The following is a 110,138-nucleotide window of genomic DNA, read 5'->3' on the forward strand; positions in this document are numbered from 1 at the left end:
GACTTCTCCAACAGGTGGGCGATCGGGTCGAACGGGACGTCGAAGAGGTCATGCAGCACGAAGCTGACCCGTTCGTCCGGGTTCAGCCGGCCCATCACCACCAGCATCGCCACACTGACCGACTCCCGCCACGCCACACGATCGGCGGGGTCATCGATCGGCGAGACCACCGGGTCGGGCACGCTGGTCTCCAGGGAGACCTCGGGGCGGCTGCGCTGCCCGCGCAGCATGTTCAGGCAGACCCGCCCGACGGCGGTGGTCAGCCAGGCGGGCAGGCTGCGGATGTCCTCGTCGCCGGTGCGCGCCAGGTGCAGCCACGTGTCCTGCACGGCGTCCTCGGCGCCCTGGTGGGAACCCAGCATCCGATAGGCGATGGCGTGCAGGCGTGGCCGCTCCTCCTCGAAGGACTGAGCCAAGGTGTCGGTCGGTGTCACATTCTTCGGTTCTGTCGGTTCAGGTCAGTGAAACACACACAGAAGCCGCGGCACAGACCCGGCTCGACCTGAGGAGAACACTTGATGGGCATGAACATCCTGGTCACCGGTGGCACCGGACTGCTGGGGCGGCAGGTCCTGCCGTTGCTGCAGCAGGAGGACCACACGGTGCGGGTACTGAGCCGCACGGCGGCATCGCTACCTGACGGCGTGCAGCATGTGGCGCAGGACCTGCGCTCGAGCGAGGGTCTGGACGAGACGCTGGCCGGTATCGACGTGGTGCTGCACCTGGCTGGCGGCGCCTCGGGTGATGACCAGACGACGCAGAATCTGGTCACCGCGGCGGAGCGGCAGGGGGCCTGGCATCTGGTGCTGATCTCGGTGACCGGTGCCGATGCGATGCCGATCGGCTACTTCGGGATGAAGGCTCGCGCTGAGCAGATCGTGACCGACTCGCAGGTACCGCACACGATCGTGCGGGTGGCTCAGGTGAACAACCTGTTGCTGCGGGCGGTGCGAGCGATGGTCAAGCTGCCGGTGGTGCCGACACCGGGCGGGCTGCGGGCGCAGCCGGTGGACGCTCGGGACGTGGCCGCCCACCTGGCTGCTCTCACTCTGGCGGCGCCGGCCGGCCGGGTCCCGGACCTGGTGGGCCCGGACGTCTTCGAGATGGGCGACCTGCTCCGGTCCTACGCCGAGGCCGCCGGTAAGCGCCGCCTCTTCATGCCGATGCGCCTGCCTGGGAAGGTGGGCGTGGCCTACCGGGAGGGGCGCAACCTCACTCCTGGCGTCGATGCCACCGTCGCTCCGCGTACCTGGGCCGACTTCCTCGCCGAGCAGGACGTGGCCGGACGACGAAAGCAACCGCAGCGGTGATACCCAGAGGTTGACCCCAGGGACGGTAAGCAGTACCTTACGTAAGTGGCAACTTACGGAGAGGCGTTGACGGCGCTGGCCGACCCCACGCGTCGGCTGGTATTTGAGCGGGTGGCCGATGCTCCGAGCTCGGTCACCGCTCTGGCGGCCGAGCTGCCGGTGAGCCGGCCAGCGGTGTCCCAGCATCTGCGCGTGCTCAAGGATGCCGGACTGGTGGCCGACCGAGCCGAAGGCACTCGCCGGATCTATTCGGTGGACCCGCAAGGAGTTGCCGGCCTCCGCGACTATCTGGACGGGTTCTGGAACCGGTCACTGGTCGCCTTCAAGCGTGCTGCGGAGGCTTCCGCACCCGAGAACGAACCAAGGAGCACTGATGACCAGTAGCGAGCAGGCCACGAGCACGACGGCCTCGATCCTGGTGGACGTAACGGTGGAGCATGCGTTCCGGGTCTACACCGAGCAGATCCATACCTGGTGGAATCCCGACCATGTGCTGCTCGACGCGCCGCTGGCGGCAGTGGTCCTCGAACCCGGCGTGGGCGGGCGGATCCTGGCGCGGGGTACGGACGGTAGCGAGTGCGCCTGGTCCCGGATCCTTGACTGGGACCCACCTCACCGGCTGCTGTTCAGCTGGGACATCACCCTGCAGTGGACGATCGAGACCGATCCGAACCGGTGTAGCGAGGTGGAGGTGGCCTTCACGCCGGTGACCGAGAGCCGGACCCGGGTGCAGATCGACCACCGCCACCTGGATCGCCACGGCGAGGGCTGGGAGTCGATGGCGCACTCGGTGTCCGCAGCCGACGGCTGGGCGCACGACCTGACGCTGTTCGGCGCTGCCGCCCAGGCGTGATGCCCAGACCATTCGTCGGGCACGGCTTCGCTGAGCAGGGAAGAATGTTCGCGTCCGGATGTCTGGAGAGAGGAAACCCACGATGACCACGTTCACCGCGTGGAAGTTCGACACCGCCGACGCAGCGGAGACCGCCGCCCAGACCCTCAAGCAGGCCTGGAGCGAGCGACTGGTGAAGATCGAGGACTACGCGGTGGTCCAGTGGCCTGCTGATGCCGACCAGCCCAAGGTGAAGTACGAGGACCGGGACCAGTGGCGGGCCGCCGGCTGGGGAGCGCTCATCGGCGCCGTGGTCGGTTCGTTGCTCCTGCTCCCGACGATCGGGGCCGCGGCGGGGGCCGCGATCAACCTGTTGCGCAAGCGCGCCCAGGATGTGGGCATCACCCAGGACCAGCTCGATGCCATCGGCCAGCAGGTGGTCGCCGGTACCTCGGCGTTGTTCGTGGTGTCTTCCGACGGCGATCTGGACCGGCTCGCTGAACGGTTCCGCGGGCAGAATGGTCGGCTGATCGCGAGCAACCTGGTCAAGGGCGAGGTCGAGGACGTCAAGCGGGCGTTCGAGGACTGACCCGCTCGCCCCGGTCGCTGTCTCCCCCAGCGTGGCGCAGGTCGCATCGCTCGTAACCGGCGTGTGAGGACAGGGTAAGAAGTGGGTGAGAACCTCCGGCGGCATCGGGCCGGCGTTCCTCCTGCGCCGTAGGCTCTGACACGTGAACAAGCGTGCGGGATCCTCGGCCCGTCGGCTCCGGCCGGCGCGGGCGCTGCGGCCTGCCCGCACCGGCCGGCCAGAGCCCACAGCGCACGTCGGAACCGGGGAGCACGAAGCTGCCGAGCTGGTCGACACCGGTGGCGTACCGGTCCCCCCTCCGGTCCCGCCACTGCGGGCGCCAGCGAAGGTGGCCACGCGTCCCGATGCCCCGGGACGGTTCCTGAAGGAGAAGGCCCGCCGGATGGTGCTCGGACAGGGCCCACCCACGATGCCGCTGGCTCAGCTGCGACGGGAGACCGGGCTGAGCGCTGCCGAGGAACGTTCCGTGCTCGACCTCGTGCTGCGGGTGGGGGAGGCGATGATCGGCACCGGAGCCCCGGTGGCCGCGGCGACCGTGGACATGCTCCGGCTCGCGGATGGTCTCGGCGTGAAGAACCTCACCGTGGACATCACCTTCACCTCCCTGACCGCGACCATCGACCGCGACGATGACCCGGTCACCAAGGTGCGGGTGATCTCTGCCCGTACCTCGGACTACAGCCGGCTCACCCAGATCTCCCGCCTGGTGGCAGACGTGGCCGCCGGGGAGATGGACATCGCGCAGGCGCACGCCCGGATGGAGACCGTGCTCGCCACGCCGCACCCGTACAGCCGCTTGGTGGTCACCGGTGCGCTCGGGTTGATGGCTGCCGCCGTTGCCGTGCTCCTCGGCGGCGGCTGGGCGGTCTCCCTCGTGGCCGCCGTGACCACGATCCTGGTGGACCGCACCCTGCGGTTCCTGCGCCACCGCGGGCTGCCCTACCTGTTCCAACAGACCGTCGGCGCCGCGATCGCCACCCTGGTGGCAGTGCTTCTGCTCTGGGGGCAGGACGCGTTCAACTGGGACTCGGCGCTGTTGCCGCCCTCGTTGGTGGTGGCCTCCGGAATCATGGTGCTACTCGCCGGACTTTCCCTGGTCGGTGCTGCCGAAGATGCGATCGCCGGGTTCCCGTTGACGTCGGCCGCCCGCTCGTTCGAAGTGGTCCTCTCCACGGTCGGGATCGTGGTGGGCATCGGTGTCATGCTGGCGATCGCTCAGCGACTCGGGGTGACCCTGAGTATCGGCGACCTCGAGGCCCGCGGCGGCGTGTCCCCGCTGGTCACCATGGCGGCCAGTGCGGTGATCGCCGGCGCCTGGGCGATTGCGTCCTACACGCGGTTGCGGTTCGTGGCTCTGATCGCCGTGGTCGGGGCGGTCGCCTCGGCGATGTTCAGCCTCGTCTCCGTGGCCGGGCTCAGCCCGGCCAGCGGCCCGTTCGGGGTGGCCGTCGCCTCGTTCGCCGCTGCGCTGACCGTGGGGCTGATCGCTGGCGGCCTCCGGGACAGGCTGCGGGTGCCGGCGATGGTGATCGCGGTCTGCGGGGTCACCCCGTTCCTGCCCGGCCTGGCGATCTACCGCGCGATGTACAACATCGTCGACTCCGGGCACCTGTTCGAGGGGATGGACCTGCTGGTGCGGGCGCTCTCGGTGGGGCTGGCTCTGGCTGGCGGTGTCACCCTCGGTGAGTACTTCGCCCGGCCGCTGACCGATGAGGCAGACAAGTGGCAGCGCCGGATGCGCCGGCAGGCCCGCGGCACCAGGATCTAGCGGGCCACGGATCAGCCAGCCGGGCACGGGCCACGCGCCAGGCGGCCACGGATCAGCCAGCCGGGCACGGGCACGGGCCACCGGCCACCAGCCACCAGCGACCCAGCCAGCCGGTCAGCGGGAACCGCCGAGACCGGCCGGGAGGTCGGCAAGGCCGCCGGCGAGCAGATCGAGCGCCGCGTCCGTCGCCGCTGCCACCTCCGCTGCGAGTCGGTCCACCGGTTCACGGGTGAGCAGGCTGCGGCGTACCCGGAGCACGAGCGCGCGGTGCATCCCAGTGATCGCCGCGGCCGCCGTCCGCGCCACGATCTCTTCCCCACCGGGGCCCGCCTCCTCGAGCAGCGCCGCGGTCAGTGCCGCCGTGGACCGCTCCATCGCGGCTAGTTCGCGAGCCTGCAGGGCAGGACTCTCCTCGACTACCCGGTTCAGCGTGCGTAGCCGGACTGCCGCGGCCTGATCACCGGTAGCGGCTCCGGCGAGCAGGCCCCCGGAGTCAGCGAAGAAGGTGCGCACCGCAGCCAGCACCGAGGTACCCACCGGCCGCTGCGCTACCTGCGCCACCAGCTCCGCGTTGAACTCCTCAAGCCGGGGGAAGAACAGGTCCTCTTTGGTGCCGAAGTAGTTGAACACCGTTGCCGGGGCCACGCCGGCCGCAGCAGCGACCTGCTGCACCGTGACGGCGTCGTAGCCATGATCGGCGAACAGCTGCCACGCGGTGGACAGGATCACCGTTCTGGTGCGTTCCTTCTTCTCCTCACGCAGTCCCATGAGCTCCTCGATCTCCGAACGCCGCAGGGGTTGCGGCGGACGATCTTCCTGAGTCACTATAGACCCACTCTAAAAATAGAGTGACTCTAAATAAAAGGAGGGGTCGATCATGCGATTCAGCATCAACGCCACCAATCACAGCTGGTCGAGTCCGGCCATCGAGCTGGCGGAGGTTGCCCGCCGGGTGGACGACTCCGCAGTGCACACCCTCTGGGTGGATGATCACCTCGTGCTGGTCGATCCCACCGCCGATCCCGACGGCGCAGGTCACCTGGAGGCGTACACCCTCCTGGGTCATCTGGCCGCCCGGACCTCTCGGGTTCGACTGGGCACGATGGTCTCGGCAGCTACCTTCCGCGCTCCGGCGCTGCTGATCGCGGCGGTCACGACGTTGGACGTGCTCAGCCAGGGACGTGCCTGGTTCGGGATCGGTGCCGGCCATCACGCGGACGAGGCCACCGACCTAGGGCTGGATTTCCCGGGTGTCGGCGCGCGGATGGACCGGCTCGACGATGTGCTCGCTCTCGCCGAGCAGATGTGGCGGGGTGATCGGAGTGAGTTCATCGGCACCGGGATCCGGCTCCGCGCACCGCGCTGCCAGCCGGCCCCCGTGCAGCCTGGCGGCCCGCCGGTGCTGATCGGCGGCACCGGCGAACGCCGCACTCTGCCGCTGGTGGCGCGCTACGCGGATGCGTGCAACCTCTTCGACATTCCCGACGGCGGTACGACCGTGCGAAGGAAGCTCGCCGTGCTCGGTCGGTACTGCGTCGAGCAGGGCCGCGACCCCGCCGAGATCGAGGCGACGATGAGCACCCGGCTGAGCCCGGACACCAGCACGGACGATCTGCTCCGCAAAGCCGAAGAGGCCGCTGGCTGGGGGATCAGCCATCTGGTGCTGATCACCGGCAGCCCGTGGGCCCCGGAGGCGCTGGCGACTGTGACCGGTGCTGCTGCCCGGGTATAGCAGCGCCCGCGTCAGGGCCGGATGGCCTCCGGTGCCTGGGGTGGGACCTCGACCACCTCGCAGCCGTCGCGGCGAAGGCGTTCTCGCCCCCACACCCCGAGCGGCCCGAGGGCTTTGTTGAGGGAGGCGCCCGTCTCCGTGAGGGAGTACTCGACCTTCGGCGGCACCTCGGCGTAGACCTCGCGGCGGACCAGACCGTCCTCCTCCATCTGGCGCAGATGCTGGGTGAGCACCTTCTCGCTCACCCCCGGCAGCGCACGGCGCAGCTCGGCGAAGCGTCGGGTGCCGAGCGCATCCAGCTCCCAGAGGAGCAGGCCCTTCCACTTGCCGCTGACGATGTCCAGCGCAGCGTCGATCCCGCAGATGTACGGTCCAGATCGGTTCTTGGCCACCGAGTCCTCCATGCTTACTTCGCGGTAAGTACCGCAGTTTGAAGTGGGTACTTCCCGCCGCGGGGGTGTCCCGCTCAGGATGAAGGTATGCCACCACCATCCGCAACTGACCACCAGAGCCCCGGTACTACGATTCTCGGGCTCGGCGCCATGGGCAGCGCCCTCGCGGCGCGGCTCCTCGATGCCGGGCATCCGGTGACCGCGTGGAACCGGACCCCTGGCCGCGCCACCGCACTGGCCGAGCACGGCGGCGACCTGAGGACCAGCATCAGTGCTGCGGTCAGCGCCCAGCCGCTGGTCGTGGCGTGCCTCCTTCCATACTCCTCCGTCCGAGAGACTCTCGGCCCGGTCGCGGGCGAGCTGCGCGGGCGGACAGTCATCAACCTCACCACCACCACGCCGAACGAAGCACGCGAGCTGGCTGCCTGGGCCACTGCGCACGAGATCACCTACCTCCAGGGCGCGATCCTCGCCGTACCGGAGATGCTCGGATCACCGGCGGCACAGCTCTTCTACAGCGGATCGCCGCAGGCGTACGAGCAGCACCGCCACATCCTGGACGTCTGGGGGACCAGCAGCTACGACGGAGCGGACGTCGGGATGGCACCGCTGATAGACCTGGCGATGCTCTCCGGGATGTACCACCTGTTTGCCGGCTTCTTTCACGGCGCCGCCATGGTCGGCGCCGACGGGATGCGGGCAGCACACTTCGCCCACCGGGCGGCTCCGTTCCTGCGGGCCATGACCGAGGGGCTTGCCGGCTACGCCGAGACCATCGACTCCGATGACTACTCCGGCCCTGGGCAGCAGAGCTTGGAGTTCTCCGATCTCTCCGACCTGCTGCGCGCTAGCGAGGAACAGCAGGTCAACACCTCGACGCTTGCGTCGATACAGGCGCTGATCAGCGAGCAGGTTGCCGCCGGACACGGCGGCGATGGCCTGGCGCGCAGCTACGAAAGCCTCCGGGCCCCGGCTCGGGCTCGAGCTCAGGCTGTGGCGATCGGCGGTGCGCGATGACCCCCCGGGCGGTCACGGTGATCGGTCTGGGCCCGATGGGCCAGGCGATGGCACATACGCTGCTGGCCGCCGGGCGCCCGGTGACCGTCTGGAACCGGACACCGCAGCGCGCCGAGGCACTGGTCGCTGCCGGCGCGCACCTGGCAGGCACCCCCGCCGACGCAGTAGCGGCCAGCGAGCTGATCATCGTCAGCCTGACCGACTACGACGCGATGCGGGCCGTGTTCGAGACCAGCGCCGCCTCGTTCAGCGGGCGCGTGCTGGTCAACCTCAGCTCGGACACCCCGGACAAGACTCGTGCGGCAGCCGAGTGGGCGCTCGGGCACGATGCCGCCTTCATCTCCGGCGGCATCATGGTGCCCGCACCGATGGTCGGCACGGACCATTCCTACGTCTACTACAGCGGCGACGAGCAGTCGTTCGACACTCATCGCGACACCCTCGCCCACCTCGGCGAACCACGCTTCCTCGGCGACGACCCGGGCAGCGCGCAGCTCATGTATCAGGCGAACCTGGACGTCTTCCTGACCGCGCTGGCCGGTATCGCCCACGGCACCGCGATGGCCGGTGCTGCGGGGATCACTGCGCGCACCTTCCTCGCTGAGGCGATCCAGCTGTTCACCGCGATACCGGACATCATCGCCGCGGACGGGATCGAAGCGTTCGGCGCAGATATCGACGCCGGCCGACACCCGGGTGCGGACGCCACCACTGTGATGATGGCGGCCAGTGCCGACCACATCGCCGGCACAGCCGCGGCTGTGCGGATCGACACCGACCTGCCCCGGGCGGTGCAGCGGCTCTACCATCAGGCGATCGAGGACGGCTACGGCGCCGACGGGTGGACCCGCACGATCGACGCCGCCCGCGTCCCGTCAGAATCCGCTTGACCCCTCGAAATCCCGTCGGAAGCGGATTCCCAGAGGTGAAGTGGGTTCCGCGGCCGGGGAGAATCTCGCCGGGCCGTGACGGCGCGCCGACTTTCCCGGCCGCCGTCCTGCGCTCATGATGGAGCCAGAGGCGACGCTGAGGAGGGCCCGTGCGAATCGTGGTCACCGGTGGCTCGGGGGTACTGGGCAGCAAAGTCGTCGCGCGGGTGCGCGAGCTCGGGCATATCGCCATACCAGCGAGCCGGCGATGGGGCGTGGACCTGACCACAGGCCAAGGCCTGGCCGCTGCACTCACCGGATCGGACGCCGTCGTGCACTGCGCGAGCAGCCCGGTACGCCCCGGACGCACCGATGTGGAGGGCACGCTACAGCTCCTCGGAGCGCTCGCTTCGATGTCCCCACCCGCCCACCTGGTGCACGTGTCCATCGTGGGCTGCGACGCGAACCAGCTGCCCTACTACCGGGCGAAGGTGCGGGCGGAGGAGGCCGTGCTCGGCAGCGGCCTGGCGGCCACTGTGGTGCGCGGCACGCAGTTCCATACGCTCCTCGCCTCGATCGCCCGGGTGGCCACCATCGGGCGCACCCGGCTCGATCTCGACTTCTCGGCACAGCCGGTGGACGTGGCCTGGTACGCCCGCGAGCTGGTCGACCACGCCCTTGGTACCCCGCCGGCCGGATCGGTCCGGGCGCGGGACGTTGCCGGTCCGGAGCGGATCACCCTCGCCGAGGCTGCGGGGGCGGTTCGCGAGCACGAGAGCCGGCCGCTGGGCCGGGGGATACGGGTGCCGGCCCTCGGCCGCACGCTGCGTGCGTTCGCCGATGGGTCCAACCTGCCGGGTCCGGATGCGCGGATCGGCGGCGTCGGGTTCACCGAGTGGCTGGCTCGCGGGCGGGTCAGCGCAGTGTCCTGAGCCGCGGCAGCCCCCGGTCAGCCGGTGGCGATCAGCTGGTCGCCCTGCTGTACCTCTTTGCGGGACATTCCGGGCAGGAGGACGCCGACCGTCTCCCCCGCCTGCGCGCTCTGGATCATCTTCCGGGTCATCTCGATGGCCTCGATCCGGGAGAGAGCTACCACTGCTCCGGCGCGCTGAATGGTGACCTGGTGGCCGACCTGCAAGGTGCCGCTCTCGATCGTGCCGGTCACCACAGTGCCGCGACCGGTGATCGTGAAGGACGCCTCGACGGGTAGGACTCCCACCCCCGCGCTGCCGCCTGACCCGGTGTTGACTGGGGGCGGTGGAGTGGACGCGATCGTCTCGGCGCCCGCCGGAGCAAAGCGGGCGTCGTCGAGCGGATCGGAGGTCTTCTTGCGTCGCCAGAACACGCTCTCACGGTATCAAGGGCCCGACGGCGGAGCCTCGCCTTCCGTGAGTAGCTCGGCTCGGGCGTGGCGTCCGATGGCAGCCAGCTCCGGGTGATCGTCGCTGCTCGCCAGCAGCACCCCGGCGAAGCTGGCACCCCAGGCGCGTGCGCGGGACCAGGTGGCGGCATCGGCGCCGGTGCCCGCGGTGTACCGGTCAACGAACACCGACCGGCCGGCGGCAGTGAAGGTGAGCCATGCGGTGCCCAGGTCGGTGGCCGGGTCGCCGCTGGTGGTGTCGCCGAAGTCGATGACCGCAGTGAGTCGGTCGCCGGCGGCGAGCAGGTTCAGCGGGTGCAGGTCGCCGTGCAACCAGAGCGGCGGTCCGGAGTGCACCGGTGCGCTCGCGGACTCCTCGAACAGCTCGCGCAGCTCGCGTGCACCGGCGAAGGTGCCCGCATCGAAGCGTGCGCGGATAGCCTCGGCCCGGTCGGCCAACGGCACCCCGCGCACCGGGTTCGCAGGTGCATCGGCCTCCGCGGGGGTGTGCAGGGCGACGAGGAACTCCGCGAGCTCGCCGGCCCACTGGTCGCGTTCGCTCGGCAGCTGGGCGGCGGCGGGTGCACCGGGCAGCCAGCGCGCCACCGTCCAGGACCACGGGTAGTAGTCCGTAGCGCGGCCGACGCGCACCGGTTCTGGCACGGCGACGGGCAGGCGGTCGGCCAGCCGGGGCAGGACGAGCTGCTCGTGCTCGACCAGGGCGGCCGCCGCCTGCCGGCGCGGGAGCCGGGCAACCAGCTCCTCGCCGAGCCGGAGCATCACGTTGTCCCAGCCGTTGGCCACCACCTCCATCGGCAGGTCGGCCAGGTCCGGGTGCTGGTCGGTGAGCAGCCGGTGGACGAGGGGGAGGTCGACGTCGACCTCAGCGGCAGGCATCCGGGCCATCGGGGTCTCCTTCGCTGGTGGTGACGGGTGCGAACCCGCAGCGCTCGCAGAGGCGGCGGGTGCGAGGTACGGATTCGATACTTCGTCCGCCCGGGCGATACCGCGGAGCACGCCCGGGCGCGCCAAGTATCGCGTGATTCAACGTGCGCAGGGCCGGGCGGGCGGTCGGAGCCGTGCGGGGGAGTGGGGTTAGGCGTCGATGTCAGCGGTGCCGGTGACCGGCGGCTGGGCGGACCAGGGGAACGAGATCCACCGGTCAGTGCGCCGCCAGGTGTAGTCCGGCTCAATGATCGATCGCGGTTTGGTGTACAGCACCGCCGAGCGCGCCTCGCTCGGCAGGTGAGCGACCCGCAACGGTGCCGGACGTTCCGAGGAGGCTGCGCCGTCGGGCTCTGGAGAGGGCACCCCCTCCTGCAGCAGGTTCATCACTACCTGCAGGGTGCGCCCGGAGTCGGCGACATCGTCCACCACCAGCACCTTCGCCCCGGCGAGCACACTGGTGTCCAGTAGCGGCGGCAGTACCACCGGGTCGGGCAGGGTCTCCTCGATATCGGTGTAGAACTCGACGTTCATCGTGCCCATCGCCTTCACCCCGAGCGCATAGGCGATCGAACCGGCTGGCACCAGCCCGCCACGGGCCACCGCGATCACCAGGTCCGGCATCCAGCCGCTCGCATGCACCGTGCGGGCCAGATCTCGGGCCGCCTCCCCGAACCGTTGCCAGGGGAGTACTTCCATCGCGGGCGGAGGAGTCGCAGCGGTCATACCCGTGACCTTACCTGCGCTCGCCGTTCTGCCGCTGCCACCCCGGCCCCCTTCGACTTGACTGGAATCAGGCGATACCTGGCGCGCCCGGTCGTGCTCCGCGGTATCGCCCGGGTGGACGAAGTATCGAATACGTGGGCTGTTGGCGCTGCTGCCGCTGCTGCCGCTGCTGCCCTCGGGCCCGTGCGCCCCGGGTTACGGTGCGGGAATGAGTATCCGGCTGATCGCCACCGACCTGGACGGGACGTTGTTGAGCGGACCGACCACGATCTCGGCGCGCAACCGTGCCGCCCTGGATGCCGCCCGAGCGTTCGGTATCGAGGTGGTGCCGGTGACCGCCCGGCAGCCGCTCGGGCTGAGTCCGATCGCTGAGCTCGCCGGATTCACCGGGTGGGCGCTGTGCGGTAACGGCGGGCAGGGCATTCACCTGACCACCGGCGAGGAGCTGTTCTCTGCCTACCTGGAGGCCGGGACCCAGCAGGCGGTCGCTGCGGCGCTGTTGAAGACTCTCCCGGAGGCGATGTTCGCGAGCGTTCGCGAGGGCGGGCGGGTGTTCGTGGCGCAGACCGAGTACGCCCGGTCGGCCACCTTCTCCGACCACAAGCGAGACCCCGCCGAGATGGAGGTGCAGCCGCTCACCGAGGTGCTCGCCGAGCCCAGCCTGAAGCTGATCGTGCGCCACCCCGAACTCGGTAACGACGATCTCCTCGGCCTGATCGCCGGGCTCGGCCTGGACGGCTTCGCCGCCACCCACTCGGGCGCCCCGTTCGTGGAGGTGCTTGCGCCGGGAGTGTCCAAGGCGTGGGGCCTGGGGCAGCTCTGCGCCCACCTGGGGATCGACCGGAGCGAGGTGCTGGCGTTCGGGGATGCGCCCAACGACGCCGAGATGCTCGCCTGGGCCGGCCGCGGGGTGGCCGTGGCGAACGCCGAGCCGGTCACGTTGGCTGCGGCGGACGAGTTGGCGGCGAGCAACCTCGATGACGGCGTTGCTCAGGTCATCGAGAGTGTGCTCGCCGCCCCTGTCGAACCGGAAGGTCTGCTCGGCGGCGCCTAGTGGCGCGGCGATTCCTAGCGGCTCAGCGGTTGAACGCGTCCTTGATCTTCTCGCCGGCCTTCTTCACATCCGAGGCCGCCTGGTCCTTACGACCTTCGGCCTGCAGCTCTTCGTCGCCGGTGGCCTTCCCGGCAGCTTCTTTCGCCTTGCCGGTCGCGCCTTCGGCCGTGTTCTCGAACTTGTCGCCTAGTCCCATAGTGCCCTCCTGATTGTGCGGTCAGTGTCCTCAGGCTGCGGCCAGGGGTCCGCCACGGCAACCGGAACGCCGCCGGCCAGGGGCTCGCACGGCAACCGGAACGCCGCCGGCCAGGCGCCCCGCACCGCAACCGGAACGCCGCCGGCCATGGGCCCTCTTCGCCCGGAGGGAGACAGCGCGGATCGGGTATCGGTGACAGCGAGCGACGCGCACCGGGTGCTGCGCTCGGCCCAGGGCTGGGCCTGACCGTCCGTCGGCTGCGTCACATTCCCAGTCGGCGCCCAGGGAATTCCCAGATCGCTCGGGTAGGTTGGGGAATTCATGCGAACGCGCCGATGAAGGACTGAGGATGGCCACCCGAACCGTCACGATCGGATCCCCTGTAGGCCTGCATGCACGCCCCGCTGCGGTGTTCACCCGAGCGGTGGAGGATACCGGCGTCAACGTGCGGATCTCCAAGGACGGGTCCGTACCGCAGGATGCCGCCAGCATTCTCGGCGTGATGACGCTTGCCGTCGAGCACGGCGATACGGTGACCCTGCACGCCGACGGCCCGCGTGCCGAGGAGGTCCTCGCTGAGCTGGCGGATCTGCTCGCCCAGGACCTGACCGCCTGAGCGGCACCGAAGGGAAGATGCGCGTGGCACGTGGAGGGCAGGTCGACCAGAGGATCCACGAGGCCGCGATGGCGTTGCTGCGTGCCTACGGTCCGGCGGCGGTGACCATCGAAGCGGTGGCCGCAGAGTCCGGGGTAGCCCGCACCACCATCTACCGCCGGCACCGGGACCGCGGTGAGGTGCTGGAGTCGGCGTTGAAGGAGATCGCCGCGACGAACGTTCTGGTGCCCACCGCCGACGTCTGGGCGGATATGCGCACCGCGATCGAGATCACCATCGCCACCTTCCAGCAGAACAGGGGAGTCGGGGTGTTCATGGGGCTGGTGCAGAGCGGTGATCCGGAGCTGGTGGAACTGATCCGGGAGAAGCTGCTCCGGCCGCGGATGGAGCTGGGGGTGCGGCGACTGCGTGCCGGTATCGCCACCGGGCAGGTGCGCGCCGACGCCGAGGTGGAGACGGTTGCCGATCTGGTGCTCGGGGCGGTCGCCGCGCGGTTCGCGCACGCCGGCACGTTCCCACCGGAGTGGATCGACTCGGTGGTCGCGCTGATGCGCCGAGCGCTCGAGCCCGACGGCGGACGGTAGCCCGCCGGAGGTCCGGTACGGGGCCAGGTTGCCCCACCGGAGGTTGGCTCGTCGGTTGCTCCACGGGTTGGCTCGTCGGCGCAGCCGGCCAGTCGACGAACGTGGCCCGGTCGGGCTCGCGGCCACCGTGCGGCGATCAGGTTGTCACGAGGGTTGGACCCCGCGCGGTCAACGTCGTAGGCTGACCTCAACGAACGCTACAGTCCATGTAGCGTATCGGTACCGAACCCCGGCTGAGACCCATTTCGATGACCACAGCAAAGGACGGCGCGCATGGCTTTCGACATTGAGCGCTTCGCCCGTGACTCTGTCCGCGTGGGCTGGGACGACCTTGACCTGGAGGTCTTCCGCACCGACCCGTTGCCGCCGGAGTCACTGCGCACCCTGCGTTACATGTGCGATGTGGAGTACCACACGGTCTGCTACCTGCGGGACATGCTGGTCACGCGTTCCCGCCGGGAGACCGAGGTGAACGCGTTCATGACGATGTGGAACCGGGAGGAGTTCTGGCACGGCGAGGCGCTTGCGCACGTGCTCTCCCTGCACGACATCACCGTCTCCTATGACGAGCTCAAGGCGAAACGGGTCAAGCTCGGCTGGAAGGATCGCCTCGCACCGTTGAAGCAGTCGATCATGTCCAACCTGGTGGGCAAGGACTTCGTGGCGGTGCACATGATCTGGGGCGCGGTGAACGAGTGGACTGCCGCTGCGGCGTACAAGCGACTCGCGGTGCTCGAGGGGCACCCCGGCCTGGCAGAGCTGCTCCGGCGGATTGCCGCCCAGGAGGCCCGGCACGTGGCCTTCTACGCCACCCAGGCGCGCAACCGGCTGACCAATAGCCCCAAGGCACAAAAGCTCGCCCGGCTCGCCCTGTCCACTGCCTGGCGGCCGGTCGGGTCGGGAATCGCCAGCGACGACGAGGTGACCCACGTGATGGGCCATCTGTTCGGCGGCGCGGCGGGGCGCAAGGCGATCAATGCCGTCGACCGGCACATCGCCAAGCTGCCCGGGATGGAAGGGCTCGCGGTGGTGGCGGATGCCTTCGACGCCCGCGGCATTGCCGCAGCATGAGCGTGCCTCACCAGCTGCTGTGCGCATCGGAACACCGTTGGCGCCTTCGAACCACCGTGCAACCTGGTTCTCATCCGCGAAGGGTGTTCCAACGCGGTGACGGTGGGGCCGGCCGGTGACCTTCGACGTGAAGGCGTACACCCGCGCGCCGATCGACCTGCGGCCGACGAACCTCGACCTGACCGCGTTGGCCGGCTTGGACCCGTCTACCCTCGCCACACTGGGCTACCTCTGGCAGGTCGAGCACGCCGTGCTCGACCTGATGCGGGATGTCCTGGTCACCCCCACGCACGCCGAGTCGGAGGTCACCGCCTTCCTGGTGACCTGGGGCTACGAGCAGTACTGGCTCGCCGAGACCCTCCGCGAGGTGCTCGCCACCAATGGTGAGCGAACAGACCACAGCCGGGACGCCGTCGTCGGCATGATGCTGCGTGGCTGGGACGACCGGGCTCGCCCGATGCTGCACTCCTTCCGCACCAATCTGCTCGGCGAGCAGGTGGTGGCCGGGCATTTGGCCACCGGCTGGTTGGACACTGCTGCGCTGGCGCTGTGCTACCGGCGGCTGGCCGCTGTGGTGCCGGCCTGCAGCAGGCTGACCGAGGCCGTGCTGCCGATGAAGGAACGGCACCTGGCCTTTCACGCCGCCCAGCTCCAGCAGCGGATCGCCGACCCCGCAGCTGCCCGGCACGCCCGGCGCGCCGCCCGCGCGTGGCGTTGGCCGGGAACCCGGTACGGCGGGTACGCCGCGGTGCACCCGGTGGTCGAGTTCCTGTTCGCGGACCGGGCAGCACGCGCCCCGGTGCGCGCCGTCGACGAGGACGTGCAGGCCCTGCTGGACGTGGCACCCCTCACCCCGGTGCGCTCAGCACTGGGCCGTTTCGTCCGCTGAGCTGGGACGACGTCACACGCAGCAGCCGCCCCGGTGATCGCGGCGCTTGCCGGGCAGCGAAATAGCGCAGGTGCGGACCCTGCTGGACGTGGCTCCGCTCACATCTGTGCGCTCAGCACTGGGCCGACTCGCCTGCTGAGGCCACGGCAGTGTCCGCTTCCGCGTACAGTAACCGGAGTGTCGGACCCATTGAAGAACGCCCACGTCCTGGTGACGGGTGCCACCGGATTTGTCGGACAGGCTGTCGTCGAGAAGCTCCTGTCCGCCTATCCGTCGACCCGGATCACCGTGCTGGTACGCCCACGCGGCGCCCTCAGCGCGCAGGCGCGAGTGGACAAGCTCCTCCGTAAGCCGGTGTTCGATCCGTGGCGAGAACAGGTCGGTACTGAGGCCGCACAGCGGCAGACCGCCGAGCGGCTCACCGTGCTGGCCGGGGACCTGGGCGACGTCCCCGCACTGCCCGACGACCTGGACGTGGTGATCCACTCCGCCTCCACCGTCTCCTTCGACCTGCCCATCGATGAGGCCTTCGCCTCGAACGTCGGTGGTCCGGTGAACCTGTACCAGGCGATCACCGCCTCCGGGTCCGACCCGCACGTGGTCCACGTGTCTACCTGCTATGTGGCCGGCCTGCGCAAGGGCCTGTCCGAAGAACGGAGCCTGGAGCACCAGGTGGACCGCGAGGCGGAGATGACCCGGGCACTCGCCGCCCGGGCGGACACCGAGACCGCCTCCCGCCGGCCGCAGCTGCTCGGCAAGCTGGTGGCCAAGGCCCGTTCCCAGCACCGCCGCGCCGGGGCGCAGGCGGTGGCCAAGGCTGCCGAGGAAGCGCGGAAGGCATGGGTCACCGACCAGCTCGTCGACGCGGGCCGCACCCGCGCCACCTCGCTGGGCTGGCCGGACGTGTACACGTTCACCAAGGCGCTCGGCGAACGGGTGGCCGAGGACCTGTGGGCCGGCACCGGGCACCGGCTGTCGATCGTCCGCCCGACCATCATCGAGAGCTCGCTGCAGCACCCGTTCCCCGGCTGGATCGACGGCTTCAAGGTGGCCGACCCGCTGATCGCCGCCTATGGGCGCGGCGCCCTGCCGGAGTTCCCGGTGCTCGCCGACGCCATCCTGGACGTGATCCCGGTGGACCACGTGGTGAACGCGACGCTCGCCGCCGCCGCCTCGCCGCCCCCGGCCGCCGAGGCGCAGTACTTCCAGGTAGCCTCCGGTAGCCGCAACCCGCTGCGGTTCGGCACCATCGTGCGGCTGCTCCGCGGCTACTTCAGCAAGCATCCGCTCACCGACGCCGACGGTTCGTTCGTGCAGGTACCGAACTGGACCTTCCCGAACGGCCCTGCCGTGCAGCGCTCGCTGCGCCGACGCGAGCTGGCGGTGGATGCGGCCGATTCCGTGGTGGGCCGTCTCCCCGCGAACAACACCACGCGGAAGTGGATCTCCACGATCTACAAGGCCAAGCGAGACCTGGGCACCCTGCGCAAGTTCACCGACCTCTACCAGGCCTACACCCAGACCGAGGTCGTCTTCGACGACGCCAACACCCGGGCGCTGCACGAGGCGGTCGCCGACGAGCGCAAGGCGGAGCACGGGTTCGACGTCACCGCGATCGACTGGACGTACTACCTGCAAGAGGTGCACGTGCCGAAGGTCCCCGGCCTGATGCGCGAGCGCCGTCCCTCCGTGAAGCCCTCCACCAGTGCCGACAACCTGCCCCAGCGCGACGATGTGCTCGCCGTGTTCGACCTGCACGGCACTGTGGCGGCAGCGAGCCTGATCGAGCACTACGTCTGGGTAGAGCTGGCCGCCAAGGGCATGCTCCCGGCCGTCCGCGAGCTCGGTGGGATGGTTGCGACCTCCGGCACGTACCTGCAGGCGGAGCGCCGCGACCGAGGCGACTTCATCCGCTCGTTCATGCGCCGCTACGCCGGGGTGAACGAGGCCGAGCTGCGTGAGGTGATCGCCACCAAGGTGACGCCGTCACTGCGTGCCCGGGTACACGCCGAGGCCACCGAACGTATCGCCAAGCACCGCGCCGCCGGGCACCGTACCGTGCTGGTCACCGGTCAGATCGACGTATTCGTGGAGCCGCTGGCGGATATGTTCGACGTGATCCTGGCCGGCGAGATGGAGAAGGATTCCTCGGGGAGCTGGACCGGGCACCTGGCTACCTCTCCGCTGGTGGACGAGGCCCGTGCCGCCTGGCTGGTGCGGTATGCCCGGGAGGAGGGTGTCGATCTGGGCGCCTCCTACGCTTACGGGGACACCTACTCGGACCGGCCGTGGCTGGACGTCGTCGGCCACGCGAACGTCGTCAACCCGGATCCGAGCCTGTACCGGTATGCGCGGGAGAAGCGCTGGCCGGTGCACTCCTGGACCACGACGGCGGAGGGTCGCCTCTCCCCGGTGGTCCGCTCGATCACAGGCGCGGGGCGCCGATGACGGGCCGTACCCGCAGGAGCATCGTGCCGATCATCGGCACGGCGATGGTCACCGGCGGTACCTCCGGTATCGGTCTGGCGTTCGCCCGAGCGCTGGCCTCCCGAGGCTGCGACCTGGTGCTGGTGGCGCGCAACCGGCAGCGGCTGGACGCTGTGGCCGAGGAGCTGCGCGCCGAACACGGCATCGCCGTGGAGACCATCGAGGCGGACCTGACCGACCACGCCGAGACCGGCCGGGTCGCCCAGCGGTTGGAGGACACCGCAGCACCGGTGGACATCCTGGTGAACAACGCCGGCAACGGCATCCATGCGCCGCTGACCGTCGAGGACATGAGCATCCATGAGGTGTCCATGGACCTGATGGTCCGCGGCGTCCTCCTCCTCGGCGGGGCGGCCGGGCGGACGATGAGTGCACGTGGCCGTGGTCTGATCATCAACGTCGGCTCAGTGGCCGGGCTGGTGCCGATGGGCACCTACTCGGCGATCAAGGCGTGGGTGAACATGTACTCGGAGAGCCTGAGCCTGGAGCTGCGGCGGGACGGCGTGCAGGTGATGACGCTGATCCCCGGTTGGGTGCGCACCGAGTTCCACGGCCGGGCCAGTATCCGGACCTCGGCGATCCCGGGCTTCCTGTGGCTCGAGCCGGACCGGTTGGTGGAAGACTGTCTGCGTGATGTGGAGGCCGGGAAGACCCGGTCGGTACCATCACGAAGGTTCAAGGTGATTGCCTGGTCAGCGCAGCGGGCACCTCGCGCGTTGGTGCGCAGGGCTACAGCCCTGATCAAGAAGGGACGAGCATGAGCGAGCGGCGCAGGACCGGCCGGTACCACTCCCGGGTACACCGATGGTTGCGATATGTGGCCCAGCGACTCATCCTTCGCCCGGTGATCGCCTCCAGCGTGCGGGTCACGGTCGAGGGTGAGCGGAACCTGGCCGGGCTGGACGGCCCGTTCATCCTGGTGGCGAACCACTCCTCGCACCTGGACGCACCGCTGTGCCTGACCACGTTGCCGTACCGGGTGACCAAGAACATCGCCACTGCGGCGGGTGCCGACTACTTCTACTCCTCGAAGTGGCGCAGCTTGCTCACCTCGTTGTTCTTCAACACCTACCCGGTGGAGCGAGGTAAGGCGCGCGGCAAGTCCGCCGGCCTCTCGGTGAGTCTGCTCCGCCAGGGTGTCCCGCTGCTGATCTTCCCCGAGGGCACTCGTTCGCGCACCGGCGAGATGGCCGACTTCACCCCCGGAGCGGCCGCACTCGCCCGTGCACTGCGCCTGCCGTTGGTGCCGGTGGCGCTGGTTGGCGCGCACGATGCGATGCCGGTCGGGATGTTCTGGCCGAAGTCCGGCCGGATGCCGGTGAAGGTACTGATCGGCAAGCCACTGCGGGTGCGTGCGGGGGAGAAGCTGCCCGAGTTCAATGCACGAGCGCAGGCGCGGGTGCGGGCGATGCACACGATGCAGACGTCCTACGTACTCGTTCCCGAGGACAACGCGACACCGAAGCCGGGCAGCAACGACCTGCCCGAGGCACAGGAAGGGATCTCATGACCGACGTCGTCCACCAGAAGTGGTGGGGCTGGGGTGTGGAAGGCATCGCCTTCCAGCACGAGAACAAGCCCGGGTTCGCTCCGTTTGTACGCGAGGCGATCGGGCTGGACCTGCACTCTCCGGCCGGCCGACCGCCGTCGTTCGAGGACCTGGACGTTCCCGCCTCGCAGCTGGACGACTCGCTCGGTGCGCGCCTGCGGGAGATCGTCGGCGACCACCAGGTCAGCAGCGAGGACATGAACCGGGTGGTGCACACCTACGGCAAGGGCCTGCGGGACCTGGTGCGGGTGCGCGCCGGTGACCTGCCCCGGGTGCCGGACGTGGTGGTCTACCCGGCCAACTCCGATGAGGTGCGCGCGATCGTGGATGCCGTGGTCGCTGCCGACGGCGTGCTCATCCCGTTCGGTGGCGGTTCGAACATCTCCGGCTCGCTCACCCCACAGGCGGGGGAGAAGCGGGTGGTGGTCTCGCTCGACATGGGCCGGATGAACCGGGTGCTGGAGATTGACGCGGACGCCGGTCTCGCCCTCATCCAGGCCGGTGGCCTGGGTCCCGACCTGGAGGAGCAGCTGAACGGCCAGGGCTGGACGATGGGGCACCAGCCGGACTCGTTCAAGCACTCCACGCTCGGCGGCTGGATCGCTACCCGGTCCTCCGGGATGCAGTCGGACAAGTATGGCGATATTGCCGACATCACTCGCGGGATGACTGTGGTGCTGCCGGGCAAGGTGGTGCAACTGCGGCCGTTGCCGAGCACCTCCACCGGTCCGAGCGTGCGGGAGATGATCATCGGCTCCGAGGGCCGGCTCGGCGTGATCACCCAGGCCTGGGTGCACGTGCACCGGCTGCCGGAGAACCGCGAGGTGATCGCCTACCTGTTCCCGAACTGGGCAGCCGGTCTGGCCGCGATGCGGGAGATCTCCACCTCCGACGCCACACCGAGTATCACCCGGGTCTCCGATGCACCCGAGACGGGCTTCTCCCTGGCGACCCGCAAGGAGTCGAACAGCCTGTCGTCCAAGGTGGGCGAAGGGCTGTTCGAGGTGCTTCGCCGCCGTGGCTGGGACCTGGAGAAGGTCTGCATCTCCTACATCGGCTACGAGGGCGGCTCAGCCAAGGTACGTGCGGACAAGTCCGTGGTGGGCAAGATCGTCAGCAAGAACGGTGGCATCAAGCTCGGCAAGGGTCCGGGAGCGATGTATGACCAGAAGAAGTTCGACACGCCGTACCTGCGGGACTTTCTGTTGGACCGGGGGGCCCTGGGCGACGTCTCCGAGACCGCCGCGCCGTGGTCCCGCCTCGGTGAGGTGTACACCGCCACGGTGCGCGCCGCCCGTACCGCGTTCGATGAGCTCGGTGTGCACGGCTTCGTGATGTGCCATCTCTCGCACTCCTACCACTCCGGTGCGTGCCTGTACTTCACCTTCGCGTTCCCGCCCAAACCCGATGCGGACCCGCTGGCGCAGTACGACGTGGTGAAGTCCGCGATCCAGCAGTCCTTCGTGGACCATGGCGGTACGCTCTCGCACCACCACGGGGTGGGTACCGATCACGCGCCGTGGATGGAGCAAGACATCTCCGAGCCGGGGGTGGACCTGATGGTGGGGCTGCTGTCCTCCGCGGATCCGGGCCGGAACCTGAACCCGGGCACGCTGATCCCCGAGCACCGGGAGTGGTGAGCTCACCCTCAGCTGGCTTCGCCGGCCCGCAGTGCTGCTGAATCCATTCACTCGTTACCTGCTGCACCCAGGCGTGCTCTGCGGTATCGCCTGGGCGCAGCAAGTATCGAACGGGCGGAGCCGACGAACCTGCGGACCCGGCGCGCTGACCCCGCCGCCGGCCTGGGCCGCCGCCGGCCCGGTCCCCCGCCGCCGGCCCGGTCAGGCGTCGTCGAGCTGGGCGACGGCCCGCGATGCCGCCTGGACGGGCTCGTCCAGCCAGTGGGGGATGTCCTCGCCGATGAGGCTACGCACCATCCCCAGCGGGGCGTCCCGAACGGCGAGCGAGACGAGCTCGATCCCGCGCTGCCTGACCCGGCCGTAGCGCTGCTCGGTGAGGTGGGTGATCAGTCGGCCCACCGGCGCGTTCAGCTCGAGGAGCACGTCCGCCAGCCCGGCCGGCGGCTCGGCGAGTAGGTCCCGGTAGCGAAACACCGTCAGCATCCGGGCATCCTGAGGGTTCGCGCGGCAGAAGCGTGGGATGAACAGGCCGGTCTCCACGATCGCCTCCAGCGGGTCCACGAGCTCGTAGATCGCGTCGAACTGCGCGTGATAGCGGTGCACTGCGCGGATCCACGCTGAGGCGAACAGGGCGTCCCGCGAGGCGAACCGGTGATAGATCGAGCCCGATGGTGCTCCCAGCCGTGCGGTGACGTGCCCGACGGTGGCCGTGCGCCAGTGCTCATGAACGGCCGAGGTGGCCGCGTCGAGAATCTGATCGATCGTGAATCTGGAGGGCTTGACCATCGGACCAGTGTAGGCAATCCTAGAGACCGACATCTAGAGATTCCTCTCTAAAAGGAGCCGAGTATGCATTCCCGTACTGAGCTGATCGCTTTCGGTCTGATCATCGTCGCGATCGTGCCCTACATCGGGCTGAAGGCGCTCTGGCTCACCGGGTCTACCGTCGGGCTGCGCGGAACCGCGGCCGCAGCGGAGATGCACAGCGGCCGGATGATGGTCGGAAACAACATCACCATCGTCCTCGAACTGCTGGCCGTGTTGCTTGCCCTGGCGTTTACTCGGCCCTGGGGTCGGCGCATCCCCGCCTGGATTGTGCTCGGGCTCGGCGCCGGAGCGACCGGCCTGCTGGCACCGGTCGTGCTCGGCGTACCACTCGGCAGCCTGCTGCAACTGGCGATCAGTGGGTCCGTGCGGACCGGGGGCATGTCGGAGATGAGCCCGTGGGCATTCGCCCTGGTGTACGGCGGATTCGGTCTGCTCGCCGTGGCGCTGGCGATCCTAGGCTGGCGCTATGTCCGAAGCCGCTGGGGCGACGTACTGCAGCACCGCCCACCGCGGCCGCCGCACTGGGCCACCGCCGCGGGAACCATCGGGTTGCTGCCGTTCGGACTCGCCATGCTCTGGTGGGGTGTGTTCGGTCCTGGGGGCACCGGACCGCAGGGCATGGGCGCCTTGGCGCAGCGGCTACCGCTGGCAGCAGCGGGAGCGCTGGCCCTGTTGGGCCTGGTGTCCCCGTTCCTGGCCGGCCTCGCCCGGTGGCCGGGCCTGGCATGGCTGGTGGTCTGGACCGGCTGCACCACCGCTGCGCTCCAGGGCCCGACGGCGCTGCTGCTCGCCAATGACGGCCAGATCGCGCCGATGGTGCTCGCCCTCACCCTCGTCGCGACACCCGGCGGCGCCGTCTATGGGCTCGCCGTGCTCCGTGCTCGTCGCCGCGAGCTCCGGACGGCGGAGGTGGCGCCGGCTTTGGCCGGTCCCCACCCGTAGTCGGTCGCCCACAGGTAGTCGGTCGCTCACTGGTAGTCGGCCGCCCACAGGGCAACCATCGAAGCCCTGATTGTATACATGCCGATATGGGTATATATTATCCGCCATGGCACGAGCAGCAACGACCTCGGACGTCTTCAACGCCATCGCCGAGCCGCGGCGCCGGGAGATTCTGGTGCTGCTGCGCACCGGCGAGCGTCCGGTGACGGAGCTGTCTCAGGAACTGGGCATGCCTCAGCCGGGGACGTCCAAACATCTTCGAGTGCTCCGGGAGGTCGGGCTGGTGCGCGACCGCCGGGCGGGGAAACAGCGTCTCTACGGCCTGGATGCTCGTGGACTGCGCGCCGTTCATGAGTGGGTCGGCGGGTTCGAGCAGTTCTGGACCGAGAGCTTCGACCGCCTGGACGCCTATGTGCAGGAACTCAAGCAGGAACGACAGGAGGAGTAGCTGATGACTGCGACTGGACCAGGTGAGCCGGTCACCGACCGGGAGACGGTAGTCTCTCGGACGGTCGCCGCCCCGCGAGAGCTGGTGTTCGAGGCGTTCACCGAGGTGCGTCACCTCTCCCGGTGGTGGGGGCCGGAGGGGTCCAGCACCACGACGCGGGCCTTTGAGTTCCGCGCCGGCGGCGAGTGGGTCTTCACGATGCACGGTCCGGATGGGACCGACTACCCGGAATGGATCTCCTGGACCGAGATCACGCCGCCCGCGAAGCTCGCGATGGTGCACGGCGAGTATCGCGACGATCCGAACGCCTTCGAGTCGGTGCTGACCTTCGAGCCGGACGAGGCGGGAACCAGGATCGAGATGCGGACCGTGTTCGCCACCAAGGAACTGCGCGACGAAGCGGTCGAGAAGTACCACGCGATCGACGGCGGACAGCAGACGCTGAGCAAGCTGGCCGGTTACGTCACCGAGACCCTGCAGCCCACGGCTGACGGCTGATCACCGCCGAAGGTCGCCGTCGGTGGCGACTGCCCTGTGCGGTGCGGGGTGCCGCCGCCTGTGCCCGGCCCGCGAACAGTTCGGCCTCAGTCCGCCTGGACGACCGGCGAGCCGTCCGGGTTCACCAGGACGGTGAGGCCGCCGCCACTCATCGTCCACGCATACAGGTAGCAGACTCCCGTGGCTGTGTCCCGCAGCACCCGGGTGAACTCTCCGATCTGTTTCTCCTCATGGATGATCTCGAACCGCTTCTCGCTCTGTGTCATCCGCCCACGCTACGTGCTGACCGGTCTGAGGTCAGACCCATGACGAAGGGTGTGGATTACCTCACCCTGCGGTGGATCGCGCGGTGGAGTGCGACCGGCCTTCGGGTGCGCCGACCTGGGTGAGCTGTGGACAACCCGAGCCGATCTGTGGATGGAGGCTGCGCCGTCGGCGGCTATCCACGGCGATACCCACAGACCGCCCGCGCGAGTACACAGGAAGGGCCCAGAAGTCCACAGCAACACGCCGTCAGGCTGTGGATGACACGCCCGCGACACGACACGCCAACACAAAGTGTTGGGGTCTGCCCATCCGCTCACCACAAGGTGTAGTGTCTAAGGAGTCGGAAGTTGCCGGGGCACCAGCAGCGGCTCCGACGAATGACATGACTGTAGTTTCACGGCGGGGACTCACCGCAGAACCGCCTCTGACGAAGGAACTGGAAGGACGTTCGATCATGACCATCACCGTCTTCAGCAAGCCGGCCTGTGTGCAGTGCGACGCCACCTACCGAGCGCTGAAGAAGCACGGCCTGGATTACACGGTGGTGGATATCAGTACCGACGCCGAAGCACTCGAATCGGTCAAGGCCCTCGGCTACCAGCAGGCTCCGGTCGTGTTCGCCGGTGGCGACCACTGGTCCGGCTTCCGTCCCGACAAGATCAAGGCGCTCGCCGCGGTCTCCGCAGACAACCAGGCCGCACTGGCCTGAGTCCCGGTGCCGCAGGGAGCAACCAGTTCCCGACGGCGTCGCACCAGTTTCATAACGCACTCGCCTCCCCGTCCGGCTTCGGCCAGGGCGGGGTGGCAGTGCATCCGCACCGTTTCGTGAAGGCGTGATCGATCGTGACCGGCATCGTGTACTTCTCCTCCGTCTCGGAGAACACACGGCGTTTCGTGGAGCGGGTGGACCTCGCGTCCGAACGCATCCCGCTCCGACCGGCGGACGGGCACCTGCGAGTGGACCACCCGTACGTGCTCATCACCCCCACCTACGGGGGCGGGAACGGCCAGGGGGCTGTACCCAAGCAAGTGATCAAGTTCCTCAACGACACTCACAACCGATCGCTGATCCGCGGTGTGGTGGCCGCGGGGAACACCAACTTCGGTGCGGCTTACTGCCTGGCCGGGCGAATCGTCGCCCGCAAGTGCAAGGTGCCGCACCTGTACGACTTCGAACTACTAGGAACCGCTGAGGACGTCATGCACGTCCGCGAAGGAATGGGGCACACGTGGCTGCAACAGTGACCGAGGACGCCGTCGAGATCGACGCGCCTGAGATGGACTACCACGCGCTGAACGCGATGCTGAACCTGTACGGACCGGACGGGAAGATCCAGTTCGACAAGGATCGCGAGGCGGCGCGGGCCTACTTCCTGCAGCACGTCAACCAGAACACCGTGTTCTTCCACAACCTCACCGAGAAGCTCGACTATCTGGTGGAGAACGGCTACTACGAGACCGAGGTGCTGGAGAAGTACTCGCGGGAGTTCGTGAACCAGCTCTTCGACCACGCGTACGCGCAGAAGTTCCGGTTCCAGACCTTCCTCGGGGCGTTCAAGTACTACACCTCGTACACGTTGAAGACCTTCGACGGGAAGCGGTACCTGGAGCGGTTCGAGGACCGGGTCTGCATGGTCGCGCTCACCCTCGCCGACGGTGACGAGCAGTTCGCGATCAATATGGTCGACGAGATCATCTCCGGCCGGTTCCAGCCGGCCACGCCCACGTTCCTGAACTCGGGCAAGAAGCAGCGCGGGGAGCCGGTGTCCTGCTTCCTGCTGCGCATCGAGGACAACATGGAGTCGATCTCCCGGGCGATCAACTCCTCGCTGCAGCTGTCCAAGCGCGGCGGTGGCGTGGCCCTGCTGCTGAGCAACATCCGCGAGTACGGGGCGCCGATCAAGCGGATCGAGAACCAGTCCTCCGGAGTGATCCCGGTGATGAAGCTGCTCGAGGACTCCTTCTCCTACGCCAACCAGCTCGGTGCGCGCCAGGGTGCCGGTGCGGTGTACCTGCACGCGCACCACCCGGACATCTTCCGCTTCCTGGACACCAAGCGGGAGAACGCGGACGAGAAGATCCGGATCAAGACCCTTTCGCTCGGTGTGGTGATTCCGGACATCACCTTCGAGCTGGCGAAGAAGAACGAGGACATGTACCTGTTCTCCCCCTATGACGTCGAGCGCGTCTACGGGGTGCCGTTCGCTGAGATCAACGTCTCCGAGAAGTACCACGAGATGGTTGACGACGGCCGGATCAAGAAGAAGAAGATCAAGGCCCGCGAGTTCTTCCAGACCCTTGCCGAGATCCAGTTCGAGTCCGGCTACCCGTACATCATGTTCGAGGACACGGTGAACCGGGCGAACCCGATCAAGGGCAAGATCACCCACTCGAACCTGTGCTCGGAGATCCTCCAGGTCTCCACCGCCTCGACCTACAACGACGATCTGTCCTACAACCACGTGGGCAAGGACATCTCCTGCAACCTCGGCTCGATGAACATCGCGGCCACGATGGACTCCCCGGACTTCGGCAAGAGCATCGGCACCGCGATCCGTTCGCTGACCGCGGTCTCGGACCAGACGCACATCTACTCGGTGCCCTCGATCGAGGAGGGCAACAACGACTCGCACGCCATCGGGCTGGGGCAGATGAACCTGCACGGCTACCTCGCCCGGGAGCGGATCTTATACGGGTCCGAGGAGGGCATCGACTTCACCAACATCTACTTCTACACGGTGTTGTTCCACGCCCTCGCCGAGTCGAACAAGATCGCCAAGGAGCGGGGCAGCGCGTTCAAGGGGTTCGCCGACTCCACCTACGCCAGTGGTGAGTTCTTCGACAAGTACACCGACCAGGTCTGGGAGCCGGCCACTGAGCGGGTGCGTGAGCTGTTCACCGAAGCCGGCGTGAGCATCCCTTCTCAGAGTGACTGGCACGAGCTGAAGGCTTCGGTCCAGGCGCACGGCATCTACAACCAGAACCTGCAGGCGGTGCCGCCGACCGGCTCGATCTCCTACATCAACAACTCGACCTCGTCGATCCACCCGGTCGCCTCGAAGATCGAGATCCGCAAGGAAGGCAAGCTCGGCCGCGTCTACTACCCGGCGCCGTACCTGAGCAACGACAACCTGGAGTACTTCGAGGACGCCTACGAGATCGGCTACGAGAAGATCATCGACACCTACGCCGCGGCCACCCAGCACGTGGACCAGGGGCTGAGCCTGACGCTGTTCTTCAAGGACACGATCACCACCAGGGACGTCAACAAGGCGCAGATCTACGCCTGGCGCAAGGGCATCAAGACCCTCTACTACATCCGCCTGCGCCAGCTCGCGCTGGAGGGCACTGAAGTGGAAGGTTGCGTCAGCTGCATGCTGTGACGTCCCCACTCCCGCCGCACCCATCACTGAAGCATTCGAAGGAAGACCAATGACCGTCTCGGAGAAGCTCCCGCTCGTCAGCCGGGTGACCGCCATCAACTGGAACCGGATCGAGGACGAGAAGGACGTCGAGGTGTGGAACCGCCTCACGAACAACTTCTGGCTGCCGGAGAAGATTCCACTCTCCAACGATGTCCAGTCCTGGGCCACCCTGACCGATGACGAGAAGTGGATGACCACCCGGGTGTTCACCGGGCTCACCATGCTGGACACGATCCAGGGCACTGTCGGTGCGGTCAGCCTGATCCCGGACTCGCTCACGCCGCACGAGGAAGCGGTGTACACCAACATCGCGTTCATGGAGAGCGTGCACGCGAAGTCCTACTCCTCGATCTTCTCCACGCTGATCTCCACCCCGGAGATCGACGAGGCGTTCCGGTGGAGCGAGGAGAACGAGCACCTGCAGCGCAAGGCCGAGATCATCCTCGACTACTACCGGGGCGACGACCCGCTGAAGCGCAAGGTCGCCTCCACGATGCTGGAGTCGTTCCTGTTCTACTCCGGCTTCTACGCACCGATGTACTGGTCCTCCCGGGCCAAGCTGACCAACACCGCGGACATGATCCGGCTGATCATCCGGGACGAGGCGGTGCACGGGTACTACATCGGGTACAAGTACCAGAAGGGCCTGGAGAAGGAGACGGCCGCGCGCCGCGACGAGCTCAAGGACTACACCTTCGGGCTGCTCCTGGAGCTCTACGACAACGAAGAGGACTACACCGAGGCCCTCTACGACCCGCTCGGCCTGACCGAGGACGTCAAGGCCTTCCTGCGCTACAACGCGAACAAGGCGCTGATGAACCTCGGCTACGAAGGCCTGTTCCCCAAGGACCAGACCACGGTGAACCCGGCGATCCTCTCCGCGCTGAGCCCGAACGCCGACGAGAACCACGACTTCTTCTCCGGCTCCGGCTCCTCCTACGTGATGGGCAAGGCGGAGAACACCGAGGACGACGACTGGGACTTCTAGGTCGCTGAGCCCACTCGTGGCCTGTCAGCGTTAACCGGAGGGCCCGGAACCGCACTCTTCTGCGATTCCGGGCCTCCGGGGCCTTCTCGGCCTTGCGGGCCCTGCGGCCTCAAGCCCGGCGCCTGGCGGTGCGATGCGCTCGGACCACCAACGCCGCCACCACCAGCGCGAACACGGCGAACCCGAGCCAGATCATCGCCTGCGTGAAGGTGAGGGGCGCGCCGTCGACTCCGGGGGTGCGCCCACCGTCACGGCCGGTTGCCGCCACGATGAGCAGGACCAGGATGGTCGCCGTGGCGGAGATCCGGGCTACGAGCCGGCCGAGCCGGTCTCCGGCCGTCGCCCCCGGTCGGTAGGCCGGACGCAACAGCCGAACGAGGAGAAGTCCGGCGATCGGTAGCTGCAGCAACCAGATGGTGGTCCGGAAGGGACCGTCGTACCAGACGCTCGTTCCGTACAGCAGGGTGTGCCACACGCTCAGCACGTACACGACGATGATCGAGGCGTGCAACACGCGCCACACCCGTGTCCCCAACGCCCGGCGGGCATAGAACGCCAGGCCCAGGGGGATCGCGAGGTAGAGAGCCAGCAGCCCGATGAGGATGGCGATCACCCCGGTGCCGCTGTCGTACCCGCCAGGGACGAACGAGTCGACGAACGCACGCCACAGGCGCCCAGCCCAGCCGGCGTCCGCTCGGTTGTCGCGGACCATCTCAGCGAAGAACCAGAAGGCGTGGCCGAACATCAGGGCGATGGTGGTCAGGCTCGTCTGCCGGTGCCACTTCTCGATCCGGGCGACGGACACCGGCATCCAGCTCGGGTGCCGGCTGGACCGGAGCAGACCGAGCACCACCGTGATCCAGGCCCACAGCAGGCCCGACCATCCGAAGGCCTGAGATAGCCAGTACATCCAGTACCCGGGATCGGCCAGGTCTGGCATCACCACGATCGTCGCGGACGTTCCTGCCTCGATGCGCCACGCAAGGAGCACCAAGATCGCGAGGGTGACCACCAGAGCCACACTCGCGTCCAGTGCGGCCCCCCGGACGTCCTGTTTCAGGGCGCGGACGTCGAACCACGCCCGCTGGCGCGTCCGCGTCGAGTCAGTCATCGTTGACGGTCCTATTCCTTGCTGGCAGGCGGGTTGCTCGAAAACCTAGCATCTTCTAGTGCAGAGCATACAAAAGAGTCCAACTATCACCCCGAAAGTGTGGACTCTGACTAACATAGTGAGTCGCGGGCACAACCTCAGGCGTGTGTCCCGACGTCGGGCGGTACCGGCAACAGGCGCCGGTTCCGCGGGGCCGCCGACATCTGGTCCACGGAGTCGCAAGAGCAGCCCGGGCCCCGATTTACGCAACTTTTTACTAGCAAAATTGTCGTAAATGTGACATAATCGAAGCAGTCACCGGAGAAGGGAATAGCGTTGCAGTTCGCCAAGGGTCAGGTCGTCGTCCACCCCCATCACGGACCGGCAACGGTCACACGTCTGGCTTTCCGAACGGTCGGCGAGCAGCGCAGCCGGTACCTCACCCTCCGGATCCGCCGCGATGATCTCGAGGTGTCGCTGCCGGTCGAGCGCGCTGAGGACATCGGCGTGCGATCGGTGCTCGATGCTGCAGGCGTGCAGAAGGTCTTCAAGATCCTGGCCGGTCCGGGTCAGGCGTTCGACAAGGTCTGGTCCCGCCGGGTCAAGGACTTCACGGAGCGCCTGCGTTCCAGCGACATCTTCACCGTCGTCGGTCTGGTGCGGGACATTACCCGCCAGAACGAGGAGAAGAAGGTCTCCTACGGTGAGATGAACCTGCTGAACGAGGCCCGCGCTCTGGTGACCGCCGAACTCGCGGTCGCGCTGGGCCTGGACGATGAGGAGATTGCGGAGCTGATCGAGCCCGCCGTCCTCGAAGGCACACTGCCGACCCTGTCCAAGCAAGTCCTGGCCCGCGCGAGCTGACCGCGGCCGCGCGCTCCGGGCGGTGGCGCACTCAGCCCTAGCGCACTACGTCGTAGCTCAGGCACGCGAAGTCCCGGTTCCGGGCAACTCCGGTCAGCCGGAGCTCGACCTGCCGGGGCAGCAGCGGCGCACCCGCGCCGAGTGTCACCGGTGCCACCGAGACCTGCACGGCGTCGAGCAGACCGCGCTCCGCGAACTGCCCGGCCAAGTCACCCCCACCAACCACCCAGAGGTCCTTGCTCGCGGCCGCGGCCACCATCTCCGGGTGCAGCTCGGCCACGTTCCCGCTTCTGAAGCGCACGTCCACGCCATCGGCGGGAGTCGGAAAGTCCCGGTGGGTCAGCACCCAGGTCGGCTGATCGTACGGCCAGTCGCCATCGAGCTGCTCAGTCACCCAGGCATAGGTCGACGCGCCCATCACCAGGGCACCGATCTGGGCGAAGAAGACGTCGTAGCCCATCGGCCCGGCGGGGTCGTTATCGCGGCTGACCAGCCAGTCCAGGGAGTGCTCCGAGGTGGCGATGAACCCGTCCAGCGACGTGGCGGTGTAGTAGAGGGTGCGAGTCATCGGTGATCCTCCGTGTCGGGTGCGGTGGCGACTCCATAGTCACGGAGCCACTCGATCGGATCCCCGTGGTCCAGTTCCAGTCCGGCCTGGCGAAGTAGCTGCCGGGCGAGCTGGCGGCGGTGGGCGGCGAAGGTGATCACGTGGGTGACCACGCTGCTGAGTACGAAACTCTCCGGCGGTTCGCAGAGGGCATCGATCAGTCGGTCTCCCCAGATGCCCTGGCGGTCGATCTCGCGCACCGTGTCTACCCACCGCGGTCCGATCTGCTCCTGCCGGGCGAGCAGAGACTGTGGGTCGTCGGCGCCACGTGCGGGGAACTCGCCGCCGTCGATCGATGCCAGCCAGACCTCTTTGGCCCAGACCTGATGCTCCAGGATGGCCGCGATCGACTCCTCCGGACCGTCCCACTCGAGCACGTAGAACCCCGGCAGCCGCACCCGCCGGAACTCCTCGTCGGTGAGCGCACCGGCGCTGCGGATCAGATCGGTCGTATCGTCCAGATCGTGCTGCACCAGCTGGGCGACGAGCTGCATGCTCGCCGGGGGCGCCTCGCGCTCGCTGACCCACAGGTGCATCGGCGGGTGGAAGTGGATGCCGTTCGGTGCCGGTAGCCAGTGCGCCCGCGCAGACCCGGACTCGTCGGCCGAGGGCACACTGCTCGGCGGGTAGCCGAATGACCGCGCGAAGGCGCGAGAGAAGCCCTCCACCGACTCGTACCCGGAGCCGAAGGCGACATCGGTCACGGACGCGCCCTGGCGCAACTGCCAGGCGGCGCGCTCGAGCACCACCCGCCGCCGCAGAGCCACGGGTGGTTCACCGGTGCCGTGGCTGAGCTGGCGGCTGAAGTGCCACGGTGTCGCGAAGGCGCCGGCTGCCATCGCGCCAAGTTCGTCGTGCTCGTCGGCGAGGACGGCGTCCAGCAGTTCACGCAGGCGGTCACGGCCGAGTTCGGGCATGCCCACCAGTGTGCCGGGCCGACCCCCGGGCGCGCCTGACCATTCTTGCTCAGCACGGCATGCCTCATGGTGCCTGCTGCTCTGCTGCTCTGCTGACCAGAGGCGTACGACGGTGAACATCGACGAGCACCTTCTCACCGAAGCGAAGGTATGTGCGGCGCGTTCCCGCCGGTCGATGACTCTCGTCGCGAAGACGCGTTGCGCCGGTACCTGGAGGGCGAGGCCAACGCGGAGCATGCGCCTGCGTGGCCACGACGTGCCGGGTGCCTACTTGGCCGCCCTGGCACTCGAGAATGGCGCCTCGATGGTGACGCTCGACCAGGGCTTCCGGCGGTTCGGGCAACTTCGGACGATCGACCCGCTCGGCTGACTCGTTCCGTGCGGTATGCGGGAATTCCTAGACCAGCCGCCGGCTGATCGCCTCGGCGAGCACATCCGCGTGCAGCACATCGTGCTTCGCCAGCTCGGCCACGGCTTCGGCGGGCGGCAGCGCGGTCACCGCCACCACCTGCTCACCGTCGTCAGGGTTCGTGGGCGGGCCGGTCACCACTACGTCGGCGACGGCGTAGGCCCAGTACGCGCGTGGGTGCGGCAGGTGTGGGCGGTAGGGCTGGTCGAGCCGGCTGATCGCCTCATGTGCACCGAACAGCCGGACCGGGCCGCGCAGCTCAGCGCCGGCCTCCTCCAGCAGTTCCCGGCGGGCCAGCGTCTGTACCTGCTCCTCGGGTTCGCGGGTTCCACCAGGCAGGAAGCGCCACTCCTCCACACTGCGGCAGACCAGCACCTCGCCGGCCGCGGTCCGCGCCACCAGATGCAGCCGGGAGACCCGGTCTTCCGGCGGCGGCTCCGGGCGGTACTGGATGTCACAGCCGGCATAGCCGATGTAGGTCGGCTGCAGCAGCCGGGTCTGCCAGGTAGGAGCGTCCACGCACCTGAGTATGCCCCTGCGTCGGAGGTACTCGCCGCGGACCGAGGTACGCCGCGCCAGCCTCCGACCGCCTGGGCTCCCTCCGATGCGGCGCCGTCAGCGCAGCTCGACCGGCCCGTCCGGCCCGGCAAGGGTGGCAACGATCGCTACCTGCTCCGCCGGCACCACCTCCACCTGCAGTCCGAGCACGCCGTACTTGGCCGCCAACGCCGCCGGGTCCGGGTGCTCGATACGGAACGCAAGGAGCTCGAGGGTGGGGATATCGGCCAAGCCGGGCTGCGCCGTCGTGCCCCAGTCGATCAAGAACGGCACCGCCGGGTCGGGGTCGCGGTCCTCGCCGCGGGTCAACCGCCACTCGAGCAGCTCCCCGGCGGGGGTGCGTCGAGACAGCGGCCGGATCTCGCCGAGGGACACACCGGCGGCCGCGGCACGCTCAGCGGTTCCCTCGAAGTCGGCCGGGTGGATCGCGAACGTGGCCACTGCGGGTTCGGATCGGCCGGAGATGCCGAACGTGGCGATCTCGCTCGCCGGGGTGTCCCCCTCCGGGTCCGGGCCGATCACCTCAAGGTAGTGCGGCAGCCGCCGCCCGCCTACGGTGAAGGCGATCAGTGCGTTCGCGGTGCCGGTCGGGTGCTTGCCTCCCGGCGCTGCGCGCACCCCGGTGAGATTCTCGACGGCGTCAATCGCCTCGGCCAGGTCCGGCCCGGCGTAGATCACGTGGTCGAGCGCAGCGGGAATGGCGGTGGTGTCGGTCATGGCGGGCTCCGTAGTGGTCGACGGCCAGTCAAGGGGCGGGCGGATGGTCAGGGGGCGGGCGGGTGATCAAGGGCGGGCGGGTGCGCGGTGGACGGGAGTCACCCGGCCGGAGCAGGCGCGGCGGGGAAGTCCGGCCACTCGGCGAGTGGGACGAGATCGCCGACTCGCACCGGCTCCCCGGCCTCGGCGAACGTCGCCCAGGCTTCGGCGCGCAGCGCATCGTCGGTGAGCACGTCGGCGGCGGTGCGCGCCAGGCCGATCGCCGAGTCGACGATCGCGCGCTGCCCGTCGGGGGTGAGCGTGGAGTCCGCGCGCTCGCGGGAGTGCCCGGGGATGTCCGGGTCGCCGATGGCCACATACGGCTGGATCGTCGGCACCACGTGGGAGACGTTTCCGATGTCGCTGGAGCCGCCGGAGGCCTCCGCGACCACCGGCTGCACCGCCCGGCGATCGGCGAGGTTGGCGGAGTATCGCTCGGCGAGCACCGTGTTGATTCGTTGCGGCAGGTAGATCGGTTCAGCGTCCCACGCCACGTCCACCTCCACCCCGGCGGCCAGCGCGGCACCGCGCAGGGCCGCCTCCACCCGCTCGGAGAGAGCGAGCACCCCCTCGATAGTGCGGGACCGGAGGAAGAACTCCAGCACCGCCCGCTCCGGCACGATGTTCGGCCGGGTGCCTGCCTCCAGGAATACCCCGTGCACCTTGTCGGTGGCGACGATGTGCTGGCGCAGTTGCGCGATCGCCTGGTAGGCGGTGACCGCACCGTCCAGAGCATTCCGGCCCAGATGCGGATTGGCAGCAGCGTGCGCTGTGCGCCCGGTGAACGTGGCGACCACCTGACGCTTCGCCGCCGATGGGCTCGCTGCGATGTCCGCAGCGCCCGGATGCACCATCACCGCTGCGTCATAACCTGCCAACGCGCCCGCCTGGATGAGCAGCTCCTTACCACCGCCACCCTCCTCGGCCGGAGTCCCGACCAAGGTGACGCCACCCGGGAGCCGGGCATCGCCGTCGAACAGGGGCGCGAGCGCGAGGAACGCGCCGAGCGAGGAGGCGGCGATCACGTTGTGCCCGCAGCCGTGCCCCACCCCGGGTAGCGCGTCGTACTCGGCGGTGATCGCCACCTGCGGACCGGAGGCGCGGGTGCCGAGCTGGGCGGTGAACGCGGTCGGGATGCCGCCGGTGCCGCGCTCGATCGCGATTCCGGCCTCGGCCAGTGCCGCGGTGAACGCCTCCACGGCGTAGAACTCGCGGTAGCCGAGCTCCGGGTGGGCGTACAGGTCGCGGGAGAAGGCGTCCAGGCGGCCGGAGAGGCCTTCTGCGCGCTCGCGGATCTGCGCGTGGTGGCCAGGTGGTTCGGGGAGAGTCATGATGCGACCGTAGAAGCCGCGCGACCACCGTGCCGAGCGTGGAAGAGGAAGTCTCAGCAGCTGAGACCTAGCTCTCCTCGAGCGCCCGTCCGGTCAGCTCCGGCAGCAGCAGCGCCGCACCGCAGGCGAGGGCGAACGCCACAGCGAACACCGCGAAGGCGAATCCCGCGCCGCCGATACTGAGCAGCAGCGGCACGCTCAGCGGCGCCAGGATCGAGGCGATCCGCCCGAACGCGGCCGCACTGCCGGCGCCGGTACCCCGCAGTGCGGTGGGGTACAGCTCCGGGGTCACCGCATAGAGCGCACCCCAGGCACCGAGGTTGAAGGCGGAGAGTGTCATCCCTGCGGCGATGATCATCCCGACCGAGTCCGCCTGCCCGAACCAGATCGCTGCCACCGCGGACCCGGCGAGGAACACCGCCAGCGTGGCGCGCCGGCCCCACTTCTCGATCAGGAACGCTGCCGCCGCGTACCCGGGGAGCTGGGCGAGAGTGATGATCAGCGTGTACCCGAAGGAGTGCACCAGGTCGAAACCCTTGGCCACCAGCAGTGAGGGCAGCCAGATGAATGCGCCGTAGTAGGCGAAGTTCACCCCGAACCAGACCAGCCAGATCGCCCCGGTCCGCCGCCGCAGCCGGGGCTGCCACAGATCACGCCAGCCGGAGCGCTCACCTGCGCCCGGAGCAGGTGAGGCACCAGCGGGACCTGTCGCTGCGCCGTCGACCGCTTCCGCGGAAACCTGCTGCCCAGCCGCTTCCTGAACCGATGAATGTGCTCGTCGACCTGGCTGCCCAGCGTGGCCAGATCGACGAGGAAACTCCGGGGACTGCTCGAAGCTGCGGACCACCGCCTCGGCTTCCGCATGCCGGCCGGTGCGCTCGAGGAACCGCACCGACTCCGGCATCTTCCAGCGCACCACCAGCGCCCACAGCGCCGGCACCGTGCCGATCAGCAGCGCCCAGCGCCACCCGTTGGCCGCCGGCACCACGAAGTAGCCGACCAGCGCGGCCGCGATCCAGCCGAACGCCCAGAAGGCTTCCAGGATCACCACCACCCGGCCCCGGATCTTCCGGGGTGCGAACTCGCTCATCAGGGTGGAGGCCACCGGCAGCTCGGCACCCAGCCCGAGTCCGACCACGAAGCGCAGGGCGAGCAGCATCACCAGCCCGGTCGAGGCGGCGGAGGCACCGGTGGCCAGCCCGTAGATCAGCAGCGTCAGCGCGAATACCTGTCGGCGGCCGAGCCGGTCCGCGAGCAGCCCGCCCACGCTGGCGCCGATCGCCATCCCGACGAATCCGATCGAGCCGATCCAGGACTTCTCCGCATCCGAGAGTGCCCACTCGGCGCCGAGAGCGGCCATGATGAACGAGATCAGTCCGACGTCCATGGCGTCCAGCGCCCAGCCCACTCCGGAGGCGCCGAGCAGCTTGCCGTGCGCACGGGTGAACGGGAGCCGGTCGAGGCGCTGCGTGCGCGTGGGAGTGTCAGGCATCGGACCTCGATGAGACGGTGGGGCGGGGACTGACTGAACTCTATTGCTTCGCCCCGGCGGCGGGCTGGCTGAGAGGATGTGCGGCTATGGATACCACCGCTCACACGCCCGAAGAGATCGCTGCGCTGGCTGGCTCGCACGGTCTGGACGTCGACCCGGCGAGCATCCGGGTGAACGAGGCCGGCCTGGACTACCGGGTGGCCCATGCGCGGGAGGTGACTGGCACGCACTGGGTGCTGCGCATCCCACGCCGCGCCGGACTGGTAACCGGTGCCCGGGCCGAGGCGCTGATGTTGGACCTGGTGCGCGACCACCTCGAGGTCACGGTGCCCGAGTGGCGGGTGCACGCCGAGGACCTGATCGCCTACCCGTTGCTTCCGGGTGAGCCTGCGCTCACGATCGACGACGGCGAGCCCACCTGGCACCTGGACGTCGCCTCCCAGCCCTTCGCCCGGGCATACGGGCAGCTGGTCGGCCAGCTGCATCAGATCCCGATCAGCGACGTGGCCCGTGCCGGACTGCCCACTCCGACGATCGATGACGTCCGTGCCGCGCGAGCCGACGAGCTGGCCCGGGTGGCCGGCGAGTTCCGGATCGCCGCGGATCTCCGTGAGCGATGGGACGCCTGGCTCGCGGACACCGAGTGCTGGCCCGAGCAGCCGGTCTTCACCCACGGTGAGCTGTACCACGCGCACATTCTGGTGGCGGACGAGGGAACCATCACCGGGGTGCTGGACTGGACCACCGCCGGGGTCGGGGATCCTGCGAAGGATCTGGCCTTCCAGGCCAGTTTTGCGCCGCCGGAGGCATTCGCCACCTTCCTCGACGCCTACCGGGGCGCCGGTGGGAGTACCTGGCCCGGGCTGGCGAGGCACTGCGCCGAACTGCACTCGTTCACGCCGGTGAACTACGGCTTGTACGCACTGGTGACCGGGGACCAGGAGCACCGCACCGCCGCGCAGGCACTGCTCGACCCGTCCTGATCACTGCCTCGACATGCCACCAGGGCAGGGTGTCGTGCGTTCACACCCAGCACCACTGGCAAGTCGGTGGCCGGGCGGGGTAGCTGTGCGGCGGGTCAGGGGGCGCGTGGTGGTGGTCAGTCGGGCTGTGGGCCGGTGAGCCAGAGCAGCACCTGGTCGAAAGCCGAGACCAGCTCGGTGCGCCGGGCTGTGGCCAGCACCGGGAGGCAGGCCCCCTTGCACAGGGCGATCAGCATCGCCGCCGTGGCCCCCGGGTTCACTGGGACCGCCCAGCTGCCGTCAGCGACGCCCGCGTCGAGCAGGCCCTGCAGCTGGCCGAACCAGGTATTTTCGGCGGTCGTGATCGCCGACTCCAAAGCCGGGTCGCGCCGCGCGCGGAGGGCGATCTCGGACAGCACGCCGCGCAGCGCATCGTCGCCGAGCAGGATCTCGCGCACGTCGAGCAGATGCTCGGTGAGCCGTTCGGCGGCCGTTCCTTCGGGGCGGACGGTGGCGCGGAACCGGGCCTGCAGCTCGTCATAGGCGGCATGGATCAGCTGTTCCTTGCTGCCGTAGTAGTAGTGCACCGTCGCGATGTTCACCTCGGCCCGCTCGGCGACATCGCGCATCCGCAGCCCTTCGAAGCCACGCTCGGCGATGCTGGCGAACGCCGCTCGCGAGATCTGCTCCCGACGATTCACTGCTGCGTCCTTTCAGTCGGTCAATCACTTGATTGTAGGTGGGTGAGGGCCTAGCGTGGTATCAATCAAGTGATTGATGGGTGCCCGCTCGAAGCGTGTGGAGGACGAACGATGAGTGAGACGGTTTCCGGTGGCGGAGCGATTCGGGACAACAGTCGGGACCGCTCGCAGCGGACGTTCAACCGCCTCGTGCGGTGGGTGCTCGCGTCACCACTGCACCGGATGATGAGCGGGAAGCTGATCATCATCGAGGTGACTGGTCGCCGCACCGGCACCCGGTATTCGGTACCCACGGCCTATGCCCAGCGCGGCGAGCAGGTGCTGGCCGCTTCGGCCGGTACTTGGGTGCGGAACCTGTCCTCCGAGCGTCCGGTGGTGCTGCTGCACCGGGGCCGCCGCCGGCCGATGGTGCCGGAGGTCGCCACCGATGCCGAGCAGGCACTGCAGCTGGCCGCTGACCTGCTCCCGGGCAACCCGATCCTGCAGCGCAACATGGGCGTGACGCTCGGAGCCGACGGGCAGCCGGACCGGGCACAGTTCCAGGCGGCCCGTGACCGGGGCTGGGTGTACTTCGCCTTCGACCCACAGGCCTGACGGCAGCAGACTGACCCCGACCGGGCCGCGAACCCCCAGTCCGGCAGGGTGCCACGCGCTCACACCCACGACAACTGCGGGCTCGCCGCGCTGCGGTCAGTCAGTCAACGGCGCCATTGAGCGCCGGCCGGCCATGAACCAGGCACCGGCCCCGAGTAGCGGGAGGAGAAGGATCGCCAGGGACCACCCGAGCGTCGTAGCGGGTCCGAGTCGGCGGCCCGAGCGCCCGACCGAGACGAGCGCCGCGACCACGAGGCCCAGGTAGCACAGCAGCGCCAGCGACCAGAGGAGGTCGTAGGCGGTGGGTAGGAGCGGGCTCGGCATCCCCGTCACGCTACCGGAGGAAGATCAGGGCCGGCCGACGAATACTCTGCCGGCTTACGGCGCTGGCACCGCTGGTCGGGTGGCCTTGCCGTCCAACCAGAGAGTGTCCGAGACGTCGCGGTGGGTCCCGGTCGTGCCGACATGCTTGGTGCTGATCTGCTGACCGTTCTTGATCACGTGCCACAGGGCCATCGCGTGACCGCGGCCAAGACCGTAGTCGTCGGCGAACCAGGTGACCACGTCACCGGCGCTGGAATCAGCGGTGATGCCCTTCTGCGCGGCGATCTCCAGCAACTCGCGCGGCGTGTGGCCGGTCTTGTCCTCGATCGTGTCGAGATAGGCCTGGAATGACATCGGGGCTCTCCTTCGGTGAACCTGCTGAGCTCGGCACTGTGCCCGCGTACTCATGATGCCCTGGGAACTCAGCCGCGCAGCGCAGTGACGATCGGAGCGAGCATACGCGGGTCGGTCTGCAGGATGAGCGTGGTCACGCAGCTCGCCTCCCAGGTGGCCAGCTGGGCGCGGAGCGCTTCGGGCGGGCCGACCAGCGCCACCTGCTGCACCAGCTCTGTGGGGATCGCAGCGGCGGCCGCCTGCTTGTCCTTCGCGGCGTACTTGGCCTGCACCTCGGCACACACCTGCGCATACCCGAGCCGCTCGATCGCCGCGCGGTGGAAGTTCGTGTTCTCCGAACCCATCCCGCCGATGTACAGCGCCAGGTGCGGGCGTACCGCATCCGCGGCGGACTCCAGATCCGGGCCGATCACCGCGGGAACCGAAGCACTCACCTCGAACTCCTCGACCGGCGAGCGCGCCGGATCGCGCCGGGCGAACCCGTCGGCCAGGTTCTGGCGATACCCGGCGTCCAACGCCGGGGAGATGAAGGCCGGCAACCAGCCGTCGGCGATCTCGGCTGCCAGCGCGGTGTTCCGCGGACCTTGCGCCGCGAGGTGGATCGGCAGGTCGGCTCGCAACGGATGCACAGTGGACCGCAACGCCTTGCCCTGGTGAGCTCCGCCGTCGTACGGGAGCACGAAGTGCTTTCCGGAGAAGGTGACCGGCGCTTCCCGCGCGAGCACCTGACGCACGATCGCCAGATACTCCCGGGTACGCTCCAGCGGGCGCGGGTAGGGCTGGCCGTACCAGCCCTCCACCACCTGGGGACCGGACGCCCCGAGCCCGAGCACGAACCGGCCACCGGACAGGTGGTCCAGGGTGAGCGCGGTCATCGCGGCGGCGGCCGGCGTGCGGGCAGACATCTGCGCGATCCCGGTGCCGAGCCGCACCCGCTCGGTGCCGGCACCCCACCAGGCCAGCGGGGTGAAGGCATCCGACCCATAGGATTCCGCTGTCCAGACGGAGTCGAGTCCCAGCTCGTCGGCTGCCGCCACTGCCTCGGCAGCCCCTGGCGGCGGCCCGGCCGCCCAGTACCCGGTGTGAAATCCGATGCGCATCCCACCCATCATGCCGCAGTGGGACCGGTCAGAATCCGAAGATCTCGCTCCCGGCCTTCAGCGCCAGGATCGCGCCGCCGATTCCGATCAGCCAGCCGATCGTCTCTCCGGCCTCCCGCTCGAGGAAGTCCCCGAGCCTACGGAGCGCACCATCCAGGCGGGTACCGACGGCAAGACGCACAGTCAGGAGCACTGCTGCGGGCGCCACCATCACCAGGCAGTAGCCGAAGAGCACGCCCGCCTGTGCCACACCGCCGAGGTCCGCGGCGCTGAGCAGCCCGATCCCGGCCAGGTACGGCAGCATCGTCGGGATCTCGGCAGCGGCCGCCAGGACCGCCAGAGCCGCCAGCGCGACGACGCTCTTCCCGGACCGCTGATCGGTCATCGCCCGCTCGCGCCACCGGTCCAGTCGGCCGCGGGGAACCTCCTCGCCACGTTTGCGGGCCTCCTGCCGGGCAACCGCTGCCTTCTTCCCCGGGATCTTCCAGGAGATGCCGAACAGGGCGAGCCCCACGAGCAGGAGCAGCCACGAGCCACCTTCGGTAGTCAGGAAGGCCTCGATCTGGTCTCCGAAGGTCACCGCGCCGGCGAGCAGCGCCAGGCCCATCGCCCAGTAGAACAGGGCAACGACCAGCAGAAACGCGCCGATGCGCCCGGCGAGCAGCCGGCCATGCTGCAGCATCAGCCAGATCGGCAGCACGAGGGTGCCGATGCTGGTGGAGTCGATCAGCGCGAGGACCGCTAGGCCGCCGGCGAGGGAGAGGGACATGGTGTCAGCCTGGTTGCCGATGAACCTGCGGCGCGTCAGCAGGGTGGCTCATCTGGCCGCGGCGGCATACATCCTTCGGCGGATGCGGGTGAGGGAAGTGGGTTCCTTCGGCCGATGAGCCCGGGCCGACCGGTCGCCCAGGATGGTCAGCATGGAAGGAAACTCGACGATCCTGGTCGGCGGCATCATCGCCTCAGAAGTGCTGTTCTGGGTGTTGCTGTTCGGCGGTCTGGCCGCGCGCTACCTGCTGCGTGCGAAGCGACTGAGCACCGCTCTGCTGTTCGGGGTGCCGCTCGCGGACCTGGTGCTGGTCACCCTCACCCTGATCGACCTGACCGGAGGGTCCACGCCGGGGAACGTGCACGGGCTGGCCGCGATCTACCTGGGCGTGAGCGTGTCCTTCGGGCACTACATCGTGGGCCGGGTGGACGGCTGGTTCGCCCACCGGTTCGCCGGCGGCCCGAAGCCGGCCACGCTCCCGGCCTCCGGCCCGGAGCGGGTGCGGCACGAGTGGCACAGCTTCAAGCGGATGGCGATCGCGTGGGCACTGGCCGTACCGCTGCTGCTGGCGATGGTCGCCGTCTCCGGCTGGCGGGTGCCTAGTTCGCTGGTCGAGCTGTTCGGCACCGACCCGATCTGGGCGTGGATCGGGCGGCTGACCGCGGTGCTCGTGCTCTGGTTCGCCGCCGGCCCGGTGTACTACGGGCTGTTCCAGAGCAAGCCGGCCGGCGCTGCGCCGGATGCGCCGCCGGTCAGAACGGGAGCGCCGACGGCGGTCACGCCAGTGGAGCAGGACGAACTCGACGAGCACGCCGAGCAGGCAACGCGTGCGGCTCAGGCCCCCGCGGGCGCGGGCACGTCCTCGCCGCGCTTGACCGGCTGACCGCCGGGGCCCTCGAACCGCCGGCCCCACCCGGTGGCCACCGCCACGATCAGCACCACGGTCAGCAGCAGCGGGTACCAGGTCGCCCCGAAGAGCTGCGTGGTGGAGATCTCGGGCGCCTGCTCGTGCCCTGCGGTGAGCATCGCCCCGATGAACAGGAACGCGCTGAACACCGGCACCACGCAGGACAGCCCCATCGCGAAGCAGTCCATCACGTTGGTGCGCCGGTACGGGTGCAGGCCCTGGCGGGCGCCGATCTCGTCCGCGACCGGTCCGAAGGTGAGCATCGAGGCGGAGTTCACCCCACCGAAGAGCACGGTGGTGGCGCTGACTCCGAGCCCGATCGCCGCCTCGGCGCCACGCGGTGTGCCGGCCAGGCGGCCCTCGGTGAGCGCGGCAACGATCCGCTCCAGCACACCGGCCGCGCGGAGCACACCCATGATCCCGAACACGGCGATCACCAGGGCGACCGTGGGCAGCATTGCCGAGACCCCGGTCACCAGATAGCCGGTCGGGGCACCCTCGGTGACCCCGAGCACCCCGGACGGTTCCAGGAGCCCGGCGAGCAACGCCGTCGCCGTGCCCAGAACCAGACCGACGGTCACGGCGAGGTAGATGTTCCGGGAGAGGAACGCCGTCAGCAGTAGTGCTGCGACCGGGGCGAGCATGATCAGCCCACGCGGATCGGCCTGGTCGGCCAGGTCCACCGAGGCCGTGCCGCCTGCGCCGGTGCCGCCGAAGACGAGGTAGCCGATCCCAGCGAGAGCGGCCGCCACCAGGGCGTACCGGGCTCGGCTGGTGACCACGCCGCCGATGTCCGCCGATCCGTCTTTGTGCCGGAACCGCTGGGTGGAGGCGGAGATGATCGTGGTGTCCGAGATCGGGGCGAGGTTGTCGCCGAAGATCGCGCCGGAGACGATGGCGCCGGCCAGCATCGCCGGGTCCGCGCCGAGCAGCACTCCGGCCGGGTAGAAGATCGGGAACGCGGTGAACATCGTGCCGATCGAGGAGCCGGTGGCCATCGCGATCAGACAGCAGGCGAGGAACACGAACAGCGTCAGCCCACCGCCGTGCAGCCCGGCCTGGTCGGCGATCCAGACGAACCCTGCGGAGACGTCGGAGTCCTTGATCAGCTGCCCGAGCATGCCGACCAGCACCAGGATCATCACGATCGAGACCGAGGTCGCACTGCCGATCCCGGCGATCACCGCGTCCCAGAACTTGCTGTAACCGCGCGCCAGCAACGCACCTACGAGCAGGGCGATGAAGCCGCCGGCGGCCAGCGCCGTCATGTCGAAGGCGTCCAGCACCACGAAGTAGACCACGCTGAAGATCACGAAGATCACCACGGGGATGAACGCCATCGTCCAGCCACCGCGGAACGTCAACTGGGGTGCAGTGCTCATCGGGACGACCTTTCCTCGCCGGCGGGCCGCTGCGGGCATCGGCGGCCTGGCCGGGAGAGTACACGGCGCGCGGCTGCGGTGACCGAGGTGTCCACGCCCGGGCCGGTGGCGAGAGGGTCGGCCGAGTCGCGCGATACTGGGGCCAGGAGGATGTGATGAGCGAGAACAGGGAAGTCGGCGAGGATGTGGGCGCCGAGCCCGGCGGCGCCCGGCGGCGCACAGAGCTGTATGACCTGCGCGTGGTGGTGGACCGGATCGAGGGGCGGTCGGTGTGCGGTCTGCAGGCCGGCGACCATTTCGACCTGACCTGCTCCAGCCGGATCTCGCTGCCGGAGGGCGGCCACTTCTGCCTCTATGCGCTCTCCGCCGTGCTGCCGCTGCTGCCCGCGGCACAGCGCGCTGTGGCCGCCGGGGACTGGCTCGCCACCGATAACGAAGTGGCTTGCCCGGACCCCGAGGAACGGCTGATCATGCGCATCGAGCGCACTGGCCGGTCCAGCATTCCCACGGAGGAGCTGACATGAGCGTGGCGCTGACGATCGCGCTGCAGTCGGACAAGACCGCCGTCGAGTACGCCCGGCAGGCGCGCGAGGTGGAGGCCCGCGGATTCGACGGCCTGTCGGTGTACTCCGACCTGGGGTTCCAGCCGCCGATGGCTCCGCTGATGGTTGCGGCCGACGTCACCGAGACCCTGCGGCTGGGACCGTCCTGCCTGAACCCGTACCTGCTGCACCCGGTGGAGGTCGCCGGTCAGGTGGCCGCCCTGGACGAGGCCAGCGGCGGGCGGGCGTACCTGGGTTTGGCTCGCGGGTCCTGGTTGGGTCAGGTGGGCGTGCGGCAGGACCGTCCGCTGGCGCACCTGGAGGACACCGTGCACATCGTGCGTCGGCTGCTCGCCGGGGACGACTCCGGGTACACCGGGAAGGCGTTCACCCTCGAGCCCGGTTTCCGGCTGCACTACGAGCCCGTGCGCACCGACGTCGATGTGCTCCTCGGCGTCTGGGGGCCGCGCGGGGCGGCACTGGCCGGCCGGCTGGCGGACGAGGTGAAGATCGGCGGCTCCGCCAATCCGGACATGGTGCGCCAGATGCGCACCTGGGTAGATGAGTCCGCCGCGGCGGCGGGCCGGCCGGCAGGGTCGGTCGCGGTGTGCGCCGGGGCGGTCACGGTAGTCGATGCCGACGGCGATCTGGCCCGGGGCGTAGCCCGGCGGGAGGTGGCCATGTACGTGGACGTGGTGGCGGATCTGGATCCGACGGTGCAGGTGGAGGAGGAGCTGCTGGTGCGGTTGCGCGCGCTGCTCGCCGAGGGCCGTGCGGACGATGCCGGCGCGCTGCTCAGCGACGACCTGCTGGACCGATTCTCCTTCGCCGGCACCCCGACCCAGATCGTGGACCACACCCTGCGGGTGGCTGGCGCCGGGGCCGACCGGGTGGAGTTCGGCACTCCGCACGGGCTCACCGGCGCTGGCGGGATCGGGCTGCTCGGCTCGGCGGTGCTGCCGGCGGTGCGTGCGGAGCTGGCGGCGGCCTGATCAGCGAGGGGTCGCACTAGGGGTTCAGGTAGTAGAAGACCTCCTCGCGGATGATCCTGCTTGCGGCCACGGTGCACAGCGAGAGCTTCACGGTCCGCAGCGGTGTGCCGGTCTCGCGGTCTCGCTCACCGAAGGTGAATCGAAGCGCGAACTTGTCACCGGCAACCAGCGGATCATCGACCTCGACCGATTCCAGCTCTGCGGTCTCGAACTGGCGGTCGGCGTTCTCCGCGATGGCGGCCAGACCCCGCACCTCGCGCTCGATACCGCCATCCTCCAACGGCGCGATGCGGACCACGTCCTCGGCCAGGAGTTGCGCCGCATCGTCGAGCTGACCGGTACGGAAGGCGCCGGCGTATCGGCGGCCCACCTCGGCGGTGGTGAGCCGTTCGAAGTCTGCGCGGTGCAGGCGCACCCAGTCCTCGTAGTGCCGAGGTGACCGCCCCAGAATCTCCTCGATGCCGGTGGTCACCGGTTCCGGGTTCTCGACCAGGGTCGCCCAGTAGCTGAGCGCCATGTCGGCGAAATCGGCGCCGAGCATCGCGGCATACTCCTCGCGAACTTGGTCGGGATCAAGGTTCGCCACCGTCAGGTCCCTGTCGAGGACATGACCGATAGTGGCGACCTGCTCCCGCTGGGTGAGAGTCGCCGGGCCGGTGAGGGAGTAGGCGCGACCGGCCAACGAAGGATCCAGCAGTGCCCTGACCGCGGCCTCGGCCAGGTCGCGCTCGTCCACGACGGACCGCCCGGCGTCGGGGTGGAGCACTTCCGCCGTGTCTCCGGAACGGATCTGTTCGGCCCACTCCAGCGTGTTGGCGGCGAATCCGCCACCGCGCAGAAAGGTCCAGGTGCTCGCGGTGGCCTCGAGCGCGCGTTCTACCTCGGCCCAGATCCCGGCCTGGACCGTGCTCTCGCTCGCACTGCTCAGGTCTGCCGCGGACAGGTAGGCGACGTGACGCACGGACTCGGTCAGCGCCTCGATCACTTCCGGGATCATCGTCGGATCGTCAACGGGCCAGAGCAGAAATGCCGCGTCGGCTCCGGCTGCCGCCGCCCGGACGGCGTTGGGGTCCTGCAGAGTGCCTTCGACCACGGTTACCGCGGCGGGCAGTCCCGCCGTGATGGGGTGGCGGACCAGCGCCCGGACGGCAACATCGGCGGCGAGCAGGCCGTCGACGACATGGCGGCCGGTCCGGCCGGTGGCACCGATGACCAGGACGGTTCTCGGCTGGGTGTTCTGCTGGGGGCTCATGGAATCAGCACCGACTTTCCGACGACGCGTCGTCTCTCGATCTCCGCATGTGCCTCGGCGGCACGCTCCAGAGGAAGCTGCTGCCCGATCACCGGACGGATCGAACCGTCGGCCAGGAGGCGTAGTGCCTGCGTCGCATAGCGATGGGCATCTTCGTCCGTGAAATCCTCATTGATACCGATCACCTCGAGGTTCCGCTCGGCCGCGAGTGCCTCGATATCGGTGAAGTCGCCGGCGCTGGCGCCGTAGGCGAAGAATCGTCCGCCCCGGCGCAGTAGGGTGGCCGCTTGCTGCCCGAGGGCTCCTCCGGCACCGTCGAAGACGACGTCGACCTCACCGAGCTGTCCGGTCCAGCCGTTCTCGCTGTAGTCGACGGCCACCGCGGCTCCTCGCTCCCGCGCCAGCTCGATCTTCTGCGGGCCGCGAGCTGCTGCCAGCACCTGTATTCCGGCGGCGGTGAGCAGGGGGATCAACCAGATGCCGATGCCACCGCTGGCGGCGGTCACCAACGCCGTGTCGCCCGCCCGGAGACCGGACCGGTCCACCCGGCTGACCCCCATGGCGCCGTCGTTGACCGCGGCCAGCGCCTCGGCTGCCTCGACCCCAGCGGGGATCATCAGCGCGCGGTCGGCGACGGTCCGGGCGAACTCGGCGTAACCGCCACCCCGGTAGGAGCCCACTCCCGAGGTGCTACCGACCACCCGGGACCCGTGCCAGTTCTCGTCGACCCCCTCGCCGAGCTCGACCACAGTGCCGGCGACGCCCACACCGGGGATAAACGGGGGCTCGATCGTGAAGAAGTCGCGACCCCAGCCGCTCCGGAGCTGAGTGTCGAGGAAGAGGATCTCGGCAGCTTCGACCTCGATCACCATCTCGCCGGGCCCCGGCGTTGGCCGGGGAACCTCAAGAACACGGAGAACTTCCGGACCGCCGAAGGCAGTCACTTGCGCGCTACGCAGATGAATCACCCCTCTGGATGCTTATCGGACTGATGTTGTCCGACTAAAACTAACATAGACGGACAAAGTCAGTCCGCTAAGGTCAGGTGCATGACCTCCGCCCGCGGCCGCCAAGCCGAAGCCCGCCGCAACGACGTCCTGGTGCTTGAGGCAGCACTCGACGTGTTCAGCCACGACCCCGCCGCCCCGATGTCAGCGGTCGCGCGCCGGGCTGGCGTCGGTCAGGCGACCCTCTATCGGCGCTACCCGGCCAAAGAGGCGTTGCTGATCGCAGTGGCTCGGCACGGCCTGCAGTCGATCACCGACCGGGCAGCGTCGGCGCTACTGACGGTCAAGCCCTGGGACGGGCTGGAGGATTTCCTGGGCTGGTACGCGAACTCCGGGATGCTCCGGATGGGCAGCCTGCTCGGCACCTTCACCCCACCCCCGGAGCTCTACGAGCTCGCGCACCGCGGGAACCTGGCGATGCGGGAGCTCGTTGACCGCGCCCAAGCTGCCGGCGTCATCCGAGCCGACATCACCGGCGCCGACCTCACCCTGATCGCGACGCAGATCGCGGCGCTCGACACCGGCGATGCCGACCGCACCGCGACCCTGCGGCGACGGTACGTCGACCTGGTGCTGCAGGCCCTGGCGCTGACTGGCGCACCGGCCCTCACCGGCCCGGCCCCCGATGCCGCCGAGCTCGAAGCACCGTGGCACGAGCAGTCCTGACCTCCCCGGACCGAGGCGGATGCTCAGCTGGCCTGCGGGACGACCTCACGGGCGATCAGGTCCAGATGGTCCAGATCGTGCAGGTCCAGGATCTGCAGGTAGCTGCATGGCCCCCACACGGTGCACGGCATCGCGATGTCATCGAGCAGTGACACTGCAGCGATGTCAGAGAGCGTAGACATTGCGGCAGTGTCTGCGTCTTCCTGCTCGAGGAGGTGGACTCCCATGCCTGGCGCAGGTTCGCCGACGATGCCGGCCTGGACGCCGAACGGGTTCTGGTCCGGGTCGTCGCGATGGCTGAGGCCGTGCCCGCCGCCTTCGAGGCGGCGCTGGCCGAGGTGGACGACTGGCATGGTCAGGCGGCCGACTTGAGCGAACGCCTGCTGCCCCGACTGCGCCGGCGTGCGGCGCGGCTCGCCTGACGTCCCGACGGCGTCGACCGGCGTCCGATCGACGCCGCTGGTCCGCAACCGTTGCCATTCCTACCATTCACCCGCCCAACTGGCATCCGAAACTGTTAGGTCTCGCATCGTGCACGCGGTTGCGGTAGCGTTGCATTCTGTTGCGAAGCGGCCTCGGCCGCCCATGATCACGAGTGCGCAGGAGGAACACCATGCCGGAGCCGGTCAAGGCGATCCAGGCGGAGCAGTTGCCGATCGAGGTCTATGCCTCACCGGAGGAGATGGGCCAGGCCGCTGCAGAGCGGGCCGCAGCCGTGATCCGCGAGGCGGTCGCAGCCAGAGGGCACGCCCGGATCGTCGTGGCTACCGGTAACTCCCAGTTCGCGTTCGTGGCGGCTCTGCACGATCAGGACATTCCCTGGCAGCAGGTGACCGCCTTCCACATGGACGAGTACGTCGGTATCGACGCCGACCACAGTGCGAGCTTCCGCCGCTGGATCCACGAACGGATCGAGGAGCCGTTCCGCCCCGCGAAGGTGGAGTACATCATCGGCGACGCACCGGACGCCCAGGCCGAGGCCGACCGGTACGAGGCGCTGCTGCGGGAGGCCCCGCTGGACCTGGTCTGCATGGGCATCGGGGAGAACGGGCATCTGGCCTTCAACGAGCCCTATGACGCCGACTTCGACGACGAACGCTGGGCCCGGATCATCACCCTGACCGAGCAGTCGGTGCGCCAGCAGGTGGGTGAGGGGCACTTCCCGGACGAGGCCGCCACCCCGAAGACCGCGATCTCGCTGACCATCCCGGCACTGCTCTCCGCGGCGCACGTGCAGGTCTGCGCACCGGAGGACCGCAAGGCTGCCGCCGTGGCCGCCGCGGTCAGCGAGCCGATCTCGAACGCGTGCCCGGCGACCATCCTGCGGCAGAGCCCGCACGCCACCGTCTTCCTGGAGCCTGCCTCTGCGGCACAATTGCCGAGATGACCCTCCCGAACAACCCCGAGAGCCCTGCCCCGCTGATCCTGACCGGTGGCCGTGTCCTGGTCGAAGGCGGCCCGACCGACGCCGCAGTGGTGGTGCGCGAGGGTCGGATCGCCGAGGTGACCACGCAGCCACCCACCGGGCAGGTGCTGGACGTCGGGGGCCGGCTGGTGGCGCCCGGGCTGGTGGATATCCACATCCACGGGGCCGCCGGGCACAGCTTCGAGCAGGCGGAGGATGACGACGGCGTAGCGGCCATCCTGCACCACCTCGCCGGCCGTGGGGTCACCACAGTGCTCGCCTCCCTGGCCTCGGACGAGGTGGACACGCTGGCCGGCACGGTCCGCGCACTGCACCGCCACCGGGACCGCCCGCTGCCGCGGGCGGCCGAGCTCGCCGGAGTGCACCTGGAGGGGCCATTCCTCGCGCCGGCCCAGGCCGGCGCGCACTCCCCGGCCGTGCTGCGCGACCCGGACCCGGAAGCGGTGGCGACGTTGGCGGGCCTGTCCCCGGCGATGATCACCCTGGCGCCGGAACGGACCGGGGCGAGCTCCGCCGTCGACCGCTTCATCGCGGCCGGGACGGTAGTGGCGGCCGGGCACAGCGAAGCCCGTGAGGATGACTTGAGTGCCGCGCAGGCTGCGGGGCTGACTCACCTGACCCACCTGTGGAGCGGGCAGTCGGCCCTGGTGCGGGAGGGTCCGTGGCGGGTGCCGGGTCTGCTCGAGTCCTCGCTCGCGTCCACCGGGCTGACCGCCGAGGTGATCGCCGACGGCAAGCACCTGCCCCCGGCGCTGCTGGAGATCGCCCGCCGGTGCCTGGGCGAACGGCTGATCGTGGTCTCCGACGCCACTGCGGGCGCCGGACTGCCCGAGGGCTCCCGGTACGCGCTTGCCGAGGTGGTCTGCGAGGTGCGCGACGGCGTCGGCGTGGTCCTCGGCGCCGATGCCTTCGGCGGTAGCACCACCACGCTGGAGGCGATGCTCAGCTACCTGCACGCCGAGCTCGGCTGGCCGGTCGCTGAGCTGTTCGCGATGGGCAGCACCCGGCCTGCGCAGATCGCCGGACTGGGCGGCCGGAAGGGCCGCATCGCAGCCGGCTACGACGCCGACCTGGTGATCGTCGAGGACGATCTCACCCCGTGGGCCACTCTCGTCCGCGGCGAGCTGGTCCAGCCGTAGCTGCGCTCACCCGCCGCCCGCCACACCCGCGCCGCAGCGTTCGCGCCGCCACGGTCGCCCACCCACCCACCACCCGGCGGGTGGCCCGGCGGCCCGGCAGATGGTTCGTCACGGCGGCCCGGCAGATGGTTCGTTACGGCGCCCGATGGGTCGATACCCGGGAGCACGACTCACCGCGCCGGGTGACGAGTGAATGGATTCAGCGCGCGGGGGTCGAGGCGGGGGCGGGGGCCGGGGCGGTGCTGCCTCGGATGATCAGTCGGGTATCCAGCTGCACCAACGGTTTGGCGGCGCCGCCGGGGTTGTCCACCAGGTCCAGCACCAGATCGACGGCGGTCGCACCGGCACGCGTGCCCGGCACGTGGATCGAGCTCAGCGTGGGGTAGGCCATCCCGGACATCGGGGAGTCGTCGATGCCGATCACCGAGATGTCCGGACCCACCCGGAGGCCGCGTTCGTTCAGCCGGGCCATCAGGCCCAGGGCGATCATGTCGTCGTAGGCGATCACGGCGCTGGCGCCCCGGCTGTGCACCAGGTCCGCCGCTCGGACCCCGGCCTGGATCTGTGGCTCGAACGGGCCGAACTCGATCAGCTCGATACCCAGCTTCTCGCACGCTGCTCGTACTGCACTCTGCCGCTGCGCGTTCGACCAGGACCGGCGCGGGCCGTTCAGGTAGCAGATCTCCCGGTGTCCGAGCGAGGCGAGGTGCTCCACCGCCTCGGTCATCCCCTCGGCAGCATCGATGATCACGCTCGCCGCTCCCGGCACCTCCCGGTTGACGAACACGATCGGCTCCAGCGCCGCCAGGGCATCGAGCTGGTCCACCGGTGTGCGGGGAGACACCACGATCAGCCCGTCCACCCGCTTGCGGATCACCCGTGCGCGCTCGAGCTCGTCCGCCGGGTGCTCGTCCACGTCAGAGATCAGCACCGTCTTGCCCTTGGCGGAGGCGCGGGCCTGCACCGCCTTGATGATCGGCGGGAAGAACGGATTCGCGATGTCCGGCACGATCAGGCCGATCAGATCGCTGCGGCCAGAGGTGAGCGAGCGGGCCACGTGGTTCGGTTCGTAGCCCATCTCCCGGGCGACGCGCTTGATCCGGTCCCGGGTGGCATCTTTGACCTTCTCCGTACCGGACAGCGCCCGGGACACAGTGGAGGGCGAGACACCGACGGCGCGCGCCACGTCGGCGAGCGTCACGCTCATGGTCCCTCCCTGAAATCACTCCGGTCGGCGCGGGCAAGGTGCGTGCACAGCGTGCGCAACCGTAGCCGTGAGGTTAGCGCATCCCTGGGGTGCCCCACGCACTTCTCCCCCTCATCGTAGGCACAGGGTGCACCCTTGCCGCAAGCGGTTGCGTACCGTAGGTTCCTGGACATGACGCGCGAAGACGTGCCCCCTGCCCCGGCAACGACGCAACCCGTCCGGCGATCCCTGCCCGGCCGCGGCGCCCCGCTGCGCCTCGGAGTCATCGGAAACGGCAACCGCGGGGTGATCGCGGCGCGGGCGGCTGATGCCGATGCCGATGCCGCCGTCGTGGCGGTGGCGGACCCGCTCGAGCGTGCCCGCCACCGCGCCCGCGAGGCTTACGGGTCTGGCGTGAGCGTCGGTGAGAGCGTGACGGAGGTGATCGAGGCTGGTGTGGACGCGGCGTTCGTCACCTCTCTGGACCACCAGCACGCAGACCACACCGTCCAGCTCCTGAGCGCGGGTGTGGACGTGTTCGTGGACAAGCCGATGGCCACCACTGTGGCAGACGCCGACCGGATGCTGGTGGCCGCGCAAGCGAGCGGCAGCAAGCTGTATGTGGGCCACAACATGCGGCATATGCCGGTGATCGGGCTGATGCACGACCTGGTGGCCCAGGGGCGGATCGGCCAGGTGAAGGCCATCTGGTGCCGCTACTTCGTCGGCGACGGGGGCGATCGCTTCTTCAAGGACTGGCACGCCGAGCGGGCCAATGTGAACTCCTTGCTGCTGCAGAAGGGGGCGCATGACATCGACGTGATTCACTGGATCGCCGGCGGCTACACGCGCCGAGTGAGCGCGATGGGCGCACTGACTCTCTACGGCGACGTCGACTCCCGGCAGGATCGCACCGGACAGGTGGTGACCGAGTGGCTGGACCGGGAGAAGAACTGGCCACCGCTGGCCCAACAGGGCCTGCACCCGGTGATCGACGTCGAGGACCTCTCGATGGTCACCATGGCGCTCGACAACGGCGTGTTCGCGACCTATTCGGAGTGCCACTACACCCCGGACTACTGGCGGAACTACACCGTCATCGGCACCGAAGGCCGGATCGAGAACTTCGGCCTGGGCGACGATGGCGTGGTGCGGCTCTGGAATCGGCGCACCGAGTACAGCGCCGACGGCGACGAGCAGTTCCCGATCCCCCGGGTCGAGGGCGGGCATCACGGGGCCGACCCGGCGTTGCTCGCGGAGTTCCTGGAGTTCGTGCGCACCGGTGCTCCCACTCAGACCTCACCGGTCGCGGCCCGGGAGGCGGTGGCCACCGGAGCGGTCGCCACCACCTCGATGCGCAGCGGCTCCGGCGCCCTGGATGTGCCCGAGCTGGACCCCCGGCTGCGGGCCTACTTCGACGGCGGCCAGGTCCGCCGGTGACCGACCGCAAACAGTTTGGTGTTGCAGCAAGCGCTTGCACTCGCTAAGTTCGATCCAGGCCAACCAGAGCGATCGATCAGTGTGAGGTCTCGACGTGGACGTCTTCCCGCCTCGAGCGCAGCAGCAGACCACAGGCCGACCCCCGCCGGCCGTCAACTGAGGAGATATCGATGACGATGGACCGAAAGACCTGGGCCGGACAGCACCTGTCCCGGCGGAACTTGCTGATCTACAGCGGCGGCGGCCTGACGCTCGGCGCGCTCACGCTGGCCGGCTGCAGTGACGATGAGGCGCCCAACCCGTTCGACGATGCAGCCGGCGGCAGTGATGCTCTCGAGTCGCCGATGCTCACCGAACGGGTCGACGCGGGGGACCTGCCCTCGCTGGAGGAGCGCCTCCCCGCCGAGCCGATGGTGGTGGAACCGTGGGACGGGCCGGGCGCGTTCGGCGGCACGCTCCACCGGGCCCAGACCGACGTCGCGGACGCCGGGGTGATGCAGTCCTTCGCCGGCGTGGGACTGCTGGAGTGGGACTGGGACGCCGCCGGTGCAGTCCCCAGCATCGCTGCCGAGTTCGAGAAGAACGAGACCAACACCCAGTTCACCTTCCGGCTGCGGGAAGGGATGAAGTGGTCTGACGGAGAGCCGTTCACCTCCGAGGACCTGATGTTCACCATCACCGACTACCTCAGCAACGAGACCACGATCCCGACCGCACCGTTCTGGTTCAGCGACGGCGGGAACACCCGGCCCAGTGCAGAGGCTCCGGACGAGCTGACCGTGGTGATCACCTACACGGAGCCCTTCTCCCTGTTCGAGAAGTACATGTGCCACCCGGCGGTGAGCTACCAGTTCCTCAAGCCGAAGCACTACCTGAGCCAGTTCCATCCGGACTATGCCGACCCCGAGGAAGTGGACGCTGCCACCAGTGAGGCAGGCTTCGACTCCTGGGACCAGTACTTCGCCGACCGGGACAACTGGTGGACCAACCCCGAGCGCCCGGTGCTCGGTGCGTACCTGGTCACCAGCTCGGCGAACGCCCAGAGCGGTACGGCGGCCCTGGAGCGCAACCCGTACTACTGGAAGACCGACCCGGACGGTCGCCAGCTGCCCTACGTGGACGAGATCCAGGTCCAGGTGCTCGCCCAGGACGCCCTCGACCTGCGCGCCGCCAACGGCGACCTGGACTTCCAGGGCCACTTCCTCGGGTACAACACCGCCCAGGTGTATCTGCAGAACGCGGAGTCCAAAGGCTTCGAGATGCTCCGTTGGCAGCCGGTCGGCACGCTCGCCTCCATCTGCCTGAATCTCTCCCACCAGAACGACGTGCTGCGCGAACTGTTCCTGGACGTCGAGTTCCGCCGCGCTCTCTCCCTGGGTATCGACCGTGAGGAGATGAACTCCACCCTGGTGGGTGACCTGGGCACCATCGCCCAGCCGATCCCCACCGAGAACTCCGAGTACTTCGTAGAAGGCACCGGGCAGAACGCGATCGAGTTCGACCCGGACGAGGCGAACCGCATCCTCGACGACCTCGGCCTGACCATGGGCACCGACGGCGTCCGGCAGCGGCCTGACGGCGAGCCCCTGGCGCTGGTGCTGATGTACGTGGAGAGCTCGGCGGGGATCTCTCCCGCGGACGCCTACGGCATGGTGCGCCGCAACTGGGCCGATATCGGCGTCAAGCTCGATCTGCGTCCGGTGGACGGCGGCCTCTACGGCGAGCTGCGTGGGTCGAACGACTTCGACATCGACGGCACCACGATCCCCACCGACGATTTCGACCTGGAGCCGGTGTGGTTCATCCCGACCGCGTCGAACTCCCACAGCGCTCCCGGTTACGGCGGCTGGTATGCGAGCGCCGGGGCCGAAGGGATGGAGCCGCCGCAGGATATCAAGGACCTGATGGACCGCTGGGACGACCTGCGTACGGCGGAGACCGACGAGGACCGGATCGCGGCCGGGCAAGCCATCACCAGCCAGCACGAGGAGCAGATCTACGCCATCGGCCTGGTCGCCCTGCCGTTCACACCGGTGATCGTGGCAGGCGACCTGCACAACGTGCGCGACGACGAACCGCAGCTGTCCTACTACAAGGGCCGGGAAGGCATCACCAAGCCGGAGCAGATCTACTTCGCCGAGGCCTGAGCCGCTGCAGCGGGCCCTCTCCCGGCCCGCGGCCCACCCGCCCATGACTGGACTGGAAGGAGCGCCGTGCTGAGATTTGTGGTGCACCGCGTGCTGCACGTGCTGCCGACGCTGATCGTGGTGACGATCATCGCGTTCTTCATCATCCAGCTGCCCCCAGGTGACTTCCTCACCACTCAGGTGGCCGCACTGGAGGCGCAGGGAGAAAGCATCGACCCGGCCCAGCTGGAGGCGCTACGCGCCCGGTACGGCATCGGCGACCCGTTCTGGGTGCAGTACTTCAAGTGGATCTCGAACATCGTGATGCACGGTGACTTCGGCCTCTCCTTCGCCTACCAGCGCCCGGTGGCGGACCTGATCCTCGAACGCCTCCCGCTCACCCTGCTGCTCGGTATCGCCACCTTGCTGGTGACCTGGCTGATCGCCCTGCCGGCCGGCGTCTACTCGGCGATCAAGCAGCACACCGGCGGTGACTACGTGATCTCCACCGTGGGGTTCATCGCGCTGGCAGTGCCGAACTTCCTCGCCGCCCTGGTGCTCGCCTATATCGGGTTCCACTACTTCGGGCAGAGTGTGGGCGGGTTGTTCTCCCCCGAGTACGTGAACGCGCCGTGGAGCTTGGCCAAGTTCGGCGATCTGCTCGAGCACCTGTGGGTCCCGGTGCTGGTGATCAGCCTGGCCGGTACCGCGAGCATTATCCGGGTGACTCGCGCGAACATGCTCGACGAGCTGCACAAGCCATATGTGACCACCGCGCGCGCCAAGGGGCTGCCGGAGGGCAAGATCATCCGCAAGTACCCGCTGCGGATCGCGCTGAACCCCTTCATCTCCACCGCCGGCTGGCACCTCCCGTCCCTCTTCGACGGCGAGGTGATCGTCGCCACTGTGCTGGCGCTGGGCACCACCGGGCCGCTGCTGCTGGATGCCCTGAAGTCCCAGGACATGTACCTCGCCGGCGGCATCATCCTGATCATCGCGGTGCTGACCGTGGTCGGCACGCTGATCTCCGATGTGCTGCTCGCCGTGGTCGATCCGCGGGTGCGATTCGGGAAGGCGTGAGCAGATGACCGAGACCAGCCAGCTGCCCCAACACGATCCGGACCGCACCGACGGCCCGGAGGGCGAGCCCGATGCCGACACCCTTGCCGCCGAGTCCGGGAGGTCCCGGCAGGACGTCACCTCCGCCCCGCAGTGGAAGCTGATCTGGTGGCGGTTCCGCAAGCACAAGATGGCCATGATCGGGATGTGGATCCTGGTGGTGCTGTACGTGGTGGCGCTGTTCGCCGGGTTCTTCGCCCCGTTCAACACCTCCAGCTACTCCGCCGAGCACGTGTTCCAGCCGCCGCAGGTGCCGAGCTTCAGCTTCTCCGACGGCTTCTACGTGCACCCCACCACCGGCTCCACCGATCCGGAGACTCTGCAGCGGGTCTTCGAGGAGGACACCAGTGAGCAGATTCCGCTCGGCTTCTTCGTCCACGGCGACGAGTACCAGCTGCTCTGGCTGTTCGAGACCGACCTGCACCTCTTCGGGCCGGAGAACGCCGGTGATCGCTGGTATCCGTTGGGCGGCGATCGTACCGGTGCGGACCTGCTGTCCAAGATCACCTACGGTTCCCAGATCTCTCTGTCCATCGGGCTGATCGGGGTGGGGATCTCGCTCGTGCTGGGCATGCTGCTCGGGGGCATCTCCGGGTACTTCGGCGGTGTGGTGGACACCATCATCCAGCGTGTGATCGAGCTGATCATGAGCGTGCCCACGTTGCCGCTCTGGCTCGGACTGGCTGCCGCGGTGCCGCCCCAGTGGGGTTCCACGCCGACCTACCTGATGATCACGGTGATCCTGTCCCTGCTCGGCTGGACGCAGCTGGCCCGGGTGGTGCGCGGACGGCTGCTGCAGCTGCGCAGCGAGGACTTCGTGATGGCGGCCAGGTTCGATGGCGTGAGGACCGGGCGGATCATCTTCCGGCACATGCTGCCCTCGTTCAGCTCGCACATCATCGCCACGGTCAGCCTCGCAGTGCCGGCGATGATCCTGGCGGAGACGTCGCTGTCCTTCCTCGGCCTGGGCCTGCGCGCCCCGGCGGTGTCCTGGGGCGTCCTGCTGCAGGACGCCCAATCGGTCTCCACTGTGGCCACCACCCCCTGGCTGATCCTGCCCGGGGTGGCGGTAGTGCTCGCCGTGGTGGCATTCAACTTCGTCGGTGACGGTCTGCGCGACTCCGCCGACCCGTACGGAAAGAGGTCGGCATGAGCACGAGGAGCCCCCGCGTAGGTACGCCGAGGGACGAGGTGTGCTGGAGCGAGGCACCGCAGTGCTCAGGCATAGGAGGTGGAGCATGAGCACGAGGAGCCCCCGCGTAGGTACGCCGAGGGATGAGGTGTGCTGGAGCGAGGCACCGCAGTGCTCAGGCACAGGAGGTAGAGCATGAAGCGCCGCCGCAACCAGACCGAACGTACCGGGCACAAACAGCTCGGCGCGGCGGTGGTCGAGGCCACCGAGCTCAGCGCAGCCGAGGCGATCCTGGACGTCCAGGACCTGCACACCACGTTCCGCACCGACCAGGGGGTGGTGCGCGCCGTCGATGGTATCGACATGACGATCCGCCGCGGGACCACCACCTGCATCGTGGGCGAGTCCGGGTCCGGCAAGTCGGCCACTGCGCGGTCCATCCTCCAGGTGGTGGACGCGCCCGGGGTCGTGGAGTCCGGCCGAATCCTGTTCCGTGCCGAGGAGCAGGGAGACGTCGTTGACCTGGCCGCGCTCGACCCCAAGGGTGAGGGCATCCGCCAGGTGCGCGGGCGGGACGTCGGCATCGTGTTCCAGGAGCCGATGTCCTCGCTCAGCCCGGTGCACACGATCGGCAACCAGATCTCCGAGCTGCTGGCGCTGCACACGGATCTGAACGAGGCGCAGATCCGTGAACGCGTCGTCGCCGAGCTGGCCGGCGTGGGGATCCCGCGTCCGGCCGAACGCATCGACGCCTACACCTTCCAGCTCTCCGGCGGGATGCGTCAGCGGGCGATGATCGCGATGGCACTGATCTGCCGGCCGTCGCTGCTGATCGCAGACGAGCCCACCACCGCCCTGGACGTGACCACTCAGGCGCAGATCCTGGACCTGCTCGGGGAGCTCAAGCGCGAGCTGGCGATGACGCTGATCTTCATCACCCACGACCTGGGCGTGGTCGCCGAGATCGCCGATGACGTGGTGGTGATGCGCCACGGCAAGGTGGTGGAGACCGGGCCGGTGGACCAGATCTTCCACGATCCCCAGCACCCGTACACCCGCGAGCTGCTCGCGGCGTTGCCGCAGCGCTCGGGTGGGCTCGTTGATCAGGCCGGCGACGGCGCAGCCCCGGCGGGCAGGGGAAGTTCCGGGGATCAGGTCCTCGGCCGGGAGGGGCCGGGGCAACCCCAGGGCGAGGAAACGGACCCGGAGAAGCCCAGCTCCGCCGTCGAAGTACCGCAGGGCGGGCCGGCGTCTGCGGTCACGGGAAGCTTCGCCGTCGGGCAGGAGCTCCCGGCACCCGGCGAGCCGGTCGAGGCGACCGGAACGGCCGAGGCGACCGGAACGGCTGAGGCCGCCGGAACGGCCGGGGTGACCGGAGCCGGCGAGACGACCCACGCCCACGAACCCGGCGCCCCGCGCGCGCTGCTGTCCATCCAGGACCTGCGGATGGAGTTCGACGCCGTCTCCGGCGGTCTGTTCCGCCGGCGCCGCAAGGAGAAGATCGTCGCGGTGAACGGGGTAAGCCTGGACATTCCCGAGGGCGCCACGCTCGGCCTGGTGGGGGAGTCCGGGTGCGGGAAGACCACTCTGGGCCGGTGCGTGATGCGCGCATACGAGCCGACGGCGGGCCGGATTCTCTACCGGAATGGTCAGGGCGGCGAGGTGGACCTGGCCCGGTTGTCCGAGCGGGAGCTGCTGCCGTACCGGCGCCAGATCCGGATGGTGTTCCAGGACCCGTACGGGTCGCTGAACCCGCGAATGACCGTGCGGCAGGTGATCGCCGAGCCGCTGAAGGCTGCCGGGATGGCGAAAGGGTCAGAGCTGGCTGACCGGGTGGAGACGATGCTGGAGCGGGTCGGCCTGCGCCGCTCGATGGCGGGCCGCTACCCGCATGCATTCTCCGGCGGGGAGCGGCAGCGGATCGGCATCGCCCGCGCGCTGATCACCTCGCCGAAGCTGGTGATCGCCGATGAGGCAGTCTCCGCACTCGACGTGTCCGTGCGCACCCAGATCCTCGAGCTGCTCGCCGACCTGCAGTCCGATCTGGGGCTGACCTACCTGTTCATCTCCCACGACCTGTCGGTGATCGAGCGGATCTGCGACCGGGTGGCGGTGATGTACTACGGCAACCTGGTGGAGGAGGGCCCGACCGAGACCCTGTTCGCCGATCCGCAGCACGGGTACACCCGGGCACTGCTGTCCGCAGTGCCGATCCCGGACCCGCGGCTGCGCGGCACCCGTGAGCGGGTGGACTACCGGCCCGAGGAGGACGAGGCAGCCTGAGGCTGCCGAAGCCGCGGTGTCGGCGTCTCGGTTCGAGACCGACGTTCGACCGCTGGTCTGCCGCGGCGGCGTGGGAGCGGCTGGGGCATGGGACGATCCGGGCATGGTTTCTCCGCTTGCCCGCACCTTTCGCTGGCACGGTCGAGAGGTGGCATGGGACCGGTTCGGCCAGGGGCCGCCGCTGGTGCTGCTGCACGGCACACCCTGGTCCTCGGCGCTGTGGCGGCCGATGGCCACCGCGCTGAGCGCACGGTTCACCGTGTACCTGTGGGACATGCCCGGCTACGGGGCATCGTCGAAGGACCCGGACCATCGAGTGGACCTGGGCGTGCAGGGTAAGTTGTTCGCCGCTCTGCTCAACGTGTGGCAGCTCGACCGGCCGCATGTGCTGGCGCACGACTTCGGCGGCGTGGTCTCGTTGCGCGCCCGGCTGCTGCACGGCGCGCAGTATGCCTCGCTCTGCCTGGTGGACGCGGTGGCGCTGAGCCCCTGGGGCTCGCCGTTCTTCACCCTCGTACGCGACCATGCCGAGGTGTTCGCCCAGCTTCCACCGGCGGTGCATCGCGGGGCGGTGGAAGCCTACATCGGCGGAGCGAGCCACCGGGGACTGGGCGCGGAGGATCTCGCCATGCTGGTGGCACCCTGGACCGGAGCGATCGGCCAGAGCGCGTTCTATCGCCAGATTGCCCAGGCCGACGAACGGTTCACCGACGAGATCGAGCCGCGGTACGGCTCGATCGACGAACCGACACACATCATCTGGGGCAGCGAGGACACCTGGATCCCACCGGAGCGGGCCGGCCGGCTGCAGCAGCTGATCCCGGGCTCCTCGTTGGCGGTCATCGACGATGCGGGCCACCTGGTCCAGCTCGACGCTCCGACGGCGCTCGCGGCCGAGCTCACCCGCTGGACGGAGCAGGTGCGCTGACCCGCTCATCAGCCGCCATTCCTTGACAGAGTGAAGGAATGGGCGGCATGGTCGGGGTGTGCAACGGAGCCGCGACAGTACTGACGCACCGTCGCTCGCGACCCTCGGGCCGGCGGCTCGCGGAGTGGTGCGGGCGTTGCTGCTCGGTGGCCCGCTCTCCCGTGCCGAGCTCGCCCGACGCCTCGGACTCTCCCCGGCCAGTCTGACCAAGACCACTCGGCCTTTGCTGGTCTCTGGCTTGATCTCGCAAGGAATCGCGCTGGTTTCGGAACAACGCGGCCGTCCTGGCGCGCCCTTGGTACTCGACGCCTCCCGGCATCAGTTCATCGGAGTGAAGATCACCGCGGACGAGGTGTTCGCGGTCCGCACCGATGCGCGCGGACGCGTCGGGGCGAGCCAGAGCGCTGCGATCGCGAGCCCGGAAGTCGCGCCGGTCGTGGGCCAGATTGTTGCACTAGTGAATGAACTCAGCGGAGATCAGCGGATCCAGGCCCTCGGGATCGGCCTGGCCGGTGAGCAGACCCGCTTCGACGACACCGTCCGCCGGAACAGCCATCTCGGCTGGGACCAGGTCCCCCTCGCCCGGCTGATCGAAGAGCGGACGGGGATCCCCACCGTGCTCAGCGGCGACGCTCGGGCGCTCACCGCGGGGGTGCAGTGGTCCGGACCCGGCAAGGGGATGACCGAGCTCGCCGTGCTGACCGTGGGGGTGGGTATCGGCCTGGGCATCGTCCTCGAGGACACGGTGCTCTCCGGTCCGACCGGCCGGGTCGGCATGATCGGGCACAACCGGGTCTCCGACTCCGGGCCGCTGTGCGCGGCCGGCCATCGCGGCTGTGCGTCGAGCTTCCTCACCACGGCTGCGATCACCGGGGCGATCGGACTGCCGCACGGCCGTGCCGATGTGGATCTGGCCGAGGGCTGCGCGCTCGCCGCAGCCGGGGATCCGGTAGCCCTGCGGGTGTTCGCCGACGCCGGCCGCGCGCTCGGCGTGATCATCGCCCAGCTCGTCAACACCCTCGGTCTCCCCGCAGTGATCCTCGCCGGCGACGGCCTGGACCTGCTCGCCTACGCCGAGGCGAGCATGCACGAGGCCCTCGCCGAGCACCTCGACCCGAACGCCCGCAGCCCGCAGGTGCTGGTATTCACCTCCGGGTTCGACGAATGGGCCCGCGGCGCCGCCGTGGTCGCCTGCCAGTGGCTGCTCGATCCGCCCCGCCACCGCTACACCCACCCGTCATCACCCAGGACAACGTAGAGATCGACACTAGGAGAAACCCTTGCCCGAGCTGCCCCTCGACCCCACCACCGCGCTGGACCCAGACGCCGGCTCGATCAGCATCGGCATCGTCGGTGCGGGCCAGTTCTCCCGGAGCTTCGCCACCTTGTGGGACCGGCATCCGAACGTCAGCCGGATCGCGATCACCGATCTGCTGCCCGAGCGTGCCGAGGCACTCGCTGAGCGCTACCAGCACGTGAGCGTGATGGCCAGCTTCGAGGAGATGCTCGCCTCGGATCTGGATGCGGTGGCGATCTTCACCCAGCGGTGGACGCACGCCCCGCTGGTCCTGGCCGCGCTCGAGGCCGGCAAGCACGTCTACTCCGCCGTGCCGATGGCCACCGAGCTCACCGATATTGAGGCGATCATCGCCGCCGTCGAACGCACGGGCCTGACCTACATGATGGGTGAGACGAGCTACTACAACCCGGCGACCGTGTTCCTGCGCCAGAAGATCGCCGAGGGTGCGTTGGGCCGGGTGTTCTACTCCGAGGGCGATTACGTGCACGATATGGACCTCGGGTTCTACGACGCCTATGCCTATAGCGGCGGGGAGAACTGGAGGGCTACCGCCAGCTATCCGCCGATGCTCTACCCCACGCACGCGATCGGCGGGGTGCTCGGGGCGCTGCCGGCCCGAGCAGTGAGCGTGAGCTGTATCGGCGTGGAGGACCAGCGCGGTGACGGGGTCTTCGACCGAGAGATCAGCCAGTTCAACAACAGCTTCTCCAACGCCACGGCGTTGTTCGAGCTTTCCGACGGCGGTGCGATGCGCACCAACGAGATGCGCCGGGTGGGTTACCCCTCCCGCATCCGGGAGTCCCGGTTCCGGTTCTTCGGCACCGAGGCCAGCTTCGAGCAGCTCGCCCACCAGAGCGTCTGGCACGACAAGGAGAGCTCGCGCGACATCTCACCGGACTTCATTCCGCTCCGTGGCGCCGACGACGGCGAGCTCGCTGATGTGGCACCGGCACTGCGGGAAGCGTTCACCTCCGGGTCGGCACCGGTGCACGATCGCGGCCGGTTGCCGGCCAGCTACGCCGACGCCCCGAACGGGCACGAGGGCTCCCACCACTTCCTCGCCGATGACTTCGTCCGCGGGGTGGTCACCGGGCAGCACCCACCGGTGCACGCCTGGCGCGCCGCGCACTTCACCGCGCCCGGGATCGTGGCGCATGCTTCCGCTCTTGCTGGGGGTGAGCGCCTGACCATCCCGGACTTCGGTGACGGGCCGCGCAGCTGACCCACCCGCCGCCGAGCACCGCCTGCAACGACGCAAGGAGGACGATATGAGCGCACCACCGTTGCGAGAGCAACGGGCCGGCCGCCGTCGCGACGACACCCGGCTCGCCCTGCTCTTCATCCTGCCGGCCACGATCGGTCTGGTCACCTTCTACTTCTGGCCCCTGCTCCGCGGCATCTGGCTGAGCTTCACCTCCTGGGACCTGCTCAGCCCGGCCGAGTTCATCGGCCTGCAGAACTACCGGGACATGATCGTGGACCCAGTGTTCTGGAACGCGCTGCAGGTCACCGCCTGGTACGTGGTGATCAACATCGGGGTGCAGACCGTGGTGGCGCTGCTGCTGGCCGTGCTGATGCAGCGGCTGAGCCGGTCGACGCTGCTGCGCTCCCTGGTGCTCGCGCCCTACCTGGTCTCCAACGTGGTGGCAGCCCTGGTGTTCCTCTGGATCCTCGACTACCAGCTCGGAGTCGGCAACCAGGTGCTGGCCTGGCTGGGGCTGGACCGGATCGGCTTCTTCACCTCCGAGGTCTGGGTGATCCCCACGATCGCCCTGGTGAACGTGTGGCGATACATGGGCTACACGGCGCTGCTGATCTTCGCCGGGCTGCAGACCATCCCGCACACCATGTACGAAGCGGCCCGGGTGGACGGCGCGTCGGAGATTCGGATGTTCTTCCGGATCACCGTGCCGCTGCTGCGACCGATCCTCGGTCTGGTCCTGATCATCTCGGTGATCGGCTCCTTCCAAGTCTTCGACACCGTGGCGGTCACCACCAACGGCGGTCCGGTCGACGCCTCCCGCGTGCTGCAGCTCTACATCTATGACAAGGCCTTCGCACAGTTCGACTTCGGCTACGCCTCCGCACTGAGCGTGGCCCTGCTCCTGCTGCTGATGGTGGTCACCTTCCTGCAGTACCGCATCACGCGGGCCGGCCAGACGGATCTGAACTAGGAGGTGCGAGATGAGTGAAACCACCGTTGCCACCAGGCCCGATGAGGCCGGCACGACCTCTGCCCACTCGGTGCCACCTCGACGTCGCCGGCGCCCGAGCGTGGGCCGGATCGTGGCCTGGGTGGTGATGGTCGTGCTGCTGATCATCACCTTGTTCCCGTTCTACTGGATGCTGCGCACTGCGCTCTCCAGCAACAGCGCCCTGTACGCCGAGGCGAGCTCCTGGCTGCCGGTGGACTTCAGCTGGGGCGGCTTCGAACGCGTCTTCGGGCTGCAGAGCACCGAGGAGGCGATTGCCCAGGGGGGATCCGGAGCCTCGATCGACTTCTGGCGCTACCTCGGTAACTCGGTGGTCGTGGCCACCGGGATCACCGCGTGCCAGGTGTTCTTCTCGGCGATGGCCGCCTACGCCTTCTCCCGGCTGCACTGGAAGGGGCGGGACCGAGTGTTCGCCATCTTCCTGCTCTCATTGATGGTGCCGGTGATCTTCACCCTGCTGCCGAACTTCCTGCTGATCCGCGAGCTGGGCCTGATCGACACCCTGTTCGGGATCATGCTGCCGGGCCTGTTCATGACCCCGTTCGCGATCTTCTTCCTGCGGCAGTTCTTCATGAACGTCCCTCTCGAGGTCGAGGAGGCGGCGCTGATCGACGGCGCCAGCAAGGTGCGGGTGTTCTTCTCCCTGATCATCCCGATGTCGGCAGGCCCGATCGCCACGATCTCGATCCTGACCTACATCACCGCCTGGAACGACTACTTCTGGCCGCTGATGGTCTCCTACTCCGATGAGTCCCGGGTGCTGACCGTAGCCCTGGGCAACTTCAACGAACAGAGCCCGCAGACCGGACCCGACTGGTCCGGGCTGATGGCCGCAACGCTGGTGGCGGCACTGCCGATGATCCTGCTGTTCCTGGTCTTCGCGAGACGGATCGTCAACTCCATCGGCTTTACCGGGATCAAGTGAGGGGCATCAGATGAAGACCACGACACATCGACCGACTCTCGCCCGCCGCCGCCGCACGGCGACCGTGGCCACCCTCGCCGCTGGCGTGCTGGCGCTCGCAGGCTGTGCCGGCTCCGGCAGCGCGGAAGACTCCGTGGCGCTGGACTATTGGCTCTGGGATGCCAACCAGCTGCCGGCGTACCAGTCCTGCGTGGACGCCTTCGAGGAAGCGAACCCGGACCTGCAGGTGCGGATCAGCCAGTACGGCTGGGACGACTACTGGCGCAAGCTCACCGCCAGCTTCGTGGCTGGTGCCGGCCCGGACGTGTTCACCGACCATCTCACCCGCTACCCGGAGTTCGCCGAGCGCGGTCTGCTGCTCGACCTGACCACGCTCGAGGCCACCGCCGATGCGGAGGCCGCCGAATTCCAGGAGGGCCTGGCAGACCTCTGGGTGGGGCAGGACGGCGCGCAGTACGGGATGCCGAAGGACTTCGACACGATCGCGTTGTTCTACGACGCCACCCTGATCACCGAGGCCGGGATGAGCCCGGAGGACCTCGACGATCTGGACTGGAACCCCGAGGACGGCGGCTCGTTCGAGGACGCCATCGCCCACCTGAGCGTGGACGCGAACGGTGTGCGGGGTGACGAGGAAGGCTTCGACCCGGAGAACGTCGCCGTGTACGGGCTCGCCTCGAACGGGTCCGGCGGGACGGACGGGCAGACGCAGTGGTCCTGGCTTGCCGGCTCCACCGGCTGGACCTTCACCGACGCCGATGTGTGGGGCACCGAGTACAACTTCGACGACCCGCAGCTGCAGGCCTCGCTGGAGTGGCTCTTCGGTCTGGTGGACAAGGGATTCATGGCACCCTACGAAGAGGTCGGCACCGAGCCGAACCCGCAGCAGGCGCTCGGCTCCGGGCGCGCGGCGCTGTCCGCCAACGGGTCCTGGATGCTGCCCACCTACGCCGGTCTGGACGGCATCGACCTGGGCATCGCCTCGCTGCCGAGCGGACCGGTAGGACACCCGGTCTCGATGTACAACGGGCTCGGTGACTCGATCAGCTCCCAGTCCGAGCACCCGGAGGAAGCCGCCCGGCTGGTGGACTTCCTCGGGTCGGACGAGTGCCAGACAATCGTCGGGGAGGCCGGTGTGGTGTTCCCCGCCCGCCCGGCCGGTACCGAAGCGGCACGGCAGGCGTTCGCCGACCAGGGCCTGGACGTCTCCCCGTTCCTGGACCTGGTGGAGAACCAGAACACCTTGTTCTTCCCGGTGACGCAGTCCTACGGGTCGATCACCGCGCTGGTGACGCCGATCATGGACGAGATCTATATCGGCAGCCGGGACGTTGCCACCCTGACCGAGGTGAACGAGCAGGTGAACGACATGCTGGGGTGAGCTGCCGGCGGGCCAGGAGGTGGGTGGCCGTGAACGGTGGTCTACGTGGCCGACGAGTCGGCGCGCGGCCGGACCTGGTTGATCGCCGGTGGTCGCGGTACAGTGACGGGAATGCACGCGGTTGCTGCAATTGCAATCGGATGTCGTCTCCGGAGGAGAACTCATGGCCACCGCCTCGCCGGAGCCTGCCCGCCGCTATGCCCTGATCGGCCTCTCGAACCGTGGGGTGGCCAGCTTCGCCCGCCCGCTCCTCGGGGTGGCCGGCGGCACCGACGCCGCGCTCGGTTACGGCGCCAGTGCTGACGACTTCTCGGCCTACGGGCAGCTGGTGGCGGTGCTGGACGTGGACCGTGCACGGGCGCAGGCCTTCGCCGAGACGATCCTGCCGCCGGGGCACCCGGAGGTGCTCGTCTACACCCCGGACCAGCTGCAAGAGCTGTTCACCGCCACCCGGCCGGACGCCGTCATCATCGCCTCCCCGGACCACACCCACGCCGACTACATCGAGGCGGCTCTGGCTCACGGTGTGGACGTCATCTCGGAGAAGCCGATGGTTGCCACAGCCGCCGAGGCTGCCCGGGTGCTCACCGCCGAGCAGGCCTCGACTGCCACGGTGCAGGTCACGCACAACCTGCGCTACACCGCCCGGCACCGCCGGATCAAGGAGTTGCTGGACGCCGGTGCAATCGGCAGGGTGCTGCACGTGGCGCTCGACTACCGGGTGGACGTGCGTCACGGTGCCAGCTACTTCCTGCGTTGGAACCGCACCCGGGCGGCCTCCGGCGGACTGACCATCCACAAGAGCACCCATCACCTGGACCTGATCGCCTGGTGGCTCGGCCAGCGTGCCGACACTGTCTATGCCGTCGGCGGCCGGGACTACTACGGGCCCGAGGGCGCACACCGCCCGAGTGGAGCGACCACTGCGCAGGTGCGCGCGGCCGACCCGTACTACCAGGCTCAGCTCGGGTCGGGCACGTTCCCTGACGATGCCACGGGAGTGCGCCGGGGGCTGTTCGACCTTCCCTACGAGGTGCAGTACCCGGCCGGTGCGGACCTGTATCTCTATGACGAGGAGATCGACATCGAGGACCACGTGAGTGCGTTGCTCACGTTCGACGGCGGAGCCACCGCGGCCTACGCCGTCACCTTCTCCTCCCCGTGGGAGGGCTACCGGGCCACGATCACCGGGACGCACGGGGTGATCGAGGTGTTCACCGGACGGACTCCGGACGGGGAACACCTACCCGGTTCCGGTGAGCTGGTGCTCCGGCCGATGTTCGCACCGGCAGAGGAGATCGAGGTGGCCAGTGCCGCAGGAGGGCACGACGGTGCCGACCCGCTGATGCGCCGCGACCTGTTCGCCGGGCCGGACGAGGAGTCGGTGCGCCTCGGCCTCGGCGCAAGTGCGGTGGCGGGAGCCTTCGCGGTGGCGGCGGGTGAGGCGCTCTGGCGCTCGATCGCCGAGCAACGGATCGTGTCCGTGCCCGAGCTGCTTGGCCGCTGAGCGCCCGCTCACTACCCGCCACCCCCATCGGCCGATTCGTTACTTCGCCCGCAGAGGCGATACCGCGGAGCACTACTGCCCGGGTGAGGTATCGCGTGAAGGGATTCACGGCCGAGGCGGGGCGGTAGAGTGTAGGCGTCCCACAGCCCGAGGAGAAGTTCTGTGACCATGCCGAACACCGGCCCGCAGGCCGTCAAGCTCAATGTGGACCGGAGCACCGGTGCCACCGTCTTCCAGACGACGCCGGCACGTATCGAGTGGACCGCGCAGGACCGGATCCGGGTGATCGACGTCCATCCCAGTGGCGACCCGGCGGCCGAACGCGTCGTGTTCGATTCGGCCCCGCAGGAGATCACCAAGGCTCGGTACTGGCCTGGCAACCCGAGCTGGCTGACCTTTTGGACCGGGAACGCCCGGGTGCGGGTGATTCCGGAGACTGCGATGCCCAGCCCGGAGCCGTGGGAGTCGGAGGCGCAGTACAACGAGCGACTGTCCACGCTCGCGGTGCCCGGCTGGCGCTGGTGGATCGAGCGGCTGAAGAGCTACGGCGTCAATGCGAAAGGCTGGACCTACGGGCGCGTGTTCGGGATGACGCTCCTGGGCCTGTTGGCGCTGATCGTTGCGATCTTCGTGATCTACGTGCTCGTCGAGGCCTTCGGCTGAGGAGTCCGCGTCGACGTCCTCGGCTGGCCGTGAGGATGCGGTCGCAGCCCGATCCTGGTGGGCCCCGGTCGCGGCTCGGCGGCTGGTCGGCGGCGACTTGCGGGCATGAGCGAGCCCGCGGGCTGCTCGGCTGGCCGAACGTGCACACTGGACGAGGGTGCGCCCCGCGGGCTCATCGGTGACTACCTGGTTCTCGCTGATGCCCCGCACCTGCGAGACGGCGGTCCGTCCGTAGTTGCTGACGGGCGACTAGCTGGTAGTCACCTCACGCGTCCGATAAGAATTCACTCTTCGGATCACCTCCTTTCCCGTGTACCGACCACGCTAGGCCGCCTCCCGGTGCCGGACAAGGGAATTTCCGCCCACGTTCGCCCACGGCGTGAGGAGCGTTTTGCCGCACCCTGTCGCTCCGGCTCGAACCAAGGCGACAGAGTGGGGCAAATCGATGGAGGGGTGGCTGTCGTGGTCCGGCGGATGACCGGGTGGGGAGCCGAGCCCATCGGCCGCACCGCCGCGCTTCGCTAGGCTCGGAGCATGTCACTGATCGGAGCACACGTCGGCCAGAGCGACCCGATCGCTGAAGCGCGGGCACGGGGGGTGAACTTCGCGCAGATCTTCATCGGGGATCCGCAGGCGTGGAAGGGGCACGAGGTCAATTACCCCGAGGGCCCGGCGGCGCTCAAGGAAGCGGCGGCCGAGGCGGGCATCACCCTGGTGGTGCATGCCCCGTATGTGCTGAACGTGGCCACGACAAACAACCGGATCCGCATCCCCAGCCGCAAGCTCCTGCAGAAGCAGGTCGATGCCGCCGCCGAGATCGGCGCGATCGGCGTGGTGGTGCACGGCGGGCACGTGCTGGCCACCGACGATGAGGAGATCGGCTTCGACAACTGGCGCAAGGCCGTGGACCAGTTGGACGCCGCAGTGCCGATCTTCATCGAGAACACCGCCGGCGGGAAGAAGGCCATGGCTCGCGGGGTGGCCAAGCTGACCCGACTCTGGGAGGCGGTACGCAGCGCCGACGGAGGGGACGCCGTCGGCTTCTGCCTCGATACCTGCCACGCCTACGCCGGGGGAGAGCAGCTCGACGGTCTGGTGCAGCGGGTGCTGGCGGCCACCGGTCGGATCGATCTGGTGCACGCCAACGACTCCCGGGACGACTTCGACTCCGGCGCTGACCGGCACGCCAACCTCGGCCAGGGCTCGCTCCCGCTGGACGCGCTGGCCGAGCTGATCCGCGAGGCAGGTGCGCCCGTGATCGTGGAGACCCCGGGCGGTGCCGCCGAGCAGACCAGTGATATCGCCTGGATCCGGGGGCGTAGTGACTGAGCGGGCGCACTGGCGGCTCTACCCGGTGGGGCCGCTCGGCTCGCTGGTGCGTGGCGTCAGCTGGGCACTGAGCAGCGTCCCGATCATCGCGATGCTGATGATCCTGCCGTTCCTCGGTATGTGGTACGTCGCGGACAAGGGCTCTTTCGGTGTGGACAGCACCGGACTGGCCTGGTCGACCTGGGCGGAGCTCGCCCTCGGAGTGGCTGTGCTGGTCTTCCCGTTGACCACGCTGACAGTCTCCGTGCTGAACCTGCTGCGCACCGTTCTCACGATCGGCGCATTGCGCCGAGCCGTGCGCCAAGGCGCCCGCGGTACCGAGGTGCCGCACCCGCAGCAGTGGGGGATGGCTACCGGATGGACCGGCACGGGGATGATCGTGTCCGCACTCCTGCTGACGGCGATGCTCGCCTTCTCGTGGGTGTTCACCGCTCCGGTGCGCACCTGGGTCGAGGCGAACCTCGTGCCCGAGGGCTGGGCCCTCGTTCCTCTGCCGGTGATCGCCATCGCGGTGGTGGTGGCTTTCCGGTTGTGGCGGAAGAAGCCCCTGGCCGAGTTGGAGGGCCGGTGGACCGAGGAGCGGCGATCGGCCGCGGAGGACGCAGCGGCTGCACGTGTGCCGAACCTGCCGACTGACGCAGACGGCGACCTGGTCAACCCGGCGACCACGCATCGCCGCCCCCTGGATCGCGCCGGAGACCGGGTCAACTCTGCCGGCCTGTGGATCACCGTGATCGCGATGTTCGATGCGGTCGTCACTCTGCCGGTGGGAACCTCGATGATTGGTGGCGGATTCGCTTCCAGCACTACTGAAGCGCTCCTCCTGAGCTCGTCGGTGCTGCTGGTGGCGATCGCGATTGCGTTGTACGCGCTCGGCGCCCTGTTGCAGCACGGCGCGCAGCTGAGCGAGCTTCGAGGACTTCTTGCCGCTGCGAGTCGGCCGTATGGGCCGATCCCGGAACTGAGTGTGCTTGCTCGGTACTGGCGACCGCTGGAGTACCCCTGGGTGAACTTCTTGGGCTGGGTTGGTGCGCTGGCACTCCTCTTTGCAGTTCCAGCCGCGCTGATGACCGACTCCGGCGCGGTGGAGCGCTGGGGCATTGCCGGTGGGGTGCTGGCCGTTCTCCTGCTGCTGGCCGCAGTGGTGGTTGATGTCGCGGCGGAGAACGTCACCCGGGACCGGCGCAACCTGATCATGCGGCAGTGGCCGATCCCTGACCCGAACTCTATGAACAAGAAGGCGCAGCTGGACTCGGCCCTCGAGGCGGATGTGGTCGGGTATGGCCAGCACCTCGGCGCTGGGCAGTGGGCACCGGCTGCTGCGGCAGCCCCGCCGCCCTCGGCCATGGGTCCGGGAGCCGCCGCCCCTCCCGGAATGACCGGGGGCTACTACCCGCCACCGGCGGCCGGCCCCGCTGCGCCTCCGGGTGCGCCGTATGCGCCACCAGTTGGCACGCCGCATGCACCGGCCGGAGGAGCGTACCCGCCACCAGGCCCTTACCCGCCGCCTCCGCTGCCGTCGGGGTCACCGGCCACCCTGCCGCCACCACCACGGGCTCCCCAGGGCAGGCGACGTGCCTGGGGGCCGCCCAAGAAGCTCCGCGGCCGCGGCCTCGGTGACCTTTACCGTTAACCGTGCCCACTGACCAGCGGACCGAGCCCGCCGATGCATCGGAGCCGCCTGAAGCCCCACCCGGCTGGTACGAGTACTCCCTCGGTCCGTACGGACTGATGCTGCAGGCGCTGCGCGCCAGTGCAATCCCGGTGGGGGTCGGGGCTGGGATCGCCTTCGGCCTGGTCCTGGTACTCGGCCTGCTCGGCGAGGAGGCCGTCTTCGACAGTTCAGCGATCAACGAGGGTCTGGACCAGTTCGCTCGTCTGATGCTCGGCGTCCTGTGCGCCGTGGCGGCGGCGGCCGCGCTGCTCGCTTGCCTGTGCGGCGGCTTGCTGCCCTGGGTGGCCGCCCGTCGGTTGCGTCACGAAGTCCGGACTGGCGCTGTCCGCACCGCTGTGCCCACGCCAGCACAACAGGACCTGCTCCTCGTTCCGATCGCCAAGGGGCTGAAGGGCCTCCTGGTCGGCTTCATCTGCCTGGACGCACTGGCACTCCTGATCTTCATCCCCGCTAGCTTCGCGAGCGGGTTCGACACCGTCTCGCTGCAGGTGCTCGGCGTCACGCTCGCCATCGGCGCGGCCCTGTTCGGGGGAGTGCGGTTGATCGATACGCGGCTACGGCCAGCGCACGGGAACGTGGCGAACGGGCTGCGCTCGTTCTGGCGCCCGGCGGAGGTGGGTGGGGTCCACCGTCGGATCCGGATCCAGAGCGAGGGCACGCCCACCGGTGGCGCACCTGTCCGGCCGGTAGCTCCGGGGTGGTACCGCCTGTGCACCGGGGGGCAACGCCTCGGTGCGGTGGGCGTTCAGGCGGGGTTCGCATTGCTGATGCTCGCGGTCTACATCCGCCAGCCGGGTCGCTATGCCGACCGCCGGGAGTTCGGCCCGTCGATGGAGCAGGGCATCGATCTGCTCGCCCTCAGCGCGGCAATCGTCGGGGGGATCGCGACCGCGATGCTGGTGATCACCGCACTGACCCGAGCGCTGATCCGCGCCACTGAGCGCCGTCGGCTGCACGAGAGCGCTGCCGACCCGCAGTCTGCACGGCCGGAGACGGCGCTCCTGCAGCGCCACTCCCACTCTGGAACCGTGCTGGCGGCACAGTTGCTCAGCGGTGCCGGCGGCGTCGGGCTGATTGTCGCGATCACCGCCCGTATCGATGCCGGGAGAGAGGGCTCGCTGTTTGCCGGGGCGGAGGCGATCTTGGGCCCGATGCTGGCCGGCTCGCTGCTGGCGATCATTCTCGGATGTGTGTGTCAGGCGCTGGAGATCGGGTTCGGGCGTGCGTCCCGGAACCGCATCCTGCTCCGGTGGCCGACCCGGCGGGCCAAGGACGAGGACGAGGACGACGAATAGCTGCCCGCCCGGGGCAGGCTCGGCCGCCAGCCTCTCACCCAAACCGCCCGGGGTGGCTGACTGCCCCCATTTGGGTTGACCCTAGGGTTCGGCTGGGAGGGCGACGTTGAGGCGGAACCCATCCGGCGCGTGTTCGGCGCTGACCGAGCCACCATGAGCCTCCACGATTCCGCGGACGATCGCCAGGCCGAGCCCGGCTCCCGGCGTCCCGTCGGTCTCGACGGCCGGTGTCCGTGAGGCGTTCTCCCGCCACCCGACCTCGAACATCCTGCTGAGGTCAGCGGGCGGGACGCCCTCGCCCGCGTCCAGCACGGACAGCAGCAACCCACCGCCGTCACCGTCGGTCGCGGTGATCAGGATCTCGGAATCTGGTGGGGCATGCCGGATGCTGTTCATCAGCAGATTGACGATCACCCGGTTCAGTTCGTGTGGGTCGGCCCAGAGCGTGTGCCCCGCCACGGCGTTGGGCGTGATCGTGAGGCCCCGGGTGGCGGCCGGCCCGGCCACGTCGGCGACGGCGCCGGAGACGATGTCGAGGAGTTCGACGTGCTCCCGTCGCAACTGGAGTGTGCCGCTGTGGATCTGGGACAGAGCGAACAGGTCGTCGACCAGGCGGCTCATCGCCCGTACCTGGGCGCGGATCTGCCGGACGTAGTCGGCCGGGTCTGTGACCTGGTCTTCCTCGAGAGCTTCGGCCAGGGCGCTGATCCCGGTGAGGGGTGTGCGTAGGTCGTGGGAGATCCAGGCGAACAGCTCGCGGCGAGAGGCGTCCAGCTGCTCGATCTCCGCTCGCGCGGCCGCGAGGTGCTCGGAGGTCTCGGCGAGCTGTGTCGAGACGTCGGCTAGCTCCTTCCACGCACCGGTGTCCGCGGCCACCACGTCCCCCTGACCGACCCGCTCGACAGAGGTGCGCAGCGTGCTGATCGTGGCCCGGGCGGTCCGGGTGGTGAGCAGTGCGGCCGGGATGCTCATCACCGCAGCCACGCCGATCACCCAGAGCAGCACGGTCAGGTCGTGCTCGGAGACGTACATCTGCGCGGCGATCACCGCCGTCGAGGAGACGATCGCGGCGACCACGGTCAGCACGACGACGGCGAGCTGGAAGCGGATCGACCGGCGCCGGTTCAGCCGCAGCGTCAGCACCGCCAGCACGGTGATCGCCGCGGTGCAGGCCGCCGTGTACGCGGCCACGAGGAGCAGGTCCGTTGCGCTGAGCATCATGGTGGGGGTGTCACGGTGAAGCGGTAGCCCCGGCCCCACTCGGTGAGCAGGTAGCGAGGAAACCGCGGCTCAGGTTCGATCTTCTCCCGCAGTCGGCGCACGTGCACGGTGACTGTCGATGGCTCCCCGAAGTTCCATCCCCACACCTCGCGGATCAGATCCTCGCGGGTGAGGATCCGGTCCGGGTTCTGCAGCAGGAACAAGAACAGCTCGTACTCGCGGCTGGTGAGCGTCATCTCCTGTTCCGCCAGCCAGATTCGCCGATGTGCCGGGTCCACCCGGAAGGGGCCCAGAACGAACGGTGCTGGCGTCACGTGCACCGCCCGGCTGCGCCGCACCATCGCATCGATCCGCAGCTGCAGCTCGCGCAACACGAACGGCTTCGCCATGTAGTCGTCGGCACCGCGGGTCAGGCCGTCGATACGTTCGTCGACCGAGTCCAGCGCCGTGAGCATGAGGATTGGCGTCTGTGGAGACTGCTCGCGCACCTCCCGGCAGAGTTCGTCACCGCCGACGCCGGGCAGCATCCGGTCCAGGACCAGCACGTCCGGGCGCGTGGTACGCAACGCTCGCTGCGCGCTCAGGCCGTCGGTAAAGGCGCTGACCGAGTAGTCCCGCCGACGCAGGTAGTCGGTGACCACGTTCAGCACGGTGGCATCGTCCTCCACCAGCATCACCTCGACCCGGTTCGCCATCCTTGCAGCGTAGTCTCGCCGGCCCGCCGCACCCGCTGGTCAGTTCTTACGCTCTTGAAAGACTCCGCCGGTCGTGGCGGCCCGCTGGATACGTTCGCGGCGTCGACCTATCCGGGCCGACGTCATCGGACGATCAACAGAAGGAATCCCCATGCGTAAGAGTGCACTCACCGGCGCAGCGTTCCTGGCCCTGACCTTGACGCTGGCCGCGTGCAGCGGAACCAGCGACGACTCGATGACCGACGAACCGATGACCGACGAACCGACGTCCAGCGAGTCGATGTCCGAGGACATGGCTGGCGAGGAGACGTCCGATGAGGACATGTCGGGTGAGGACATGGATGGTGAGGACATGTCGGGTGAGGGCATGGATGGTGAGGACATGTCGGACGAGGACATGACCGCGATGAGCGGGATGTTCGAGAGCCAGGACGGCATGGTCACCGGCTCGGTAGAGATCAGCGAGACCGAGATCGTGCTGAGTGACTTCTCCTCAGGCGAAGCGCCCGACCTGCGCCTCTACCTCACCCAGGGCACCGACGAGGCAGCCGTGTCCGAAGGGGTGGAGATCGACGCCGTCGCCTTCGACGAGGAGTCGCAGACGTTCGACCTCGACGGGGTGGACGTGACCGCGTACGACACTGTGCTGATCTACAGCGACGAGGAGGGTGCCGTGTTCGGTGCCGCTGCACTGTCCTGACCGGCCTGCTGGTTCTCGCCCGCACGACCGGCTGGACGCGACCTAGTACCAGCGCCCGAAGGCGGGAGCTCTCGTGCGCTGGCTGCGCCTAGTCGGAGACCGGCGCCAGATCCGGAGGCGGGCGCAGCCGGTCGGCCACCGATGCCCAGGCGGTCACCAGCTCGTTGGCGCGCTGGGTCAGCAGCTCGGCCGGCACGTCTGGGGTGAACAGCGCGCTGCCGATGCCGAATCCGGTGGCGCCGGCCGCCACCCAGTCTCCGAGCTGACCGGCGGACACCCCGCCGACCGGAACCAGTTCCACCTCCGGCGGGAGCACGGCGCCCCAGGCTCGCACCGCGGCGAGGCCGACCTGGTCGGCCGGAAAGATCTTCACCGCCCGGGCGCCGTGCCGGATCGCGGTGAAGGCCTCGGACACTGTCGCTACGCCGGGGTAGACCGGCACCCCGGAGGCGACCGCTTCGGCTACTACGTCCGGATCGGTGTGCGGGCAGACGATCAACTGCGCGCCAGCCTCGACGGCTGCATCCACGGCGGCCGGGTCGAGTACCGTTCCCGCGCCCACCAGAGCGCGATCGCCCAGCTGCTCGCGCAGGATCGTGATACTGCGCAGCGGGTCGGGGGAGTTCAGCGGCACCTCGAGAGTGGTCAGCCCGGCGCCGACCAGCGCTGCACCCACCTCCGCGGCACGCTCGGGCCGCAGCCCGCGCAGGATCGCTACCAGTCCGGTCGGTTCTCGGGTCATCGTCGGCTCCTTCGTTCGTCGGCGTCGGCGCCGGCGCCCGCGGGCACTGCTCCGGCTTCCGGCAGTAGGTGCAGCCTCCGGGCCAGGTGCACCAGTCCGCCCAGGGCCAGATCGTCGGCGGGTCGGGTGCCGGCGATCCCCGCCAGGGCGAGCACGCGCGCGTACCGCTCGCACAGCGCTTCGTCCCCGACCAGCGTCACCCGCTTCGGCGCCTGCGGCAACCACGCCAGCGCGCCGCTGATCTCGGCGGCGATCAGCAACCCGGAGAGGTAGTCGCGCACCTGCTCGGCCGCCAGGGAGCCCACCAGCACGCGGGAGCGTGCCTCGAAGACCAGGCTCAGCACCCCCTGAGGTGCGCGCTCCAGACCGAGCCGAGCTCCGCCGTCGAACGCATCCCGATCTGAGGCACCAGGTGGTGCAGCCACCTGCGAGAGGGTGCCGTGGGCGAGTAGCAGTGCGTACAGCTCCCCGGTCATCGCGGTGTGAAAATCAGTCAACCGGCCGTGCCGCGGCGCCGCCCACTTGCTGTGCGTGCCGGGCAGCACCAACGGATCGGCGTCCAGGCCGGCGATCACGGCACCGAGCAGTTGGGTCTCCTCACCCCGCATCACTCCGGTGTCCGTGCGCACCCCGGGCACCAGGTGCACCGGTCCGGCAGGCCCGGCCGCGGTGACCACCGGCGGGTAGCAGGGGTCGGCGAGCGTGGTCAGGTGGAGCGGGGCCTTGCGGTATCCGGCGTCCTGCCAGCCGCGAGCACTGCCCACCATCCCGCAGGCGAGCACCGGCGGCGCCATGGACAGCCAGTCGCCGGCGATCTCGGTCAGCGCGCGGGCGTACGCCTCCGGCTCGGTGCCGACGGACAGGATGCCCAGGGGTGCGCTGCGCGAGTCGAGCAGCCGGCCGTCGGCGTCAAGTGCGTAGGCCCGGCACGAACTCGTCCCCCAGTCCAGCGCCACCAGGGCCACCGACTCTGTTGCGCGCATGGCTGCAGCCTACGCACCTCCCGGCCCCGGTCCTCGCGGGCAGGCCGGGGGAGGGTGGCGTTACTCCTCGGCGATCGCCTCGTTCGCCGCCTGTTGGGCCTGCTGCAGCGCATCCTCGACCGGCAGGGTGCCTGCGAACAGCTGCTCGAAGAACGGGCCCATGGCGTTCGCGGCGGCATTGGCCCGGGGGCCCAGTGGTGCGGCCGCAGCGTTCCGTTCGGCGGCGGCGATGAACTCCGACGTGTCCACCCCCTGCTCCTCCCAGTAGTCGGTGAAGGAGCTCTGTGCCTCCACCGCTGCCGGGAAGGCGGCACCGGTCGCCCCGAGCGGCACCTGACCCTCGGCGCTACCGAGCCAGCGCAGCACCTCCACTGTGGCCTCGGGGTGCTCGGTGGCCGCGTTGCCGACGGCCGCAACCCCGTGCACCACACCGACGCGCCCCTGCGGCCCCTCGACCATCGGCGCGATCGCCCAGTCGAACTCGGCGTCGGCCATCGCCGGTAGCGAGTACTGGCCGGACTGGAACAGAGCCATCTTGCCCTGGACGAAGAGCTGCCGGGCAAGGTCACCGTTGGCGTTCGTCTCCGCCGCCGACGGGCTCACGTGGTGGGTGTTGATCAGGTCCACCAGATACTGGAAGGCGGCTACACCCTCCGGGCTGTCGAAGGCGTACTGGTCGCCGTCCTGGTACTGCCCACCGTTGGAGGCAAGGAAGTCGATGTAGATGGCTTGCAGGTCGTTCTGCGCGTTGAATCCGTAGGTGTCGATGCTGTTCGGATCGAAGTCGTCCTCCGCCGCCGTGGCGCCATTGCTGTCGACGGTCAGCTCCTGGGCCGCCGGCAGGAACGTGTCCTCCTCGCCGCTGGGGTCCCAGTGCAGGGTGGCCGGGTCGATCCCGGCGTCGGCGAGCAGGTCCACGTTGTAGAACAGCGCGATCGAGTCGGTGAGCTGCGGCACGCCCCACAGTGACCCATCCCGGGTGTAGAGGTCCACCACGGACTGGGTCCACTCATCGTGGTCGTCGCCGATCTCCTCGGAGATGTTCAGCAGGTTGCCGTTGTCCACGTACAGGCCGAAGTTGGAGGTGTTCGTCCAGAAGATGTCCGCCATCGTGCCGGACCCCACGTCCTGCGGCAGTCGGTCCCAGTAGTTCGCCCACGGCACCGTTTCGATCTCGACATCGATATCGGAGTTCTGCTCCTCGAATGCCGCGAACGTCTCCTCGTAGGCAGCGGCGGCGTTCTCGTCCCAGAGCCGGAACGTGACCGTGGTGCTGCCCTCGCCGCTGCCGTCGTCATCGGAGCTGCCCGGTGAACAGGCGGTGAGCACCAGGGCGGAGGCGCCGAGCAGGGCGGCACCGGTGAACAGCGTAGATCTGCGAATCGTCATTGCTCTCTCCCCACGGAAGGCGGCGCACTGCTGCACACACGCTGAGAGCACCGTAGCGCCGCCTGGCTGGACAGCACGGCCCACGGCACCGGAGCGAAGGGAATCGTGACCACTCCGTGAGGGTCCGGCGCACCGGACCTGGGCGTCCGGCGTCATCCCGACAGTGCGAGTGACGCCGACTGACACCATGGTGCTGTCGAATCTATTGACAGTGACACCACTGTGATGTCACCATGGCGTCATGGACCTGAACCCGTACCTCAACTCTCTACGTCAGGCGCTCGGCCACGCGGCCGGCACCTCGACCCCGGAGGTGCAGGAGGCCACCGAACGCCTCGCCCAATCGCTGGAACCGGCGCTGCGACTGACCCTGATGGAGCTGGCCTCCGACGTCGCGGCCGAGGTGACCTCCCGGCTGGACGGTGCAGTGGTGGAAGTGCGCCTCCGGGGCGGTCTGGCCGAGCTGGTGGTCGATCAACAGGCCCCGACCGAGCAGTTCGCAGCGCCCACATCACCTGAGCCACCTGCGCCACCCCTGCCGCCCGAGCCTGAGGATGCCTCCCACACCCGCGTGACGCTGCGGCTGCCGGAGTCGGTCAAGGCTCGCGTCGACGACGCTGCCGCCAGCGACGGCGTCTCCATCAACTCCTGGCTCGTACGAGCCGTACAGAAAGCCCTCATCACTCCCGGCGACGCCCCCGCGGCGGCCCGTCCGACTGGATCCGGCCGGCGGATGACCGGCTGGGTCCGCTGAAAGGAAGATCCCATGTTCGACAACGTCTTCGACGCCATCGCCGCACAACACATCGGCGGCCCGCTGGAGGAGCCCACCAAGCAGTCCCGGCGCCGGCCGGGCACGGTCACCTCCTATGTTCCGCGCCGGCAGCGGCGCAGTCCGGAGCTGTGAGCATGCGCGAGCAGGACTTCCCGGTCACCGGACCGATCCAGGTCCGCGCGCGGGTGCGCGCTTCCGACGTCACCATCACCGCGACTCAGACGTCCACCGCGACGGTGCAGCTCACCGGTGACCGTGAGCTCGCCGAACGCTCGCACGTCGATCTGGTCGGCGGCACGCTCGAGGTCGACGTGCCCCAGGTGCGTGGCGGCCTCTTCTCCGGGTTCGGCAGCAAGCTACGGGCGGAGATCACCGTTCCGACCGGGTCGAGCGTGCTGGCAAAGTCCGGCAGCGGCGACCTGCACACCACCGGCGACCTGGCCGAGGTCGAGCTGCGTAGCGGCTCTGGTGATCTGAACGTGAGCGCTGCCGCTCGCGCGACCACCACCAGCGGCTCCGGTGATGCCCGGATCGACCGGGCCGCGACGGTAGAAGCCGCCGCCGGCTCCGGCACTCTGTCCATCGGCAGCGCCGACGATGTCAGTGCACGCACCGGTTCCGGCGACATCATCATCGACTACGCCACCAAGGTGAGCGGGAGTGCCGGGTCCGGTGAGCTGCGGATCGGCGAGACCAGCATTGCCACACTTCGTTCCGGATCGGGCTCCATCCAGGTGAAGATGGTGCGATCCGGCGAGATCGGAGCGACGAGCGCCTCCGGAAGCCTGACAGTAGGCGTGGCAGACGGTACCCCGACCCTGCTCGACTGCCAGGCCGTCTCCGGCCGGGTGCGCAGTGAGCTGGAACCCAGCGGGGAGCCCGGCGAGGGAGAGAACTCGGTGGTGCTGCGCCTGCGTACGGCCAGCGGCAACATCACTGTGCTGCGCGCCTGAACCGGCGCCGTCGCCGACCTGAGCCGCGACGGCTGCAGCCTGAGCCTGCGACCTGCAAATCTTGGCCGACCTGTACAGGTTCCTGGCATGGTGTGCTAGTTTTTGGCCATGCAGCCAAGAATTGATCACGACAGCCAGCCGCCGCGTTCCTTCATCGAGGAAGCGCGGCGGGAACAGATCGTGACCGCTGCCGTCGAGACCATCGCCGAGGTCGGATACCACCGGGCGTCGATGGCCAGAATCGGCACCCGTGCAGGCATCAGCCGCGGACTGATCTCGTACCACTTCGCCGGGAAGGCCGAGCTGATCGGCCAGGTCCTCACCACTGTCTACACCGACGCAGCCGCCTTCATGGTGCCGAAGATCGACGCCGAGACCACGCCCGCCGGTCAGCTGCAGGCGTACATCCGCTCGAACCTGGAGTACATGCGCGCCTACCCCGCCCGCATGGTCGCGGTCGTGGAGATCGTCACCAGCGGCGGTCTGGCCGACCTGCCCGAGGCCGACCCGGGCGCGTTCGACCAGAATCTTCTCTCGCCCCTGGAGCAACTGTTCGTGGCGGGCCAGGCAGGCGGCGAGTTCCGGGACTTCGACGTCAGCGTCATGGCGCGGATCGTGCGCAGCGCGATCGATGCCGTGCCCACGGCGCTGTCCCGCGATCCCGACCTCGACATCGATCTCTACCTGCGGGAGATCACCACCGCCGTCGACTATGCCACCCGGCCGGTGCGGCTCACTTCGGAGGAAACATGACCGTTCTTGACAACAAAGTCGCGCTGGTCACCGGCGGAGCCGGCGGAATCGGTGCGGCGATCGCCCGCCGCTTCGCCTCCGGCGGCGCGCACGTAGTGGTCGCGGATATCGATCCGGCTGGGCAGAGCCTCGCTCGGGAGATCGGCGGCGTATTCGTCCACACTGATGTCGCTCAGTTGGCGGACAACCTCGCCGCCGTTCGAACCGCGACCGAACACTTCGGCAGCCTCGACATCACCGTGCTGAACGCCGGGATCGGTGAGCAGGGCGGATTCATCGAGGAGTTCCGCCCCCAGCACTACCGGGATCTGGTCTCGGCCAATCTCGACGGCGTGGTGTACGGGGTGCATGCAGCGCTGGCGGTGTTCCTCGAACAGAAATCCGGCGCGATCCTGGCGATGTCCAGCCTGGCCGGACTGACGGAGAGCCCGATCAATCCGCTCTATGCGGCCACTAAGCACGCAGTGATCGGGCTGGTCCGCTCCGTCGCCCCGAGCGTGGCCGAGAGCGGCATCACCGTCAATGCGCTCTGCCCGACCTTTATCGACACCCCGATCCTGGGCGAGGCGGTCCCGTTCATCAGCGAAATGGGACTGGCGGTGCTCTCGCCCGAACGGGTCGCCGAGGTTGCCGAACTGGTGCTGGCGCGCGGTGTGACCGGACAGGCGTGGCCGGTCGTGGCCCATGGCGAGCCGGGACCCTTCGCGTTCGGCGATATCCCGTCGATCATGTCCGACCCGCACCCACAGGTATCGGAGTCCGCACCATGACCATCCTCGCCCGCGCCCTCGGCGTCACCCGCCGGTACAACGACACGATCGCGCTGGCCGATGTGTCCCTGGACATCCCGGCCGGGCAGGTGCTCGGACTGCTCGGTCCTAACGGCGCGGGCAAGTCCACCCTGATCAACGTGATGACCGGCCTGCTGCGACCCAGCTCCGGCAGTGTCGAACTGTGCGGCGACGACCCGCGCAGTGAGGCGACCCGGCGCGTGATCGGCGTGACCCCGCAGGAGACCGGACTTCCGGAGACCTGGCGGGTGCGGGAGCTGCTGGACTTCGTCGTCGCGCACTTCCCCGACCCGGTGGATCCGGCCGACCTGCTCGACCGCTTCGACCTCACGCCGCTGGCCGACCGGCAGGCCGGTGGCCTCTCCGGCGGACAGCAGCGGCGGGTCGCGGTTGCGCTGGCGTTCGCGGGGCGGCCGAGGCTGGTGTTCCTGGACGAGCCCACCACCGGTCTGGACGTGGACGCCAGGCGGGCGCTGTGGGAGGGCATTCGTTCTTTCCACGCCGATGGCGGAGCTGTGCTGCTGACCAGTCACTACATCGAGGAGGTGGAGGTGCTGGCCGACCGGGTGGTGGTGATGGACCAGGGCAGGGTCATCGCCGATGGTGGCGTCGCCGAGATCCGCGACCGGATCCAGCTCAAACGGGTCACGTTGACCGACCCGGTGCTGCCCGTGCTGAGTCAGGTCGCCTCGATCGAGCGCGAGAGCGACCGCACCCATCTGCTCACCAATGACGTCACGGCGCTGGTCCGGGAACTGGTGACCTCCGGTGCGTCATTCACCGACATCGAGATCGAACCCACCTCGCTGGAGGACGCCTTCCTGGCGATCACCGGCGATCGGCAGACCACCTGACGCGAAAGGCCGATCCATGTCCTCATTGACCATGACCTACACCCGGCGGCACCTCGCCGAGACGATCCGCACGCCGACGATGTTCCTGACCGTGGCGCTGGTCCCGGTAGGAGTGATGCTGTTCTTCGTCGTTCCTTTTATCGGCCAGGACACGGCGGCGATGACCTCGGCTGCTGGGATGCTGGCGGTGTTCGGCGTTCTGATGGCGTGCGTCGGTCACTTCAGCATGGTGATCGCCTCGCAACGCGAGACCGCCTGGGGGAACTATCTGCGCACCCTTCCAGGCGGAATCACACCGCAGATGCTCGGCCACCTCCTGGTCGGGCTCGTGGTCGTCGCTGCCGCGATCATCCCGATCGTGGTGGTGGCCGGACTGTTCACGGCCGCGTCGGCTCCGCCGTCCCGGGTGTTGCTGGCAGCGGGAGCACTGTTGATCGCGGTGGTGACCTTCACGCTGCTGGGGCTGGCGGTTGGCTACCTGATGTCCATGCGGGCGGCCGCTATCGCCAACAGCATCGGCTTCCTTCCGCTCGCAGTGGCTGGCGGCATGTTCTTCGACCGTGCCGACATGCCCGCGTTCATCGAGCAGATCGCGCCCTTTGTGCCCACCGGGGGCGCGAGCGACCTGGTGCTGGTGGCGCTGACCGGAGAGCCCGTCGGGTCGCTGTCCCTGGTGATGCTCGCGGTGTGGATCGTGATCTTCGCCGGGCTTACCGTCTGGGGCTACCGCCGGGATCAGGTCCGCCGGTTCGGCTGAGGCCGCGTGCTAGCCCGAGCGAACCGGATCCGCTAGCGTCGGCGCGGTGACGGCAGCGTCGCTCCGGCTGACCAAGCACGCCTGCGTGGAGCTGCAGCGAGGGCAGCACCGGATCCTCGTGGATCCCGGCGGGCCGGGCGAGGCGCCCGACCTGGCCGGCTGCTCCGCTGTGCTCGTCTCTCACGGTCACTTCGACCACGCCGACCGCGGGCTCCTCGAGGAGGCCGTTGCCGGTGGAGTTCCGGTCCTCGGACCGTCCGATCTGGGCTCACTGGTCGGTTCGGAGGCCCTCGCGGCGGGATCACCGTGCTCCGGCCGCGCTCTGCGGCTCACGCCCGGCCAGCACCTCGAGCTGCGCTGATCGGCACCCGCATCGGGGGTACCGCAGGCGATCTGAGGTCAGCCCCGCCGACCTCGGACCGCACGGGCTGCCTCCGATGGCGCCATCGATCCCCTCTAGGCTGAACCGATGCAGACCTTCACCACCCGGCCCGAGCTGCTCGGCACGTTCGGCATGGTTGCCTCCACCCACTGGCTCGCCTCCGCCGCGGGCATGTCGATCCTCGAACGCGGCGGCAATGCCTACGACGCGGCGGTCGCGACCGGCCTGGTGCTGCACGTAGTGGAGCCGCACCTGAACGGCATCGGCGGCGATATGCCCGCGATCTGCCATGACGCACGCACAGGCCGAACGTTCGTGGTCTGCGGACAGGGGACCTCGCCGTCGGCGGCCACACCCGAGGCCTACGCCACGCTCGGCATCGAGGCGATCCCGGGCACCGGCCTGCTGCCGGCCACGGTGCCCGGCACATTTGGTGCCTGGCTGCTGATGCTCGAGCGCTACGGCACGATGCACCTGCGGGACGTGGCCGAGCAGGCGATCGGCTACGCCCGCCACGGCTACCCGCTGGTGGGCCAGGCCTCGGCCACGATCAGTCAGGTGGCCGAGGTCTTTCGCACCCAGTGGCCCACCTCGGCGCAGATCTATCTTCCCGGGGGCCGGGCTCCGGGGCCGCGGGAGCGGTTCGCCAACCCGGTGCTCGCCGACACCCTGGACCGTCTGGTGGCCGAGGGGGAGGCCGCCGGCCCGGGTCGCGAGCAGCAGATCGAGGGCACTCGGCGCGCGTTCTACTCCGGGTTCGTGGCCGAGGCGATCGATGCCTTCAGCGCTACCGAGCAGCCCGACGGTTCCGTGGTGGGCTCGCCGGGCGCCGACGGCCTCACCCGGCATCGCGGTCTGCTCACCGGCGCCGACCTGGACGGTTGGCGGGCGAGTGAGGAAGCACCGCTGACCGTCGACTTCGCCGGCCATCAGGTGGCCAAGACCGGCCCCTGGGGGCAGGGCCCGGTCCTGCTGCAGCAGCTCGCCATGCTGGAGGCCGCCGGGCTGGACGGTCTCGGACCGGGATCAGCGGACCTGGTGCACCTGGTCACCGAGGTGGCCAAGCTGGCCTTCGCCGACCGGGAGGCCTTCTACGGCGACCCGGACCACTCCCACGTGCCGGTCGAGTCGCTGCTCTCCGCCGAGTACGCCGCGGAGCGCGTCCGCCTGGTCGGTGCGCAGGCGGACCTCACTCTCCGGCCGGGGTCGCCGGGCGGCGTGGCGCCCCAGCTGGGTGCGCGGGTGCGTGCCGCGATGGCCGACGGCGGAGACTGGCCGGACGGATTGGCCTCGCCGGGTCAGGGCGAACCCACCGTTGCGCGCGGGGACACGTGTCACCTGGACATCGTCGATCGCTGGGGCAACGTGGTCGCCGCGACACCGTCGGGTGGCTGGTTGCAGTCTTCACCGACGATCCCGGGGCTGGGCTTTGCGCTCGGTACCCGGGGGCAGATGTTCTGGACTGAGCCGGGACTGCCCACCTCGATCGGTCCGCGCCGGCGGCCACGCACCACACTCAGTCCAGGGATGGTGCTTCGCGAGGGGAAGCCGTACCTGGCGTTCGGTACCCCTGGCGGAGATCAGCAGGACCAGTGGGTGGTGCCGTTCCTGATCAACCACCTCGTGCACGGTATGGATCTACAAGCCGCGATCGACGCCCCGAACTGGCACAGCACGCACTGGCCGAGCTCGTTCGCACCCCGGATGGCCGAGCCGGGTGGGTTGCGCGCCGAGGACCGGCTCGGGCCGGCGGTGCTGGACGACCTGGCCGGGCGAGGACACCGGGTCTCCGCCTCCGGGCCCTGGTCGCTGGGCCGGATCAGCGCCGCCGGGATCCGCAGCGACGGGATACTGATGGCCGCCGCCAATCCGCGCGGGATGCAGGGCTACGCCGTAGGCCGCTAACTCTGCCCTGAGCGAGGTCGTCATGTCAGCCGTGCGCTATAACGCACGGCTGACATGACGACCATGCTCTGGCTGGGTCTCGACATCGACCTGCGGTGGACTTAAGACGATACGGATCAGCCGAAGGGTGGATGTGCCGAGCCGTGTGTGCAGGGCACAGTGGCAGTATCGACGCACGCTGGGGGGCAGCGGCCGTGGTGACCGGGGTATCCGGGGCAGAGCGCTGTGCCCGGTGGAATCGCCGTCGGGCATCGCGTCGCCTGCTCGGCCGCGCGTGCGGAGCCCTGCGTGAATGGAGGTGCCCATCATCAGCATCGAGACGAGCCCCGCCCTGCTACAACTCCTCGGCCCGGTCTGGCTGGAGGACGGGCCATGGCCCTGTTGGAGTGACCCGGATCTGTGGTTCGCCGAGCATTCCGACCGGGTGGAGACTGCCAAGCAGCTCTGCCGGGAATGCCCGGTGCGCCAGGCGTGCCTGGAAGGCGCGCTGGCCCGGCGTGAGCCCTGGGGAGTCTGGGGCGGTGAGGTGTTCGAGCGGGGCCGGGTGCAGCCGACCAAGCGAGGCCGTGGCCGTCCGCGCAAGTACGCCGTGGCCTGACGGCACGCTCCTACCCGCCGATCGAGGGACTGGCTGACCGGCTGGAGTCAGCGCTGCTCTCGCTCACCAGGAGAGCGTGCGCGGGGCCGCCGAGTGCCTCGAAGGTGTGCGGTTCGTCGCCGGGATAGGTGATGAAGTCTCCGGTAGCGAGTTCCACTGTGTCCTCCGCCGGGCCGACCAGCGCTCTCGGCCGGCGGCCAGGTACACGTGTTCGATGGTGCCCCGCGCGTGCGGGGCTGACTCGCGCGCCTGCCCCGGCTCCGCGGTGATCCGGTACAGGTCCCGGCGCACCCCGGGTGGGCTGGCGGTCAGCAGCGTGGCCACGTAATCGGCCTCGGAGGCGGCCACGGCCGGACCCTCGCCCGCCCGAATCACCTGGATCGGGCTCGCTGGGGGCTCGATCAGCTGGGAGAACGGGATGCCGAGCGCCACCGCCAGCGCCCACATCGTTTCCAGGCTCGGGTTGCCGGTGCCGGACTCGAGTTGGGACAGCGTGGACTTCGCCACTCCCGCGCGCCGGGCCAGCTCGGTCAGCGAGATCCCCACTCGGCTGCGCTCGCGTTGAATGCTCGCCGCGATAGCGGCCCGCGGCAGCTGTGCCTCCGCCGTCATCACCTGTGCCTTTCGTGGTCAGCCCTACCGGCCGGACTTGCCGGAACGTCCGATTAGCGTTCATCATAACGATCATGAGTTCGGGTCAGCGAACGGATGCGGTGTCACTCCGCACAGTGGCGATGATCTCGCTGTCGATGGCACTGGTGGGTGTTGCCTACGGTGCGATGAGTGTGGGCGCGGGGCTGCCGGTGTGGGTGGCTCCGCTGCTCGGTGTGGTCGTGCTGGCCGGCTCGTCCGAGATGCTCTATGTGGGGCTGGCGACTGCCACCTCGCCCTGGCTGGCGCTGCCGGCAGCACTGCTGGTGAACGTGCGGCACGTGCCCTACGGGATGGCGCTGCGCCCGGCACTCGGCCAGGGCGCGACCCGTGCCTACCGCGCACATGTGATGAATGATGAGGCGGTGGCGTTCGCGCTCGCCGAGCGGGACCCGGAGCGCTCCGGAAGCGCGCTGACCCGGATCGGCACCGGAGTACTGATCGGCTGGCCTGCTGGCGCGCTGGCCGGTGGGCTGCTCGGCCGCGGCATCGACCAGTACGCCTTCGGGCTGGACGCGATCTTCCCGGCGGTGATCCTCGCCCTCGTGCTACCGGCCCTGAAGCGGGCCCGACTGCGGCCGGCAGTGATCGGTGCGGCGATCGTGTCGGTGCCGGCGGCGCTGCTGCTCCCGGAGGGGCTGGGCCCACTGGCCGGTGTGCTTGCCCTCCCGCTGGCGCTGTGGCGCTCGCGGGAGGTTTTCGTTGGCCGCGGGGAAGACGACGGTTCGTTCGGCGACCCGGACGAGGGCAGCGGGGCAGGGCGATGAGCGAGCTGGTGGCGCTGCTGCTCGGTGGGCTGGTGCTCGCCGTCGGCACCTATGCGATGCGTGCTGGTGGCGGGGCGATCGGTGACCTGCTTCAGCCCTACCCCCGGCTGCAGCTGGCGGTCGAGGACTCCGCGGTACTGATCCTGGCCTCGGTGATGGCCACCAGCGCGCTGACCGACGGTCAGGCCTACGCTGGCTGGGCTCGCCCGGCCGGAGTGGCGCTCTCCGGGCTGCTCGCCTGGCGCGGAGTGCCGCTGCCGATCGTGCTCCTGGTCGCGGCCGGCGCTACGGCGGGCCTGCGCGCGCTCGGGGTGGCCTGACGCGGCCGGGTGTCAGTGCGCGCCGGTAGCTGTCATGGTTGCGCCGGCGCCAACGAGCTGAGGAACTCGCTGGCGCGCTCAAGCACCGTGACGGCGGCGGCCTGGTCGTAATCCGCACTGCTGGAGTCGGTGAATAGGTGGGTCTTGCCCGGATAGAGAAAGGCCTCCAGCTCCGGGTGGTCGGCCTGAACCGCGCGGGCCGCCTCCAGGTCACCGTCGCCGATGAAGAATGGGTCCTCGTCCATCCCGTGCACCTGGGCCGGGACTCCGCTCGGCCAGCTGCCCTCGAGCTGGGTCGGATCGATAAAGGCGTGCAGGAACAGGCCACCCAGGGCCTCGGGGGTGGTCTGCAGCAACTGCTGCGCGGGCATGACCCCGACCGAGAAGCCGCCGAAGACCACGCGTTTCGGAAGCGGGGCTGCCGCTTCGATCCCGCGCCGCATCACCTCGTCGAAGCCGATCGACCCGGCGTAGCCGATCCCCTCGTCGATCGTGGGGAAGGTGCGACCCTCGAACAGGTCGGGCGTGTGCACAGTGTGCCCTTGTGCACGGATCAGTTCGGCGAAGTTGCGCACACCGTCGGTCAGTCCCAGGACGTGGTGGAAGAGTACGAGTTCAGTCATGACCCCACGCTAGGCCCAGGCGGGGACATTCTGCTTCCGCGGAACACGGATCCGAACGCTCTGAGGCGTCCGATCGCCGCAACGCGGCGCTGATTGCAGCGCATCGAGGTGTCGACCGGATCATCGGGATCGACCGACCCACGATGGTCCGACTGCCGGTGGCAAACTACCCTCGAAGCCATGCGCCACCGACTCGCCGCCGTACTCCTCGCCGGACTGCTCACCGGTGCGCTTGCAGGGTGCGCGGGTGAGGGCTCCGACCCGACGGACCCTCCGACCACCCTCCAGCCCTCCACCGACTCGCCGGAGCCTTCGGACACACCGGAACCGACCGACGACGCCGCCGACCTCCCCGAGAACGTGCAGGAGGCTGTCGAGGACCTGGCCGATCGGCTCGGCGTGGCGCTGGCGGATATCGATGCCGGATCGCTGGAAGAGGTGACCTGGCCCGACGGCTCACTCGGCTGTCCGGAGCCTGGGATGTCCTATCCGCAGGTACTCACCGACGGCTACCGGGTGATCCTCACGGCAGACGGCGACGAGTATGCCTATCACGCCGGTGAGGGCGGGGAGCTGGCCTACTGCGCCGACCCGAGCGATCCGGTCGCCGGCGACACGCAAGTGTCCTAACGCTCCCGGCTGTACGACGATCGCCCGCCAACTCCCCGCGCCGACTCACCGTGCCGGCGGTGGTTCCTCCGTCGGCGGGGCGTGACGGCCATGCGTCCGTGGCTCGGCGACCGGCTCCTCGAGGAGCGGCTCCCCGGTGGCCGGATCGTTCGCACCCGGCTGACCGGCGACCGGCGGGGCAGTGGGTGGCTGCTGGACTGGCGTCCCGGCATTCTGCGGCGTCGCGCCAGCCTCCTCAGCCTCTGGTCCCCTGGCTATTGGAGCGCCCGCCCCTGGCTGACCGGCGACTGGCGCCCCGGAGCCTGGCTGACCGGCGACCGGCTGAGCCGTAGGCCGCTGCTGGACCGGCGGTTCCTGCACGGGCGCTGCTGCGCCTGGTTGGGCTGCAGGCGATGGCTGTGGGGCGCGTGGTTCGCGCACGGGCGCCCCCGCACCTGGCTGCTCCGCAGCAGGCGCCCCAGCGTTCGGCTGCCCCGCGGCGGGCGCCCCCGCACCTGGCTGCTCCGCAGCGGGCGCCGCTGCACCTGGCTGACTAGCCGCAGGCGCCCCTGCTGCAGGCGCCTCTGCACCTGATTGCCCGGCGGGCGTCCCTGCTCCAGGCCGCGGATGACCATCCGGGCCCAGATCGGGGTCGATCGAGTCGGCATCGGCGCGTTCGCGGGCAGCGTCTGCGTGGACCTCCTCGGCCGTCCTCTTCTGCTGCTGGGCCTCCTGGGCCAAGCGGTCTGCTTCGCGTCGCGTCTTTTCGGCCTCGAGTTGGGCCCGATCTGCCTCAGTCTCGGTTTCCTTGGCTGCCACCTCACGCTCGCGTGCGGCTAGCGCCTGCTTATCGGCGTGGTCGCGCAGATCCGCAGCCTGCGCCCGGTCATGTGCCTCTTGCTCTCGACGAAGCCGCGCGTTTTCCTCGGCTCGCTTGCGCCGACTGCCCACGGACATCGCGACGATGAGCACGATGATGATCGCCACGACGACGATCCCGATGACGATCCAGACCCAGGTATCCATGAACAGCTCCAGTTCCTCGGGGGTTCCCACTTAACGCGACATCACCGCCTGGTGCGACTTGAGAGCCGAACCGGCCGCCGTTATCGCGCACCCGACCGGTGCGTACGCAGCTACCGTGGGCGGATGAGAATGCTCACCAGCGAGGAGGTCCAGGACCGCCTTCGCCCGCACGTCGGCATCGATGCCCCGGGGCTGACCTGGCTGATCCGTACCGGTGGCGAAGTCCTCTCGGGTGCCCTCGGCAGCCGGGACCGCGCAGGCGAGGAACCACTCGAGACCGATGAGATCTTCCGGATCTCGTCGATGACCAAACCGATCACCGCCGTCGGCGCATTGATCTTGACCGCTGACGGCGCGATCACCCTGGACGACCCGATCGAGACCTGGCTCCCCGAGCTCGCCGACCGGCGGGTGCTCCGTACCCCGGACGCTGAGCTGGACGACACCGTGCCCGCCGAACGATCTGCGACCGTGCGGGACCTGCTCACCAACACCCTCGGTTGGGGGATGGACTTCGCCGACTTCTCCGCCACGCCGTTCACTCGGCGCTGGTCCGAGCTGAACCTGGGCGACGGTCCGCCAGGCCCTGCGGAGCAGCTCCCGGCGCAGGAGTGGCTCGCCCGTGCCGCCAGGCTCCCGCTGCAGTACCAGCCGGGCCAGCGCTGGCTCTACAACACGTCCTCGGTGGTGCTCGGTATCCTCATTGCCCGGGCGTCCGGCAGCTCCCTTGCGACCTTCCTCACCGAGCGGATCTTCACCCCGCTCGGGATGACTGACACCGGGTTCTGGGTGCCGCCCCAGAAGCAGGCGCGATTCGGCCCCTGTTACCGGGAAGGAGACGAGGTCTACGACCCACCGGAGGGGCAGTGGAGCGCTCCGCCGGTGATCGAGGGTGGAGACGGCGGCCTGGTCTCCACCGTCGCCGACTACGCCCGGTTCGCCAAGCTCCTGCAGGGCCGCGGGAGCGTGGACGGCCAGCGGCTCCTGCCGGCCGAACTGGTGCACGCCATGATCACCAACCGGCTCACCGAGGCCCAGCTCCGCGCGGGCGGACCGGACCCCGGCTCCGGCTGGGGATTCGGCCTGGCGGTGCTGCTCACCGCCGCCGAGGAGGGCCCCGGCGCCGGTAGCTACGGCTGGGCCGGCGGGCTGGGCTCCACCTGGAGCAACGACCCGGCGACCTGCCGTACCGGTGTGCTGCTCACCAACCAGATGTGGACCTCACCGGAGCCGCCGCCGTTGGTCGCGGCCTTCGAAGCGTTGCTCGGTCGGCCCTGAGCCGATCCCGGAGTACCTCCGACACACAACGGGACACCGAGACCGGGTCTCGGGGGTTCACCCAGTCTCGGTGTCCGCAGGTCTGTGGCGGCCTAGTAAGGCCTTGAGATCCCCCTGCTCAGGCGATGCCCTGCGTCCACACGCTGCACCGGTCGCTGTCGCCGATGCACACCCGGATGTAGACCCGGTAACCCTCGGGAATGTTCCCGCTACCGTCGGGGGTGCCGAGGTTGAAGGTGCTGTCGTAGGTGGTGTAGAAGGTGTCGCGGTCCACGGTGACGCCACTGCGGTTCTCTACCCTGACTTCGGCGCGCGCAGGCTGGCCGTCGCTACGGCGGTCCATCACGTGGAGCGTCTCGCCCCTGGGCCAGAAGCTCACCTGGTAGCGGTCCGAGGGGACGCTTTCGTCGTACATGATCGATTGTGCCCACCAGCCGCCGGCGTCGTTCGCCGCTTCGTCCCAGATGCTCTGGAAGCACCAGGCCCCACTGCAGTGGTGGATGTTCCCGGTCGGCCTCACCCCACCGTCGGGAGCCGCCAGGGCAGCGGTACTGTCCGGTGCCTCGACCAGGATCGGGCCGATGGTGTCGGTGCTGCTCGGGGCCGCCGTGGCCGGCATCGCGCCGGCCAGTACCCCGGCGGTGAGCGCTCCGGCCGCGCCGAGTGCTGTCAGTGTGCGTCGTGTCTTCTGTGTGATCCCCATCCGGCCAGTGCAGCAGAGAGCCCTTACACCGGTCTTTCACCGCGCGCAGCAGAACACCGAGACCGGCGCTTGGGGATCTATCCGGCCTCGGTGTCCTGGATCGTGGGTGGGGGCTCAGGCGTAGCCGAGCACCCACGGCGCGCAGTGGTCGGTGTCACCGACGCACACCTGGATCCACACCTGGTAGCCCTCGGGGATGTTGCCGGTGCCGTCCGGGGTGCCGAGGTTGAAGTCGGTGTTGCTGCTGGTGTAAAAGGTGTCCCGGTCCACCACGTTGTCGTTGCGATCCCGGACCTCCACGTTCGCCCGAGCCTGGTGACCGTCGCTGAGGTTGTCCAGCAGGTTGAGCCGCTCGCCTCGCGGCCAGAAGGATGCCGTGTACGTGTCCAGGTCATCGCCACGTACGTGGAGGATCGACTGTGCCCACCGGCCCCCATCGTCGTTGGCCGCGTTGTCCCAGATGGTCTGGTAGCACCAGTTCGGTGAGCAGTGATACGTGCTCCCGTTCGGGGTCACCTCGCCGGCGGGCGCGGCCAGGGCAGGCCTGCCGTCCGGTGCCGCGATCGTGGCGGGCGTGTTCGGGTCGGAGCTGCTCGGCGCGGCTGCCACCGGCAGAGCGCCGGCCAGCACCCCGGTGGTGAGCAGGCCGGCAGCACCGAGTGCGGTCAATGTCCGTCGTGCGTTCTGGGTGATGCTCATCCCAGCAGTGCAGCACCGCGTTCTTGCATCGTGCTTACATCAACCGTCACTCACCGCACCCCGGTTACCCCGAGCGAGGAGGTGATCTGCTTCTGGAAGATCAAGAACAGGATCACCAGCGGCGCCAGCGCGATCGTCGTGGCGGCCATCACCAGCGTCCAGTTGCCCGCGTACTGGGTCTGCAGCGCCGCCGTGGCCACCGTGATCACGTTCCACTCCTCGGCGGGCGCGATGATCAGCGGCCACATGAAGTTGTTCCACTGGCTGACCACAGTGATCAGCAGCAGCGTGGCGAGGATCGGCTTGTTCATCGGCACCATCACCTGCCACAGCCGCCGCAGCACCCCGGCGCCGTCGATCGTGGCGGCGTCCAGCACATCCGACGGCGTGGAGCGGAAGTTCTCCCGGAGCAGGAAGATGGCGTACGGGGAGCCGAACATGAACGGCACCACCAGTCCGGCGAAGCTGTTCTTCAGCCCGAGCGAGGTCATCATCGAGTACAGCGGGATGATGGTGACCACCACCGGGATCATCAAGGTCGCCACGTACACCCAGAACAGCGTGTCCCGGCCAGGGAAGTCCAGCTGCGCGAACGCGTAGGCAGCCAGGATCGAGGAGACCATCTGCCCGAGTACCAGCACCACCACCACCTGCACGGTGACCGCGATCGGCACGATGAAGTTGTACTCCTGCGAGAACAGCGCGGCGAAGTTCTCCCCGGTCACCGGGTCCGGCAGTGCGGTTGGCCAGCTGGTGTTGAACTGGTGGGAGGTCTTGACGGCGGTCATCACCGAGAACACGAACGGCCCGAGCATCAGCAGGGCGCCGCCGAGCAGGAAGGCGTAGGTGAGCAGGTTCGCGCCCAGGCGCGAGGAGGCCCACGACGGCGCAGCTCGCCCGCCGCTGGCACGTCGCCTCGCGCGGGGCGTGGGTGAGGCCCCCGGCGGCGCGGAGGTGGTCGAGCGTGAGGTCGGCTGGCTCATGACATGTCGTAGGTGATGCGTCGGCGGAAGTAGCGCTGCTGGATCAGGGTGATCAGCACGAGCACGGCGAACAGCACCACGGCCATCGCCGCGGCGCGGCCGAGGCGCAGGTTCACGAACGCCTCGTCGTAGATCCGACTGGCGATCACGTCGGTGCGAAACGCCGGCCCGCCGCGGGTCATCGCGTAGATGGCGTCGAACACCTGGAACGAGGCGATCACCGAGGTCACGGTGACGAAGAACATCGTCGGCCGAAGTAGCGGCAACGTCACTGAACGCAGCATGCGAACGCGACCTGCGCCGTCGAGCGTGGCTGCCTCATAGACCGCGGTGGGGATCTGCTGCAGACCGGCGAGGAAGAACAGCGAGATGTACCCCACCGTGGACCAGACCTGTACGAACACCACCGACGGCAGCGCCAGCTGCGGGTCGGTGAGCCACTCCACCCGGCGGCCAAGCAGAGCGTTCACCGCGCCGTAGGAGGGATCCAGCAGCCACTTCCAGACGACCCCCAGCGCGAGCGGCGCACTCACCCACGGCAGCACGTACAGCACTCGGAGCCAGGACGTACCCGGCAGCTTCCGATTGATCGCCAGCGCGAGCAGCAGACCGAGTGCGATCGCCGTGGGGATAGTCATCACGGTGAAGGCGACGGTCACCCACATCGAGTTCAGGAACTGCCCCGAGGTGAAGACGTGGGCGTAGTTCGCCAGCCCGACCCATCGTGGGGTGGAGATCAGGTTCCAGCGCAGGAGAGACAAGGCGAGGACACCGAGCACCGGCAGAATCAGGAACAGGCCCACCCCGATCAGGCTCGGCGTCAGCATCACGTACGCAGCCCGAGCCTCGTGGCGTGCGCGTGCGTTCACCCCTGGCCGACCTCTCCGTTGCTGGCTCCTGGCAGGGAGCCTAGCGGCCGGTCACTCGTGGTCGGCGAGGAACTCCTCGATGTCCACGGCGATCTGTTCCGGGTACTCGCCGTTGATCGCGTGTGAGGCCTCCGGGTAGACGCGCACCGTGCCGTCGGTCAGGGCTTGTTCTGCCGTCTCGGTGGCCGTCGGCGGATCGTGCATCACCGACTCCCCGGCGATGAGCGCCAGCACCGGTATGTCCAACGTGGAGAGCTGATCGGGACTGATCCGCTCCGGCTGCGGCAGCTTCATCCGGTAGTGCTGCATCCCGGCCTCGATCATCTCCGCCACCGGAACCTCCTCCACCGGAGCGCCACCGGCAGTGTAGGAGTTGAAGCCGTCCCGCCAGGACTTCGGCAGCCACGGAAACGCCGCCGGGATGGAACGTACGATCGTCTCCAACGGCATGTCGTCGAACACGTTGACCGGATCCATCAGGGTCAGGGTCTCCACCCGCCCAGGGGCATGCAGTGCGAGGTTGACTCCGGTCCATCCGCCGATGGAGAGCCCCACCACGTGGACGGTGTCCTCGTCCAGCTGGGCGAGTGCTTGGTCGAGCCAGTCGGCCTGTTCGGCGGAGGAGGTGATCGGGCGCTCCTGCACGCTGCGGCCGGGCTCACCGAGCAGGTCGATCAGATAGACGTCTCCGATCTCGAGCAGCGATGGCAGGTTGTCGGCCATCACCGGTGCACCCGATGCCGTCCCCGGCAGGAGCACCATCGGCGCCTCGGCATCCCCCGTCCCCTCGAACCGGTACACCCGCACGAACCCGTAGTCGGTACGAAGGTCCTGGGTCTGGTCGGGTTCGGGCAGGTCCTCGAACGCCTCGGCATAGGCCGCCAGGTAGCGGTCCTGACCTTCGGCGCTGTCCCAGTGGCCCACCGGGGACGGGTTGCGCATCGCGAAGGCGATCACCACCACCAGTGCCGCCAGGACTGCCAAGGCGATCCGGCGGCGTCGGCGCCGACGCCGCCGCCGGAGTGCGGTGCCCTCGGATGCGCCGGGCTCGCCGGGTTCGCTGGGTTCGCTGGGTTCGCTGGGTTCGCCGGAGTCGCCGGAGTCGCCGGAGTCGCCGGATGCGCCGGGCTCGCCGGGCTCACCGGGTTCGCTGGGTGCGCCAGAGTCGGGGGTGTCGGTGGCAGCGTGTTCCGCCATGCCTCGCCCGGGAGCGGGGTGCTCTGCGGTGGTGTGGCCGTCGGTGGTGTGCTCTGCGGTGGTGGTGTGCCGGTCAGAGGACGGTTCTCGCTGGTCAGCGGCCTCGTCCTCGGTGCTGCGGATGCTCTGTTGATGGTTGGCCATCAATACTCCTAACCGATCGGTCAGATATGTCACCGTACGGTAAGCTGATCGCTATGGCAACGGAGTTTTCCACTGCGGCGGACACTGGCGGCACGTTCATCGAGCGGGCCCGGCGGGCGCAATTGATCGAGGTCACCATCGAGCTGGTGGCCGATGACGGCTACCGGGGTGCGTCACTGGCGCGGATCGCCGAGCGGGCGGGTCTCTCCAAGGCGGCCGTGCTGTATCACTTCGCGTCGAAGGACGCGCTGGTGCAGGCGGCGCACCAGGCAACCCTCGTTGCGCTGACCGGTGACGTCGCGAAGGCGATCGAGGCAGCGGATTCCGCTGACGCACCGGCAGCTTATGTGCGGGCCATGATCGGACACCTGCGTGAGCAGCCCCGGCACACTCGTATGTTGATCGAGGCGATGAGTCACGGCTTCGGCGAGCATGGCGCCGCTGAGCGCTGGCGGGCGCTGGCGCAGATCCTCGAGGCGTCCTGGCCGGGGCGCCTGGCCGATTCAAGGACGGCGGCGGTGATCATCGGGGGAGCGATCGACGGCATCGTGAATGAGAGTCTGCAGGATCCGACCTACGACACCGCGGCGGCGGCCGAGCAGCTGATCCGCATGATCGCGGTGGCCACCTAGCGGCCCTGGCGTCGATACCAGCCCCGCGCCGCCCGGGACCAGAGCAGTACCACCGCAGCGAGCAGCCACGCGATGGCGCCGAGCTTCAGCACGATGGTCAGCGCCGGTACCCCGGCGGAGGGGACCGGCGTCAGCAGCACAAGGCCGCTGACGGCGATGGTCACGGTCAGAGCGACGAGAGTGTCCCTCGAGCCGCGAAGGGTCACCGCGGTGAGCACCAGAACCGCCGCACCGATCGCGGCGGTCATCGGCCCGATGTGCACCCCGAGACCCGCGAACGCGGTGGCCGGGTCTGGATGGAGGAAGGCCGCGAAGCCCCGCCACGCCATCTGGCCGCCGAAGTACAGCAGTGCGGCTCCAGCGATCCCGGCCATGACCGCTCCGGTGGTCACGTGGGTGGGTCGGCGGTGGCTGGGGTCGGTCGGGCCAGCACCTCTGGTGGTGCGGGACGTCGTTACCGGCGTCGGTGCCGTGGTCCGTGCGCCGGCGGTGGTGAACCAGCCGCGGCGGGACCAGAGCAGCACCGTGATTGCGGCAATCCAGACGACGCCGAAGAGCAGGAGCGGCGAGGTGCGGTCGTCGTTCATCGCGGCGAACGTGAGCACGAGATACAGACCGGCGGCGATGCTCAGTCCGATCAGCCCGCCCCGGGACCGGGTGAATGCCGCGACCGTCAGCAGGGCGAGGATCGCACCCACGACGAGCAGCACGATGCCCAGGGTCAGCAGGGTGATGTCCCCCGGCATGCTGACGCCGATACCGACAGCCTCGGTGAGGGCCCGCCGGAACGGCTGGTCGCCGGTCCGGTCGGCGATCACGAGCAGGAGCCCCATGGTGATCAGGAAGCCGGCGCTGATCCAGGTCAGCAGCGCAGCTGCGGTGACGGTTCCGGGCCGCTGCCGCGGGCTGACTGGTGGTGGCGAGTGGGACATCATGGCGCCTCAATTGACGGTGACGTCCAGTGTGGCGCTCCGTCACCGCGCCGGCGATGGGGAGTTGTGCCTGAGGCGAGGGGTCAAGCAGCCGGGGGATGACCGCTGCCGTGCAGCGGCCGGTTGCTCAGGAGCGACGCAGGGCCCGGAACCAGGATTGCCCGGACCAGAACAGCGCGATGACGGCCGCAGCCCAGAGGGCGCCCACCAGCGCGCGCCACGGCAACGCCAGCCCGGTCTCGACCGAGGTGAGCAGATAGAGCAGAGCAGCGATCGGGACCAGCGCGCTCAGCACCGCCAGCACGGTCAGGGCGACCAGAGCGCCCCGAGAGCCCCGGAACGCCAGCGTGGTCAGCAACCCACCGAGCAGCCCGGCAACGATGATCACCGTGGCGGTCAGGGCGACGGCCTCGTTCATCGCCCCCATCAGACTGGCCGGGTCGGTATTGGCCACGCTGACGAGCTGACCCACACCGGCGATGAGGAGCAGCGCCGAGGCCACCCAGCCGAGGATCGCGCCCACGACGACGGTCCAGGGGCGCGCGGGGCGCGAGTCCTCCTGCCCCTCCGGGTGCGGTGGATACGCCCCCGGCTGCCGTGGCTGTGCAGGCGGGGGCGGTGGCGCCGCGGTCATACCCGGGAGTCGTACCAGGACTTGCCGGACCAGAACAGCGCCGTGGCCGCGATCACCCAGATGAGCGGCAGCAGCGCGCCGCTGGTCCCACTCTCAGTGAACAGCGAGCCGAGGCTCAACACCACGTAGATCCCGCCGAAGATGGTGAGCCCGATCAGTGCGCCCTTCGAGCCGCGGAACGCGAACAGTCCGAGGACGAACGGGATGACTCCGAGCACGAGCAGCACGACGCCGACGACGATCACGGCACCGGCCGCAATCCCGGCCCCCTCACCGAACGCCTCGGTGAACGCCTGGCTCCCGGCGGCGCCGAAGATCACCACGAGCAGGCCGATCAGGATGAGCAGCCCGGAACCGATGAAGGTCATCACACCACCGGCGGTCACGGCACCCGGGCGCGGCTGCGGCATGCCGACCTGGCCGTACGGGTCGCCGTACCCGCCTGGCGCGCCGTAGCCGCCCGGGGCCATCGGCGGTTGTCCCGGCGCACCGTAACCGCCCGGTGCCATCGGGGTCTGCCCCGGGGCGCCGTAGCCGGGCGCTGCCGGGGGAGTCGAGTGGGCCGGACCGTAGCCGGGCTGCTGCGGAGGCTGACCACCCTGAGGCTGGCCAGGCTGCTGGTAACCGCCCGGCTGCTGCGGGTCGGGCTGGTTCGGCGGATAGGACAAGGCGTCTCCTCGGTCGGCGATTCTGCCATTGTGGCAAAGTCGGGGCGCGGAGGCGAGGGGAGTTGTGCCCACCCGTTCAGCCCGGCCTCGCTCAACCGCGCAGCCGGTGCCGCCAGAGCTGCACCACTGCCACGACGCCGGCCAGGCAGGGCAGAGCGGTGATCAGTCCGAGGACCGTCGGGACCATCCGGTCGTAGGCACCGGTCGGCGTGGTCGTGGCATACGCCGTGACCGTGACTGCGAGGATCCACAGGATTGTCGCGACGATGGGCACCCAGCGACGCCCGCGGATCGTGGCGCGGAGGGTGATCAGCCAGCTGATGATGCCGAGCAACCCGATCACGCCCAGCCCCACGGCGATCGCCGTCGTGTCGGCCTGCACCCATTCGTCGGGCCAGTCGGGATAGGTGGCGCGCACATGCGCCTCGATGGTGCCGGTGGTCACCAGGTCCAGCAGCGGTGCCAGTGCGGCCAGCACGGTCAGGGCGAGTCCGATCCAGATCGTGAACGCAGCGGGCGGCCGGGTCCGGGCGGACGGCCGAGAGGTCGGTGCAGTAGTTGTCATGTCAGTCCTCCAGGTCAGCGATAGAGTGGGTTCCAGATTGGTACTTGGAACTTGAGACACCATATCCCAACCGCCCGGGAGAGGCCATGCCTATTTCTGACCCGTCCGGACCGAGCCGACCCGAGGTGGCCTCGGCCATCGGCCGGCGCCGCCCCCGGCTGACCGACGAGCAGACCGAGCAACGGATGCTCGCCACGGCGGCACAAGCGCTGTCCCGGGAGGGCCTGACCGTCAGCCTCGACCACATCCGCCTGGAGGACGTGATCCGTGAGGCGGGCGTCTCCCGGAGCACGGCCTACCGCCGCTGGCCGAACAAGGATCTGTTCCTCGGCGACCTGCTGCTGGAGCTGGCCCGCGCCAGCGAGCCGATGGCGATGACCGGCACCCAGGAGGCCAGCGCCGCCATCCGAGCCGTGATCCTCGCGCACCTCGATCTGCTCCCCTCGCGGCAGGGGAGGCTGCAGCTGGCGGCCGAGGTGCTCCGGGAGGTGGGTGTGGCGGATTTTCGGCGAGTGATCGGCACACCCCAGTGGCGCACCTACCTCGCCCTGACGGTGAGTGCGGTGAGTATGGCGGAGGGCCCGCTGCGCCACCAGGTAGTCGAGACGCTCGCCGGCTCCGAGCGTGCGTTCATCCAGGGCATCGTCCGCAGCCACCGCATCGGACACCGCCTGCTCGGCCTGCGGATCCGCCCGGAAACCGGACTGGATTACACCGCGTTCGCTCAGTTCGTGAACGCGGCGATGCGCGGTCTGGTCAGTCAGACGATGGTGCGACCCGGTCTCGCCGATGACGAGTTCGACGGCGAGATCTTCGGTGTCCAGGGCCAGTGGAGCCTGCCCAGTCTGGTATCGGTAGCCGGACTGAGTTTCCTCGAGCCGGATCCGGACATCACCTGGGACGAGGGCCGAATCGAGGCCTTGCGGGTCCGGCTGGAGGCCGGGGACAACTTCCTCGAGAACGAGTCCTGAACCGATCGACCCACCGACCGGGCTACGCTCAAGCGATGACCGTCACCACCCCGATGGACAGGCTCCGGGCCGTGGTGGCCCCCGAGGCATGGAGCACCGAGCCCGCCGATCTGGCCCGGATGTCCCACGACGCCTCGCACTATCTGCTCACCCCCCGGGCGGTCGTCACTCCGGGCAGCCTGCCCGAGCTGGTCGCCGCGCTCACCGCAGCCCACCGGGCCGGTCAGCCGGTCACCTTCCGCGCCGGCGGCACCTCGTTGTCCGGGCAGGCGGGCACCGATGGTGTGCTGATCGATACCCGCCGGCACTTCCAACGGGTGGAGATCCTCGACGACGGCGCCCGGGTGCGCTGCCAGCCCGGCGCGGTGTTGCGCCGGGTGAACGCCATGCTCGCCCGGTACGGGCGCTGCCTGGGTCCGGATCCGGCCAGCGAGATCGCCTGCACCGTCGGCGGCGTGGTGGCGAACAACTCCTCCGGGATGACCTCCTCCGTGGCGGCCACCGCGTATCGCACCCTGGACTCGATGGTCTACGTGCTGGCCTCCGGCACGGTGATCGACACCGCGGACCCGGACGCGGACGCCCAGCTCGCCCGGCGCGAGCCGGAGCTGCACCGCGGACTGGCGCGACTACGAGAGCAGGTGCGCACCGACTCCCGGCTGCGCGCCACCATCGAGCACCAGTTCTCGATGAAGAACACGATGGGCTATGGCCTGAACTCGCTGCTCGACCACGACCAGCCGGCGGACATCCTCGCTCACCTGATGGTCGGGTCCGAGGGGACGCTCGGCTACATCGCCTCAGTGGTGCTGCGCACTGTGCCGGTGCCCACCGCCCGCGCTACCACCCTGCTGATGCTCGACGAGATCGGCGCTGCCACCGAGGCACTGCCCCGGCTGCTGGGTGCCGGCGCCCGCGCGGTGGAGCTGATGGATGCCGCCGCGCTGCGGGTAGCCCAGACTCTGCCCGCCGCTCCGGAGACGTTGCGGCAGATGAAGGTCACCGACCACACGGCGCTGCTGGTGGAGTTCCAGGCCACCGAGGAGGCTGAGCTCACCGAGCAGGTCGAGGCCGCCCGTCCGGTGATCGACACGCTGCCGTTGTCCGCCCCGGCCGCGCTGACCCGGGACGCCGCGGCCCGCGCCTCGCTGTGGGTGGTGCGCAAGGGACTGTACGCAGCAGTAGCGGGGGCCCGCTCGGCGGGCACAACGAACCTGCTGGAGGACATCGCGGTCCCGCCGGAGGCGCTCACCGGCACGGTCCGCGACCTGGGCCACCTGCTGCGCTCCCACGGTTACGGCGACGCGGTGATCTTCGGGCACGCGCGGGACGCGAACCTGCACTTCATGATCACCCCGCACCTGGACGATCCGGCCGAGCTGGCCACCTATGAGGCGTTCACCGAGGACCTGGTGGACCTGGTGCTCGGTGCGAACGGCACGCTCAAGGCCGAGCACGGCACCGGGCGGATCATGTCCGCCTACGTGCGCCGCCAGTTCGGTGACGAGCTGTACCAGGTGATGTCCGCCGTCAAGACTCTGTGCGACCCCCGCGGCATCCTCGCCCCTGGAGTGCTGCTGGACGATGACCCGCGGGCACACGTACGACACCTGAAGGTCATCCCCCCGGTGGGCTCCGCCGTCGACCGCTGTGTGGACTGCGGGTTCTGCGAACCAGGCTGCCCCTCTCGGAACACATCCACCACACCGCGGCAGCGGATCGCCTTGCTGCGCGAGGCAGCGACCGCCGATCCGGATACCCGTGCGGCGATCGAGGACGCCTATGACTACTCCGCGGTGGACACCTGCGCCGCGGACTCGCTGTGCGCGATCGCCTGCCCGGTCTCGATCGATACCGGTGCCGTGATGAAGGATTTCCGCTCCGAGCGGCGCGGGCCGTTGGCCCGCCGGGCCGGGTCGGTGGTGGCGGGCCAGTGGGGGCCGGTGACCGTCGGGCTGCGCGCGGGGCTGTCCATCGCCGACGGCGTTCCCTCCGGTGCGCTACGAGGCGTCACCTCCGCGCTGCGCAAGGTCTTCCCCCCGGAATGGCTCCCGCAGGTGGGGGCCGATCTGCCTGGGCCCGGCTCGCGCCGATCCGGGCTACTCACCTCCGATACCGCCGACGGCGCAGCTCACCCGGGTAGTGCGGGCCCGGGCGGCATAGCCGGTGCGGACACCGCCGATCTGCTCTTCTTCCCCTCCTGCACCGGTGCGATGTTCGGGCCGGCGTCCGGTGGGCAGGGGGCGGCGGCGGCGTTTCTCGCATTGTGCGAACGGGCCGGGCTGACGGTGGCGCTGGTACCGGGGATCGACGGGCTGTGCTGCGGCACCCCGTGGTCCTCGAAAGGCTTCACCGACGGGCAGAACCTGATGGCGGCACGCGTTGCCGATGCGATGCAGCAGGCCGCGGCGGACCGGCCGGCGGGCGCGCCCCCGCTGCCGCTGGTGTGCGACGCCTCCTCGTGCACGCAGGGGCTGACCGAGCTCGCCACCCACCTGGACCCGGTCCGGGCCACGATCTTCGCGGAGTGGGAGGTGCTGGATGCGGTGACCTACGTCCGCCGCGCGGTGCTGCCGCGGCTCGAGCTGGACCCGGCCGCGAAGGTGGACACGCTCGCCGTGCACCCGACCTGCTCCACCGAGCACCTGGGGATCGGTGCGGATCTGGAGGCGGTGGCCGGTGCGGCAGCACGGCAGGTGCAGGTGCCGCCGTCCTGGGGCTGCTGCGGCTTCGCCGGGGACCGGGGGATGCTGCACCCGGAGCTGACCGCCGGCGCCACCGAGGCGGAGGCCGCCGAGATCGCCGACCTGGAGGCGGAGCAGGGTCAGTTCGCGGCCTACGCCTCCTGCAACCGTACCTGCGAGATGGGCATGTCCCGGGCCACCGGCCGTGACTACGAGCACGTGCTGGAAGTACTCGCTCGAGTCACCCGCTAACCCCCGCCCCCCACACTCACCCCCACACCCACCCCGGGTCGTCCTGTCAGGGGTGCGCGATAGCGCACCCCTCACCTGACGACTCAGGTGTTCATGCCGAGGTAGGCCTGCACCACCCGGTCGTCGGCGAGCAGGTCGGCACCGGTGCCCTCGTGCGCCAGCTCCCCGCTGGCGAGCACGTAGCCCCGGTCGGCCACGCTCAGTGCGCGGCGGGCGTTCTGCTCGATCAGGATCACGGTGGTCCCGGCGGCGCGGATCTCGCTGATGACGGCGAACACCTCGTCCACGATCAGCGGGGCTAGTCCCATCGACGGTTCGTCGAGCAGGATCAGCGAGGGGTTGGCCACTAGCGCCCGGCCGATAGCGAGCATCTGCTGCTCCCCGCCGGAGAGCGATCCGGCGGCCAGCCGACGGCGCTCGGCGAGCACCGGGAACCGGTCGTAGACCGCGTCGATCCCGCCGCGGCCGGCGTGCCAGCCACCCATCTGCAGGTTCTCCTCGATGGTCAGGCTGGTCAGGATCTGCCGACCCTCGGGCACCTGCACCAGCCCGCGGCGGACCAGCCGGTGTGCCGGGGTGCGGGTGATGTCCTTGCCCTGGAAGGTGATCCGGCCGCCGCGCGGGCGCAGGACCCCACTGATCGCGTTCACGATCGAGCTCTTCCCGGCACCGTTGGCGCCCACCAGCGTGACCAGCGAACCGGCCTCGGCCCGGAACGTGACATCGCGGACCGCCTGCACCCGGCCGTAGCTGACCCGCAGGTTCTCCACCGTGAGCATCGCCTCGGTCATACCGGTCGCCCCCCGTCCTGCGCAGTGCCCAGATAGGCCTCGACCACCGCCGGGTTGTCGGCGATGTCCGTGGGTGTCCCGGTGGCGATCAGCTGCCCGAAGTCCAGCACCAGGATCCGGCTGCAGGTGCGCATCACCATGCCGACGTTGTGCTCGATGAGCAGGATGGTCAGCCCGTCGCCGGCCAGGGAGCCGATCAGGTCGGACAGGCTGTCCGCCTCCGCCTGGTTCATCCCGGCGGCGGGTTCGTCCAGGATCAGCAGCGAGGGGTCGGCGGCCAGCGCGCGCGATCTCCAGGCGCCGCTGGTCCCCGTAGGACAGCGCCGACGCGGTGACCTTCGCCTGGTCCACCAGCCCGACCCGGTCCAGGCAGCGGGCGGCGTGCTGCAGCGCGCGCCGTTCGTCCCGGCGGGCCGAGGGCAGCCACAGCAGGCGGCGCAGCAGGGTCGGGCGGGAGACCAGGTGTGCTCCGACCAGGACGTTCTCCACCGCGCTCAGCCGGGGGAAGAGCTTGGAGTGCTGGAAGGTGCGGCTCACCCCGGCAGCGGCGATCCGGTGCACCGGGCTGCGTCCCGGCTGCGTGCCGAGCACCTCCAGCTCACCGGAGGAACCGCGCACCAGACCGCTGATCAGGTTCACCAGCGTGGTCTTTCCGGCACCGTTCGGACCGATCAGACCGACGACCTCGCCCCCGAAGATCTCCAGGTCCACCCCCTGGACGGCGTGTACCCCGGAGTAGTCCTTGCTCACCTTCTGCAGTCGTACCACCGTCTCGCCACGGCCCGGGTGCTGCCGAGTGGTCAGGCTGCCGGCCCCGTCGGCCTCGGCCGTACCGACCGGCATCCGCAGCCGCCGGGGGATGAAGCTGGCCAGACCGCCGGGCAGGAACAGGATGACCACCAGCAGCAGCACCCCGGAGAGCACCGGGCGGATCCAGCCGGCATCGATCCCGACCGCCCGCTGCAGCTCGGGCACCATGGTGAGGAATGCGCTGCCGAGGATGGGACCGATGAACAGGGTGGAGCCGCCGACCACAGCGGTGACCAGGCCGTCGATCGCGGCGGCGAAGTCGAAGTCCTCCGGCGCGATCAGCCGGACGAAGTACGCCCACAGCACGCCATAGAGCCCGGCGACCGCGCCCGAGGTGATGAACGCCTGGAGCCGGTGCCGGCCGACGTCGATACCCATCGCCCGGGCGGCGAGCTCGTCCTCGCGGATCGCGGCGAGCGCACGACCGTAGCGGGAGGGTCCCTGCCGCCAGAACCAGTAGGCGACGACGGCGAGTGCCACCCAGGCGGTCACCGGCGTGACCACTTTGGGCACCGACATCCCGCCGGCGCCACCGAGGCTCTCGGAGTTGACGATCAGGATGCGCACCGCCTCGGCGAACGCCAGGGTGGCGATCGCTAAGAACACCCCGCGCAGGCGCATCGTGGGCAGCCCGAGCAGTATCGAGGCAGCAGCACCGAGGGCCATCCCGATGACGGCGGCGATCAGCAGGGCGGGCAGGTCGCCGACCTGGTCCGGGGTGGGGGCGAGGGTGACGGAGCCGAACGCGGCGATCGCGGCGAACCCGGCCTGGCCGAGGCTGAGCTGGCCAGCCACCAGCACGGCGTAGAAGGAGAAGGCGAAGATCGCGCCGATCGCGATGAAGACGAGAGTGGAGTCGCTGAGCATCAGACCTCCCGCACCTTCCGCTTGCCGAACAGCCCCTGGGGGCGCACGACCAGGATCAGGAACAGCAGGGCGAAAGCGACCAGGTCACGCCAGCTCGAGCCGAGATACTGCACGGTGAACACTTCGGCCACGCCGAGCACCAGCCCGCCGACCAGCGCGCCGGGCAGCGAGGACATCCCGCCGACGATGATCACCGCGAGCCCCTTCAGCTCGATCGCGCTGCCCATACCGAGCTGGGCAGTGTTCACGTTCAGGGCGAACAGTGCCCCTGCTACGGCACCGAGCGCTGAGGAGATCGCAAACGTGGTGGCGGTGACCCGGTCCACGTTCACTCCCAGCACCCGCGCCGCCGTCGGGTTCTCCGCGATCGCCCGCATACCGCGGCCCAAGCGGGTACGGGCGACAAGGAGCCCCAGCGCGACCACGAGCACGATCGAGATCACCAGGATCGCGACCTGGACGGCGGAGACCTGCGCGCCGAGCACGGTGAACGTGGCCCCCGGCAGGGCCTCGGCCGGGAATCGCTGCGTGTCCGGCCCGTACCGGCCCTGCAGCAGTGCGATGAACACTCCGGCGAGCGCGATCGAGGAGATCAACCCGGCGAAGTGCGCATCGGGGCGCCGGTTCAACGGGCGGAAGGCGACCCGCTCGATCACCAGACCGAGCAGGGCGCCCACCACGAACACCACCGGCAGCATCAACCAGACCGAGATGCCGAGGCTGGTGACCAGCTCGATGCCGACGTAGGCCGCGACGGCGAACACGGCGGGGTGCGCCAGGTTCAGTCGATCCAGGATGCCGAACACCAGGGCGAACCCGATGGCGAACAGCGCATAGAGCGAGCCGAGGGAGAGCCCGTTGAACAGCTGCTGGATGTCGACCAAGGAAGTGCGTTTCTCAGTCCAGGACCGCGAACGAGCCGTCCTCGACGATCTGCACGACCGCCTCGTGCTCGACGTCCCGGTTCTCGTTGATCGACAGCGGTCCGAGCACAGTCGGCAGGTCGCTGATGTTGGTCAGACCGTCCTGGATGTCGTCGCGTTCACCGGAGCAGTTGGTCCGCACTGCGGTGTCGACGATGGTCATCGCCGCGTACGCCTGAGCCGCGAACTGGTCCGGCTGGCTGCCGTACTCCTCTTCGTAGGCGGCAAGGAAGTCGGTGTTCTCGGGATTGTCGGAGGCAGAGTTCCAGGCGGCGCCGACCACCACACCTTCGGCGGCCTCACCGGCGTCGCTCATCAGCTGGGGGTTGTTGAACCCGTTGCCGCCGATGATCGGCACGTCCAGCCCGACCTCACGGGCCTGGGTGACCAGCGGGATCGCCGCCTCGATCAGACCGGAGACCACGATCGCATCCGGCTCGGCGCCTGCCGCCTCGGTCAGCAGCGGTCGGAAGTCGGTATCGCTGACGGAGAAGGTCAGCGTGTTCGAGACCTCCACTCCCTCGGCCTCGAGAGACTCGGCGAACACCTCGTAACCGGACTCGGTGAATGCGTCATCGTTGCTGTACATCACCACCACGTCTTCCAGGCCGAACTCTTCGGTGGCGGCCGCGATCGTCTGCGGGATGACCTGGCCCTCGGTGAGAGAGTCCCGGAAGATGTAGTCGCCCTGCTCGGTGATGCCATCGGCCGTGTTGGAGATGGCCAGCACCGGGACAGCGCCCTCTTGCGCGATCGGCTGAGCCTGGAACGCCCCGTTGGACAGTGTCGGGCCGATGATGATGCTGGAACCGCCGTCGACGAAACCTTCGAACACGGTGATGCCCTGCCGTGGATCGGTCTGGTCGTCTTCGACGCTCAGCTCGTAGGTCACGCCGCTCTCGGCGTCGTTCAGGTGCGCGACGGCCAGCTCCAGCCCGTTGCGCTGGGACTCTCCGTAGCTGCCGGCGCCCCCGGTCAGGGACAGCGCCGCGCCGACCGGGATCGGCGCCCCGATCGTGCAGTCCGCACCGCTGCCCTCGCCGACGAGCTCGCCGTCCGAGCCGCCTCCTCCACTCTCGGAATCGCACGCCGCGAGGGCGAGGGCGAGCGTACTCACCGTGGCGATCGTCACGATCTTGCGCATGATTTCTCCTCGAACGCCTGCGACGTCAGTCGGGCGCGGCTGATTGATCGGCTCCGCGGCCTGCGAAGCGTGGCCCCCTGCGATGGAGGAGCACACTATCTGCGCGCGAGGCTACACCCCAAGGCGGGCCTTCGATGCGGCTTACACCCGGCAGGCACTAATCCATCAAGCAGAACTCGTTGCCCTCGAGGTCAGCCATGACCACCCACCCGTCGGGGTCCCGACGCAGCGCTCGCCCGCCGAGCCGGACCAGGCGCTCGCGTTCGGCCGCCGGGTCCTCGGCGGTGACGTCGATGTGCAGGCGGTTCTTGGTGATCTTGTCCTCGGGTACCTGGTTGAAGAACAGCCGCAGGCCCGCTCCTGCTGTCGGTTCGACCAGCACCGACGGATCCTCCTCGGGGTCGGTGATGCCCTGCGCCGCGAGGTCGGCCATCGCCTCCTCGTCGTAGGCGGCTACCTGGTAGCCGTCGAGGGCCGCGGCCCAGAACCGCGCGAGGGCGGCGGGGTAGTGGCAGTCGACGACGAGGTCACGTAGTACGGCCATACCCGCCGACTGTGCCAGAGCGGCGTAATTACTTCCCGGGATTTTCTGGCCGGCCGAAGCCGTGGCTGAGGATCGGCGGTACGGTGCCGGTGCGCAGTAGCTCGAGCACGGCGAGCTCGTGCGGTACCACCGGGTCGGGCAGGGCGGTCAGCGGGTACCAGTCCAATCCTTCGGACTTCTCCGGCTCCATCGTGCGCGCGTCTCCCTGCCAGGTGCGGCAGGTGAAGAAGAAGTCGACCCGCTCATCGACCGGCCGGCCATTGCTATGAGTACGGTGCATCGCGGTCAGTGGAGTCAGGTCGGTGGGGGAGATGGTGATGCCCAGCTCCTCCTGCGCTTCGCGCACCGCGGCCTCGGTCACGGACTCCCCGGCCTCGACGTGTCCGGCGGCCGCGCAGGCCCAGTGCCCGTCCCGATAGCCGGTGTTCCGGCGCAGCTGCAGGAGGACCTCAGTGCCGGCCGCACCCTCGCGGCAGCAGATCACGTAGGCGGCGGGCACCACTTGGAATCGGGAGGTCACCGGGTCACGCTACCCCTCCCCCAATGGCCAGGGTCGCGGTTGGGTCGAGTTGCCCGATCGTCCGAGCCCCACTACTCAGACGCGTGCTAGCGCAGGGGGACGAAGCGATAGGCGCCGGCCGTGCGCACCACCCGGGCCGCGCCGTCGCGGGCTTCCACGACGGTCATCG

General features: G+C 69.2%; 120 protein-coding genes and 1 pseudogene (2 of these 121 cut by a window edge). 71 read left to right on the plus strand and 50 right to left on the minus strand.

The window, feature by feature from the left end; translation table 11 throughout:
- Window positions 1–434, minus strand: the start of a protein-coding gene (locus FU260_RS00710; protein WP_147915313.1) for a sigma-70 family RNA polymerase sigma factor. It extends 463 nt beyond the left edge of the window; only the first 434 of its 897 coding nucleotides appear in the window; the start codon lies at window positions 432–434; its stop codon lies off the left edge, out of view.
- Between the two features lie 84 nt (window positions 435–518).
- Between FU260_RS00710 and FU260_RS00715 the strand changes: the two genes are divergently transcribed.
- The 5 genes from FU260_RS00715 to FU260_RS00735 all read left to right on the plus strand — a co-directional run bounded on the left by FU260_RS00715 (window position 519) and on the right by FU260_RS00735 (window position 4,499).
- Window positions 519–1,310, plus strand: a complete 792-nt coding sequence (locus FU260_RS00715) for an SDR family oxidoreductase (RefSeq protein ID WP_147915314.1) — start codon at window positions 519–521, stop codon at window positions 1,308–1,310.
- A gap of 45 nt (window positions 1,311–1,355) precedes the next feature.
- Window positions 1,356–1,694: an ArsR/SmtB family transcription factor gene (locus FU260_RS00720; protein ID WP_147915315.1), complete on the plus strand. Its 339-nt coding sequence runs from the start codon at window positions 1,356–1,358 to the stop codon at window positions 1,692–1,694.
- Window positions 1,684–2,163: an SRPBCC family protein gene (locus FU260_RS00725; RefSeq protein WP_147915316.1), complete on the plus strand. Its 480-nt coding sequence runs from the start codon at window positions 1,684–1,686 to the stop codon at window positions 2,161–2,163. The genes FU260_RS00720 and FU260_RS00725 overlap by 11 nt, the downstream gene beginning before the upstream one ends.
- An 82-nt stretch (window positions 2,164–2,245) precedes the next feature.
- Window positions 2,246–2,731, plus strand: coding sequence for a DUF1269 domain-containing protein (locus FU260_RS00730; RefSeq protein WP_147915317.1), 486 nt, complete (start codon window positions 2,246–2,248; stop codon window positions 2,729–2,731).
- 142 nt (window positions 2,732–2,873) lie between these two features.
- On the plus strand, window positions 2,874–4,499 hold the full coding sequence (locus FU260_RS00735; RefSeq protein ID WP_147915318.1) for a threonine/serine exporter family protein: 1,626 nt from the start codon (window positions 2,874–2,876) through the stop codon (window positions 4,497–4,499).
- Window positions 4,500–4,613: 114 nt separating this feature from the next.
- Here FU260_RS00735 and FU260_RS00740 read toward each other — a convergent pair whose 3' ends face one another.
- Window positions 4,614–5,267 carry a TetR/AcrR family transcriptional regulator gene (locus FU260_RS00740; protein ID WP_147915319.1) on the minus strand — a complete coding sequence of 218 codons (654 nt, stop codon included), beginning with the start codon at window positions 5,265–5,267 and terminating at the stop codon, window positions 4,614–4,616.
- A 109-nt stretch (window positions 5,268–5,376) separates the two neighbouring features.
- Here FU260_RS00740 and FU260_RS00745 point away from each other — a divergent pair, with 109 nt between their 5' ends.
- Window positions 5,377–6,231 (plus strand): LLM class flavin-dependent oxidoreductase, encoded by an 855-nt coding sequence (locus FU260_RS00745; RefSeq protein ID WP_147915320.1) that lies wholly within the window; start codon window positions 5,377–5,379, stop codon window positions 6,229–6,231.
- Window positions 6,232–6,242: 11 nt separating this feature from the next.
- Here FU260_RS00745 and FU260_RS00750 read toward each other — a convergent pair whose 3' ends face one another.
- The gene (locus tag FU260_RS00750; protein ID WP_168211595.1) at window positions 6,243–6,623 is read right to left on the minus strand and encodes a winged helix-turn-helix transcriptional regulator; all 381 of its coding nucleotides are present in this window, start codon (window positions 6,621–6,623) and stop codon (window positions 6,243–6,245) included.
- A gap of 87 nt (window positions 6,624–6,710) precedes the next feature.
- Between FU260_RS00750 and FU260_RS00755 the strand changes: the two genes are divergently transcribed.
- The 3 genes from FU260_RS00755 (at window position 6,711) to FU260_RS00765 (ending at window position 9,441) form a co-directional block, all read left to right on the plus strand.
- The gene (locus FU260_RS00755; RefSeq protein ID WP_147915322.1) at window positions 6,711–7,640 is read left to right on the plus strand and encodes an NAD(P)-dependent oxidoreductase; all 930 of its coding nucleotides are present in this window, start codon (window positions 6,711–6,713) and stop codon (window positions 7,638–7,640) included.
- Window positions 7,637–8,530, plus strand: coding sequence for an NAD(P)-dependent oxidoreductase (locus FU260_RS00760; protein WP_147915323.1), 894 nt, complete (start codon window positions 7,637–7,639; stop codon window positions 8,528–8,530). Before FU260_RS00755 ends, FU260_RS00760 begins: the two co-directional genes overlap by 4 nt.
- A 149-nt stretch (window positions 8,531–8,679) precedes the next feature.
- Window positions 8,680–9,441 carry an SDR family oxidoreductase gene (locus FU260_RS00765; RefSeq protein ID WP_147915324.1) on the plus strand — a complete coding sequence of 254 codons (762 nt, stop codon included), beginning with the start codon at window positions 8,680–8,682 and terminating at the stop codon, window positions 9,439–9,441.
- Window positions 9,442–9,458: 17 nt separating this feature from the next.
- On the opposite strand, the gene FU260_RS00770 is transcribed toward FU260_RS00765, so the two are convergent.
- The 3 genes from FU260_RS00770 to FU260_RS00780 all read right to left on the minus strand — a co-directional run bounded on the left by FU260_RS00770 (window position 9,459) and on the right by FU260_RS00780 (window position 11,540).
- Entirely contained in the window at window positions 9,459–9,854 is a 396-nt protein-coding gene (locus FU260_RS00770) for an EF-Tu/IF-2/RF-3 family GTPase (RefSeq protein ID WP_147915325.1), read from the minus strand.
- A 12-nt stretch (window positions 9,855–9,866) separates the two neighbouring features.
- A complete protein-coding gene (locus FU260_RS00775) occupies window positions 9,867–10,775 on the minus strand; it encodes an aminoglycoside phosphotransferase family protein (RefSeq protein ID WP_235912132.1) in 909 nt (302 codons plus the stop codon).
- Between the two features lie 189 nt (window positions 10,776–10,964).
- A complete protein-coding gene (locus FU260_RS00780; protein WP_147915326.1) occupies window positions 10,965–11,540 on the minus strand; it encodes a phosphoribosyltransferase in 576 nt (191 codons plus the stop codon).
- A 208-nt stretch (window positions 11,541–11,748) separates the two neighbouring features.
- On the opposite strand from FU260_RS00780, the gene FU260_RS00785 reads away from it, so the two are divergent.
- On the plus strand, window positions 11,749–12,594 hold the full coding sequence (locus FU260_RS00785; RefSeq protein ID WP_147915327.1) for an HAD family hydrolase: 846 nt from the start codon (window positions 11,749–11,751) through the stop codon (window positions 12,592–12,594).
- Between the two features lie 22 nt (window positions 12,595–12,616).
- On the opposite strand, the gene FU260_RS00790 is transcribed toward FU260_RS00785, so the two are convergent.
- Window positions 12,617–12,790: a CsbD family protein gene (locus FU260_RS00790; protein ID WP_147915328.1), complete on the minus strand. Its 174-nt coding sequence runs from the start codon at window positions 12,788–12,790 to the stop codon at window positions 12,617–12,619.
- A gap of 349 nt (window positions 12,791–13,139) precedes the next feature.
- On the opposite strand from FU260_RS00790, the gene FU260_RS00795 reads away from it, so the two are divergent.
- The 8 genes from FU260_RS00795 to FU260_RS00830 all read left to right on the plus strand — a co-directional run bounded on the left by FU260_RS00795 (window position 13,140) and on the right by FU260_RS00830 (window position 21,626).
- Window positions 13,140–13,406, plus strand: coding sequence for an HPr family phosphocarrier protein (locus FU260_RS00795; RefSeq protein WP_147915329.1), 267 nt, complete (start codon window positions 13,140–13,142; stop codon window positions 13,404–13,406).
- A gap of 17 nt (window positions 13,407–13,423) precedes the next feature.
- Complete coding sequence (locus tag FU260_RS00800) at window positions 13,424–13,990, plus strand: TetR/AcrR family transcriptional regulator (RefSeq protein WP_147915330.1); 567 nt, start codon at window positions 13,424–13,426, stop codon at window positions 13,988–13,990.
- Between the two features lie 273 nt (window positions 13,991–14,263).
- Complete coding sequence (locus FU260_RS00805) at window positions 14,264–15,061, plus strand: ferritin family protein (protein ID WP_147915331.1); 798 nt, start codon at window positions 14,264–14,266, stop codon at window positions 15,059–15,061.
- 115 nt (window positions 15,062–15,176) lie between these two features.
- Entirely contained in the window at window positions 15,177–15,950 is a 774-nt protein-coding gene (locus FU260_RS00810) for a hypothetical protein (protein WP_147915332.1), read from the plus strand.
- A gap of 177 nt (window positions 15,951–16,127) precedes the next feature.
- Window positions 16,128–18,398: an HAD-IB family hydrolase gene (locus FU260_RS00815; RefSeq protein WP_147915333.1), complete on the plus strand. Its 2,271-nt coding sequence runs from the start codon at window positions 16,128–16,130 to the stop codon at window positions 18,396–18,398.
- On the plus strand, window positions 18,395–19,198 hold the full coding sequence (locus FU260_RS00820; RefSeq protein WP_244951259.1) for an SDR family NAD(P)-dependent oxidoreductase: 804 nt from the start codon (window positions 18,395–18,397) through the stop codon (window positions 19,196–19,198). Before FU260_RS00815 ends, FU260_RS00820 begins: the two co-directional genes overlap by 4 nt.
- Window positions 19,195–19,947 carry a lysophospholipid acyltransferase family protein gene (locus FU260_RS00825; protein ID WP_147915334.1) on the plus strand — a complete coding sequence of 251 codons (753 nt, stop codon included), beginning with the start codon at window positions 19,195–19,197 and terminating at the stop codon, window positions 19,945–19,947. Before FU260_RS00820 ends, FU260_RS00825 begins: the two co-directional genes overlap by 4 nt.
- Window positions 19,944–21,626 (plus strand): FAD-binding oxidoreductase, encoded by a 1,683-nt coding sequence (locus tag FU260_RS00830; protein ID WP_147915335.1) that lies wholly within the window; start codon window positions 19,944–19,946, stop codon window positions 21,624–21,626. Before FU260_RS00825 ends, FU260_RS00830 begins: the two co-directional genes overlap by 4 nt.
- A gap of 201 nt (window positions 21,627–21,827) precedes the next feature.
- Here FU260_RS00830 and FU260_RS00835 read toward each other — a convergent pair whose 3' ends face one another.
- A complete protein-coding gene (locus tag FU260_RS00835) occupies window positions 21,828–22,412 on the minus strand; it encodes a TetR/AcrR family transcriptional regulator (protein ID WP_168211596.1) in 585 nt (194 codons plus the stop codon).
- Between the two features lie 63 nt (window positions 22,413–22,475).
- Here FU260_RS00835 and FU260_RS00840 point away from each other — a divergent pair, with 63 nt between their 5' ends.
- The 3 genes from FU260_RS00840 (at window position 22,476) to FU260_RS00850 (ending at window position 24,342) form a co-directional block, all read left to right on the plus strand.
- Window positions 22,476–23,396 (plus strand): hypothetical protein, encoded by a 921-nt coding sequence (locus FU260_RS00840; protein ID WP_147915337.1) that lies wholly within the window; start codon window positions 22,476–22,478, stop codon window positions 23,394–23,396.
- Between the two features lie 106 nt (window positions 23,397–23,502).
- Window positions 23,503–23,844 (plus strand): ArsR/SmtB family transcription factor, encoded by a 342-nt coding sequence (locus FU260_RS00845; protein ID WP_147915338.1) that lies wholly within the window; start codon window positions 23,503–23,505, stop codon window positions 23,842–23,844.
- A 3-nt stretch (window positions 23,845–23,847) separates the two neighbouring features.
- A complete protein-coding gene (locus tag FU260_RS00850) occupies window positions 23,848–24,342 on the plus strand; it encodes an SRPBCC family protein (protein ID WP_147915339.1) in 495 nt (164 codons plus the stop codon).
- 86 nt (window positions 24,343–24,428) lie between these two features.
- Here FU260_RS00850 and FU260_RS00855 read toward each other — a convergent pair whose 3' ends face one another.
- Complete coding sequence (locus FU260_RS00855; protein WP_147915340.1) at window positions 24,429–24,608, minus strand: DUF6440 family protein; 180 nt, start codon at window positions 24,606–24,608, stop codon at window positions 24,429–24,431.
- Window positions 24,609–25,063: 455 nt separating this feature from the next.
- Between FU260_RS00855 and nrdH the strand changes: the two genes are divergently transcribed.
- The 4 genes from nrdH (at window position 25,064) to nrdF (ending at window position 29,022) form a co-directional block, all read left to right on the plus strand.
- Window positions 25,064–25,318 (plus strand): glutaredoxin-like protein NrdH, encoded by a 255-nt coding sequence (nrdH, locus tag FU260_RS00860; RefSeq protein WP_147915341.1) that lies wholly within the window; start codon window positions 25,064–25,066, stop codon window positions 25,316–25,318.
- A gap of 134 nt (window positions 25,319–25,452) precedes the next feature.
- The gene (nrdI, locus tag FU260_RS00865) at window positions 25,453–25,854 is read left to right on the plus strand and encodes a class Ib ribonucleoside-diphosphate reductase assembly flavoprotein NrdI (protein ID WP_147915342.1); all 402 of its coding nucleotides are present in this window, start codon (window positions 25,453–25,455) and stop codon (window positions 25,852–25,854) included.
- Between the two features lie 32 nt (window positions 25,855–25,886).
- Window positions 25,887–27,992 (plus strand): class 1b ribonucleoside-diphosphate reductase subunit alpha, encoded by a 2,106-nt coding sequence (gene nrdE / locus FU260_RS00870; RefSeq protein WP_210418270.1) that lies wholly within the window; start codon window positions 25,887–25,889, stop codon window positions 27,990–27,992.
- A 49-nt stretch (window positions 27,993–28,041) separates the two neighbouring features.
- Window positions 28,042–29,022, plus strand: coding sequence for a class 1b ribonucleoside-diphosphate reductase subunit beta (gene nrdF / locus FU260_RS00875; RefSeq protein WP_147915344.1), 981 nt, complete (start codon window positions 28,042–28,044; stop codon window positions 29,020–29,022).
- 109 nt (window positions 29,023–29,131) lie between these two features.
- Here the strand turns inward: nrdF and FU260_RS00880 are convergent, their stop codons facing one another.
- Entirely contained in the window at window positions 29,132–30,133 is a 1,002-nt protein-coding gene (locus tag FU260_RS00880) for a ferric reductase-like transmembrane domain-containing protein (RefSeq protein ID WP_147915345.1), read from the minus strand.
- 315 nt (window positions 30,134–30,448) lie between these two features.
- On the opposite strand from FU260_RS00880, the gene FU260_RS00885 reads away from it, so the two are divergent.
- A complete protein-coding gene (locus FU260_RS00885) occupies window positions 30,449–30,976 on the plus strand; it encodes a CarD family transcriptional regulator (protein WP_168211597.1) in 528 nt (175 codons plus the stop codon).
- A 37-nt stretch (window positions 30,977–31,013) separates the two neighbouring features.
- Here the strand turns inward: FU260_RS00885 and FU260_RS00890 are convergent, their stop codons facing one another.
- Window positions 31,014–31,544 carry a dihydrofolate reductase family protein gene (locus FU260_RS00890; RefSeq protein WP_147915347.1) on the minus strand — a complete coding sequence of 177 codons (531 nt, stop codon included), beginning with the start codon at window positions 31,542–31,544 and terminating at the stop codon, window positions 31,014–31,016.
- Entirely contained in the window at window positions 31,541–32,500 is a 960-nt protein-coding gene (locus tag FU260_RS00895) for a helix-turn-helix domain-containing protein (protein ID WP_147915348.1), read from the minus strand. The genes FU260_RS00890 and FU260_RS00895 overlap by 4 nt, the downstream gene beginning before the upstream one ends.
- A gap of 235 nt (window positions 32,501–32,735) precedes the next feature.
- Between FU260_RS00895 and FU260_RS24315 the strand changes: the two genes are divergently transcribed.
- Window positions 32,736–32,870, plus strand: coding sequence for a PIN domain-containing protein (locus FU260_RS24315; protein ID WP_268957765.1), 135 nt, complete (start codon window positions 32,736–32,738; stop codon window positions 32,868–32,870).
- A gap of 27 nt (window positions 32,871–32,897) precedes the next feature.
- Here FU260_RS24315 and FU260_RS00900 read toward each other — a convergent pair whose 3' ends face one another.
- The 4 genes from FU260_RS00900 to FU260_RS00915 form a co-directional block, all read right to left on the minus strand.
- Window positions 32,898–33,428 carry an NUDIX domain-containing protein gene (locus FU260_RS00900; protein WP_168211598.1) on the minus strand — a complete coding sequence of 177 codons (531 nt, stop codon included), beginning with the start codon at window positions 33,426–33,428 and terminating at the stop codon, window positions 32,898–32,900.
- A gap of 96 nt (window positions 33,429–33,524) precedes the next feature.
- On the minus strand, window positions 33,525–34,184 hold the full coding sequence (locus FU260_RS00905; protein ID WP_147915350.1) for a VOC family protein: 660 nt from the start codon (window positions 34,182–34,184) through the stop codon (window positions 33,525–33,527).
- A gap of 98 nt (window positions 34,185–34,282) precedes the next feature.
- Window positions 34,283–35,554: an amidohydrolase gene (locus FU260_RS00910; protein ID WP_147915351.1), complete on the minus strand. Its 1,272-nt coding sequence runs from the start codon at window positions 35,552–35,554 to the stop codon at window positions 34,283–34,285.
- A 67-nt stretch (window positions 35,555–35,621) separates the two neighbouring features.
- Entirely contained in the window at window positions 35,622–37,046 is a 1,425-nt protein-coding gene (locus FU260_RS00915; RefSeq protein WP_147915352.1) for an MFS transporter, read from the minus strand.
- An 86-nt stretch (window positions 37,047–37,132) separates the two neighbouring features.
- Here FU260_RS00915 and FU260_RS00920 point away from each other — a divergent pair, with 86 nt between their 5' ends.
- Complete coding sequence (locus tag FU260_RS00920; RefSeq protein ID WP_147915353.1) at window positions 37,133–38,029, plus strand: macrolide 2'-phosphotransferase; 897 nt, start codon at window positions 37,133–37,135, stop codon at window positions 38,027–38,029.
- Window positions 38,030–38,145: 116 nt separating this feature from the next.
- On the opposite strand, the gene FU260_RS00925 is transcribed toward FU260_RS00920, so the two are convergent.
- Complete coding sequence (locus tag FU260_RS00925) at window positions 38,146–38,709, minus strand: TetR/AcrR family transcriptional regulator (RefSeq protein WP_147915354.1); 564 nt, start codon at window positions 38,707–38,709, stop codon at window positions 38,146–38,148.
- 111 nt (window positions 38,710–38,820) lie between these two features.
- Here FU260_RS00925 and FU260_RS00930 point away from each other — a divergent pair, with 111 nt between their 5' ends.
- Window positions 38,821–39,303, plus strand: coding sequence for a nitroreductase/quinone reductase family protein (locus FU260_RS00930; protein WP_147915355.1), 483 nt, complete (start codon window positions 38,821–38,823; stop codon window positions 39,301–39,303).
- A 96-nt stretch (window positions 39,304–39,399) separates the two neighbouring features.
- Here the strand turns inward: FU260_RS00930 and FU260_RS00935 are convergent, their stop codons facing one another.
- From FU260_RS00935 to FU260_RS00950, 4 genes are all read right to left on the minus strand, one after another.
- Window positions 39,400–39,627 (minus strand): PLDc N-terminal domain-containing protein, encoded by a 228-nt coding sequence (locus FU260_RS00935; RefSeq protein WP_147915356.1) that lies wholly within the window; start codon window positions 39,625–39,627, stop codon window positions 39,400–39,402.
- 54 nt (window positions 39,628–39,681) lie between these two features.
- The gene (locus FU260_RS00940) at window positions 39,682–39,981 is read right to left on the minus strand and encodes a DUF4287 domain-containing protein (RefSeq protein WP_147915357.1); all 300 of its coding nucleotides are present in this window, start codon (window positions 39,979–39,981) and stop codon (window positions 39,682–39,684) included.
- Window positions 39,982–40,049: 68 nt separating this feature from the next.
- Window positions 40,050–41,081 (minus strand): LLM class F420-dependent oxidoreductase, encoded by a 1,032-nt coding sequence (locus FU260_RS00945; protein WP_147915358.1) that lies wholly within the window; start codon window positions 41,079–41,081, stop codon window positions 40,050–40,052.
- 28 nt (window positions 41,082–41,109) lie between these two features.
- Entirely contained in the window at window positions 41,110–41,850 is a 741-nt protein-coding gene (locus FU260_RS00950; protein WP_147915359.1) for a GAP family protein, read from the minus strand.
- 151 nt (window positions 41,851–42,001) lie between these two features.
- Here FU260_RS00950 and FU260_RS00955 point away from each other — a divergent pair, with 151 nt between their 5' ends.
- The gene (locus FU260_RS00955) at window positions 42,002–42,733 is read left to right on the plus strand and encodes a hypothetical protein (protein WP_147915360.1); all 732 of its coding nucleotides are present in this window, start codon (window positions 42,002–42,004) and stop codon (window positions 42,731–42,733) included.
- On the opposite strand, the gene FU260_RS00960 is transcribed toward FU260_RS00955, so the two are convergent.
- Window positions 42,685–44,139, minus strand: a complete 1,455-nt coding sequence (locus tag FU260_RS00960; RefSeq protein WP_147915361.1) for a Na+/H+ antiporter NhaC family protein — start codon at window positions 44,137–44,139, stop codon at window positions 42,685–42,687. The genes FU260_RS00955 and FU260_RS00960 overlap by 49 nt on opposite strands.
- A gap of 155 nt (window positions 44,140–44,294) precedes the next feature.
- Here FU260_RS00960 and FU260_RS00965 point away from each other — a divergent pair, with 155 nt between their 5' ends.
- Together FU260_RS00965 and FU260_RS00970 are read left to right on the plus strand one after the other, a co-directional pair.
- Complete coding sequence (locus FU260_RS00965) at window positions 44,295–44,663, plus strand: TIGR04076 family protein (protein ID WP_147915362.1); 369 nt, start codon at window positions 44,295–44,297, stop codon at window positions 44,661–44,663.
- A complete protein-coding gene (locus FU260_RS00970) occupies window positions 44,660–45,673 on the plus strand; it encodes an LLM class flavin-dependent oxidoreductase (protein ID WP_147915363.1) in 1,014 nt (337 codons plus the stop codon). The genes FU260_RS00965 and FU260_RS00970 overlap by 4 nt, the downstream gene beginning before the upstream one ends.
- Window positions 45,674–45,689: 16 nt before the next feature.
- Here FU260_RS00970 and FU260_RS00975 read toward each other — a convergent pair whose 3' ends face one another.
- Window positions 45,690–46,925: an NAD(P)H-binding protein gene (locus FU260_RS00975; protein WP_147915364.1), complete on the minus strand. Its 1,236-nt coding sequence runs from the start codon at window positions 46,923–46,925 to the stop codon at window positions 45,690–45,692.
- On the minus strand, window positions 46,922–47,797 hold the full coding sequence (locus FU260_RS00980; protein ID WP_147915365.1) for a zinc-binding dehydrogenase: 876 nt from the start codon (window positions 47,795–47,797) through the stop codon (window positions 46,922–46,924). The genes FU260_RS00975 and FU260_RS00980 overlap by 4 nt, the downstream gene beginning before the upstream one ends.
- A 177-nt stretch (window positions 47,798–47,974) precedes the next feature.
- On the opposite strand from FU260_RS00980, the gene FU260_RS00985 reads away from it, so the two are divergent.
- Window positions 47,975–48,598 (plus strand): TetR/AcrR family transcriptional regulator, encoded by a 624-nt coding sequence (locus FU260_RS00985; protein ID WP_147915366.1) that lies wholly within the window; start codon window positions 47,975–47,977, stop codon window positions 48,596–48,598.
- Window positions 48,599–48,621: 23 nt separating this feature from the next.
- On the opposite strand, the gene FU260_RS23425 is transcribed toward FU260_RS00985, so the two are convergent.
- Entirely contained in the window at window positions 48,622–48,780 is a 159-nt protein-coding gene (locus tag FU260_RS23425; protein ID WP_168211577.1) for a hypothetical protein, read from the minus strand.
- Window positions 48,781–48,813: 33 nt separating this feature from the next.
- Here FU260_RS23425 and FU260_RS00990 point away from each other — a divergent pair, with 33 nt between their 5' ends.
- From FU260_RS00990 to FU260_RS01000, 3 genes are all read left to right on the plus strand, one after another.
- Complete coding sequence (locus FU260_RS00990) at window positions 48,814–49,020, plus strand: type II toxin-antitoxin system HipA family toxin (RefSeq protein ID WP_147915367.1); 207 nt, start codon at window positions 48,814–48,816, stop codon at window positions 49,018–49,020.
- A gap of 191 nt (window positions 49,021–49,211) precedes the next feature.
- Window positions 49,212–49,985, plus strand: coding sequence for a 6-phosphogluconolactonase (locus FU260_RS00995; RefSeq protein WP_147915368.1), 774 nt, complete (start codon window positions 49,212–49,214; stop codon window positions 49,983–49,985).
- Window positions 49,982–51,163 carry an N-acetylglucosamine-6-phosphate deacetylase gene (locus tag FU260_RS01000; RefSeq protein WP_147915369.1) on the plus strand — a complete coding sequence of 394 codons (1,182 nt, stop codon included), beginning with the start codon at window positions 49,982–49,984 and terminating at the stop codon, window positions 51,161–51,163. Before FU260_RS00995 ends, FU260_RS01000 begins: the two co-directional genes overlap by 4 nt.
- A 199-nt stretch (window positions 51,164–51,362) precedes the next feature.
- Here the strand turns inward: FU260_RS01000 and FU260_RS01005 are convergent, their stop codons facing one another.
- Window positions 51,363–52,370, minus strand: a complete 1,008-nt coding sequence (locus FU260_RS01005; protein WP_147915370.1) for a LacI family DNA-binding transcriptional regulator — start codon at window positions 52,368–52,370, stop codon at window positions 51,363–51,365.
- Window positions 52,371–52,541: 171 nt separating this feature from the next.
- Here FU260_RS01005 and FU260_RS01010 point away from each other — a divergent pair, with 171 nt between their 5' ends.
- The 16 genes from FU260_RS01010 to FU260_RS01085 all read left to right on the plus strand — a co-directional run bounded on the left by FU260_RS01010 (window position 52,542) and on the right by FU260_RS01085 (window position 73,665).
- The gene (locus FU260_RS01010) at window positions 52,542–53,789 is read left to right on the plus strand and encodes a Gfo/Idh/MocA family protein (protein ID WP_147915371.1); all 1,248 of its coding nucleotides are present in this window, start codon (window positions 52,542–52,544) and stop codon (window positions 53,787–53,789) included.
- A gap of 170 nt (window positions 53,790–53,959) precedes the next feature.
- Window positions 53,960–55,936: an ABC transporter substrate-binding protein gene (locus FU260_RS01015; protein ID WP_147915372.1), complete on the plus strand. Its 1,977-nt coding sequence runs from the start codon at window positions 53,960–53,962 to the stop codon at window positions 55,934–55,936.
- 66 nt (window positions 55,937–56,002) lie between these two features.
- Window positions 56,003–56,995, plus strand: a complete 993-nt coding sequence (locus tag FU260_RS01020; protein ID WP_147915373.1) for an ABC transporter permease — start codon at window positions 56,003–56,005, stop codon at window positions 56,993–56,995.
- A 4-nt stretch (window positions 56,996–56,999) separates the two neighbouring features.
- The gene (locus FU260_RS01025; protein WP_147915374.1) at window positions 57,000–58,187 is read left to right on the plus strand and encodes an ABC transporter permease; all 1,188 of its coding nucleotides are present in this window, start codon (window positions 57,000–57,002) and stop codon (window positions 58,185–58,187) included.
- 174 nt (window positions 58,188–58,361) lie between these two features.
- On the plus strand, window positions 58,362–60,449 hold the full coding sequence (locus FU260_RS23745) for an ABC transporter ATP-binding protein (protein WP_147915375.1): 2,088 nt from the start codon (window positions 58,362–58,364) through the stop codon (window positions 60,447–60,449).
- Window positions 60,450–60,552: 103 nt separating this feature from the next.
- On the plus strand, window positions 60,553–61,377 hold the full coding sequence (locus tag FU260_RS01035; protein ID WP_147915376.1) for an alpha/beta fold hydrolase: 825 nt from the start codon (window positions 60,553–60,555) through the stop codon (window positions 61,375–61,377).
- 58 nt (window positions 61,378–61,435) lie between these two features.
- Entirely contained in the window at window positions 61,436–62,635 is a 1,200-nt protein-coding gene (locus tag FU260_RS01040) for an ROK family transcriptional regulator (RefSeq protein ID WP_147915377.1), read from the plus strand.
- A gap of 22 nt (window positions 62,636–62,657) precedes the next feature.
- Entirely contained in the window at window positions 62,658–63,899 is a 1,242-nt protein-coding gene (locus FU260_RS01045; protein WP_147915378.1) for a Gfo/Idh/MocA family protein, read from the plus strand.
- 46 nt (window positions 63,900–63,945) lie between these two features.
- On the plus strand, window positions 63,946–64,851 hold the full coding sequence (locus tag FU260_RS01050; RefSeq protein WP_147915379.1) for a carbohydrate ABC transporter permease: 906 nt from the start codon (window positions 63,946–63,948) through the stop codon (window positions 64,849–64,851).
- A 10-nt stretch (window positions 64,852–64,861) separates the two neighbouring features.
- On the plus strand, window positions 64,862–65,815 hold the full coding sequence (locus FU260_RS01055) for a carbohydrate ABC transporter permease (RefSeq protein WP_147915380.1): 954 nt from the start codon (window positions 64,862–64,864) through the stop codon (window positions 65,813–65,815).
- 10 nt (window positions 65,816–65,825) lie between these two features.
- Complete coding sequence (locus FU260_RS01060; RefSeq protein WP_147915381.1) at window positions 65,826–67,196, plus strand: ABC transporter substrate-binding protein; 1,371 nt, start codon at window positions 65,826–65,828, stop codon at window positions 67,194–67,196.
- Window positions 67,197–67,359: 163 nt separating this feature from the next.
- Window positions 67,360–68,703, plus strand: coding sequence for a Gfo/Idh/MocA family protein (locus FU260_RS01065; protein ID WP_147915382.1), 1,344 nt, complete (start codon window positions 67,360–67,362; stop codon window positions 68,701–68,703).
- A 162-nt stretch (window positions 68,704–68,865) separates the two neighbouring features.
- On the plus strand, window positions 68,866–69,366 hold the full coding sequence (locus tag FU260_RS01070; RefSeq protein ID WP_147915383.1) for a hypothetical protein: 501 nt from the start codon (window positions 68,866–68,868) through the stop codon (window positions 69,364–69,366).
- Between the two features lie 534 nt (window positions 69,367–69,900).
- Window positions 69,901–70,695: a deoxyribonuclease IV gene (locus FU260_RS01075; protein ID WP_147915384.1), complete on the plus strand. Its 795-nt coding sequence runs from the start codon at window positions 69,901–69,903 to the stop codon at window positions 70,693–70,695.
- On the plus strand, window positions 70,688–72,328 hold the full coding sequence (locus FU260_RS01080; RefSeq protein ID WP_147915385.1) for a hypothetical protein: 1,641 nt from the start codon (window positions 70,688–70,690) through the stop codon (window positions 72,326–72,328). The genes FU260_RS01075 and FU260_RS01080 overlap by 8 nt, the downstream gene beginning before the upstream one ends.
- Before the next feature lie 2 nt (window positions 72,329–72,330).
- Entirely contained in the window at window positions 72,331–73,665 is a 1,335-nt protein-coding gene (locus FU260_RS01085; RefSeq protein ID WP_147915386.1) for a hypothetical protein, read from the plus strand.
- Between the two features lie 81 nt (window positions 73,666–73,746).
- Here the strand turns inward: FU260_RS01085 and FU260_RS01090 are convergent, their stop codons facing one another.
- Window positions 73,747–74,886: a sensor histidine kinase gene (locus FU260_RS01090; protein WP_187368351.1), complete on the minus strand. Its 1,140-nt coding sequence runs from the start codon at window positions 74,884–74,886 to the stop codon at window positions 73,747–73,749.
- Window positions 74,883–75,581 (minus strand): response regulator transcription factor, encoded by a 699-nt coding sequence (locus tag FU260_RS01095; RefSeq protein WP_210418171.1) that lies wholly within the window; start codon window positions 75,579–75,581, stop codon window positions 74,883–74,885. The genes FU260_RS01090 and FU260_RS01095 overlap by 4 nt, the downstream gene beginning before the upstream one ends.
- A 151-nt stretch (window positions 75,582–75,732) precedes the next feature.
- Here FU260_RS01095 and FU260_RS01100 point away from each other — a divergent pair, with 151 nt between their 5' ends.
- Entirely contained in the window at window positions 75,733–76,281 is a 549-nt protein-coding gene (locus FU260_RS01100) for a DM13 domain-containing protein (RefSeq protein WP_147915387.1), read from the plus strand.
- A gap of 88 nt (window positions 76,282–76,369) precedes the next feature.
- Here FU260_RS01100 and FU260_RS01105 read toward each other — a convergent pair whose 3' ends face one another.
- The 3 genes from FU260_RS01105 to FU260_RS01115 are packed head-to-tail and all read right to left on the minus strand — an operon-like array spanning window position 76,370 to window position 79,395.
- Entirely contained in the window at window positions 76,370–77,023 is a 654-nt protein-coding gene (locus FU260_RS01105; RefSeq protein WP_147915388.1) for a 2-dehydro-3-deoxy-6-phosphogalactonate aldolase, read from the minus strand.
- The gene (locus FU260_RS01110; protein WP_147915389.1) at window positions 77,020–78,006 is read right to left on the minus strand and encodes a 2-dehydro-3-deoxygalactonokinase; all 987 of its coding nucleotides are present in this window, start codon (window positions 78,004–78,006) and stop codon (window positions 77,020–77,022) included. The genes FU260_RS01105 and FU260_RS01110 overlap by 4 nt, the downstream gene beginning before the upstream one ends.
- A gap of 60 nt (window positions 78,007–78,066) precedes the next feature.
- Complete coding sequence (locus FU260_RS01115; RefSeq protein WP_147915390.1) at window positions 78,067–79,395, minus strand: ABC transporter substrate-binding protein; 1,329 nt, start codon at window positions 79,393–79,395, stop codon at window positions 78,067–78,069.
- A 241-nt stretch (window positions 79,396–79,636) separates the two neighbouring features.
- Between FU260_RS01115 and FU260_RS01120 the strand changes: the two genes are divergently transcribed.
- The 10 genes from FU260_RS01120 (at window position 79,637) to FU260_RS01160 (ending at window position 87,163) form a co-directional block, all read left to right on the plus strand.
- Window positions 79,637–80,149 (plus strand): Arc family DNA-binding protein, encoded by a 513-nt coding sequence (locus FU260_RS01120; RefSeq protein WP_147915391.1) that lies wholly within the window; start codon window positions 79,637–79,639, stop codon window positions 80,147–80,149.
- Window positions 80,150–80,161: 12 nt separating this feature from the next.
- Window positions 80,162–80,302, plus strand: a complete 141-nt coding sequence (locus FU260_RS23435; protein ID WP_168211599.1) for a hypothetical protein — start codon at window positions 80,162–80,164, stop codon at window positions 80,300–80,302.
- 2 nt (window positions 80,303–80,304) lie between these two features.
- Window positions 80,305–81,123, plus strand: a complete 819-nt coding sequence (locus FU260_RS01125) for a DUF4097 family beta strand repeat-containing protein (protein ID WP_147915392.1) — start codon at window positions 80,305–80,307, stop codon at window positions 81,121–81,123.
- 108 nt (window positions 81,124–81,231) lie between these two features.
- A complete protein-coding gene (locus FU260_RS01130) occupies window positions 81,232–81,876 on the plus strand; it encodes a TetR/AcrR family transcriptional regulator (protein WP_147915393.1) in 645 nt (214 codons plus the stop codon).
- Window positions 81,873–82,646, plus strand: coding sequence for an SDR family NAD(P)-dependent oxidoreductase (locus FU260_RS01135; protein ID WP_147915394.1), 774 nt, complete (start codon window positions 81,873–81,875; stop codon window positions 82,644–82,646). Before FU260_RS01130 ends, FU260_RS01135 begins: the two co-directional genes overlap by 4 nt.
- Complete coding sequence (locus FU260_RS01140) at window positions 82,643–83,521, plus strand: ABC transporter ATP-binding protein (RefSeq protein ID WP_147915395.1); 879 nt, start codon at window positions 82,643–82,645, stop codon at window positions 83,519–83,521. Before FU260_RS01135 ends, FU260_RS01140 begins: the two co-directional genes overlap by 4 nt.
- 16 nt (window positions 83,522–83,537) lie before the next feature.
- Entirely contained in the window at window positions 83,538–84,278 is a 741-nt protein-coding gene (locus FU260_RS01145) for an ABC transporter permease (RefSeq protein WP_147915396.1), read from the plus strand.
- 46 nt (window positions 84,279–84,324) lie between these two features.
- Window positions 84,325–84,639 (plus strand): MBL fold metallo-hydrolase, encoded by a 315-nt coding sequence (locus FU260_RS01150; RefSeq protein ID WP_147915397.1) that lies wholly within the window; start codon window positions 84,325–84,327, stop codon window positions 84,637–84,639.
- Between the two features lie 108 nt (window positions 84,640–84,747).
- On the plus strand, window positions 84,748–86,565 hold the full coding sequence (locus tag FU260_RS01155) for a gamma-glutamyltransferase family protein (RefSeq protein ID WP_147915398.1): 1,818 nt from the start codon (window positions 84,748–84,750) through the stop codon (window positions 86,563–86,565).
- A 292-nt stretch (window positions 86,566–86,857) separates the two neighbouring features.
- Window positions 86,858–87,163 carry a WhiB family transcriptional regulator gene (locus FU260_RS01160; RefSeq protein ID WP_147915399.1) on the plus strand — a complete coding sequence of 102 codons (306 nt, stop codon included), beginning with the start codon at window positions 86,858–86,860 and terminating at the stop codon, window positions 87,161–87,163.
- Between the two features lie 63 nt (window positions 87,164–87,226).
- Here FU260_RS01160 and FU260_RS01165 read toward each other — a convergent pair whose 3' ends face one another.
- Window positions 87,227–87,775 (minus strand): helix-turn-helix domain-containing protein, encoded by a 549-nt coding sequence (locus FU260_RS01165; RefSeq protein WP_342355246.1) that lies wholly within the window; start codon window positions 87,773–87,775, stop codon window positions 87,227–87,229.
- 74 nt (window positions 87,776–87,849) lie between these two features.
- Between FU260_RS01165 and FU260_RS01170 the strand changes: the two genes are divergently transcribed.
- Entirely contained in the window at window positions 87,850–88,581 is a 732-nt protein-coding gene (locus FU260_RS01170) for an AzlC family ABC transporter permease (protein WP_147915400.1), read from the plus strand.
- Window positions 88,578–88,901, plus strand: coding sequence for an AzlD domain-containing protein (locus FU260_RS01175; protein ID WP_147915401.1), 324 nt, complete (start codon window positions 88,578–88,580; stop codon window positions 88,899–88,901). The genes FU260_RS01170 and FU260_RS01175 overlap by 4 nt, the downstream gene beginning before the upstream one ends.
- A gap of 32 nt (window positions 88,902–88,933) precedes the next feature.
- Here the strand turns inward: FU260_RS01175 and FU260_RS01180 are convergent, their stop codons facing one another.
- Window positions 88,934–89,524, minus strand: a complete 591-nt coding sequence (locus tag FU260_RS01180) for a dienelactone hydrolase family protein (RefSeq protein ID WP_147915402.1) — start codon at window positions 89,522–89,524, stop codon at window positions 88,934–88,936.
- A 180-nt stretch (window positions 89,525–89,704) separates the two neighbouring features.
- Between FU260_RS01180 and FU260_RS01185 the strand changes: the two genes are divergently transcribed.
- From FU260_RS01185 to FU260_RS01195, 3 genes are all read left to right on the plus strand, one after another.
- Window positions 89,705–90,154 carry a hypothetical protein gene (locus FU260_RS01185; protein WP_147915403.1) on the plus strand — a complete coding sequence of 150 codons (450 nt, stop codon included), beginning with the start codon at window positions 89,705–89,707 and terminating at the stop codon, window positions 90,152–90,154.
- Between the two features lie 606 nt (window positions 90,155–90,760).
- A complete protein-coding gene (locus FU260_RS01190; protein ID WP_147915404.1) occupies window positions 90,761–90,973 on the plus strand; it encodes a hypothetical protein in 213 nt (70 codons plus the stop codon).
- A gap of 309 nt (window positions 90,974–91,282) precedes the next feature.
- Entirely contained in the window at window positions 91,283–92,437 is a 1,155-nt protein-coding gene (locus FU260_RS01195) for a serine hydrolase domain-containing protein (RefSeq protein ID WP_168211600.1), read from the plus strand.
- A gap of 118 nt (window positions 92,438–92,555) precedes the next feature.
- On the opposite strand, the gene FU260_RS01200 is transcribed toward FU260_RS01195, so the two are convergent.
- From FU260_RS01200 to FU260_RS01220, 5 genes are all read right to left on the minus strand, one after another.
- On the minus strand, window positions 92,556–93,140 hold the full coding sequence (locus FU260_RS01200; protein ID WP_147915406.1) for a hypothetical protein: 585 nt from the start codon (window positions 93,138–93,140) through the stop codon (window positions 92,556–92,558).
- A gap of 114 nt (window positions 93,141–93,254) precedes the next feature.
- The gene (locus FU260_RS01205) at window positions 93,255–93,839 is read right to left on the minus strand and encodes a hypothetical protein (RefSeq protein WP_147915407.1); all 585 of its coding nucleotides are present in this window, start codon (window positions 93,837–93,839) and stop codon (window positions 93,255–93,257) included.
- Between the two features lie 50 nt (window positions 93,840–93,889).
- Window positions 93,890–94,822, minus strand: coding sequence for a carbohydrate ABC transporter permease (locus tag FU260_RS01210; RefSeq protein WP_147915408.1), 933 nt, complete (start codon window positions 94,820–94,822; stop codon window positions 93,890–93,892).
- Window positions 94,819–95,691, minus strand: coding sequence for a carbohydrate ABC transporter permease (locus FU260_RS01215; protein WP_147915409.1), 873 nt, complete (start codon window positions 95,689–95,691; stop codon window positions 94,819–94,821). Before FU260_RS01215 ends, FU260_RS01210 begins: the two co-directional genes overlap by 4 nt.
- A gap of 51 nt (window positions 95,692–95,742) precedes the next feature.
- The gene (locus FU260_RS01220; protein ID WP_235912133.1) at window positions 95,743–97,032 is read right to left on the minus strand and encodes an alpha/beta fold hydrolase; all 1,290 of its coding nucleotides are present in this window, start codon (window positions 97,030–97,032) and stop codon (window positions 95,743–95,745) included.
- 53 nt (window positions 97,033–97,085) lie between these two features.
- Between FU260_RS01220 and FU260_RS01230 the strand changes: the two genes are divergently transcribed.
- Window positions 97,086–97,664, plus strand: coding sequence for a TetR/AcrR family transcriptional regulator (locus FU260_RS01230; RefSeq protein ID WP_147915410.1), 579 nt, complete (start codon window positions 97,086–97,088; stop codon window positions 97,662–97,664).
- Here FU260_RS01230 and FU260_RS01235 read toward each other — a convergent pair.
- From FU260_RS01235 to FU260_RS01250, 4 genes are all read right to left on the minus strand, one after another.
- A complete protein-coding gene (locus FU260_RS01235) occupies window positions 97,661–98,599 on the minus strand; it encodes a hypothetical protein (protein ID WP_147915411.1) in 939 nt (312 codons plus the stop codon). The two genes, FU260_RS01230 and FU260_RS01235, sit on opposite strands and share 4 nt — an antisense overlap.
- Window positions 98,600–98,723: 124 nt before the next feature.
- Complete coding sequence (locus tag FU260_RS01240) at window positions 98,724–99,230, minus strand: hypothetical protein (protein WP_147915412.1); 507 nt, start codon at window positions 99,228–99,230, stop codon at window positions 98,724–98,726.
- A complete protein-coding gene (locus FU260_RS24320; RefSeq protein ID WP_187368352.1) occupies window positions 99,227–99,898 on the minus strand; it encodes a hypothetical protein in 672 nt (223 codons plus the stop codon). Before FU260_RS24320 ends, FU260_RS01240 begins: the two co-directional genes overlap by 4 nt.
- A 91-nt stretch (window positions 99,899–99,989) precedes the next feature.
- Entirely contained in the window at window positions 99,990–100,463 is a 474-nt protein-coding gene (locus FU260_RS01250; RefSeq protein WP_147915413.1) for a hypothetical protein, read from the minus strand.
- Window positions 100,464–100,549: 86 nt separating this feature from the next.
- Between FU260_RS01250 and FU260_RS01255 the strand changes: the two genes are divergently transcribed.
- The gene (locus FU260_RS01255) at window positions 100,550–101,434 is read left to right on the plus strand and encodes a TetR/AcrR family transcriptional regulator (protein ID WP_147915414.1); all 885 of its coding nucleotides are present in this window, start codon (window positions 100,550–100,552) and stop codon (window positions 101,432–101,434) included.
- Between the two features lie 35 nt (window positions 101,435–101,469).
- Entirely contained in the window at window positions 101,470–104,370 is a 2,901-nt protein-coding gene (locus FU260_RS01260) for an FAD-binding and (Fe-S)-binding domain-containing protein (protein WP_147915415.1), read from the plus strand.
- Window positions 104,371–104,453: 83 nt separating this feature from the next.
- Here the strand turns inward: FU260_RS01260 and FU260_RS01265 are convergent, their stop codons facing one another.
- The 8 genes and pseudogenes from FU260_RS01265 to FU260_RS01295 form a co-directional block, all read right to left on the minus strand.
- Window positions 104,454–105,161 (minus strand): ABC transporter ATP-binding protein, encoded by a 708-nt coding sequence (locus tag FU260_RS01265; protein WP_147915416.1) that lies wholly within the window; start codon window positions 105,159–105,161, stop codon window positions 104,454–104,456.
- Window positions 105,158–105,394 carry an ABC transporter ATP-binding protein C-terminal domain-containing protein gene (locus FU260_RS24520; protein WP_425328566.1) on the minus strand — a complete coding sequence of 79 codons (237 nt, stop codon included), beginning with the start codon at window positions 105,392–105,394 and terminating at the stop codon, window positions 105,158–105,160. The genes FU260_RS01265 and FU260_RS24520 overlap by 4 nt, the downstream gene beginning before the upstream one ends.
- 106 nt (window positions 105,395–105,500) lie before the next feature.
- Window positions 105,501–106,838: pseudogene (locus FU260_RS01270) on the minus strand (ABC transporter permease subunit); the annotation flags it as partial.
- Window positions 106,838–107,722, minus strand: a complete 885-nt coding sequence (locus tag FU260_RS01275; protein WP_235912134.1) for a branched-chain amino acid ABC transporter permease — start codon at window positions 107,720–107,722, stop codon at window positions 106,838–106,840. The pseudogene FU260_RS01270 and the gene FU260_RS01275, both read right to left, overlap by 1 nt.
- A gap of 13 nt (window positions 107,723–107,735) precedes the next feature.
- A complete protein-coding gene (locus FU260_RS01280; RefSeq protein WP_147915417.1) occupies window positions 107,736–108,905 on the minus strand; it encodes an ABC transporter substrate-binding protein in 1,170 nt (389 codons plus the stop codon).
- Between the two features lie 157 nt (window positions 108,906–109,062).
- Window positions 109,063–109,449, minus strand: a complete 387-nt coding sequence (locus FU260_RS01285) for a VOC family protein (RefSeq protein ID WP_147915418.1) — start codon at window positions 109,447–109,449, stop codon at window positions 109,063–109,065.
- A gap of 28 nt (window positions 109,450–109,477) precedes the next feature.
- Window positions 109,478–109,969 (minus strand): NUDIX hydrolase, encoded by a 492-nt coding sequence (locus FU260_RS01290; protein WP_147915419.1) that lies wholly within the window; start codon window positions 109,967–109,969, stop codon window positions 109,478–109,480.
- 86 nt (window positions 109,970–110,055) lie between these two features.
- On the minus strand, window positions 110,056–110,138 hold the final stretch of the coding sequence (locus FU260_RS01295) for a protein-L-isoaspartate O-methyltransferase family protein (RefSeq protein WP_235912161.1). The gene runs 544 nt beyond the window's last position; the window shows 83 of its 627 coding nt (coding positions 545–627); the start codon falls outside the window, past its right edge — the gene reads right to left on this strand; its stop codon occupies window positions 110,056–110,058.

Source organism: Ruania zhangjianzhongii (assembly GCF_008000995.1).
Taxonomy (GTDB): domain Bacteria; phylum Actinomycetota; class Actinomycetes; order Actinomycetales; family Beutenbergiaceae; genus Ruania; species Ruania zhangjianzhongii.

Coding starts and splice junctions, on each gene's coding strand:
- FU260_RS00820 (WP_244951259.1), top strand. CDS start 18,395: ATGACGGGCCGTACCCGCAGGAGCATCGTGCCGATCATCGGCACGGCG.
- FU260_RS00980 (WP_147915365.1), bottom strand. CDS start 47,797: ATGGTGATCGAGGTCGAAGCTGCCGAGATCCTCTTCCTCGACACTCAG.
- FU260_RS00955 (WP_147915360.1), top strand. CDS start 42,002: ATGGAAGGAAACTCGACGATCCTGGTCGGCGGCATCATCGCCTCAGAA.
- FU260_RS01055 (WP_147915380.1), top strand. CDS start 64,862: ATGAGTGAAACCACCGTTGCCACCAGGCCCGATGAGGCCGGCACGACC.
- FU260_RS00960 (WP_147915361.1), bottom strand. CDS start 44,139: ATGAGCACTGCACCCCAGTTGACGTTCCGCGGTGGCTGGACGATGGCG.
- FU260_RS00775 (WP_235912132.1), bottom strand. CDS start 10,775: ATGGCCCGGATGCCTGCCGCTGAGGTCGACGTCGACCTCCCCCTCGTC.
- FU260_RS01050 (WP_147915379.1), top strand. CDS start 63,946: ATGAGCGCACCACCGTTGCGAGAGCAACGGGCCGGCCGCCGTCGCGAC.
- FU260_RS01090 (WP_187368351.1), bottom strand. CDS start 74,886: ATGATGCTCAGCGCAACGGACCTGCTCCTCGTGGCCGCGTACACGGCG.
- FU260_RS00755 (WP_147915322.1), top strand. CDS start 6,711: ATGCCACCACCATCCGCAACTGACCACCAGAGCCCCGGTACTACGATT.
- FU260_RS01035 (WP_147915376.1), top strand. CDS start 60,553: ATGGTTTCTCCGCTTGCCCGCACCTTTCGCTGGCACGGTCGAGAGGTG.
- FU260_RS01250 (WP_147915413.1), bottom strand. CDS start 100,463: ATGACAACTACTGCACCGACCTCTCGGCCGTCCGCCCGGACCCGGCCG.
- FU260_RS00780 (WP_147915326.1), bottom strand. CDS start 11,540: ATGACCGCTGCGACTCCTCCGCCCGCGATGGAAGTACTCCCCTGGCAA.
- FU260_RS00915 (WP_147915352.1), bottom strand. CDS start 37,046: ATGCCTGACACTCCCACGCGCACGCAGCGCCTCGACCGGCTCCCGTTC.
- FU260_RS01095 (WP_210418171.1), bottom strand. CDS start 75,581: ATGGCGAACCGGGTCGAGGTGATGCTGGTGGAGGACGATGCCACCGTG.
- FU260_RS23745 (WP_147915375.1), top strand. CDS start 58,362: ATGAAGCGCCGCCGCAACCAGACCGAACGTACCGGGCACAAACAGCTC.
- FU260_RS01140 (WP_147915395.1), top strand. CDS start 82,643: ATGACCATCCTCGCCCGCGCCCTCGGCGTCACCCGCCGGTACAACGAC.
- FU260_RS00795 (WP_147915329.1), top strand. CDS start 13,140: ATGGCCACCCGAACCGTCACGATCGGATCCCCTGTAGGCCTGCATGCA.
- FU260_RS00835 (WP_168211596.1), bottom strand. CDS start 22,412: ATGGTCAAGCCCTCCAGATTCACGATCGATCAGATTCTCGACGCGGCC.
- FU260_RS01075 (WP_147915384.1), top strand. CDS start 69,901: ATGTCACTGATCGGAGCACACGTCGGCCAGAGCGACCCGATCGCTGAA.
- FU260_RS00930 (WP_147915355.1), top strand. CDS start 38,821: ATGAGTGAGACGGTTTCCGGTGGCGGAGCGATTCGGGACAACAGTCGG.
- FU260_RS00970 (WP_147915363.1), top strand. CDS start 44,660: ATGAGCGTGGCGCTGACGATCGCGCTGCAGTCGGACAAGACCGCCGTC.
- FU260_RS00905 (WP_147915350.1), bottom strand. CDS start 34,184: ATGACCGACACCACCGCCATTCCCGCTGCGCTCGACCACGTGATCTAC.
- FU260_RS00830 (WP_147915335.1), top strand. CDS start 19,944: ATGACCGACGTCGTCCACCAGAAGTGGTGGGGCTGGGGTGTGGAAGGC.
- FU260_RS01160 (WP_147915399.1), top strand. CDS start 86,858: ATGGAGGTGCCCATCATCAGCATCGAGACGAGCCCCGCCCTGCTACAA.
- FU260_RS00845 (WP_147915338.1), top strand. CDS start 23,503: ATGGCACGAGCAGCAACGACCTCGGACGTCTTCAACGCCATCGCCGAG.
- FU260_RS01240 (WP_147915412.1), bottom strand. CDS start 99,230: ATGACCGCGGCGCCACCGCCCCCGCCTGCACAGCCACGGCAGCCGGGG.
- FU260_RS23435 (WP_168211599.1), top strand. CDS start 80,162: ATGTTCGACAACGTCTTCGACGCCATCGCCGCACAACACATCGGCGGC.
- FU260_RS00790 (WP_147915328.1), bottom strand. CDS start 12,790: ATGGGACTAGGCGACAAGTTCGAGAACACGGCCGAAGGCGCGACCGGC.
- FU260_RS01100 (WP_147915387.1), top strand. CDS start 75,733: ATGCGTAAGAGTGCACTCACCGGCGCAGCGTTCCTGGCCCTGACCTTG.
- FU260_RS00740 (WP_147915319.1), bottom strand. CDS start 5,267: ATGGGACTGCGTGAGGAGAAGAAGGAACGCACCAGAACGGTGATCCTG.
- FU260_RS01260 (WP_147915415.1), top strand. CDS start 101,470: ATGACCGTCACCACCCCGATGGACAGGCTCCGGGCCGTGGTGGCCCCC.
- FU260_RS00995 (WP_147915368.1), top strand. CDS start 49,212: ATGCCGGAGCCGGTCAAGGCGATCCAGGCGGAGCAGTTGCCGATCGAG.
- FU260_RS01210 (WP_147915408.1), bottom strand. CDS start 94,822: ATGAGCCAGCCGACCTCACGCTCGACCACCTCCGCGCCGCCGGGGGCC.
- FU260_RS00965 (WP_147915362.1), top strand. CDS start 44,295: ATGAGCGAGAACAGGGAAGTCGGCGAGGATGTGGGCGCCGAGCCCGGC.
- FU260_RS00935 (WP_147915356.1), bottom strand. CDS start 39,627: ATGCCGAGCCCGCTCCTACCCACCGCCTACGACCTCCTCTGGTCGCTG.
- FU260_RS01115 (WP_147915390.1), bottom strand. CDS start 79,395: ATGACGATTCGCAGATCTACGCTGTTCACCGGTGCCGCCCTGCTCGGC.
- FU260_RS24315 (WP_268957765.1), top strand. CDS start 32,736: ATGCGCCTGCGTGGCCACGACGTGCCGGGTGCCTACTTGGCCGCCCTG.
- FU260_RS01000 (WP_147915369.1), top strand. CDS start 49,982: ATGACCCTCCCGAACAACCCCGAGAGCCCTGCCCCGCTGATCCTGACC.
- nrdE (WP_210418270.1), top strand. CDS start 25,887: ATGGACTACCACGCGCTGAACGCGATGCTGAACCTGTACGGACCGGAC.
- FU260_RS01060 (WP_147915381.1), top strand. CDS start 65,826: ATGAAGACCACGACACATCGACCGACTCTCGCCCGCCGCCGCCGCACG.
- FU260_RS01180 (WP_147915402.1), bottom strand. CDS start 89,524: ATGACTGAACTCGTACTCTTCCACCACGTCCTGGGACTGACCGACGGT.
- FU260_RS01230 (WP_147915410.1), top strand. CDS start 97,086: ATGGCAACGGAGTTTTCCACTGCGGCGGACACTGGCGGCACGTTCATC.
- FU260_RS00760 (WP_147915323.1), top strand. CDS start 7,637: ATGACCCCCCGGGCGGTCACGGTGATCGGTCTGGGCCCGATGGGCCAG.
- FU260_RS00785 (WP_147915327.1), top strand. CDS start 11,749: ATGAGTATCCGGCTGATCGCCACCGACCTGGACGGGACGTTGTTGAGC.
- FU260_RS01185 (WP_147915403.1), top strand. CDS start 89,705: ATGCGCCACCGACTCGCCGCCGTACTCCTCGCCGGACTGCTCACCGGT.
- FU260_RS00825 (WP_147915334.1), top strand. CDS start 19,195: ATGAGCGAGCGGCGCAGGACCGGCCGGTACCACTCCCGGGTACACCGA.
- FU260_RS01005 (WP_147915370.1), bottom strand. CDS start 52,370: ATGAGCGTGACGCTCGCCGACGTGGCGCGCGCCGTCGGTGTCTCGCCC.
- FU260_RS01105 (WP_147915388.1), bottom strand. CDS start 77,023: ATGACCCGAGAACCGACCGGACTGGTAGCGATCCTGCGCGGGCTGCGG.
- FU260_RS01285 (WP_147915418.1), bottom strand. CDS start 109,449: ATGGCCGTACTACGTGACCTCGTCGTCGACTGCCACTACCCCGCCGCC.
- FU260_RS00950 (WP_147915359.1), bottom strand. CDS start 41,850: ATGTCCCTCTCCCTCGCCGGCGGCCTAGCGGTCCTCGCGCTGATCGAC.
- FU260_RS01145 (WP_147915396.1), top strand. CDS start 83,538: ATGTCCTCATTGACCATGACCTACACCCGGCGGCACCTCGCCGAGACG.
- FU260_RS00745 (WP_147915320.1), top strand. CDS start 5,377: ATGCGATTCAGCATCAACGCCACCAATCACAGCTGGTCGAGTCCGGCC.
- FU260_RS01120 (WP_147915391.1), top strand. CDS start 79,637: ATGGACCTGAACCCGTACCTCAACTCTCTACGTCAGGCGCTCGGCCAC.
- nrdH (WP_147915341.1), top strand. CDS start 25,064: ATGACCATCACCGTCTTCAGCAAGCCGGCCTGTGTGCAGTGCGACGCC.
- FU260_RS00910 (WP_147915351.1), bottom strand. CDS start 35,554: ATGACTCTCCCCGAACCACCTGGCCACCACGCGCAGATCCGCGAGCGC.
- FU260_RS00840 (WP_147915337.1), top strand. CDS start 22,476: ATGCATTCCCGTACTGAGCTGATCGCTTTCGGTCTGATCATCGTCGCG.
- FU260_RS00800 (WP_147915330.1), top strand. CDS start 13,424: ATGCGCGTGGCACGTGGAGGGCAGGTCGACCAGAGGATCCACGAGGCC.
- FU260_RS01015 (WP_147915372.1), top strand. CDS start 53,960: ATGACGATGGACCGAAAGACCTGGGCCGGACAGCACCTGTCCCGGCGG.
- FU260_RS00855 (WP_147915340.1), bottom strand. CDS start 24,608: ATGACACAGAGCGAGAAGCGGTTCGAGATCATCCATGAGGAGAAACAG.
- nrdF (WP_147915344.1), top strand. CDS start 28,042: ATGACCGTCTCGGAGAAGCTCCCGCTCGTCAGCCGGGTGACCGCCATC.
- FU260_RS01125 (WP_147915392.1), top strand. CDS start 80,305: ATGCGCGAGCAGGACTTCCCGGTCACCGGACCGATCCAGGTCCGCGCG.
- FU260_RS23425 (WP_168211577.1), bottom strand. CDS start 48,780: ATGTCTACGCTCTCTGACATCGCTGCAGTGTCACTGCTCGATGACATC.
- FU260_RS00890 (WP_147915347.1), bottom strand. CDS start 31,544: ATGACTCGCACCCTCTACTACACCGCCACGTCGCTGGACGGGTTCATC.
- FU260_RS01025 (WP_147915374.1), top strand. CDS start 57,000: ATGACCGAGACCAGCCAGCTGCCCCAACACGATCCGGACCGCACCGAC.
- FU260_RS00880 (WP_147915345.1), bottom strand. CDS start 30,133: ATGACTGACTCGACGCGGACGCGCCAGCGGGCGTGGTTCGACGTCCGC.
- FU260_RS00895 (WP_147915348.1), bottom strand. CDS start 32,500: ATGCCCGAACTCGGCCGTGACCGCCTGCGTGAACTGCTGGACGCCGTC.
- FU260_RS01190 (WP_147915404.1), top strand. CDS start 90,761: ATGACCATCCGGGCCCAGATCGGGGTCGATCGAGTCGGCATCGGCGCG.
- FU260_RS01170 (WP_147915400.1), top strand. CDS start 87,850: ATGAGTTCGGGTCAGCGAACGGATGCGGTGTCACTCCGCACAGTGGCG.
- FU260_RS01135 (WP_147915394.1), top strand. CDS start 81,873: ATGACCGTTCTTGACAACAAAGTCGCGCTGGTCACCGGCGGAGCCGGC.
- FU260_RS01200 (WP_147915406.1), bottom strand. CDS start 93,140: ATGGGGATCACACAGAAGACACGACGCACACTGACAGCACTCGGCGCG.
- FU260_RS01065 (WP_147915382.1), top strand. CDS start 67,360: ATGGCCACCGCCTCGCCGGAGCCTGCCCGCCGCTATGCCCTGATCGGC.
- FU260_RS01130 (WP_147915393.1), top strand. CDS start 81,232: ATGCAGCCAAGAATTGATCACGACAGCCAGCCGCCGCGTTCCTTCATC.
- FU260_RS01175 (WP_147915401.1), top strand. CDS start 88,578: ATGAGCGAGCTGGTGGCGCTGCTGCTCGGTGGGCTGGTGCTCGCCGTC.
- FU260_RS00725 (WP_147915316.1), top strand. CDS start 1,684: ATGACCAGTAGCGAGCAGGCCACGAGCACGACGGCCTCGATCCTGGTG.
- FU260_RS01010 (WP_147915371.1), top strand. CDS start 52,542: ATGACGCGCGAAGACGTGCCCCCTGCCCCGGCAACGACGCAACCCGTC.
- FU260_RS01255 (WP_147915414.1), top strand. CDS start 100,550: ATGCCTATTTCTGACCCGTCCGGACCGAGCCGACCCGAGGTGGCCTCG.
- FU260_RS01280 (WP_147915417.1), bottom strand. CDS start 108,905: ATGCGCAAGATCGTGACGATCGCCACGGTGAGTACGCTCGCCCTCGCC.
- FU260_RS00940 (WP_147915357.1), bottom strand. CDS start 39,981: ATGTCATTCCAGGCCTATCTCGACACGATCGAGGACAAGACCGGCCAC.
- FU260_RS01235 (WP_147915411.1), bottom strand. CDS start 98,599: ATGATGTCCCACTCGCCACCACCAGTCAGCCCGCGGCAGCGGCCCGGA.
- FU260_RS01195 (WP_168211600.1), top strand. CDS start 91,283: ATGAGAATGCTCACCAGCGAGGAGGTCCAGGACCGCCTTCGCCCGCAC.
- FU260_RS00850 (WP_147915339.1), top strand. CDS start 23,848: ATGACTGCGACTGGACCAGGTGAGCCGGTCACCGACCGGGAGACGGTA.
- FU260_RS01205 (WP_147915407.1), bottom strand. CDS start 93,839: ATGAGCATCACCCAGAACGCACGACGGACATTGACCGCACTCGGTGCT.
- FU260_RS01220 (WP_235912133.1), bottom strand. CDS start 97,032: ATGGCCAACCATCAACAGAGCATCCGCAGCACCGAGGACGAGGCCGCT.
- FU260_RS00920 (WP_147915353.1), top strand. CDS start 37,133: ATGGATACCACCGCTCACACGCCCGAAGAGATCGCTGCGCTGGCTGGC.
- FU260_RS00805 (WP_147915331.1), top strand. CDS start 14,264: ATGGCTTTCGACATTGAGCGCTTCGCCCGTGACTCTGTCCGCGTGGGC.
- FU260_RS01155 (WP_147915398.1), top strand. CDS start 84,748: ATGCAGACCTTCACCACCCGGCCCGAGCTGCTCGGCACGTTCGGCATG.
- FU260_RS01165 (WP_342355246.1), bottom strand. CDS start 87,775: ATGACGGCGGAGGCACAGCTGCCGCGGGCCGCTATCGCGGCGAGCATT.
- FU260_RS00715 (WP_147915314.1), top strand. CDS start 519: ATGGGCATGAACATCCTGGTCACCGGTGGCACCGGACTGCTGGGGCGG.
- FU260_RS01110 (WP_147915389.1), bottom strand. CDS start 78,006: ATGCGCGCAACAGAGTCGGTGGCCCTGGTGGCGCTGGACTGGGGGACG.
- FU260_RS00975 (WP_147915364.1), bottom strand. CDS start 46,925: ATGAGCCCCCAGCAGAACACCCAGCCGAGAACCGTCCTGGTCATCGGT.
- FU260_RS24520 (WP_425328566.1), bottom strand. CDS start 105,394: ATGAACCAGGCGGAGGCGGACAGCCTGTCCGACCTGATCGGCTCCCTG.
- FU260_RS00730 (WP_147915317.1), top strand. CDS start 2,246: ATGACCACGTTCACCGCGTGGAAGTTCGACACCGCCGACGCAGCGGAG.
- FU260_RS01265 (WP_147915416.1), bottom strand. CDS start 105,161: ATGACCGAGGCGATGCTCACGGTGGAGAACCTGCGGGTCAGCTACGGC.
- FU260_RS00985 (WP_147915366.1), top strand. CDS start 47,975: ATGACCTCCGCCCGCGGCCGCCAAGCCGAAGCCCGCCGCAACGACGTC.
- FU260_RS00945 (WP_147915358.1), bottom strand. CDS start 41,081: ATGCGCATCGGATTTCACACCGGGTACTGGGCGGCCGGGCCGCCGCCA.